Origin of the sequence: Leucobacter massiliensis, from assembly GCF_002982315.1 — a bacterium.
In the GTDB taxonomy this organism is placed as follows: Bacteria; Actinomycetota; Actinomycetes; order Actinomycetales; family Microbacteriaceae; genus Leucobacter; species Leucobacter massiliensis.
Genome location: NZ_MWZD01000017.1, coordinates 794,368 through 876,166, shown reverse-complemented (window position 1 = coordinate 876,166; position 81,799 = coordinate 794,368). Strand labels below are relative to the sequence as shown.

The 81,799-nt window shown below is 71.6% G+C and carries 71 protein-coding genes, 1 other RNA gene and 1 riboswitch (1 of these 73 cut by a window edge); of the genes, 28 read left to right on the top strand and 44 right to left on the bottom strand.

Annotation, left to right across the window (positions count from 1 at the left end; translation table 11 throughout):
• From B4915_RS10815 to B4915_RS10770, 10 genes are all read right to left on the bottom strand, one after another.
• On the bottom strand, window positions 1-1,435 hold a 1,435-nt coding region (locus tag B4915_RS10815), incomplete at its 3' end, for a DNA polymerase III subunit gamma and tau (RefSeq protein WP_105805761.1).
• Window positions 1,436-1,517: 82 nt separating this feature from the next.
• The gene (locus tag B4915_RS10810) at window positions 1,518-2,702 is read right to left on the bottom strand and encodes an acetate/propionate family kinase (protein ID WP_105805760.1); all 1,185 of its coding nucleotides are present in this window, start codon (window positions 2,700-2,702) and stop codon (window positions 1,518-1,520) included.
• Complete coding sequence (gene pta, locus B4915_RS10805) at window positions 2,699-4,816, bottom strand: phosphate acetyltransferase (RefSeq protein ID WP_105805759.1); 2,118 nt, start codon at window positions 4,814-4,816, stop codon at window positions 2,699-2,701. The genes B4915_RS10810 and pta overlap by 4 nt, the downstream gene beginning before the upstream one ends.
• A 29-nt stretch (window positions 4,817-4,845) precedes the next feature.
• Window positions 4,846-6,327 (bottom strand): phytoene desaturase family protein, encoded by a 1,482-nt coding sequence (locus B4915_RS10800; protein WP_105805758.1) that lies wholly within the window; start codon window positions 6,325-6,327, stop codon window positions 4,846-4,848.
• 40 nt (window positions 6,328-6,367) lie between these two features.
• An RNA gene (gene ffs / locus B4915_RS10795) (signal recognition particle sRNA small type) lies at window positions 6,368-6,464 on the bottom strand.
• A 5-nt stretch (window positions 6,465-6,469) separates the two neighbouring features.
• Window positions 6,470-8,659: an ABC transporter ATP-binding protein gene (locus tag B4915_RS10790; protein ID WP_245907446.1), complete on the bottom strand. Its 2,190-nt coding sequence runs from the start codon at window positions 8,657-8,659 to the stop codon at window positions 6,470-6,472.
• A complete protein-coding gene (locus B4915_RS10785; protein ID WP_105805757.1) occupies window positions 8,659-10,395 on the bottom strand; it encodes an ABC transporter ATP-binding protein in 1,737 nt (578 codons plus the stop codon). The genes B4915_RS10790 and B4915_RS10785 overlap by 1 nt, the downstream gene beginning before the upstream one ends.
• A gap of 328 nt (window positions 10,396-10,723) precedes the next feature.
• A complete protein-coding gene (rplL, locus tag B4915_RS10780; protein ID WP_017883632.1) occupies window positions 10,724-11,107 on the bottom strand; it encodes a 50S ribosomal protein L7/L12 in 384 nt (127 codons plus the stop codon).
• A gap of 79 nt (window positions 11,108-11,186) precedes the next feature.
• Entirely contained in the window at window positions 11,187-11,696 is a 510-nt protein-coding gene (gene rplJ, locus B4915_RS10775; RefSeq protein WP_105805756.1) for a 50S ribosomal protein L10, read from the bottom strand.
• 299 nt (window positions 11,697-11,995) lie between these two features.
• Window positions 11,996-12,718 carry a response regulator transcription factor gene (locus B4915_RS10770; RefSeq protein WP_105805755.1) on the bottom strand — a complete coding sequence of 241 codons (723 nt, stop codon included), beginning with the start codon at window positions 12,716-12,718 and terminating at the stop codon, window positions 11,996-11,998.
• Window positions 12,719-13,289: 571 nt separating this feature from the next.
• Between B4915_RS10770 and B4915_RS10765 the strand changes: the two genes are divergently transcribed.
• On the top strand, window positions 13,290-13,844 hold the full coding sequence (locus B4915_RS10765; protein ID WP_105805839.1) for a YqaJ viral recombinase family protein: 555 nt from the start codon (window positions 13,290-13,292) through the stop codon (window positions 13,842-13,844).
• Window positions 13,845-13,856: 12 nt separating this feature from the next.
• Here the strand turns inward: B4915_RS10765 and B4915_RS10760 are convergent, their stop codons facing one another.
• The 7 genes from B4915_RS10760 to B4915_RS10735 form a co-directional block, all read right to left on the bottom strand.
• Window positions 13,857-14,507: a PH domain-containing protein gene (locus B4915_RS10760; protein ID WP_105805754.1), complete on the bottom strand. Its 651-nt coding sequence runs from the start codon at window positions 14,505-14,507 to the stop codon at window positions 13,857-13,859.
• A gap of 4 nt (window positions 14,508-14,511) precedes the next feature.
• The gene (locus B4915_RS10755) at window positions 14,512-16,158 is read right to left on the bottom strand and encodes a flotillin family protein (RefSeq protein WP_105805753.1); all 1,647 of its coding nucleotides are present in this window, start codon (window positions 16,156-16,158) and stop codon (window positions 14,512-14,514) included.
• Between the two features lie 42 nt (window positions 16,159-16,200).
• Window positions 16,201-16,809, bottom strand: coding sequence for a hypothetical protein (locus tag B4915_RS10750; protein ID WP_245907445.1), 609 nt, complete (start codon window positions 16,807-16,809; stop codon window positions 16,201-16,203).
• 57 nt (window positions 16,810-16,866) lie between these two features.
• Window positions 16,867-18,930, bottom strand: coding sequence for an ATP-binding cassette domain-containing protein (locus B4915_RS10745; RefSeq protein ID WP_425436370.1), 2,064 nt, complete (start codon window positions 18,928-18,930; stop codon window positions 16,867-16,869).
• Complete coding sequence (locus B4915_RS14970) at window positions 18,927-19,481, bottom strand: ABC transporter permease (protein WP_146120078.1); 555 nt, start codon at window positions 19,479-19,481, stop codon at window positions 18,927-18,929. The genes B4915_RS10745 and B4915_RS14970 overlap by 4 nt, the downstream gene beginning before the upstream one ends.
• Window positions 19,478-20,434 carry an ABC transporter permease gene (locus B4915_RS10740; RefSeq protein ID WP_219845106.1) on the bottom strand — a complete coding sequence of 319 codons (957 nt, stop codon included), beginning with the start codon at window positions 20,432-20,434 and terminating at the stop codon, window positions 19,478-19,480. The genes B4915_RS14970 and B4915_RS10740 overlap by 4 nt, the downstream gene beginning before the upstream one ends.
• A 73-nt stretch (window positions 20,435-20,507) precedes the next feature.
• Complete coding sequence (locus tag B4915_RS10735; protein ID WP_105805752.1) at window positions 20,508-22,082, bottom strand: ABC transporter substrate-binding protein; 1,575 nt, start codon at window positions 22,080-22,082, stop codon at window positions 20,508-20,510.
• A 271-nt stretch (window positions 22,083-22,353) separates the two neighbouring features.
• On the opposite strand from B4915_RS10735, the gene ctaD reads away from it, so the two are divergent.
• Together ctaD and B4915_RS10725 are read left to right on the top strand one after the other, a co-directional pair.
• A complete protein-coding gene (ctaD, locus tag B4915_RS10730; protein WP_245907444.1) occupies window positions 22,354-24,039 on the top strand; it encodes an aa3-type cytochrome oxidase subunit I in 1,686 nt (561 codons plus the stop codon).
• A gap of 21 nt (window positions 24,040-24,060) precedes the next feature.
• Window positions 24,061-24,483, top strand: a complete 423-nt coding sequence (locus tag B4915_RS10725; RefSeq protein ID WP_105805750.1) for a cytochrome c oxidase subunit 4 — start codon at window positions 24,061-24,063, stop codon at window positions 24,481-24,483.
• A 92-nt stretch (window positions 24,484-24,575) separates the two neighbouring features.
• Here the strand turns inward: B4915_RS10725 and B4915_RS10720 are convergent, their stop codons facing one another.
• The gene (locus B4915_RS10720) at window positions 24,576-25,808 is read right to left on the bottom strand and encodes an amidohydrolase family protein (protein WP_245907443.1); all 1,233 of its coding nucleotides are present in this window, start codon (window positions 25,806-25,808) and stop codon (window positions 24,576-24,578) included.
• Window positions 25,809-26,036: 228 nt separating this feature from the next.
• Here B4915_RS10720 and B4915_RS10715 point away from each other — a divergent pair, with 228 nt between their 5' ends.
• The 3 genes from B4915_RS10715 to B4915_RS10705 all read left to right on the top strand — a co-directional run bounded on the left by B4915_RS10715 (window position 26,037) and on the right by B4915_RS10705 (window position 29,585).
• The gene (locus B4915_RS10715) at window positions 26,037-26,402 is read left to right on the top strand and encodes a DUF2568 domain-containing protein (protein ID WP_105805748.1); all 366 of its coding nucleotides are present in this window, start codon (window positions 26,037-26,039) and stop codon (window positions 26,400-26,402) included.
• 28 nt (window positions 26,403-26,430) lie between these two features.
• Window positions 26,431-27,510 carry an LLM class flavin-dependent oxidoreductase gene (locus B4915_RS10710; RefSeq protein WP_105805747.1) on the top strand — a complete coding sequence of 360 codons (1,080 nt, stop codon included), beginning with the start codon at window positions 26,431-26,433 and terminating at the stop codon, window positions 27,508-27,510.
• Window positions 27,511-27,674: 164 nt separating this feature from the next.
• Window positions 27,675-29,585 (top strand): MOSC domain-containing protein, encoded by a 1,911-nt coding sequence (locus B4915_RS10705; RefSeq protein WP_105805746.1) that lies wholly within the window; start codon window positions 27,675-27,677, stop codon window positions 29,583-29,585.
• A 39-nt stretch (window positions 29,586-29,624) separates the two neighbouring features.
• Here B4915_RS10705 and B4915_RS10700 read toward each other — a convergent pair whose 3' ends face one another.
• The 6 genes from B4915_RS10700 to B4915_RS10675 form a co-directional block, all read right to left on the bottom strand.
• Window positions 29,625-30,689 (bottom strand): C45 family autoproteolytic acyltransferase/hydrolase, encoded by a 1,065-nt coding sequence (locus B4915_RS10700; RefSeq protein WP_105805745.1) that lies wholly within the window; start codon window positions 30,687-30,689, stop codon window positions 29,625-29,627.
• Window positions 30,690-30,787: 98 nt separating this feature from the next.
• Window positions 30,788-31,618 (bottom strand): ABC transporter ATP-binding protein, encoded by an 831-nt coding sequence (locus tag B4915_RS10695; RefSeq protein ID WP_105805744.1) that lies wholly within the window; start codon window positions 31,616-31,618, stop codon window positions 30,788-30,790.
• On the bottom strand, window positions 31,615-32,490 hold the full coding sequence (locus B4915_RS10690; RefSeq protein WP_105805743.1) for an ABC transporter ATP-binding protein: 876 nt from the start codon (window positions 32,488-32,490) through the stop codon (window positions 31,615-31,617). Before B4915_RS10690 ends, B4915_RS10695 begins: the two co-directional genes overlap by 4 nt.
• Window positions 32,490-33,425 (bottom strand): ABC transporter permease, encoded by a 936-nt coding sequence (locus B4915_RS10685; RefSeq protein ID WP_105805742.1) that lies wholly within the window; start codon window positions 33,423-33,425, stop codon window positions 32,490-32,492. The genes B4915_RS10690 and B4915_RS10685 overlap by 1 nt, the downstream gene beginning before the upstream one ends.
• A complete protein-coding gene (locus B4915_RS10680) occupies window positions 33,422-34,372 on the bottom strand; it encodes an ABC transporter permease (protein WP_105805741.1) in 951 nt (316 codons plus the stop codon). Before B4915_RS10680 ends, B4915_RS10685 begins: the two co-directional genes overlap by 4 nt.
• A gap of 33 nt (window positions 34,373-34,405) precedes the next feature.
• Window positions 34,406-36,061, bottom strand: coding sequence for an ABC transporter substrate-binding protein (locus B4915_RS10675; RefSeq protein WP_105805740.1), 1,656 nt, complete (start codon window positions 36,059-36,061; stop codon window positions 34,406-34,408).
• A gap of 206 nt (window positions 36,062-36,267) precedes the next feature.
• Between B4915_RS10675 and B4915_RS10670 the strand changes: the two genes are divergently transcribed.
• Window positions 36,268-37,305 carry a LacI family DNA-binding transcriptional regulator gene (locus B4915_RS10670; RefSeq protein ID WP_245907442.1) on the top strand — a complete coding sequence of 346 codons (1,038 nt, stop codon included), beginning with the start codon at window positions 36,268-36,270 and terminating at the stop codon, window positions 37,303-37,305.
• A 139-nt stretch (window positions 37,306-37,444) separates the two neighbouring features.
• Here the strand turns inward: B4915_RS10670 and B4915_RS10665 are convergent, their stop codons facing one another.
• On the bottom strand, window positions 37,445-38,659 hold the full coding sequence (locus tag B4915_RS10665; RefSeq protein ID WP_105805738.1) for an NADP-dependent isocitrate dehydrogenase: 1,215 nt from the start codon (window positions 38,657-38,659) through the stop codon (window positions 37,445-37,447).
• Between the two features lie 244 nt (window positions 38,660-38,903).
• On the opposite strand from B4915_RS10665, the gene B4915_RS10660 reads away from it, so the two are divergent.
• The 4 genes from B4915_RS10660 to ppk2 are packed head-to-tail and all read left to right on the top strand — an operon-like array spanning window position 38,904 to window position 41,705.
• The gene (locus tag B4915_RS10660) at window positions 38,904-39,356 is read left to right on the top strand and encodes a GNAT family N-acetyltransferase (RefSeq protein WP_105805737.1); all 453 of its coding nucleotides are present in this window, start codon (window positions 38,904-38,906) and stop codon (window positions 39,354-39,356) included.
• Window positions 39,357-39,358: 2 nt separating this feature from the next.
• Entirely contained in the window at window positions 39,359-40,282 is a 924-nt protein-coding gene (rarD, locus tag B4915_RS10655) for an EamA family transporter RarD (RefSeq protein ID WP_105805736.1), read from the top strand.
• Window positions 40,283-40,291: 9 nt separating this feature from the next.
• Window positions 40,292-40,606: a metal-sensitive transcriptional regulator gene (locus B4915_RS10650; RefSeq protein ID WP_105805735.1), complete on the top strand. Its 315-nt coding sequence runs from the start codon at window positions 40,292-40,294 to the stop codon at window positions 40,604-40,606.
• 58 nt (window positions 40,607-40,664) lie between these two features.
• Window positions 40,665-41,705, top strand: coding sequence for a polyphosphate kinase 2 (ppk2, locus tag B4915_RS10645; protein ID WP_245907441.1), 1,041 nt, complete (start codon window positions 40,665-40,667; stop codon window positions 41,703-41,705).
• 46 nt (window positions 41,706-41,751) lie between these two features.
• On the opposite strand, the gene ccsB is transcribed toward ppk2, so the two are convergent.
• On the bottom strand, window positions 41,752-42,774 hold the full coding sequence (gene ccsB, locus B4915_RS10640) for a c-type cytochrome biogenesis protein CcsB (protein ID WP_425436369.1): 1,023 nt from the start codon (window positions 42,772-42,774) through the stop codon (window positions 41,752-41,754).
• A gap of 249 nt (window positions 42,775-43,023) precedes the next feature.
• On the opposite strand from ccsB, the gene B4915_RS10635 reads away from it, so the two are divergent.
• Window positions 43,024-44,898, top strand: a complete 1,875-nt coding sequence (locus B4915_RS10635) for a glycerophosphoryl diester phosphodiesterase membrane domain-containing protein (protein WP_105805734.1) — start codon at window positions 43,024-43,026, stop codon at window positions 44,896-44,898.
• A gap of 20 nt (window positions 44,899-44,918) precedes the next feature.
• Here the strand turns inward: B4915_RS10635 and B4915_RS10630 are convergent, their stop codons facing one another.
• The 3 genes from B4915_RS10630 to B4915_RS10620 all read right to left on the bottom strand — a co-directional run bounded on the left by B4915_RS10630 (window position 44,919) and on the right by B4915_RS10620 (window position 47,701).
• On the bottom strand, window positions 44,919-45,848 hold the full coding sequence (locus B4915_RS10630; protein WP_105805733.1) for a ribokinase: 930 nt from the start codon (window positions 45,846-45,848) through the stop codon (window positions 44,919-44,921).
• Complete coding sequence (locus tag B4915_RS10625; protein ID WP_105805732.1) at window positions 45,845-46,810, bottom strand: nucleoside hydrolase; 966 nt, start codon at window positions 46,808-46,810, stop codon at window positions 45,845-45,847. Before B4915_RS10625 ends, B4915_RS10630 begins: the two co-directional genes overlap by 4 nt.
• A 168-nt stretch (window positions 46,811-46,978) precedes the next feature.
• Window positions 46,979-47,701: a VTT domain-containing protein gene (locus B4915_RS10620; RefSeq protein ID WP_245907440.1), complete on the bottom strand. Its 723-nt coding sequence runs from the start codon at window positions 47,699-47,701 to the stop codon at window positions 46,979-46,981.
• A 326-nt stretch (window positions 47,702-48,027) separates the two neighbouring features.
• Here B4915_RS10620 and B4915_RS10615 point away from each other — a divergent pair, with 326 nt between their 5' ends.
• Window positions 48,028-50,778 (top strand): AAA family ATPase, encoded by a 2,751-nt coding sequence (locus tag B4915_RS10615; RefSeq protein WP_105805731.1) that lies wholly within the window; start codon window positions 48,028-48,030, stop codon window positions 50,776-50,778.
• A 269-nt stretch (window positions 50,779-51,047) separates the two neighbouring features.
• Here B4915_RS10615 and B4915_RS10610 read toward each other — a convergent pair whose 3' ends face one another.
• Together B4915_RS10610 and glyA are read right to left on the bottom strand one after the other, a co-directional pair.
• Window positions 51,048-51,935: a bifunctional methylenetetrahydrofolate dehydrogenase/methenyltetrahydrofolate cyclohydrolase gene (locus B4915_RS10610; RefSeq protein ID WP_105805730.1), complete on the bottom strand. Its 888-nt coding sequence runs from the start codon at window positions 51,933-51,935 to the stop codon at window positions 51,048-51,050.
• A gap of 7 nt (window positions 51,936-51,942) precedes the next feature.
• Window positions 51,943-53,226, bottom strand: a complete 1,284-nt coding sequence (gene glyA, locus B4915_RS10605) for a serine hydroxymethyltransferase (protein WP_105805729.1) — start codon at window positions 53,224-53,226, stop codon at window positions 51,943-51,945.
• Between the two features lie 42 nt (window positions 53,227-53,268).
• Window positions 53,269-53,354, bottom strand: a riboswitch (ZMP/ZTP riboswitch).
• Between the two features lie 107 nt (window positions 53,355-53,461).
• Between glyA and purU the strand changes: the two genes are divergently transcribed.
• The 3 genes from purU (at window position 53,462) to B4915_RS10590 (ending at window position 57,675) form a co-directional block, all read left to right on the top strand.
• Window positions 53,462-54,346, top strand: a complete 885-nt coding sequence (gene purU, locus B4915_RS10600) for a formyltetrahydrofolate deformylase (protein WP_245907439.1) — start codon at window positions 53,462-53,464, stop codon at window positions 54,344-54,346.
• A 237-nt stretch (window positions 54,347-54,583) separates the two neighbouring features.
• Window positions 54,584-56,197, top strand: a complete 1,614-nt coding sequence (locus tag B4915_RS10595; RefSeq protein WP_105805727.1) for an amidohydrolase — start codon at window positions 54,584-54,586, stop codon at window positions 56,195-56,197.
• A gap of 44 nt (window positions 56,198-56,241) precedes the next feature.
• Window positions 56,242-57,675 (top strand): APC family permease, encoded by a 1,434-nt coding sequence (locus B4915_RS10590; protein WP_245907438.1) that lies wholly within the window; start codon window positions 56,242-56,244, stop codon window positions 57,673-57,675.
• Here B4915_RS10590 and B4915_RS10585 read toward each other — a convergent pair.
• Window positions 57,630-58,466 carry a TetR/AcrR family transcriptional regulator gene (locus B4915_RS10585; RefSeq protein ID WP_105805726.1) on the bottom strand — a complete coding sequence of 279 codons (837 nt, stop codon included), beginning with the start codon at window positions 58,464-58,466 and terminating at the stop codon, window positions 57,630-57,632. The two genes, B4915_RS10590 and B4915_RS10585, sit on opposite strands and share 46 nt — an antisense overlap.
• Window positions 58,467-58,639: 173 nt before the next feature.
• Between B4915_RS10585 and B4915_RS10580 the strand changes: the two genes are divergently transcribed.
• Window positions 58,640-60,061: an APC family permease gene (locus B4915_RS10580; protein ID WP_105805725.1), complete on the top strand. Its 1,422-nt coding sequence runs from the start codon at window positions 58,640-58,642 to the stop codon at window positions 60,059-60,061.
• 26 nt (window positions 60,062-60,087) lie between these two features.
• Complete coding sequence (locus B4915_RS10575; protein WP_105805724.1) at window positions 60,088-61,728, top strand: amidohydrolase; 1,641 nt, start codon at window positions 60,088-60,090, stop codon at window positions 61,726-61,728.
• Here the strand turns inward: B4915_RS10575 and B4915_RS10570 are convergent.
• Together B4915_RS10570 and B4915_RS10565 are read right to left on the bottom strand one after the other, a co-directional pair.
• A complete protein-coding gene (locus B4915_RS10570; RefSeq protein ID WP_105805723.1) occupies window positions 61,695-62,303 on the bottom strand; it encodes a DUF488 domain-containing protein in 609 nt (202 codons plus the stop codon). The genes B4915_RS10575 and B4915_RS10570 overlap by 34 nt on opposite strands.
• Window positions 62,300-63,004 (bottom strand): esterase/lipase family protein, encoded by a 705-nt coding sequence (locus B4915_RS10565; RefSeq protein WP_105805722.1) that lies wholly within the window; start codon window positions 63,002-63,004, stop codon window positions 62,300-62,302. The genes B4915_RS10570 and B4915_RS10565 overlap by 4 nt, the downstream gene beginning before the upstream one ends.
• Window positions 63,005-63,199: 195 nt before the next feature.
• Here B4915_RS10565 and B4915_RS10560 point away from each other — a divergent pair, with 195 nt between their 5' ends.
• Window positions 63,200-63,430, top strand: coding sequence for a hypothetical protein (locus B4915_RS10560; protein WP_105805721.1), 231 nt, complete (start codon window positions 63,200-63,202; stop codon window positions 63,428-63,430).
• 26 nt (window positions 63,431-63,456) lie between these two features.
• On the opposite strand, the gene B4915_RS10555 is transcribed toward B4915_RS10560, so the two are convergent.
• A complete protein-coding gene (locus B4915_RS10555) occupies window positions 63,457-63,981 on the bottom strand; it encodes a biotin--[acetyl-CoA-carboxylase] ligase (RefSeq protein ID WP_245907437.1) in 525 nt (174 codons plus the stop codon).
• Window positions 63,982-64,110: 129 nt separating this feature from the next.
• Window positions 64,111-64,461 carry a hypothetical protein gene (locus B4915_RS10550; RefSeq protein WP_181158542.1) on the bottom strand — a complete coding sequence of 117 codons (351 nt, stop codon included), beginning with the start codon at window positions 64,459-64,461 and terminating at the stop codon, window positions 64,111-64,113.
• A gap of 165 nt (window positions 64,462-64,626) precedes the next feature.
• On the opposite strand from B4915_RS10550, the gene B4915_RS10545 reads away from it, so the two are divergent.
• The 3 genes from B4915_RS10545 to B4915_RS10535 all read left to right on the top strand — a co-directional run bounded on the left by B4915_RS10545 (window position 64,627) and on the right by B4915_RS10535 (window position 67,373).
• Window positions 64,627-66,237 carry an acyl-CoA carboxylase subunit beta gene (locus B4915_RS10545; RefSeq protein ID WP_105805719.1) on the top strand — a complete coding sequence of 537 codons (1,611 nt, stop codon included), beginning with the start codon at window positions 64,627-64,629 and terminating at the stop codon, window positions 66,235-66,237.
• A gap of 112 nt (window positions 66,238-66,349) precedes the next feature.
• On the top strand, window positions 66,350-66,631 hold the full coding sequence (locus B4915_RS10540; protein ID WP_105805718.1) for a hypothetical protein: 282 nt from the start codon (window positions 66,350-66,352) through the stop codon (window positions 66,629-66,631).
• Window positions 66,632-66,692: 61 nt separating this feature from the next.
• On the top strand, window positions 66,693-67,373 hold the full coding sequence (locus B4915_RS10535) for an NUDIX hydrolase (protein ID WP_105805717.1): 681 nt from the start codon (window positions 66,693-66,695) through the stop codon (window positions 67,371-67,373).
• Window positions 67,374-67,400: 27 nt separating this feature from the next.
• Here the strand turns inward: B4915_RS10535 and B4915_RS10530 are convergent, their stop codons facing one another.
• Window positions 67,401-69,077, bottom strand: a complete 1,677-nt coding sequence (locus B4915_RS10530) for a deoxyguanosinetriphosphate triphosphohydrolase family protein (RefSeq protein WP_105805716.1) — start codon at window positions 69,075-69,077, stop codon at window positions 67,401-67,403.
• On the opposite strand from B4915_RS10530, the gene B4915_RS14510 reads away from it, so the two are divergent.
• From B4915_RS14510 to B4915_RS10520, 3 genes are all read left to right on the top strand, one after another.
• Window positions 69,076-69,255, top strand: coding sequence for a hypothetical protein (locus B4915_RS14510; protein WP_146120077.1), 180 nt, complete (start codon window positions 69,076-69,078; stop codon window positions 69,253-69,255). The genes B4915_RS10530 and B4915_RS14510 overlap by 2 nt on opposite strands.
• 24 nt (window positions 69,256-69,279) lie before the next feature.
• Entirely contained in the window at window positions 69,280-70,242 is a 963-nt protein-coding gene (locus tag B4915_RS10525; protein WP_105805715.1) for a diacylglycerol/lipid kinase family protein, read from the top strand.
• 170 nt (window positions 70,243-70,412) lie between these two features.
• On the top strand, window positions 70,413-70,832 hold the full coding sequence (locus B4915_RS10520; protein WP_105805714.1) for a TIGR02611 family protein: 420 nt from the start codon (window positions 70,413-70,415) through the stop codon (window positions 70,830-70,832).
• Between the two features lie 55 nt (window positions 70,833-70,887).
• On the opposite strand, the gene B4915_RS10515 is transcribed toward B4915_RS10520, so the two are convergent.
• The 3 genes from B4915_RS10515 to pyrE form a co-directional block, all read right to left on the bottom strand.
• Window positions 70,888-71,529, bottom strand: coding sequence for a DUF4870 domain-containing protein (locus tag B4915_RS10515; RefSeq protein WP_105805713.1), 642 nt, complete (start codon window positions 71,527-71,529; stop codon window positions 70,888-70,890).
• 106 nt (window positions 71,530-71,635) lie between these two features.
• Window positions 71,636-72,331: a winged helix-turn-helix domain-containing protein gene (locus tag B4915_RS10510; RefSeq protein ID WP_105805712.1), complete on the bottom strand. Its 696-nt coding sequence runs from the start codon at window positions 72,329-72,331 to the stop codon at window positions 71,636-71,638.
• A 377-nt stretch (window positions 72,332-72,708) separates the two neighbouring features.
• Complete coding sequence (pyrE, locus tag B4915_RS10505) at window positions 72,709-73,263, bottom strand: orotate phosphoribosyltransferase (RefSeq protein ID WP_105805711.1); 555 nt, start codon at window positions 73,261-73,263, stop codon at window positions 72,709-72,711.
• 76 nt (window positions 73,264-73,339) lie between these two features.
• Here pyrE and B4915_RS10500 point away from each other — a divergent pair, with 76 nt between their 5' ends.
• Window positions 73,340-74,227 carry a Sir2 family NAD-dependent protein deacetylase gene (locus tag B4915_RS10500; RefSeq protein ID WP_105805710.1) on the top strand — a complete coding sequence of 296 codons (888 nt, stop codon included), beginning with the start codon at window positions 73,340-73,342 and terminating at the stop codon, window positions 74,225-74,227.
• Between the two features lie 166 nt (window positions 74,228-74,393).
• On the opposite strand, the gene lysA is transcribed toward B4915_RS10500, so the two are convergent.
• Window positions 74,394-75,716: a diaminopimelate decarboxylase gene (gene lysA, locus B4915_RS10495; protein ID WP_105805709.1), complete on the bottom strand. Its 1,323-nt coding sequence runs from the start codon at window positions 75,714-75,716 to the stop codon at window positions 74,394-74,396.
• A gap of 84 nt (window positions 75,717-75,800) precedes the next feature.
• Here lysA and B4915_RS10490 point away from each other — a divergent pair, with 84 nt between their 5' ends.
• Window positions 75,801-77,372 (top strand): PucR family transcriptional regulator, encoded by a 1,572-nt coding sequence (locus B4915_RS10490; protein WP_105805708.1) that lies wholly within the window; start codon window positions 75,801-75,803, stop codon window positions 77,370-77,372.
• Window positions 77,373-77,422: 50 nt separating this feature from the next.
• Here B4915_RS10490 and B4915_RS10485 read toward each other — a convergent pair whose 3' ends face one another.
• Genes B4915_RS10485 through ubiE form a run of 3 tightly spaced genes read right to left on the bottom strand, consistent with a single transcriptional unit; the run spans window position 77,423 to window position 80,822 of the window.
• Entirely contained in the window at window positions 77,423-78,796 is a 1,374-nt protein-coding gene (locus tag B4915_RS10485; protein ID WP_105805707.1) for an FAD-dependent oxidoreductase, read from the bottom strand.
• 2 nt (window positions 78,797-78,798) lie between these two features.
• Window positions 78,799-79,809, bottom strand: a complete 1,011-nt coding sequence (locus B4915_RS10480; protein ID WP_105805833.1) for a polyprenyl synthetase family protein — start codon at window positions 79,807-79,809, stop codon at window positions 78,799-78,801.
• A 41-nt stretch (window positions 79,810-79,850) separates the two neighbouring features.
• Window positions 79,851-80,822, bottom strand: coding sequence for a bifunctional demethylmenaquinone methyltransferase/2-methoxy-6-polyprenyl-1,4-benzoquinol methylase UbiE (ubiE, locus tag B4915_RS10475; protein ID WP_105805706.1), 972 nt, complete (start codon window positions 80,820-80,822; stop codon window positions 79,851-79,853).
• A gap of 91 nt (window positions 80,823-80,913) precedes the next feature.
• On the opposite strand from ubiE, the gene B4915_RS10470 reads away from it, so the two are divergent.
• Window positions 80,914-81,799: the 5' portion of an isochorismate synthase gene (locus B4915_RS10470; RefSeq protein WP_105805832.1), read on the top strand. It continues 428 nt past the right edge of the window; 886 of the gene's 1,314 nt are visible here — the first part of the coding sequence; it begins with the start codon at window positions 80,914-80,916; its stop codon lies off the right edge, out of view.

Here is an 81,799-nt window from a genome sequence, read left to right as displayed (position 1 = left end):
GGGCGGCGTCGGATGGGTATAAGAGACAGGCGGGGGGCTGCGCTGCGGGGGGCTGGGGTGCAGCAGAGCCGGGTGACGCCGGGACCGCAGCAGCGTCCCCGCTGTGCGCCGGCGCGCCGTCCGTCGCCCGGGCGGCGTCGCGCGCGGCCGCGAGCGCCGCGAGCGGGTCGGCCGCCGGCGGGGCGGTCGGCGCCGAGGCTGGCCGTCCCTGCTGTGGCGCCGCCGGAGCGGCCACCGGAGCCGCCGCCGGAGCGGCCACCGGAGCCGCCGCCCCGGTCTGCGGCCGCCGAGCGGCGGGGCCCGGAGCCGAGGGCGCGGCCTCGCCGCTCGCCACGAGCGCCCGGGCGACCATCAGCTCAAGCTGCAGGCGCGGCGCGGTCGCTCCGGCCATCCGGTCGAGCGCCGCGCTGACCACATCCGCGACGCGAGACAGCTCCCCCGGCCCGAAGGCCCGGGCCTGTTCGAACATGCGCGTGAGCTGGTCGTGGGGCACTCCGCGGAAGACCGCCGCGGCGCCCTCGACCGTGGTGGCCTGCACCACGATGAGATCGCGCAAGCGCTCCAGCAGGTCCTCGACGAATCGGCGCGGATCCTGCCCGGTCTGCACGACCCGGTCGGTCGCGTGGAAGGCGGCTGCGGCGTCGCGCGCGCCGAACGCGGCCACGACGTCGTCGAGCAGTTCGGCGTGCGTGAAGCCGAGCAGCCCGGCCGCTCGCTCTGCGGTCACCACATCGCTCTCCGAGCCGGCGATGAGCTGGTCGAGGATCGAGAGCGTATCGCGCACCGATCCGCCGCCCGCCCGGACGACGAGCGGCAGCACACCGGGCTCGACCCGCACGCCTTCGCTGTCGCACAGCGACTGGACGTACTCGATGAGCGTCGCCGGAGCGATCAGCCGGAAGGGATAGTGGTGGGTGCGGGAGCGGATCGTGCCGATCACCTTGTCGGGCTCCGTCGTCGCGAAGACGAACTTCACGTGGGGCGGCGGTTCCTCCACGATCTTGAGCAGCGCGTTGAAGCCCCCCGGCGTGACCATGTGCGCCTCGTCGATGATGAAGATCTTGAATCGATCCCGCGCCGGAGCGAAGACCGCGCGCTCACGCAGCTCGCGCGCGTCGTCGACGCCGCCGTGGCTCGCCGCGTCGATCTCGACCACGTCGAGCGATCCGCCCCCGCCGCGGCTCAGCTCCACGCAGCTCGGGCAGACGCCGCACGGGGTGTCGGTGGGCCCTTCCGCGCAGTTGAGGCAGCGCGCCAGAATGCGAGCCGAGGTCGTCTTGCCGCAGCCCCGGGGGCCGCTGAACAGGTAGGCGTGGCCGATCCGCCCGGTGCGCAGCGCCGTCATGAGCGGAGCGGTCACCTGGGACTGGCCGATCATCTCGGCGAAGGTCTCGGGCCGGTAACGGCGATAGAGTGCGGCAGCCACGGAGACCATGCTACCCGCCGCCCCCGACATTCACGCGGGGCGGGGCGGGGCGTTCGCCGCCGGCGTGCGGCACGCCGGCGCGCGGCACCGCTCAGCCGAGAAGCTCGTGCACCTGGCGCGCGATCTCGGCCTCCTCATCGGTGGGGATCACGAGCACTTCGACGCGTGAACCGTCGGCGCCGATGCGCCGCGCCCCGCGCTCCTCCGAGGCGTTGCGCTCGGGGTCGACACGGATCCCGAACCACTCCAGGCCAGCGCACACCTCGGCGCGCAGCTGCGCGTTGTTCTCCCCCACCCCGGCGGTGAACACGATCGCGTCCGCGCCGCCGAGCACGAGCAGGTAGGCGCCGAGATAGCGGCGCAGACGGTGCACGGCGACCCCGATCGCGAGCTCCGCGGCGGGGTCCCCCGCAGCGGCAGCATCCCGCACATCGCGGAAGTCGCCGCTGCCGGCGAGCCCGAGCAGTCCGGACCGTCCGTTGAGCAGCCGATCGAGTCCGTCCGCGTCGTACCCCGCACGCAGCAGGTGCAGCAGCGCGCCGGGATCGATGTCTCCGCTGCGCGTGCCCATCACGAGTCCCTCGAGCGGGGTCAGCCCCATCGAGGTGTCGACCGAGCGGCCGCCGTCGATCGCGCAGGCGGACGCCCCGTTGCCGAGGTGCAGCACCACCTGCCGCAGATCCGTGATCGGCCGGCCGAGAAACTCCGCAGCCCTGCGGGAGACCACCTGATGCGAGATCCCGTGGAATCCGTAGCGGCGCACGCCGTGCTCGGCCGCGACGGCCGGGTCGATCGCGTAGGTGTATGCCCGCTCGGGCATGGTCTGGTGGAAGGCGGTGTCGAACACGGCCACGTGCGGCACATCGGGGAAGAGCGCGCGCGCCGCGACGATCGCGTCGTACTGCGGCGGGTTGTGCAGCGGGGCGAGCTCGCCGAGCCGCAGGATCCGCTCCGCCACCGCGTCGTCGATCAGTGTCGGCCGCACGAACTCCGAACCGCCCTGGACCACACGGTGCCCGACCGCGACGATTCCGAGCTCCGCGATCGGCGTGCCGTGGCGGGCGAAGGCCTCGACCATCGCGGCGAAGGCGGCGCTGTGATCGCGCGCGGTCACGGTGACCGCTTCCTCGGCCCCCGCTGCACGATGCAGCAGCCGTCCCGCGGATTCCCCGATCCGCTCCACGAGACCCGAGGCATCACGCTCCCCCGTGCCGGGATCGATCAGCTGGTACTTGATCGACGAGGACCCCGCGTTGATCACCAGGATCCGGCTCACTCCGCACCGCCGTCCTGCGCGCCCGCCTGCACCGCGGTGATCGCGACCGTGTTCAGGATGTCCTCCACGCTCGCTCCGCGCGACAGGTCGTTCACGGGTTTCGCGAGCCCCTGCAGCACCGGCCCCACCGCGACCGCTCCGGCGGAGCGCTGCACGGCCTTGTAGGTGTTGTTGCCCGTATTCAAGTCGGGGAATATGAACACGGTCGCGCGGCCTGCGACCTCGGATCCGGGCAGCTTCGCGGCCGCGACCGCCGGATCGCTCGCCGCATCGTACTGGATCGGCCCCTCGATGAGCAGGTCCGGGCGCGCGGCGCGCACGAGCGCCGTCGCCTCGCGCACCTTGTCGACGTCGGCGCCGGCGCCCGACTCCCCCGTCGAATACGAGAGCATCGCGATGCGAGCTTCGACCCCGAAGCGGGCCGCGGTCTCGGCCGAGGAGACGGCGATGTCCGCGAGCTGCTCGGCGCTCGGATCCGGATTCACGGCGCAGTCCCCGTAGACGAGCACACGATCGGCGAGCGCCATGAAGAACACGCTCGACACGACGGAGACGCCCGGTCTGGTCTTGATGATCTCGAGGCTCGGGCGGATCGTGTGCGCCGTGGTGTTGGCTGCTCCGGAGACCATGCCGTCGGCGAGGCCGAGGTGGACCATCATCGTCCCGAAATAGCTCCCGTCGGCCATCACGTCGCGCGCCTGCTCAAGCGTCACGCCCTTGTGGGCGCGCAGCCGGGCGTACTCGGCGGCGAAGCGCTCCCGCAGCTCCGATGTGGCGGGGTCGATCACCTGGGCAGCGTCGATCGCGAGTCCCAGCTCGCCTCCGCGCTTGCGCACGGCGGCCTCGTCGCCGAGGATCGTGAGCCGCGCCGTGCCACGGGCGAGCAGGGTGCTTGCGGCCCGCAGGATGCGATCGTCGTGACCCTCGGGGAGCACGATGCGGGCGTCCGCCTCGGCCGCCCGCTCGAAGAGCTCGTAGGCGAACATCACCGGCGTGCGCACCCCTCCCCGGTGCAGGCGCAGGCGCTCGCGCAGCAGGCCCCCATCGACGTGCTGGGCGAAGAGCGCGAGCACCGTGTCGAACTTGGCGGGCGACTCCTCGGTGAGCAGGCCGCGGGCCTGCGAGATGCGCCGCGCCGTGTCGAAGGTGCCCAGCGGCGTGCGCACCACGGGCAGGGTGGAGTCGATCCCGTCGAGGAGGCGCTCCACATCCGGCGGCAGCTCGAATCCGCCATTGAGCACGACCGCGGCGATCGTCGGAAAGGTCGGTGCCTCGTGCGCCATGGTGACCGCGAGCAGGGTCTCCGCGCGGTCGGCCGCGATCACGACGGCCGAGCCCTCGAGCAGCCGGGGCAGCACGTGCTCCATCGACATGCCCGCGACGACCACATCGCGCACCTCGCGCGCCAGCAGTTCCTCATCGCCGCGCACCAGGCGTCCGCCGACCGCCTCGATCACGCCGGAGACCGGGGGCGCGACGAGTAGCGGCTCCTCGGGAATCGCCCACACGGGCGTCTGGGCGGGCAGTGCCGCGGCGACCGCGGCCTCGATCTCAGCCAGCCGCTCGGGCTCCGCGCGATTGACGAGGGCGGCGAGCACCGTGGCGTGCTCGGCGCGCAGCTCCGCGAGGCCGAGCTCGGCGAGCTGCGCCAGTTCCTCTGGGCTGCGCGCCGGCTGGCGGCCGAGATGCTCGGCCTCCTCGTTCGAACGCCCGCCGAGCACGAGCAGCACGGGCGCGTCGAGGTTCGCCGCGACACGGGCGTTGAAGGCGAGCTCCGTGGGCGCGGCGACATCGGTGAAGTCGGAGCCGACGATAACGACCGCGTCGCAGCGCTCACGCAGGGCGCGGTAGGCGGCGACGATGCGCACCATCGCCGCCTCGGGATCGGCGTGGGCGTCCTCGTAGCTCACGCCGACGCACGCCTCGTACGGCGCGTCCGCGGTGGCGCGGCTGCGCAGCAGCTCGAGCACGCGGTCCCGGCCGCCCGAGCGGATGAGCGGGCGGAAGACGCCCACCCGAGGAGCGTCGGCGAGCAGGGCGTCGAGCACCCCGAGCGCCACGGCGCTCTTCCCGGTGCGTCCCTCCGCAGAGGTCAGGTAGATGGTGGCAGCCACGGCTCCAGCTTAGAGGTCGCGCGGATCGGTCACGCCGCCGCGTCCCGGCCGAGCTCGGGCGCCGGGAGGCCGTACTCGTGGCGCAGCGCCGAGCGCGCCGCGTACCAGCCCGGAAGCCCGTGAACCCCCGGGCCGGGGGCTGCAGAGGATGAGCACAGGTAGATGCCCCTGGCGGGGGTGCGCCAGGGGTCGGCTGCGAGCACGGGGCGGGCGAACAGCTGCCTGAGGTCCACGGATCCCGCGCTGAAGTCGCCGCCGTGGTAGTTGCGGTTGTAGGCGGCGAGCTCGGCCGCCGTGGTGACGCGGAAACTGCGGATGCGGTCGCGGAATCCGGGTGCGAAGCGCTCGATCTGCGCGATGACCCTGGGGGACACGTCGACGGTCGAGCCGCTCGGCACGTGCGTGTAGCACCACACCGCGTTGCTTCCGGGCGGATTGCGCGCGGGATCGAAGGCGTCGGTCTGGGCGAGGATGACGTAGGGATGCTCGGGGTGGCGGCCGCGCACCACTTCCAGTTCGGCGGCGGCGCCCTCGGCGCGACTGCCGCCGAGGTGGACGGTGGGGGCCGCCGCCACCCGCGGGTCCGCCCACGGGATCGGGCCGTCGAGCACGAAGTCGACCTTGGTGGCGGCGTCGCCGTAGCGGAAGCGTCCGAGTGCACGCCGGTAGCGGCCCGGCAGTTCGGAACCGGCGATACGCACGAGGCCGCGGGCCGAGGTGTCGAAGAGTTTCACATGAAACGCTGAGAGCTCGCGCACGTCGTTCACGGGGTGGCCGGTCTCGATCCGCCCGCCGTGCGCGATCAGGTCGGCGGCCAGCGCGTCGCTGATGGCGCGGGAGCCGCCGATGGGCACCGGCCATCCTCGGGCGTGGCCCAGCGCGCCGAGCACCACGCCGACGCCGGCGGTGGCGAGGTTCGGCATGCGGCCGATGCTGTGGGCGGCCACGCCGGAGATGAGGGCGGGGGCGGCGTCCTCCCGGAATCGCGCGTTCCAGAGCGGGGTCCCCTGCTCAAGGGTGCGCAAGCCGGTGATGAGCGCGGCGAGCGGGTCGGCCGGCCATCGTGCGATGGATCCGCCGAGTGAGAAGTCGAGCACGCCCTCGAGGCGCCTGAGCAGCGGCCGGTAGTAGCGGGCGTAGGCTGCGCCGTCGCGCCCCAGCTCCTCGGCGGTGCGCGCGAGGTCGCGATAGGCCACCGCCGCGCGCCCGGCGCCGCCCCCGGCCGCGCCATCGAGCGGGTTCGCGTAGGAGGCTTCGGGGATCGCGAAGTCCATGCGCTGCTCGAGTTCGAAGGCGCGGAAGAAGCCCGTGGCGAGCGCCATCGGGTGGATCGCCGAGCACACGTCGTGAAGCACGCCGGCTTCGACGAGCTCGGTGGTGCGGGTTCCGCCACCTGCCGTCTCCGAGGCTTCGAAGACCGTCACCGGAACGCCGGCTCGCGCGAGCGTCACTGCGGCGGCGAGCCCGTTGGGACCCGAACCGATCACGGCGGCGTTCCCCAGCGTGCTCATGCCCCCAGTCTACGCACGGGCGGCGGGGCGGGGGGGGGAGATGCAAGACTCCCCACGCACCCGCCAGAGCCCGAGTACCCTTGCTGCATTTCTGCCCTGGGGGAGTTTCCCGAGATAGCGCCACGTGGGGAGCCGTACCAGTCTAGCGGATCCCGTCGCCCTCCGCGGGCGCGCCCGGGTCGTCGGAGGGGCGCGCCGGCGTGGCCGCCGAGCCGCCGTCTGGGCCCGGGAGCGGCACTCCGCCGGTGGCCGAGGGAGCGCCCGGCACCGCCACGGGCGGGTCGGCCGCGGTGACGGGGACGGGGCCGGTCGGCGGTGCTTCCGCGAGCAGCGCCTCGGCGCGCTCCTCCGCGTCCTCCCCCGCGAACTGGGCCTGGTAGAGCGCGTAGTACGCGCCGCGGCCGGCCAGCAGCTGATCGTGGGAGCCCTGCTCGACGATCCGGCCGTGCTCCATCATGAGGATCGTGTCCGCGTCCCGGATCGTGGAGAGCCGGTGCGCGATGACGAAGGAGGTGCGGTCGGCGCGCAGCGCCCGCATGGCCCGCTGCACGAGGACCTCGGTGCGCGTGTCGACCGAGGAGGTCGCTTCGTCGAGGATGAGCAGCGAGGGGTTCGCGATGAAGGCCCGCGCGATCGTGAGCAGCTGCCGTTCGCCCGCGGAGAGCGAGGAGCCGTTCTCGGAGATCACCGTGTCGTATCCCTCGGGCAGCAGCCGCACGAAGCGGTCGACCATTGTCGCCTCGGCGGCGGCGACCACTTCCTCATCGGTGGCGTCGAGCCGCCCGTAGCGGATGTTCTCCCGGATGGTGCCGTCGAACAGCCACGCATCCTGCAGCACCATCCCCACCTGACCGCGCAGCTCGGCGCGCGACAGCCGCGTGATGTCGACGCCGTCGAGCAGGATCCGGCCTGAGTCGAGCTCGTAGAAGCGCATGATGAGGTTGACGAGGGTGGTCTTGCCCGCCCCCGTCGGCCCGACGATCGCGATCGTGTGCCCGGGCCGCGCCTCGAGCGAGAGGCCCTCGATGAGCGGCTGATCGGGCAGGTAGCTGAAGGAGACGTCCTGGAACTCGACGTGCCCTTCGCTGCGCTCCGGCAGACGTTCGGACGCCTCGTCGGGCTGCTGCTCCTCGGCATCGAGCAGTTCGAAGGTGCGCTCCGCCGAGGCGACGCCGGACTGCAGCATATTCGCCATGCCCGCCATCTCGCCGATGGGCTGCGAGAACTCGCGCGAGTACTGGATGAACGCGGTCACATCGCCGAGGGTCATCTGCCCGGCGGTCACGCGCAGGGCGCCGACGACCGCGATGAGCACGTAGCTGAGGTACTGCACGAACTGCATGGCGGGCATGATGGTGCCGGACAGCGCCTGCGCACGGTACGAGGCGCCGAAGAGGCTCTCGTTGCGGCGGTCGAACTCGGCGGTCATCTCGGTGTCGCGATTGAAGATGCGCACGAGCTCGTGCCCGGTGAACGACTCCTCGATGTGCCCGTTGAGCTCGCCCGTGTGCTTCCACTGGGCGACGAACAGCTTCTGCGCCCGGACGCCCACCACGCCCGCGATGATGCCCGAGAGCGGCAGGGCGATAAGCGCGATGAGCGCGAGCTGCCAGGACACGACGAACATCATCGCGGCGATGCCGATCACGGTGAGCAGGGACTGCACGAGCTGCGAGAACGCCTGTTGCAGTGCCTGCTGGATGTTGTCGACGTCGTTGGTGACCCGCGAGAGCACGTCGCCCCGCTGCCGCCCGTCGAAGTAGCTCAGCGGGAGCCGGTTGATCTTGGCTTCGATGTCGGCACGCAGCTGGTAGACGATGCGCATGACGAGCCGGTTGAGCAGGTAGCCCTGCAACCACATGAGGAAGGACGCGACGAGGTAGAGGGCCAGCACTGCCAGGATCAGCCGACTGAGCAGGCCGAAGTCGATGCCCTCGCCCGGCACCACCTGGGCTCCCTCGAGCACGTCCGCGAACTGCGCGTTCCCCTCCGCCCGCGCCTCCGCGACGATCCGGTCGAGCGGCACCCCCGCGGGGAGCTGCTTGCCGAGGATCCCGTTGAAGATGACGTCCATCGCCTGCCCGAGCACCTTGGGTGCGATGACGGTGAGCACGACAGACCCGACCACCAGCAGCACCACGAGCGAGAACAGCCACTTCTCGGGGGCGAGCAGGCCGATGAGCCGCTTCGCTGCGGGCCAGAAATGCTTCGCCTTCTTCGCGGGCTGGCCGCCGAACCAGTCGTCGTTGTCCGGCTGGTAGTCCTCGGGCAGTTCGAACTGCTCCGTCTGCTCCTTCGCCTGAGCCGTCCGCGTCTTCCGTGTGCCAGCCATTACGCCGCCTCCGCCTCTTCGAGCTGCGATCGGACGATCTCCTGGTACACCGGGCTCGTCTCGAGCAGCTGCGCGTGGGTGCCGCGCCCGACGATCTCGCCGCCCTCGACGACCAGGATCTGGTCCGCCTCCGTGATGGTCGACACCCGCTGGGCGACGATGATGGTGGTCGCCCCGGCCGTCGCCTCGGGGAGCGCAGCGCGCAGCCGCGCGTCCGTGGCCACGTCGAGCGCCGAGAAGGAGTCGTCGAACAGGTACACGCGTGGTCGCGCGACGAGCGCCCGCGCAATGGAGAGCCGCTGCCGCTGTCCTCCCGAGACGCTGGTGCCGCCCTGCGACACGGGCTCGTCGAGCGCGTGCTCCTTTGCGCGCACGAAGTCGTCCCCCTGCGCGATGCGCAGCGCCTCCCAGAGTTCCTCGTCGCTCGCGTTGCCGCGGCCGAAACGCAGATTGGAGGCGATCGTGCCCGAGAACAGATAGGGACGCTGCGGCACGAGGCTGACCGTCCGAGCCATCTGCTCCCGGGTCAGATCGGCCACGGGCACGCCGTCGATCGTGATCGAACCGCGCTGCGGATCGTAGAGCCGCAGGATGAGGTTGAGGAGGACCGTCTTGCCCGCGCCCGTGGATCCGATGATCGCCGTCGTCCGTCCCGGCTCGGCGACGAAGCTGACATCCGTGATGACCGGCTGCTCGGCGCCGGGGAAGCCGAAGGTCACCCCCGAGAACTCCACGCGGCCCGCGGACGGGGTCTCCCGGGTGGCGGTCTCGGGGAAGGTGAGAGTCGAACGCGTGTCGAGGAGCTCTCGAATGCGCTCCGCGCACACCACCGCGCGCGGGATCATCATCGTCATGAACACGCCCATCATCACCGCGATGAGGATCTGGAGCAGGTACTGCAGGAACGCCGTGAGGGATCCGACCTCCACCAGTCCGTCGTCGACCCGGTGGCCGCCGAACCACAGCACCGCCGCCGTCGCGATGTGCAGCACCATCATGATCACCGGGAACATGAGCACGAAGATGTTGCCGACCTTCACCGAGACCTCGGTGATGTCGCGATTGGCGGCTCCGTAGCGCTCCGTCTCGAAGGCCTCGCGCACGAAGGCGCGCACCACGCGGATACCCATGATCTGCTCGCGCAGCACCGAGTTGATCGCGTCCACGCGCTCCTGCATGGTGCGGAACAGCGGAAGCAGCAGCCAGACGAGAAAGCTCACGATCACGGCGAGCACGGCGACCGAGGCCCACACCAGCCACGACATCCCCGCGTCCTCGCGCAGCGCCATGATGATCCCGCCGACCGCCATGATCGGCGCGGACACCATGAAGTTGAGGGTCATCAGCACGAGCATCTGAATCTGCTGCACGTCATTGGTGCCGCGGGTGATGAGCGTGCCGGCTCCGAAGCGCGTCGCCTCGAGGGTGCTCAGCGAATCGACCTTCCGGTAGACCTCCCGCCGCAGATCACGGCCCACGCCCATCGCGGTGCGCGCTCCGAAGTAGACGGCCGCGACGGCGGTGACGAGCTGACCGAGCGAAACGATCAGCATGAAGCCGCCGGTGCGCCAGATGAAGCCGGTGTCGCCCTTCGCGATGCCCTGGTCGATGATCTGCGCGTTCAGACTGGGCAGCCACAGCGCCGCGATCGTCGACAGGAGCTGCAGCACGAGCACAGCGGCTACGAACACCCAGTATTTCCTGGCGTGTCGAAGAGCGAGTGAGAGAAGCGCCACGAGGTTCCTTTCGTCCTGCCCGTCATCATGACCCGCACCTCTGACACTCACTCGACAGAGACGCCCGCCGCCCCCGGGGCGGTCACGCCCGCGGAAAGGTCCGAGCACAGGCAGCCGGGACACAGTACCAGAACCGGACGGCGAAGACCAGAGCGCACGTGCGGCGGTCTGCTCAGGAGTCAGCCACCGCGAGTCGCCGGCGCCGCCCGCCCGGCCCGCCAGAGCGCCGACGGCCCAGGCGGCAGCGGCGCGGTCCCGGCCGCCGGCACGCGAAAGGGCGGGACCACCCGGAGGTGATCCCGCCCCGAATTCGGCGGAGCCGAGTGCCTTAGGCGAGCTTGACGCCCGCGCCGGCCTCCTCGAGCTTGGCCTTGGCCGCCTCGGCGTCCTCCTTCTTCGCGCCCTCGAGCACGTTCTTGGGAGCCTCCTCGACGAGGGCCTTCGCCTCGCCCAGGCCCAGGCCGGTCAGCTCACGCACGACCTTGATGACCTGGATCTTCTTGTCGCCGGCCGACTCGAGAACGACGTCGAACTCGTCCTTCTCCTCGACGGCCTCAGCGGCGCCGCCGGCGGCGGGCGCAGCGGCGACCGCGACGGGGGCGGCGGCGGAGACGTCGAAGGTCTCCTCGAAGGCCTTCACGAACTCGGAGAGCTCGATGAGGGTGAGCTCCTTGAACTGCTCGAGCAGCTCTTCGGTGGAAAGCTTAGCCATTGTGTTTCTCCTTGGTGTGTGCCCGGGCGCGGCGCGTCCGAGCGGGGTTTTCGTCTACCGGAACGGCGAGAGCCGATCCTTACGCGTCCTGCTTCTCCTGCAGCGCGCCGAAGCCGCGTGCGGCCTTGGCGGGCAGTGCGTTGAAGAGCTGCGCGGCGCCGACCAGAGCAGCCTGCATGGCGCCGGCGGCCTTGGCCAGCAGCACCTCGCGGCTCTCGAGATCGGCAAGCTTGCCCACCTCAGCGGCGGAAAGGGCGTTGCCATCGAAGTAGCCCGCCTTCACCACCAGATGAGGGTGTGCCTTGGCGAAGTCACGCAGAGCCTTGGCGACCGCGACGGTGTCACCGTGCACGAAGGCGAGCGCCGAGGGACCGGCGAGCTCGTCATCGAATGCGGTGATCCCGGCGTTGTTGGCCGCAATCTTGGTCAGCGTGTTCTTCGCCACGGCGTACGTCGCGTGCTCGCGGATGCTGTTGCGGAGATCCCGCAGCTCGGCAACCGTGAGACCGCGGTACTCAGTCAGCAGAACGGCGTCCGACTCTTCAAACCTGCGCTGAAGTTCGGCGACCGTAGCGTCCTTCGTAGCCATGGCGCTCCCTAACTTGTCGTACCCGCGCGGCGGATGCCGCTCGGGGGCCGCGCCGCTCGGGGACTCCCCGCCGGGTGACCCCGGCGACGAAAAAAGCCCCGGCGCGCACGCACGGAGCTTCAGAGAGTTCGGGATCGTGATCCCCACTCAAGGAGTTCTGCACCTGCGCTGGTCCCTGCTGAGCAGGCGTTCCGGGATCCTGACGGATCCGTACCGGCGGTCTTTGGCCAGGGATCACTGTATCACACACGAGGGGGCTCCGGCGCACGCGCACCGAAGCCCCCTCGTGGCGGAACCGCTCAGCCCGCGGGCTTGAGCATGTAACCCGCGCCGCGCACGGTGTGGAGCATCGGCTCGCGACCCGAGTCGATCTTCTTCCGCAGGTAAGAGATGTAGAGCTCGACGACGGTCGACTTGCCGCTGAAGTCGTAAGCCCAGACACGGTCCAGGATCTGCGCCTTCGACAGCACCCGGTTCGGATTGCGCATCAGGTAGCGCAGCAGCTCGAACTCGGTGTTGGTGACGACGATCGGATCGCCGCCGCGCTCGACCTCGTAGCTGTCCTCGTTGAGGGTGAGGTCTCCGACGCGGAGCACGGGATCGGGCTGCTGAGCGAGCGCCAGCTGCGAGCGGCGGACGAGGCCGCGCAGACGGGCGATGAGCTCTTCCAGGCTGAACGGCTTCACCACGTAGTCATCGCCGCCCGCCGTGAGCCCATTGACGCGATCCTCCACCGAGTCGAGCGCCGTGAGGAACAGCACCGGCACCATGTCGCCGTTGCCGCGCAGCTTCGCGAGCAGCTGCATGCCGTCGAGATCCGGCAGCATGATGTCGAAGACCGCCACATCGGGATCGAAGGACTTGACCTTGTCGAGCGCCTCCGTGCCACTGGCCGCCGTCTCGACTTCCCAGCCCTCGTAACGGAGCGCCATCGCCACGAGCTGCGTGATCGATTCCTCGTCATCGACGACGAGTGCGCGGATCTTGCCGCCGTCCGCGCGCTTGAGTGCCTGTGAATCCATGTGCTGGACACTACTCCTTCATTACGGTCCCGGGCCGTTCGCGAAAGCACCACCGCTGGCGGGTTCCCAGGCCTGCCGCGGACTACCCCGACGACGTCTCATCACGAGTCGATCCCCTGGCGCTTTCGTGGCCGAGCATATCCCTCCGCGACTCCCCACCCCAACCCTTCTCCGCGCAGTCCGGCGTGCACCGCGGGCCCCCGAGGCGGCGTCCGGGGACCCTGGAGGCCTCGAGATCCTTGATTTCATGCGGGTCTGGGAGGCAGGCCGCCCACGAGCAACACCACATCACCCTGTCAAACTCCCAGGAAATTCACTGCCGCTTCCGCCCGATGCACTGCTGATGGAGACCGCGGACACACTGCAATCTTCAGATTTCATTCCAAATCAATCGGTGAGTCCCGGCCCCGCCCCGTGCACGCCGGGCGAGCCTCCATCGCGCGCCGCGGCCGCGCGTTCAGCGCGCAGGGGGCGGCAGTATGGACACGACCCGCGGGCCCTGACCGCCGCGCCTGCGAGCACGTGGGAGACTTGAGGGGTGTCCGAAGCGATCTCCAGCTATCTCAGCCGGATGGTGACCGACGGCAGCGACCGGATCGCCTGGCTGCGCGCTCGCGCCCGGGGAATCACCGCCACCGATGTGGCCAAGCTGTCTTCGCCGCGCTCCATCGAGGCCATGGCCCACCAGAAGCTCCACGGGAGCCGCTTCACCGGCAACGCGTACACCGAGCACGGCAAGGCACGCGAGCCCGAGATCGCCTCGTGGGTGCTCCGCGAGCACGGAATCGCGCCGAGCCAGGCCCTCTTCCACGCGGAGTTCGATCTGCGGCACCTGGCGACGCCCGACGGCCTGTCCCAGCGGGAGGGGGGCTCCGTCGAACTCGCGGAGATCAAGACCACCAACAAGGAGTGGCGCTCGATCCCGCGGCACTACCTGCGTCAGATCTGGTGGCAGCAGTACGTCCTCGGCGCCGAACGCACGCTCGTGGTGTGGGAACGGCACGAGAACTTCGTGCCGGTGGGCGACCCTCAGTGCCGCTGGGTCGACCGCGACGAGAACGAGATCGAGCGCCTGGTGACGCTGGCCGGCCGCCTCATCGACGAACTCATCGCCCGCACCAGCTGAGGCGGATCAGGATCAGGGTCGCCGCCACCGGCCGACGCGGCCCTGCGGCGCAGGGTCCGAGCCGCGGCCCGCGCTCGCGAGCAGGCCTGCCTCGGGCATCGGAGGCCCGCCGGGGTGCACGCCGAGGCGCTGCTGCACCCGCGTCGCGTGCGCGTAGTTGCGCTCGACCAGCTCGCGCAGCGCATCGGCGATGTGCGCGACGCCCGGCACGTCGTCGAGGCGCAGGCTCTCCGTGCCGTGCAGCAGTTCGATGTCGCCCGAGCCGCGCAGGCGCTGCAACGGCCCGCGTCGTGTGCACACCTCGCGCACGCGCCCGACCCCGAGCTCCGTCCGGTGATGCGCGAAGAGGCCCCTGCGCAGGATGACGCGGCGCGTGGTGACCGTCGTCCGGCGCGCCAGCCACCCGAGCACCGGCAGCACGCCGAGCACGAGGGCGAGCACCGCGGCGCCGACGCCTGCGAGCACATTCATCCAGGCCTCGGGCAGCGCTCCGACCCAGTAGCCGGCTGCGGCGGCGATCACCCCCAGGGCGATGACCGGCGGCACGAGCCGATGTCCGTGCCGCCGGAAGCGCAGCACCACCATCTCCGCCTGATCGTAGCCCGGAGGGGCCGGGCCGAGCACCGACTCGACCTCCTCCGTGACCGAGCGGGGGGTGTGCATGAGACTATTCTGCCTTGCGCGGTGCCGAGCCGCCGAGAGCGTCGGTCCCGTCGCTCGCGCGCCCCACCGCGTCCTCGGCGGCGTCGGCCGCGAGCGAGGCCGCCTCCGCCGCGGATTCGGCAGCCCGGGACGCGGACTCGGCGAGCCCCTCGCCCGCCGTGGCGAACCGCGCAGCGGGCTCCGGATCGGGGGAAGCACCGGCGGCCTGACGGTCACGGCGCGACGACACCCCGCGGTCGGCGCCCGCGGCAGCGGCCCGGCCGGCAGCGCCACCGGCGACGCCGCCCGTGACAGCGCCGTTCAGCAGTCCGACGAGGTCCACTCCCACGGTGTCCTTCGCCATCTCGAGCATGCCCTTGATGTTGCCCATCGCCTCGCCCGCCACCTTGGAAGTGCCGTCGGCGGAGACCACCGTCATGTTGTCGATGGCGCCGATGGCATCGGCGTACTTGCCCGCGATCTCCGGGAGCAGGTGGATGAGTTCCTGCGCCAGGACCGCCTGCGACTGCGTCTCCAGCGCGCGTGCGCGGGCGTCGATGGCCGCGGCCTCCGCGGTGCCCTTCGCCTCCAGCGCCGCCGCCTCCGCACGGCCCTCGGCCTCCAGTGCCTCGGAGGCCGCGATGCGTGCCGCTCGGTTCGCAAGGCCCTCGCGCTCGATCGCCTGCGCGCGCCCCTCGGCCGCGGAGACCGATGCGGCGGCCTCGGCCTTCGCCAGCGCCTCGACCCGGTACGCCTCGGCCTCGGCCACGGCGCGGACATCCGCGTTGAGCTGCTCGGTGCGCAGCGCGACGCCCTTCTGAGCGGTGATGCGCTGCTGCTCGACGATGGCCTGCTGCTGGATGGCCTGCTCGAGCGGCTCCGCCGCCGATGCCTGCGCGGTCGCCTTGTCCGTCTCGACCTGCACGGCCGCCTGTCGCAGCTTCAGCTCGCGATTGCGGTCGACGAGCACCTGCTCGGCGGCGATCTTCGCCTCCTGCGAGGCCTGGTAGGCGTTCGTCTCCGCGATGTCGGCCGCCTGGCGGACCTTCGCGGCCTCGGGGCGTCCGATGTTGGCGATGTAGTCGGCGCCGTCGCGGATCTCCTGGATCTGCAGCGTGTCGACCACGAGACCCTGCTTGGTCAGAGCCTCCTCGGCGGCCTCCAGCACGCTCTGCGCCACCACGGCGCGGTCGCGGATGATCTGCAGCACCGTGAGGCCGCCGATGATCGAGCGCAGCGAGCCGGACAGCACCTCCTGCGTCGATTCGTCGATCTCGTCGGAGTTGGAGAGGAATCGCTGTGCGGCGGCGCGGATCATCTCCTGCGTGCCGCCGACCTTCACCACGGCGACGGCCTGCGCCTGGATCGTGATGCCGTCGGTGGTCTGCGCCTCGGTCGTGATCGAGAGGCGGCGCGAACGCAGCGAGATGGTGAAGGACTTCTGCACGAAGGGCAGCACGAACACGCCGCCGCCGGTGACGACCTTCTGTCCCGAGAGGTCTCGGGTCTTGTTGCCCGCGGCGTCGACCACCTCCTTGCCCTTGCCGCCGGTGACGATGATCGCCTCGTCGGGTTTCGCGATCTTGTACCGCTTGATGATGACGAGCGCCACCAGCACGAGTGCGATGACCGCACCGAAGATGCCGACGATCGCCGGGCTTGCGAGGAACATTCAGTCTCCGTTCAGTGGAAGGGCTGGGTCGTGATGGGCCGGTCAGCCCCGGGCGGACGGGTCGCGGCGGGAACCGGAGCCGGGGCCGCCGCCGTCCTCGGGCGGCGGTGCGGCGCTCAGCGGTTCCACGCGCACCGAGGTCGACGAGACGATCTGCAGCACCCGCACGGCGCTGCCCCGGGCGACCGGCAGTTCCGACGTCGCCGACAGCGAAATGCGCTCCCCGTGCCGCGTGAGCGCCACCTCGCCCAGACCGCCGGCGGGGATCGCGAGCACGACGACGGCCTCGGCGCCCACGAGATCGCCGCCGCTCACCGCGGTACTCGACTCGGCGCTGCGGATCAGGCGCGACAGCCACCACGCCGCGGCACCGCCCACGAGCCCCGCGAGCGCGCCGAGGACGGCGGCGAGCGGGGTGGGCATGCCGGCTCCGACGCTCGCGAAGGCGGTGAAGCCGAAGATCGCCGTGAAGGCGGCGATGGTGGTGAGGCTCAGCGGCCCGTCGCCGAAGTCGAAGGCCTCGAAGATGCCGTCGAGCAGCAGCGAGACGAGCAGCAGCACGCCGCCCACGATCCCGATGATGAGGAAGATGCCCCCGGCGAAGAGCGAGCCGTCGAGCAGACGTTCGAACCAGCTGAAGAGCCCGTCCATGCCGCCCCTCCTTTCGCCACTAAGCCTTACTGCGAGGGTATCAATGCCCCACGACACTCACGCAAGCGGGGAAGAGCCGAGCGGCAGCACCGGCACGGCATCCAGCAGCTCGCGGCCGTACCGGCTCTCGGGGGCGGAGAAGAAGCCGCGGCCGCCGCGTTCGACGACTCCGCCGCCGCGCATCACGAGCACCTCGTCGCACAGCTCGTGGACCACGCCCAGATCGTGCGATACGAGCACCAGCGCCACACCGGTCTCCCGCCGCAGCTCCCGGAGCAGCTCGATCACGCTCGCCTGCACCGAGACGTCGAGCGCGCTCGTCGGCTCGTCAGCCACGAGCACCTCCGGTTCGACCGCGAGCGCGCGGGCCAGCGCCACGCGCTGCCGCTGCCCTCCCGAGAGCCGGTGCGGCCGGAAGCGCGCGAGCGCCGGATCGAGGCGCACCCCCTCGAGCAGCTCCGCGACGCGGGCCCGCACCCGTGACCGGGGCACGAGCCGGTGCGCACGCAGCAGCTCGCCGAGCGTCTGTCCCACCGTCATGCGCGGGTCGAGGGAGGACGCGGGATCCTGAGGCACGAGCTGGATCAGCCGGGCGAGCTCGCGCGGGCGCTTCGCCGGCAGCGGCGCGCCGTCGAAGACGATCTCTCCTCCGGAGAGCCGCAGCTGCCCGGCGAGGCAGCGCGCGAGGCTCGTCTTTCCCGAGCCGGACTCCCCGACGACGCCGAGCGCGCCGCCCCGCCCGAGGACGAAGGAGACCCCATCCACGGCGGTGAAGCCGCCGTAGCGCACGGTCGCCTCGCGCACCTCGAGCAGCGGCGCCGGGTCCGGGGACGGCCCGGGCCCGCCGGGAGCGGTGGGCGCGGTGGCGCCGGGATCCCGCGCTCCCGCGGGTGCGGGATCGAGCTGCGCTCCGGGGGCCGCGCCGCGCCGCCGAGCGGAATCGTCGCCGCGCCCCGGCAGCCGCGGCACCGCCGCGATCAGGGAGCGGGTATAGGCGTCCCGCGGACTCCCCAGCACCTCCTCGATCGACCCCGATTCGATCATGCTCCCCGAGCGCATCACGACGATGCGCTCGCACACCTCGGCGACCACGGCGAGGTCGTGGCTCACGAACACCAGCGTCAGGCCGTGTTCCCGCCGGAGGCGGCGCAGCAGTCGGAGCACCTGCCGCTGCACGGTGACGTCGAGCGCGGTCGTCGGCTCGTCGCAGAGCAGCACGGCGGGATCGCCCGCGAGCGCCATCGCGATCACGAGCCGCTGTCGCTGCCCGCCCGAGAGCTCGTGCGGGTACGAGCGCGCCATCCGCTCGGCGTCGGGCAGCTCGACCTGCCGCAGCAGCTCGTGCACCCGTTCGGCAGCCCGCCCGCGCGGAACGCCCGCCGCCTCGACCGCTTCGCGCAGCTGCACGCCCACGCGGCTCAGCGGGTCGAGCGCGGTGAGCGGATCCTGGAACACCATGCCCACCCGGCCGCCCACCCGCAGCTCGCCCCCCGCCACGCGGGTTCCCCGCGGAAGCATGCCGAGCAGCGCCCGCAGGGTCAGGCTCTTGCCCGACCCCGACCCGCCCACGATCCCGAGCGCTCCACCCGGCTCCACCGAGAACGACAGCCCCTCGACCAGCGCCGATCCCGTGTCGCTCTCGATGCGCAGCTCGCGCACGGCGACCGCGCCCGCCGCAATCGTGCCCGGGTCGCCGTCCGCCCGGCGGGGCCGCCCGGCCCGCGAGGCGCGCGCGATCCGCCCTCGGCGCCGGCCGCGACGCGGAACCCCCCGAGCGTCCGCGCGCAGGACGTCGCCCACCCCGTCGCCCAGCAGCGACAGTGCGATCCCGGTCAGCACGACCGCGAAGCCGGGGAAGGCGGAAAGCCACCACTGCGTCGTGACGAACTGCTGCCCGTCGGCGATCATGGTGCCCCAGTCGGGCGTCGGCGGCTGGATCCCGAGCCCCAGGTAGCCGAGGGTGACGATCGCGACCATGATCAGCACGATCTCCGTCGCGAGCAGCACGACCGCCTGCGGCAGCACATTGGGCAGCAGGTGCCGCAGCAGCACGCGCGCGTGCGACAGCCCGCCGCCCCGCGCCGCCTGCACCCAGCCCGCGTCCCGCAGCGACGCCGTCATCGCCCGCAGGACCCGCGCGTAGCCCACCCAGCCGCCCGCAGGACCCGCGCGTAGCCCACCCAGCCGACCAGGGCGAAGGCGACCACGATGCCGCCCTCCCCCGCCCCCACGGCGAACACGATCGCGATCACGATCACGTAGAAGGGGAAGGCGATGACGGTGTCGGTGAGGCGCGACGCCGCCCAGTCGACGGCACCGCCGAAGTACCCCGAGACGAGACCCACCGCCACGCCGATGACGAAGGGGGCGAGCGCGGCGAGCACCGCGAGGCGCAGATCGGTGCGGGCCGCGAAGAGCATCCGCGAGAGCACGTCCCGGCCGAGCTGATCGGTGCCGAACCAGTGCTCGGCCGACGGGGGCAGCAGGCCGCCGGTGAGGTCCTGCGCGGCGGGGTCGTCGGGGGCGAGCACGGGGGCGAGGATCGCGGCCAGCAGGATCAGCGCGAACAGGAGGCCACCGGCCCACAGCGCCGGGCCCGGACGGAAGCGGTCCCGATCCCGCGTCCGATCCCCGTCTCGGTCCGCGTCCCCGACCCGGTCCCGCGGCGTCATCGCCCGCCTCCCGTCCGCAGTCGCGGATCGAGCAGCGTCGCGAGCACCCCGGCGAGTGTCGTGACGAGCACGACGAGCACCGCGCAGAAGAGCGCCACCCCCTGCACCACGGGGAAGTCCCGGCTTCCGATCGACTGGAAGAGCAGCGTGCCGAGTCCCCCGATGCCGAACACCTTCTCGACGACGAGGGTGCCGCCGATCAGATAGGCGGCGTTCACGCTCAGCAGCGTGAGCGTCGGCAGGGCCGCCGCGCGCAGCACGTGCCGCCCGAGCACGCGGCGTTCGGGAATGCGGGCCGCGCGCAGCGTCGTCACGAAGTCGGCGTCGAGCACCTCCAGCAGCTGCGACCGCAGCGAGCGGATCAGCGGGGGCGCGAGGCCGAGCGCCACCGCCAGCGCGGGAAGGATCAGGCTGCGCAGCGGCTCGCCCGGTCCCGAGCCCACGCCTCCCACGGGGAACCAGCGCAACTGCACCGCGAACACGATGATGAGCAGCAGGCCGATCCAGAACAGCGGCATCCCGAGGCCGACAGCTGGGAGGATGCGCACGAGATGATCCGCCCAGCCGTCCTTGCCGAGCGCGGCCGCGAGCGCGAGCGGCACCGCGATCAGGATCGCGAACAGCACGGAGAGGCCCACGATGCCCAGGCTGACCGGCGCTGTGGCGAGGATCAGCTCGCGCGCCGGCTGACCGGTGACGAGCGAGTCACCGGTGTCGAAGCGAGTGACGAGCTGCACCGCGAAGTCGGCGAACTGCTGCCACAGGGGCAGGTCGAGACCGAGGCGGTGGCGCAGCTCGGCGATGGACTCGGGGGTGGCGCGCTCGCCGAGGATCATCGCAGCGGGGTCGCCGGGCACGAGGCGCAGCAGCAGGAAGACCGCGACGACCACGCCGAGCATCACCGGCACGACGCGGGCGAGCAGCCGCCCGGCCGCGCGCACTGCTCTCCTCATCGCACCTCGCTCCCGCTCGCTCCCCTCCAGGATAGGGAGAGCCGGGAGCGGGATCCCCCTCCCGGCGGAGTCGCTACTCCGCCTCCACCCAGGCGTCCTGCAGGCGAATGCTCGAGTTGGGCAGCACCGTGAAGCCGTGGACGCGGTCACTCGTCGCCTTCAGGTTCGCGGGAAAGAAGAGGGGGACGTACGGCACCTCGTCTGCGAGGATCTGCTGGATCTCCGCGTAGATCCGCTCGCGCTCGGGCCCGTCCGGGGTGGTCCGGCCCGCGCGCATCAGCTCGGTGACGCGGTCGTCGGTGAAGTGGGTCCAGTAGGACTTGCTGAAGCCCTCGGGGTCGGCCTGGAAGGTGATGAAGCCGTCGGGATCGGGCGCGTCGGACTGACCGCTGTTGAGCATGAAGTCAAAGTCGTAGTCGAAGAAGCGCTCGCGGAAGACCGCGATGTCGAGCGTCTCGATCTTCACCGTGATGCCGATCGCGGCGAGCGACTCCTGCACGATCTGGGCGATCTGAGCGCGCTGGGAATTGCCGCTCGCGAGGAGCAGCGTGACCTCGAAGCCGTCGGGATAGGCCGACCGAGCCAGCTCGGCCTTCGCGGCGCCGACGTCGAAGCCGAGTGCCTCGACAGTGTCGTTCGCGGAGTACTGGATGGTCGGCGGAAGCAGCGCGTTGGCGGTCTCGGCCGTGCCGAAGGTGGTCGCCGCGGTGATGCCGTCGCGGTCGAGCGCGTGCGCGATCGCGCGGCGCACGTGCCGGTCGGCGAATTCCTCGCGCTGGGTGTTGAAGAAGATCTGCTCGGTCGACCAGCCCGCGGTCTGCGAGAGCACCGTGTTCGCGGCCTGGTCCACCTCGGCCGCGTTCGCCGCGGGCACCGTGTCGATCGCGTCGAGCTGGCCGGCCGCGAGCTGCTGCCGGAGCTGCGTGTCGTCGGCGACGAACTTGTAGACGAGACGATCGAGGTAGGGCTTGCCCTCCTGCCAGTAGTGCTCGTTGCGCACGAAGGAGATGTCGCCGTTCGGGTCCCACTCGTCGACGACGAAGGGTCCGGTGCCCACGGGGTCCGCGAAGAACGCCTCCTCGCTCCTGCCGCCGAAGTCGGCGGGGAAGATGCCGTTCGAGAAGCCGGCGAGCTCGGAGAGGAACGGGGTGTAGGGGCTGTCGAGGGTGATCACGACGTCGCGCTCGCCGCTCGGCTCGATCGACGCGATGGGCGCGGTCAGCGGCAGTGGGCCGCCGAGCTCGAGATGCCGGTTCAGGGAGAAGACCACGTCGTCAGGGGTGACTGGGGTGCCGTCCGAGAACTGCAGCCCCTCGCGCAGCGTGAAGGTGTAGACGAGCCCGTCCTCGCTCTCGGTGAACTCGGCGAGCCAGGGACCGATCTCGCCCCGCTCGTCGAAGGCGACGAGCGGTTCGAAGATCTTGTCGATCGCGAAGGCGTTGTTCGCGGTGATCTGCTGATTGAGGTCGAGATCGTTGACGGCGGCGACCCGGCCGAGGGTGAGGGTGCCCCCGGCGACCGGATCCCCTGCCGAGGCGGGGCCGGGTACGCCCGCCGGCGCGGAGGCGCAGGCGCTGAGTGCGAGGGCGCCGGCGAGCGCGGCTGCGGCGAGGGCGAGGCGGGGCTTGGCGAGGTTCGGCTCGTGCACGGTGGTGACCCTTCGGGGGAGCGCGGCTGGACGCCGCGGGCGGCGCAGGTGGTCTAGATTTCCACCGTACTGAGAGGGAATGCAATAGACCAATTCGCGCTCGCGCCGGTGAACCACCGTTGTCTGAGCGAAACTACCTAGTCCACCTCCTCGGGCTACTCCCCCAGTCGCCCCCAGTACTCAAAAGGCACCGTCCGACACAGCCCCTTCACTGCCCAGACGTAGCCTCGAATCGGCTCCGTCCGTTCTCGCCCGTGAGATGAGGGAAAGCATGAAAAAGGGCAATGTGATCGTCTCGTGGATCACCTCCACCGATCACAAGGTGATCGGCTACATGTATCTGATCAGTTCGTTCGTCTACTTCCTCATCGGCGGCCTGATGGCCCTGGTGATCCGCGCCCAGCTCTTCCAGCCGGGGCTCGAGGTGGTGTCGACGCCGGATCAGTACAACCAGCTGTTCACGATGCACGCGACCATCATGCTGCTGATGTTCGCGACGCCGCTCTTCTCGGGCTTCGCGAACGTGCTCATGCCGCTGCAGATCGGCGCGCCGGACGTGGCCTTCCCGCGGCTCAACGCCTTCGCATTCTGGCTCTACACCTTCGGCTCCCTCCTCGCGGTCGGCGCGTTCCTCACCCCCCAGGGCGCCGCGTCCTTCGGCTGGTTCGCCTACCCGCCGCTCTCCTCGGCCGAGTACTCGCCCGGCATCGGAGGCAATCTGTGGATCCTCGGGCTCGGGATCGGCGGCTTCGGCACCATCATGGGCGGGGTCAACTTCCTCACCACCATCATCACCATGCGCGCCCCCGGCATGACGATGTGGCGCATGTCGGTGTTCACCTGGAACACGATGATCACCTCCGTGCTCATCATCCTCATCTTCCCGATCCTCGCGGCCGCCTTCTTCGGGCTCGCCGCGGATCGCATCTTCGGCGCCCAGGTCTTCGCCGGGGAGGGGGGCGCGATCCTCTTCCAGCACCTCTTCTGGTTCTTCGGTCACCCCGAGGTCTACGTGCTCGCGCTGCCGTTCTTCGGCATCATCTCCGAGGTCGTGCCCGTCTTCAGCCGAAAGCCGCTCTTCGGCTACAAGACCCTGATCTACGCCACCATCTCCATCGGCGCGCTCTCGATGACGGTGTGGGCGCACCACATGTACGTCACCGGCTCGGTGCTGCTGCCGTTCTTCGCCCTGCTGACCATGCTCATCGCGGTGCCGACCGGCGTGAAGATCTTCAACTGGGTGGGCACGATGTGGCGCGGCTCGATCACCTTCGAGACGCCCATCGTCTTCGCCATCGGCTTCCTGCTCACCTTCGTCTTCGGCGGCCTCACCGGCGTGCTCCTGGCCTCGCCGGCCCTCGACTTCCACCTGAGCGAGACGTACTTCGTGGTCGCGCACTTCCACTACACGATCTTCGGCACCGTCGTCTTCGCGATGTTCGCCGGCTTCTACTTCTGGTGGCCCAAGTGGACCGGCAAGATGCTCAACGAGCGCCTCGGCAAGATCCACTTCTGGAGCCTCTTCATCGGCTTCCACATGACCTTCCTCGTGCAGCACTGGATGGGCGTGATCGGCATGCCGCGGCGCTACTACACCTACCTGCCGAGCGACGGAGTCACCTGGATGAACGAGCTCTCCACGGTGGGGTCCATCCTCCTCGGTGCGGCGACGATCCCCTTCCTGGTCAATGTGTACGTCACGGCACGACGTGCGCCGAAGGTCACGGTCGACGACCCGTGGGGCACCGGCCGGTCGCTGGAGTGGGCCACCTCCTGCCCGCCGCCGCGGCACAACTTCACATCGATCCCGCGCATTCGCTCCGAGTCGCCGGCGTTCGACCTCCACCATCCCGAGGTCAGCGGCGTCGAGCAGCCCGCGCCCGTGCAGGCCGGTGAGCGTGAGAAGGCGCTCGCAGCCCTCGACAGGCACGACGCCGAGCCCCCCGCGCAGCGGTAACGACCGAAAGGACCTCGGGCCATGAAACCCACCATCGTGATCTTCTGGTTTCTCACGGCATACTTCATCGTCGTCTCCGTGCTCTACTCGGCGTGGCACTACGCCGCGGAGGGGACGCTCGAACTGGCAGGCTCCCTGGCGATCCTGCTCTCGGGCGGGCTCGCTGCGCTCATCGCCATCTACCTGATGCTGGTGAAGCGCAAGCAGGGGGGCGTGCTCGTCGAAGACCGTCCTGACTCCGACATCGACGACGGCGACCCCGAGATCGGGGAGTTCCCGCCCCACAGCTGGTGGCCGTTCACGCTCGCGGGCGGCGCGGCCCTCGTGGTGCTCGGGGTCTGCCTGCAGGGGACCTACTGGCTCTTCTTCTTCTCGCTGCCGCTCGTGCCCATCGCCGTCTGCGGCTGGATCTACGAGTACTACCGCGGCAACTTCGCCCGGTAGCACGCAGGACCACGTGCGCCATGCCCGTCGCTTCGGGGCATGGCGCACGTGTGTTCCGGTGAGGCCGGATCATCCGGCACGGCCGCGGGCCCTCAGGTGCGCAGCACCGCAGGATCCAGCACCCTGCCGGCGAGCACCACCGCGGCGATCGCGTCCGGATCCGCGAGCGCACCGGGAAGACGCGGGTCGCGGCGCAGGATCACCGCGTCGGCCGGCGCCCCGTCGACGACCGTGCCCGCAGAAGCGGGAGACGGCGCGGGCGCTCCGGAGCGCATCGCGACCCGACCGAGCAGTTCTGCTCCGGAGCGCGTCGCCGCGAGCAGAGCCTCGCCCGGCGTGAGCCCGGCCGAGACCAGCGCGTCGAACTCCCGCGCATTGCTCCCGTGCTGCTGCGGAGTGCCGGAGTCCGTGCCGAGCGCGATCGAGAGGCCCGCATCACGAGCTCGCTGCACCGCCCGCGGGTGGGCGCCGGTCGCCTCGTCCAGGCGCGCACGCAACGTCGCCGGCAGCTCGCCGCGATCGATCATGCGCCGCACGAGACGATAGATGCGCAGGGTGGGCACAAGGGTCACGCCGCGTTCGGCGGCCCGCTCCGCCTGCGCGTCCGTCAGGAAGATGCCGTGCTCCAGGCTCATCGCGCCCGCCTCGACGGCGTCATCGATCGCCTCGCCGCCCCAGGCATGCACCATCACCCCGGCTCCCGCCCCCTCGGCCAGCCGCACGGCCGCGCGCATCTCCGCGGCCGTGAACACGGGGTCGAGACCGGAGCCGCCCGCCGTCGCCACTCCCCCCGTGGCGACGAGCTTCACCCACCGCGCGCCCGCGGCGAGCGCCTGCTCGACCGCCCGGCCGATCCCGCCGGCGGCGTCCGCCACGGTGCGATCGATCAGGGTCACCGCGCACTGGATCCGAGGACGCTCCGTCTCGGGAATCCCGGAGAGCTCCGCCGGATCCAGCCCGCCGGCGTCGCGCGCGCTGGTGAACCCGGCGGCCAGCGTGCGGCGCAATCCCGCCGCCGTCAGTTCGCGAGTGCGGGCCGCATCGAGTTCCTCCCGCTCGGAAGCCCCGAAGGCGTGCCAGGAGGCGTGCAGATGCGCATCGACGAGTCCGGGGATCAACCACAGCCCGGAGCCGTCGAGGTCGTCAGCCTGCGGGAGGCCATCCAGTGCGAAGACCCCGTCACGCCAGCCCACGCGCCGGGGCGCCCCGAAGCCGCCGCGCGCGTCGAGCACCCGGATCGCGCGCACGCCGCCCGCACCCACCCGTGCGGCGGTGCCCGCCCGTTCCGCGGGCGACGCCTCCCTTGCCTGCCGCTCAGCCTCCACGCCCACACCCTACCGCCGAGCACCGCAGCCTGTGCGTAGCGCCACCTGCCCGACCCAGTGCGCGCTCACCCCGCGCGCACCGCCTCGTTCCCGTCGGCGTGTACCTTTCTCGCCGCCGTGTACCTTACGCACGGTAATTCAGGTACACGCTCGCGAAAAAGGTATACGCCGGAGCAGGCGGGCGACGGGCGGCCCAGGGCCGGAAGCCTGGCCGGGTAGAATGGGCGGGTGACCAGCACCTCCGACGCACAGCCCCGCCGCTCGACCGCGATCCTGCAGTTCGCCCGCGGAGTGTTCCACCTCGTCGCGGTGCTGTCGATCGCGGTCTGGGGCTTCCTCGCGGGACGCCTGCCGGTCCCCGGGATCGTCACCGGGCTCGTGCTGCTCGTCCTCGCGGTGCTGCTGTGGGCGCTCTTCCTGTCTCCGCGCCCCGTGCTGCGCGTCGACCGCTACGCTCAGGCACTCTTCGAGCTGCTGCTGCTCGCGGCCGCCGTGGCGGCGCTCATCGACCTGGGCGTGTTCTGGTTGTGGCCTGCGCTCTTCGGCGTCGCCGGGGCGGTCGTCGGCTTCCTCGCCTCGACCCGCACGGAATAGCGCGACGCGACGCGTGGTTGAGGGGCGCATGAGCCCTTCCCCCGCCCCGCTGCGCGCCGTCGCCGGCGCGACTCCCGAGCAGCTGATCCTCGGTCTCGACACCTTCGGAGACGTCACCCGCACTCGCTCAGGCGATCCCGTCCACCCGGCGCAGGTGATCCGGGACGTCGTGGAGCAGGCGGTGCTCGCAGACCGTCTCGGCGTCGACGCGATCACCCTCGGCGAGCATCACCGCGACGACTTCGCACTGAGCAGCCCGGAGATCGCGCTCGCCGCCATCGCCGGCCGCACGGAGCGGATCCTGCTCGGCACCGGCGTGACCGTGCTCTCCAGCGACGACCCGGTGCGAGTGTATGAGCGCTTCGCCACGCTCGACGCCGTCAGCTCCGGACGCGCCGAGGCTGTGCTCGGGCGCGGTTCCTTCACCGAGTCCTTCCCCCTCTTCGGCTATGAGCTGAGCGACTACGACACGCTCTTCTCGGAAAAGCTCGAGCTGTTCGCGAAGCTGCGCGGCGAAGGGCCGGTCACCTGGTCGGGCCGCCACCGCAGCCCGCTCGTCGAGCAGGAGGTCTACCCGAAGACGGAGCAGCCGGACGGCGTCCGCGCCTGGATCGGGGTGGGCGGCAGTCCCCAGTCCGTGCTGCGCACCGTGCAGGTGGGGATCCCGATGATGCTCGCCATCATCGGCGGCGATCCGGCCCGCTTCGCGCCCTTCGCCGATCTCTACCGGCAGGCGCAGCAAGAGCTCGGACGAGAGCCGATGCCGCTCGGCGTGCACTCCCCCGGCCACATCGCCGCCACCGACGCCGAGGCGCGCGAGCAGTTGTGGCCGCACTTCGAGCACAACCGCAACCGCATCGGCGCCGAGCGCGGCTGGCCGCGCACCACGCGTGCCGAGTTCGAGCGGGAGGCCGATGCCGGATCCCTCTATGTCGGCTCGCCGGAGACGGTGGCGCAGCGCATCGCCCGCACCGTGCGCGTGCTCGGCGCGGACCGCTTCGACCTGAAGTACGCGAACGGCACGATGCCGCACGAGCAGCTGCTCGCGAGCATCGAGCTCTACGGCCGCGAGGTGATGCCCCGGGTGCGGGAGCTGCTCGGCGGCTGAGCGGGGTCGGAGCCCGAGCGGGATCGGCGCCCGCGCGGCGCCACCGTCCGAGCGGAATCGGGGCGCGTGCGGGATCGGCGCCAGCCGTTTGACCGCGGCTCGGGCGGCTGGATAGCATCGGAGGGCCGGAACGCGCGTTCCGCTGCGCCGCCGAGAGGACCCGTATGGCCCGCCTGAGCCGCATCGTGCGCTACCCCGTGAAGGGCTTGCGAGGCGTCGAATCGAACCGCGAAGCGCTGTCACCGGGGCGCGGCCTGCGCGGTGACCGGCTCCTCGCGATCGAGAACGGAGTGGTCGCTCCGGAGCAGCCCGGCGGCTGGAATCCGCGCGAGAGCTACTTCCATCTCGCTCGGCACGAGGCGATCGCCCGCGTCGAGCTCGCGCTGCACGGAGCGGAGCCGGACGACGGGGATGCTGCGGCGGCCGAGCTGGAGCTCGGATACGGCGGACGCAGCATCCGGCTCGCCTTGGACCCGGCGGGCTTCGAGCGCGACCGTGCCCGCGCAGACGACTTCCTCGCCGGGGCCCTCCGGTCGGCCGGCCTGGGTGCCTCGAGCTCCGCGCTGACGGAGGGGGGCGGTGCGCCCGCGACTCCCGCCTTCCCCGAGCCGCGGCTCGTGCGGGCGCAGCGGGGGCTCTGGGACTGGCCGGACGCGCACCTCTCGATCATCAACCTCGACACCGTCGAGGCGCTCTCCGATGCCGCCGGCCAGCCGGTCGACCACCGGCGCTTCCGAGGGAACCTGTACGTCTCGGGTCTCGGACCCTGGGGCGAGCTCGCGCTGCTCGGGCGGCGGGTGCGGATCGGCACCGCCGTGCTCGACATCGTCCAGCCGACCGACCGCTGCCGGGCGACCACGATCGGGCCCGACAGCGCCGTCTCCGACCTCAACGTGCCCGGGCTGCTCGCGAGCGGCTTCGGGCACCTGTTCTGCGGGGTCTACGCCCGCGTCGTGCGCGCGGGGGACGTCACCTGCGGCGACTCCCTCGAACCGCTCGGGGAGACGTTGGCGCCGCTTCCCGACGCGCTGCCCGAGTGGCCCCGGGCCGCCGAGCTGCTGGCGATCGAGGCTGAGAGCCCCGCGGTGACGAGCTTCTGGTTCGCGGATCCCCTCGGCATCGTCGACGGCGCGCTCCCTGGTCAGCACGTGCGCATGCACCTGCCGGGGGCCGCCGCGCCCGGCTGGCGCTGCTACACCCTCTCGGCGGTCGAGCCGGGCCGCTTCAGGATCAGCGTGAAGCGCCACGGGCGGGTGTCGGGTGAGCTCCACGCGCTCGCTTCCGCCGGCGACCGCATCGGGATCACCGGCCCCTTCGGCGAGGTGACCCTCGATCCGGTGCGGGACTCCGATCTGCTGCTGATCTCGGCCGGGGTGGGGATCACCCCGACCGCGGCGATGCTCCGCGCGCTGCGGTCGGAGGAGACCGGGAAGGCGCCGGCAGACGGAGCGGGCCGCGGCATCCGGGTGCTGCACGTGGCGCGCGAGGCCGCCGATCTCGCGCTGTGGCCGGAGGTGCGCGAGGCGGTCGCGGCCGTGCCCGGCGCACGCGCCGAGCTCTTCCTGACTCGCGAACCGGACGCTGCGAGCGTGCGCGCGCTCGGGGCGAGGAGCGGACGGCCCGGAGCCGAGGCGCTGCGGCACGCGCTCGACGGCCTGGACCCCGCCCGGCTCGACGCCTTCCTGTGCGGGCCGCCGCCGTTCGTGGACGCCGTGCGCGGCGCGCTCCTCGAGCTGGGCGTTCCGGGCCCGCAGATCCGCAACGAGGTGTTCTTCTCGCCCGCGGCGGCCAGGCAGGCACCGCTCCGCGCCCCGTCGACCGCCGGGCCGCACCCGGTGAGCTTCGGCGCCGAACTCGTGAGCTGGACGCCCGGCCGAGGCACCCTGCTGGACCTCGCGGAGGCCGCCGGACGGGGCTGGGTCTCCGGCTGCCGCAGCGGCGCCTGCGGCACGTGCGCGCGAGAACTCGACTTCGGCGAGGTGGAGTACCTCTGCGAGCCCGCGGTCGCGGTGCCGGAGGGGCAGGTGCTGAGCTGCTGCACGGTTCCGACGGGAGCGGTGGGCTTCGCCGACTGAGGGGCCGGCTCCGGACCCCGCGGGGCCCTCAGACGGGCCTCAGACGGTGAGCTCCCGCCACGAGCCGGTCTCGGCATCGGTGGGCATGCCGTCGAGGATGCGGATGCTCCGCGCCGCGGGATCGCTGACCACGGTCGCGAGGGTCGCCCACCGTTCGCCGTAGCCCTTCGACATATCGGCCCGGCAGCTCAGCGGCGCCTCGCCCTCACCCGAGACGAGCAGCCGCACCAGTTCCTCGCCGCTCGCCGGCGAGCCCCCGGCCAGGCGCGAGCGCACGAGCGCGAGCCGCTCGGACGAGTCCGGCTCGTACGACTCGTTCTTCTGCCCGGCGAGCAGCTCCGCCGCCTGGAAGTGGTTGGTGCGCTGCACCGAGCCGTCGAGCTCGTCGATCACGGCGAAGCCCGCCGGGCTCATCTCGACCGAGACCGTGCGGCTCGTGTCGAGCATCGTGAAGGCGGAGGACGAGGAGATCGGCGCGGAGGCGATCACGTCGATCGCCTCGGACACCGAGGCGCACTCGGAGAGCACGACGCTCGACAGCAGGTGCATCGGGACGCCCGAGGGCGCGTCGTCACGATGCCCGAGGATGTTGAAGTGGAGGGCGAGGCCGCGCTCGTTGACCCCGATCTTCGACAGGATGCCCTGCTCGGTGAGCCCGGCGTGACGGTATCCGGGCCCGGCGACCTCGTGGGTGTGCCAGAACTCGTCGAGCTCGATGTGCCAGTCCCAGGTCTGCACCCCGAGCGGCCGCCCGCCGAGCCACGCCGTGACCGTCGAGCACTCGTGCGAGCCGCGAGCGCCCAGAGCGATGATCTCGGTGCGCGCGTTGAGCGCGATCACCTGCTCCGCTTCGATGCCGGCGCCCTCGGCGACCCCCTCCAGCTCCTCCAGCACGCGCGGCCGCCACGAGCCCAGCGTCTCGGCGACGCGGGCGACGCCGTCCCGCTCCGCGGCCTCGTCAACGCCGAGCAGGCGGAACAGCTCCGCGTACCGGGTGTACGCGGCGGGGAGAGTGGCGGCGAGCAGGGTCCCGCGGCGCACGCCGCGCTCGCGGTGGCTGGCGCCGCTGACGGCGAGGTGGAGGCGTTCGGTGTGTTCGGTCATTCCTCTGGCTTTCGGTCGCGACGCGGATGCGTGACGGATACGGGACGCCGGTCGCGGTGCGACCGCCGGCCGGGCGGATGGAGAGCGTGCGGGGCGGATCAGGCCCCGGATCCCAGGAGCGCGTCTCGCAGCCCCCGTCTGGGCTTCCACCCCGGCCGCGGAGCCGAGGCGATGAGCAGGCGCGTGTAGGGCTCACGCGGCGAGTCGAGGACCTCGTCGACGGTGCCCCGCTCGATGATCCGGCCGCTCCGCATCACCACGACATCGTCCGCGATGTCGCGCACCACCGACAGGTCGTGGGTGATGAAGAGGTAGGAGAGCCCGTGCTCCCGGCGCAGGCGCTTGAGCAGATCGAGCACCTGCGACTGCACCGACACGTCGAGCGCCGAGACGGCCTCGTCGAGCACGATGATCCGCGGCTCCGCGGCGAGCGCACGGGCGATGGCCACGCGCTGCTTCTGCCCGCCGGAGAGCGCCGCCGGCTTCGCGTCGGCGTGGCGCTCGTTCAGCCCCACCTCGGCGAAGAGCTCGAGGACCCGGGCGCGGCGCGCGGCGCGATCGAGCTCGGGCCGGTGGGCTCGCAGCATCTCGTCGATCGTCGCCGAGACCGGCAGGGAACGGTTGAGGGAGCCCTGCGGGTCCTGGAACACCATCTGCACCAGCTTCGCCCGCCGTCGCAGTTCGCGCCGCGCGGTGGTGGGCCGCACCTCGGCGCCGGCGATGCGCACGGTGCCCGAGTCGGCGGATTCGAGGCCGACGATCACCCGGGCGAGCGTCGACTTGCCCGAGCCGGACTCGCCGACCACCGCGAGGCACCGGCCGGCGCCCAGCTCGCAGGAGACGTCGTCGAGTGCGTGCACGCTCGCCTTCCGTCCGAGGTGGAAGGTGCGGTCGAGGCGCTCGACCTCGATGATCGGTGTCTGGCTCATGCCTCGGCCTCCTCGGGGTGCTGCGGTCGCGGGGCGGCGTCCCTTCCGGACTCCGGGGCGTCCGGAAGGCCCGCGGGTGCGTGACCGGCGGGGTAGAGCAGCGGGCGTGCCGCCATGAGTGCCCGCGCGTACTCGGTGCGCGGGCGGTCCCGGATCTCCTCGGGCGTGCCCACCTCGAGGATCTCCCCGTCCTTCATGACCGCGAGCCGGTCGCACACGGCCGCGGCGAGGTCGAGGTCGTGGGTGACGAAGATCATCGAGAGCCCGTGCTCGCGGCGCATCTCGTCGAGGATGGCGACGACCTCGGCCTGGGTCGTCACGTCGAGCGCGGTCGTGGGCTCATCCGCGAGGAGCAGCCGCGGCTCGCCCGAGATGGCTCCCGCGATCACGACGCGCTGGAGCATGCCGCCCGAGAGCTGGTGCGGATACGAGGCGAGCACCCGCTCGGTGTCCGTGATCCCGACCTGTCGCAGCAGCTCCGCCGCCCGACGCTCCGCCTCGGCACGGCCCAGGGACCGCGCGTCGCTCATCCCCTCGACCAGGAAGCGGCCGACGGGAAGCACGGGGTTGAGGGCGCCGTGGGGGTTCTGCGCGATGAGCGCGAGCTGCTCGGCGCGGACCCGGCGCAGCTGCTCGCCGCGGGCGGAGAGCAGCTCGGTGCCGTCGAGCACGATCCGGCCCTCGACCTTCGCCCCGGCGGGCTCGATGCCGAGGATGCACTTGAGCGTCATCGACTTGCCGGATCCCGATTCGCCGACGAGCCCGAGCGCCTCGCCCTGGGCGAGTGCGAAGGAGTTGCCGTGCAGGATCTCGGTCCGCGCTCCGGTGTCGGGGTCGACGACGGTGAGCACGAGGTTCTCGACCTGGAGCATCAGCGGGTCCTTCCTGCGGCGCGCCGGCCGCCGAGCTGCTCGCCCACGTAGCCGAAGGCCGCGACGGTGATGACGATCATGAGGCCGGCGAAGACGCTCTGCTCCCAGTAGCCCTGCTGCAGCGAGGCCTGGCCGTTCGAGACCATCAGTCCCCAGTCCGGGGCGGGCGGCTGCACGCCCAGGCCGAGGAACGAGAGGGCCGCGAGCTCGATCATGGCGTAGCCGAAGTTGATGGTCATGCCGGTGAGGATCTGCGTGCGGACGTTGGGGAGGATGTGCCGTGCCGTGATGAGGAACCCGGAGATGCCCTGCAGCTGCGCGGAGGCGACGTAGGGGAGGTTGCGCTCGCGCAGCGCGACCGAGCGGATCACCCGGGCCGAGTACGGCGTGAAACCGATCGCGAGCGCGATCGAGGCGGTCAGGAGCGACGGGCCGAAGATGGCGACGGCGAGGATCGCGAGGAGCATATTGGGGAATGCGAAGAGGATGTCGAGCACGCGGCTGATGAGCGCGTCGACCTTGCCGCCGAACCACACCGCGGTGAGCGCGAGCACCGTGGCGAGCACCGCGGTGATCACGATCACGATCAGCGGGCCGAGCAGGCTGGTGCGCGCTCCCCACACGATGCGCGAGAAGATGTCGCGTCCGGACTGGTCTGTGCCCATGAGGTGCGCGAGGCTCGACATCTCGTGGCGGCCCGTGACGGCTCCTTCGTAGGGGTCGTAGGGCGCGATCACGGGGGCGAGCACGGCCATGAGCACGACGACGGCGATCACGGCGGCGCTGACGATGCCGACGGGGCCGAGCCGCTTCACGAGCAGCCGCCAGCCCGAGAGGGGCGCGTCGCGGCGGTGCTTGCGCAGCAGCTGGACCGCGACGGTGTCCTGGGCGGCGGTGGCGGTGTCCGGCTTCCTGGTGAGCTTCTGCGGGGTCATCGTGCCGCAACTCCCTTGCTCAGTCGTACGCGGGGGTCGATGACCGCGTAGAGCAGGTCGACGACGAGGTTGATCAGGCCGAAGGCGAGGACCATGATGAGCGCGATGGCCTGCACCACGGCGAAGTCCTTCTTCTGGACGGAGTTGACGAGGAGCGAGCCGATGCCGTCGAGCGTGAAGGCGTACTCGATGACGAAGGCGCTCGCAAGGAGACCCGCGATCTGCGTGCCCAGCACGGTGCTGACCGGCAGCATCGAGTTGCGGATCGTGTGCCGCCACAGCACCAGCCGCTGGGGCACGCCGCGCGCGATCGCCATCACCACGTGCTCCGATCCCTGTTCTTCGCGGACGGCGGTGCGGGTGATGCGGGCGACCACGGCGATGCCGGGGAAGGCGAGCGCGAAGGCCGGGAGCGTGAGGTGCCAGAGGCGGTCGGCGAAACCCTCGCCGGAGCCCGACACCGGGAACCAGCCGAGATTCGATGCGAAGACGAACATCAGGATCACCGCCGCGAAGAAGGTCGGCACGGCGAATCCGAGATTGGATCCGAACACGACGAGCTTCTCGAACACCCCGGAGCGAGTGGCGGCGAGCACGCCCAGCCCCACGCCCAGGACGATGATGAGCACTGCGGCGAAGGCGGCGAGGAACAGGGTGGTCGGGAGCCGGGAGGCCACGAGCGTCCCGACGTCCTGCTGCGTGAGCAGCGAGCGCCCGAAGTCGCCCTGGAGCGCCGCCACGAACCAGTGCCAGAAGCGCAGCAGGAAGGGATCGTCCAGCCCGTACTGCGCCCGGATCGCGGCGAGCACCTCGGGGCTCACCGTGCGGCCCTGGACCAGGAACTGCTCCGGGCTCCCGGGTGCGAGATACATGCCGGAGAACACGATGAAGCTGGACACCACGAGCACGGCGGCGAGCGCACCGAGCCGTTTGAGCACGTAGATCATGGACGATCCCCTCCTGCGGAATGCACCGCGCGGTTACTCGGCGGAGCCGAGGTCGGCGGCCCAGGGGTAGTAGAGGTAGACGAACGAGGCGGGCGCCCCGGTGACGGCGTCGTTCATGTAGAGGCGGACCGCGAGGTCGTTGATCGGCACCCACGGCTGCTGCTGCATGACGAGTGCCTCGGCCTCGACCGTCAGCTCGGTGCGCTTGTCCGGGTCGCTCTCGGCGAGCGCCGCGTCGAGAGCGGCGTCGACGGCCGGATCCGAGAAGTTCGAGTAGTTCTGGTCGGAACCGGTCTTCGCCACGCTGATGAGGTGCAGGAGCGGATCGGGGGCGCTCAGGTAGTTGGTGGTGACGAAGCCGTCGAACCCTTCGCGGGCGGCGGGATCGGAGAAGAAGGCGCCGAACTGCGCGCTGGGAACGCCGGTGGGCTCGAGGGTGAGGCCGAGTTCCTTCGCACCGTTGGCCATCTCATTGAGGATGTCCGCGTAGAAGCCGCGCTCGCTCGGGTAGGCGATCTTGATCGGCTGCGAGGTGTCGACCTCGGCCGCCTTCAGCTCTTCCTTCGCCGCGTCGAGGTCATAGCTGAGATCCGGCAGCTCCTCGTCGCGCAGCTCCGCGGCGCCGGAGACGGCATCCCACGGCGACTGCGGCACGACGGAACGGGAGACGGTCGCGGTTCCCTCGTAGACGGTGTCGGCGATGGCCTGACGGTCGGTGGCCCGGGTGAGCGCACGGCGGACCGCGGGATCGCCGAAGGCGCCCTCGCCGGTGGAGATGATCGCCATGATCTGCATGCCTTCGCCGTAGACGAGCTCACCGCTGTCGGTGGAGGAGAGCTCGCCGAGGGCCGGCAGGGGCACGTCGTAGGAGCCCTGCACCTCACCGGCGGCGAGGCTCGTCGCGATGGCGGTGGGGTCGACGACGAAGCCGATCTCGACCTCCTTCACCTTCGCGCGCTTGTCCGCGTTCCAGTAGCCGTCGTAGCGCTGCAGCGTGATCGACTGACCCTGCTTCCAGTCGCCGGGGGTGAAGGAGAGCGGCCCGGTGCACATCACGCCCGTCTCGGGGTTGCCGTAGTTCTCGCCGGCCGCCTTGCGCTGCTTCTCCTGCACGACGACGCCGAGCACCGTCGACAGGGAGGAGGGCAGGAGCTGGTCGGGCGACGCGAGGCTGATCGTGATCTCGGAGTCGCCGCTGGCCACGACGTCCGTGATGTTGGCGGTGACGCCGCCGGTCCAGTAGCTGCCCTCGGCGGGGTCGCTGTGGCGCTTCAGCGAGTAGACCACGTCGTCGACCGTCATCGGGGTGCCGTCCCAGAAGGTCACGTCGTCGCGCAGCGCGACGGTCCAGGTGAGGCCGTCCTCGGTGCTCGCCTCGGTCGCGAGGTTCGGCTTGACCGAGAAGTCCGGCTGCATCTGGAAGAGCGGCTCGCACAGGTTCGAGACGATGGTGTTCTCGGGGTAGTTGAAGGCCTTGGCGGGATCGAGGCTGGCGAGCTCGCCGTAGGTCGAGTTCCAGGTGACCCGGTCGAGTTCGCCCTTCGCCTCGGGGGTCGTCTGCAGCAGTTCGAGCGCCTTCCCACCGGACTCGGCGTCCCCACCGCCGCGGCTGCCCGAAGCGCAGCCCGCGAGCGCCAACCCCGTGATGGCGAACAGGGCGACGGCGGCCCTGGTCTGTGCGAGTTTCACGTTGTTCTCCTTTGAAGTATTCGTCGTTGAATCTTCACGAGCCGGCGCGATGCACGACACCGCGGCCACCCGAAGACCCAAGCAGGATCGTAGCACCCAAAACGATTTGTGAAAAACGATTTGGATGTCACGTTCGCGTAACGGATTCGGCGTTTCGGCAGCCGGTCACCAGGCGCCGCGGGTGCCGGTGAGGCTATCCTGACGAGGTGCAACGCAGCGGAAGACCGACGATCCGGGACGTGGCCCGGGCGGCCGGGGTCTCTCCGACCACCGTCTCCCACGCGCTCAACGGCAAGGGCACCGTGCGCAAGGAGACGGTCGAGCGGGTGCAGCGCGTCGCCACCGAGATCGGCTACCGGCCCAGCCCGATCGCGCAGGGACTGCAGCGCTCACGTCTCGGGCTGCTCGCGCTCGTCATCCGCCCCTTCCACAGCCTCGACACCTTCCTGCCGGAGGGCGTCGACTACTTCCTCCGCATCGCCGGCGCCGCCGGAGTCACGGCGATGGAACACGGCTACAGCCTGATGATGGTCGACGATCCCACCCGCCCGGGAGTGCCCTTCAGCGCGAGGGCCGCCGACGCCTACATCGTCACCGAGCCCTTCGAGAACGACCCCGTCCTCACGATGCTGTCCGAGCAGCACATCCCCTTCGTGACCGTCGGAGCCGACCCCGCACGCCGTGACGAGTTCATCACCCTCGACGAGGGCGCCGACCAGCAGGCCCAGCTCATGATCACCCACCTCGCCGAGGCCGGCGCACAGCGCATCGCGCTCGTGACGGGCACCGATCGCAACGACTGGAACCTCGGCTCGCAGCGCACGCTCGAGCGCTGGTGCGCCGCCCGCGGTCACGAGCCGCTGATCCTCTCGCTCCCCGAGGTGGAGGGAGAACGCGCCGGCGAGGCGATCGTCGATCACTTCTTCGCCGGCGAGCGCGCCGAGCACCCCGACGCCGTCTTCTGCCTCACCGGCAGGCACGCCGCCGGCGTGCTGCAGGCCGCCACGCGTCGCGGGATCCGCGTGCCCGAGGACCTGCTCCTGGCGGCCGGCTCGGGATCCCTGCAGAACCGCACCTCGCGGCCCACGGTCACCACGCTCAATCTCCGCCCCGAGGAGACGGCGCAGCGCGCCGTCGAGATCGCGGTGCGGCTCGCGGAGGGCGAGCGGGTCGAAGGACCGCTCTCGGTCCCGCGGGCCACCCTCGACATCCGGGAATCCACGAGCCGCCCGCCGCGGGGATGAATCGCGAAGGGGGCCGGCGCAACGCACCGGCCCCCTTCGCTCACGCGAGCTCGCGCGGTGGCGCGAGCAGCGTTTCGCTCTATGCCAACTCGCGCGGTGGCGCGACCAGCGACCCGCGCAAAACGCTATCGCGTTTTGCCTATGCGAGTCGCTGCTGCAGGTTCTGATCGATCGTGGCGAGGAACTCCTCGGTGGTCTGGAAGGGCTGGTCCGGCCCCACCAGCAGCGCCAGATCCTTCGTCATCTTGCCGGACTCGACGGTCTTCACGACCACGTCCTCCAGCGTCTCCGAGAAGTCGATGAGCTCCTGGTTGCCGTCGAGCTTGCCGCGGTGCGCGAGCCCGCGCGTCCACGCGAAGATCGAGGCGATCGGGTTCGTGGAGGTGGGCTTGCCCTGCTGATGCTGGCGGTAGTGGCGGGTGACCGTGCCGTGCGCGGCCTCCGCCTCGACGGTCTGGCCGTCCGGGGTCATGAGCACCGAGGTCATGAGCCCGAGCGAGCCGAAGCCCTGGGCCACCGTGTCCGACTGCACATCACCGTCGTAGTTCTTGCACGCCCAGACGTAGCCGCCCTCCCACTTCATGGCCGAGGCGACCATGTCGTCGATGAGGCGGTGCTCGTACGTCAGGCCGCGGGCATCGAACTCGGCCTTGAACTCCTCGTCGAAGACCTCCTGGAAGAGGTCCTTGAACTGGCCGTCGTAGGCCTTCAGGATGGTGTTCTTCGTCGAGAGGTACACCGGATAGTTGCGCGAGAGGCCGTACTTGAACGAGGCACGGGCGAAGTCGCGGATCGAGTCGTTGAAGTTGTACTGTCCCTGGATCACGCCGCCGCCCTCGGGCAGGGTCACGACCTCGAACTTCTGGGGCTCGGAGCCGTCCTCGGGCTCGAAGGTGATCGTGACCTTGCCGGGGCCGGCCTTGAAGTCCGTGGCCTTGTACTGGTCGCCGTGGGCGTGACGGCCGATGATGATCGGCTTGTTCCAGCCCGGCACCAGGCGCGGGATGTTCGAGATGATGATCGGCTCGCGGAAGACGACGCCGCCGAGGATGTTGCGGATCGTGCCGTTGGGGCTGCGCCACATCTTCTTCAGGCCGAACTCCTCGACGCGCGCCTCGTCGGGGGTGATCGTGGCGCACTTCACGCCGACGCCGTGCTTCTTGATCGCGTTGGCCGCGTCGATCGTGACCTGGTCGTCCGTCGCGTCGCGATGCTCGATGCCGAGGTCGTAGTACTCGAGCGTGACGTCGAGGTAGGGGTGGATGAGGCGGTCCTTGATGAACTGCCAGATGATGCGGGTCATCTCGTCGCCGTCGAGTTCGACGACCGTGCCCTCAACCTTGATCTTCGCCAACGCTTCTCCCAGTGTCGTGATGTGTGAGCTCGGGGGCGAGCAGCCCGGCGATCGCCGCGCGCTGCCGCCAGTCTCGGGATCGGGGCGCAGGCGCCGGTCCCGGCAGGCCCCACGGGGCCCGTGCCAGTCTACCGGAGAAACAGAGAGTCTCTCGACATCGAGATATATCCACGCGGCTGCCGCACGCCAGGCGAGCACCGCCCGGCCCCTTTGCCGGCCCCGCTTCACACGCTAGCCTGGGGACATGAGCGACCTGAGACTCGAAGAACTGTCCGCCGCGACCATCGTGGCCGTGAACGCCCTGGGCCTGAAGCCCGGCCAGGAGCAGTTCATCACACCGGTCTCCTACGCCGCCGCCGCAGCGGTGATCCCGCCGCAGACGGCCTGGCAGCGGGTCGTGCTCGAGGGCGACCGCGTCGTCGGCTTCATCCACGGCAACTTCGATCCCGACTCCCCGCAGGAGGAGTTCCGCGCGGCGCTCTGGCGCATCAACGTCGACGCCGGCGCGCAGGGTCGCGGCGTCGGCACCTTCGCGGTCCGAGCGCTCATCGAGGAGGCGCGACAGCGCGGACTGGACCGGCTCACCGTGCTCTGGGAGCGCGGCGAGGAGGGGCCTGAGGAGTTCTTCCTGCACATCGGCTTCCGGCCGATCGGCGAGACCCCCTACGGCGAGGTCATCGGCGCGATCGACCTCTGAGCGTGACCCGGCTCCTCAGCACGGGGAGCCGCGGCCTCCTCGCATCCGTCGGATCCTCGCTCGCATTCGGCGGCGTCTACTTCATCACCCCCGCGCTCGCCCCGGCGCCAGCCGAGGCGATCTGGGGAGTGCGCAACCTCGTCACGATCCCGATCATCGCGCTCGCGCTCATCGCCCTGCGGCAGTGGCGCAGTTTCTCCGAGATCGGCGCGCGGATCAGGCGGCGGCCGGCACTGCTCCTCGGACTGCTCGCCTCGGGGATCCTCCTCGCCGCGCAGCTCTGGGTCTTCAGCTGGGCCCCCCTGCACGGCCGCGGCCTGCACGTCGCACTCGGCTACTTCCTGCTGCCACTCGTGCTGGTCGTCGTCGGCCGGGTGCTCTACCGCGACCGTCTCGTCTGGTGGCAGTGGCTGGCCGCAGCGATCGCCGCGGTGGGCGTGGGCCTCGAGCTCCTGCGCGCCGGCGGGGTCTCCTGGGAGACCCTGCTCGTCTGCCTCGGATATCCGGTCTACTTCGTGCTGCGCCGCAGCCTCGGCACCGGCCACCTCGGCGGCATGCTCTGGGAGTTCGTGCTGCTCGCGCCCGTCGCCGCCGTGATCCTCACCGCGGAGGTCGCGCGCGGCTCGGCGCTCTCGGCGAACCCGGCGCTGTGGTGGCTCGGCCCGGCCTTCGCGCTCGGCTCGGGCGTCGCGCTCATGCTCTACCTCGCCGCCTCGCGCCTGCTCACGATGAGCGTCTTCGGCCTGCTCAGCTACCTCGAGCCCGCCCTGCTCATGATCGCCTCGCTGCTGAGCGGCGAACGGATCGACCGGGGCGAGCTCGCCGTCTACGGCGCGATCTGGGTGGCGGTTCTCGTGCTGGTCGTCGGCGGGATCGCGCGGATGCTCCGAGATCGCGGCCCCGGGAGGCCGCAGGCCGCCGTGTAAAGTGCTGTCATGAGCGAAGTGACGGGTGAGGCGTGCGAGCATCACACGCACGGCTACATCGAGCACAAGGACGAGCTGCTGAAGCGGCTGCGCCGGGCGGAAGGCCAGGTGCGCGGCGTGCAGCGCATGGTGGAGAACGACGACTACTGCATCGACATCCTCACGCAGCTCTCCGCCGTCACGAAAGCGCTCGAGCGCGTCGCACTCGCGCTCCTCGACGACCACCTGCGGCACTGCGTCGCATCGGCGGCCTCCGACGGGGGTGACGTGGCCGCCGAGAAGCTCAGTGAGGCGTCCGCCGCGATCGCGCGGCTGGTGCGCTGAGCGGACTCTCACCACCACAACCGAACATCGATCCTCACCCCGATATGGAGGTTCAGGCATGAGTGAAGACCGCACCCCCGTCCCCGAGGCAGCCGCTCCGGAGCCCCGCACCGATGCGGACGCCACGGCGGCGGTATCCGCGCCCGAAGCCGGCACGGCCGCACCGGAGGAGTCCTTCGAGCTCGCCGCGCCAGGCCAGGTGGACGTGACGCCCGAGATCGACGAGATCGCCGAGCTGCGGCGGAAGGGCAAGAAGAAGCGCGCCGACAACGGCCCCGACGCGCCGTGGCGGCAGGGATACCCCTACGACCGCAAGATCTCAACCGCCGTCTACGAGCGTGAGAAGCGCAAGCTGCAGATCGAGCTGCTGAAGCTGCAGGCGTGGGTGAAGGAAACCGGGCAGAAGATCGTCATCCTCTTCGAGGGCCGCGACGCCGCGGGCAAGGGCGGCGCGATCAAGCGCTTCACCGAGCACATGAACCCGCGCGGTGCGCGCGTCGTCGCGCTCGAGATCCCCACCGAGCGCGAGCGCACGCAGTGGTACTTCCAGCGCTACGTCGCCCACCTCCCCGCGGCGGGCGAGATCGTGATGTTCGACCGCTCCTGGTACAACCGCGCCGGGGTCGAGCGCGTCATGGGCTACTGCACGCCGCAGCAGTACCTCGAGTTCACCCGCTCCGCTCCCGAGTTCGAGCGGATGCTGGTCAACTCGGGCGTCCACCTCATCAAGTTCTGGTTCTCCGTCGGCAAGGCCGAGCAGCACGCCCGCTTCGTCTCGCGCTCCTCCGACGAGGTGAAGCAGTGGAAGCTCTCCCCCACCGACCTCGCCTCGCTCGACAAGTGGGATGCCTACACCGAGGCGAAGGAGGCGATGTTCTTCTACACCGACACCCCGCACGCGCCGTGGACGGTCGTGAAGTCGAACGACAAGAAGCGGGCCCGCCTCGAGGCCATGCGGTGGGTGCTGTCGCGCTTCGACTACCCGGACAAGGACGAGCGGGTGGTCGGCACCCCCGATCCGAAGCTCATCGGCGCGCCCGCGACCGTCTACGACGAGGGCGAGACGCCGACCGGCACCTTCCCCGTCGTCGGCGGCTGAGCGCAGGCGAGGATCCGCGGGCGCGGCGCCCGGCAGCGCCCGCGGCTCACAGTCCCGAGTAGGCGTGCAGCCCCTTGAAGAACACGTTGACGATCGAGAAGTTGAAGATCACGGCGGCGTAGGCGATCACGTTCAGCCACGCCGAGCGGGTCCCGCGCCAGCCGCGCGTCGCGCGCGCGTGGATGAAGCCGGCGTACAGCACCCAGATCACGAAGGTCCACACCTCCTTGGTGTCCCACCCCCAGTAGCGGCTCCACGCGCGCTCCGCCCAGATCGAGCCGGCGATGAGGGTGAAGGTCCAGAACACGAAGCCGATGATCGCGAGCCGGTAGGCGAGGTCCTCCAGTCGCACCGCGCGCGGCAGCGTGCTCAGGAAGTCCATGCCACCGGCCTCGCCGGCCGCGATCCTGGCCTCCCGCTTCGTCTGCATGAGCTGCAGCACCGCGAGGCCGAAGGAGAGCGTCAGGAAACCGACCGCCAGCACGGCCACGAGGATGTGGATGACGAGCCAGTAGGAGTCGAGTGCGGGCTGCAGGGGCACGATGGCGACGTAGAAATTGATCTTCGTGAGCCCGAGGAAGAGCACCGTCATGCCCGTGATCAGCGCTCCGAGGAAGCGCAGGTCCACCACGAACTGCACGAGCAGGAAGACGAGCACGATCGCGCAGGTGGCGGTGAGCGCGAACTCGTACATGTTCGCCCACGGCACGCGCTCCGCCCCGATGCCGCGCAGCACGGTCGCGACCAGGTGCAGCGCGAAGGCGAGCACCGTGAGCGAGAAGCCGATGCGCAGGGCCCGCGAGCGCGGCTGACGCGATGCAGCCGCGCGGTCGGAGGCACCGGTCTCGGCGGCCGCGCGGACGAGCGTCGCCGTGCCGCCGGCGCCTGCCGTCAGCGCTGCGCCGGAAACGCGAGCGCCCGCTGCGCGTCCGGAGCCGGCGGCGAGCGCCGCGCTCCCGTCGCCGCTGCGGTTGGCCAGATCCACCACGTAGAAGACGAAGGCGATCGCGTACACGATCATCGCCGAGTAGAGGGCGATCGTCGAGATATATTCCAGCTCGCTCACAATCGCCCAGGGTAGACCCGTCGCCTGAGAACTGGCCCGCGCCCCTCACCCCCGCCGCCGCACGCCCCCTCGCCGCCGCCGCACGCCCCCTCGCAGCCCCGAGCCCGCATGCTTCCGCCGAGCGCACCCGGAACCGAGCCCCCGAAGCATGCGGACTCGGCGGAGGCATGCGGACTCGGCGGAGGCGCGCGGACGCGACAGAAGCTTGCGGGACGCCGGGCGGAGCCCCGCGGTATCCGTACACTGGTCGTCATGCCGACTGCGACGACGGGGGTGCCACGGCCCGGCATCTGGTGCGAGTACCGTGAGCTGCTGCGGGAGAGCCGGCGCCTCGCCCGCGCGGGAGGCTCCCGCCTGCTCGCGCTCGCCGTGCTCGGTCAGCTCCTCGTGCTCCTCGTCGCCCAGCCCGTCCTCGGGTGGCTCTTCCGCGAAGCCCTCCGGGCGGGCGGCATGACGGGACTCGACCTCGGCCAGCTGCGCCTCGGCGGCGCGTGGCCGCTCACCGCCGTCCTGATCGTGCTGATCGTGGTGCTCGCCTTCTGGCTCCTCGCGTTGCAGTTCACGGCCGTCGTCGTCCTGCTGCACCGGCCGGGCCTCTCGCTGCGCGGGCTGCTCGGCGAGTTCGGCCGGGTCAGCCGCAAGCTCCTCCGCCCCTCCTCGGCCCCGCTGCTGCTCTACCTCTTCCTGCTGCTGCCGCTCACCGGCTTCGGCTTCACCTCGGCGCTGACCCAGCGGATCGCCATTCCCGCCTTCATCACGGGCGAGCTGCTCAAGAGTACCTCGGGAGGCGTCGGGCTGCTCCTCTTCCTCCTCGTGCTCCTGCTGCTCAATGTGCGCCTCTCGCTCACCGTTCCGGTGTTCGTCCTCACCGACGGGCGGGGAGCGGCGCGATCGAGCTGGCGGCTGACGCGCGGACTGCGAGCCTCGGTGCCGCTCGTCCTGGCGATCGCGACGGTGATCGTGCTCGCGGGCGTCGCAGCCGCTGCGCTGATCCTGGTCTCGGCGATGCCGACCGTACTCACCGACCTCGTCGCGCCCTCCGCCTCACCGCTCGTCGCGGCATTCTCCCTCGGCGCCGCGCAGGCCGCGGCGCTGCTGCTGGGGGCCTGCACCACGGTCCTGCTGGGCGGGGTGCTGATCGCGCACGTCCTCCGGGGCAGGGACCGGCTCACTCCCAGCACCGTCTTCGCCACGGATGCCCTCCCCGGCGCAGCTCCGCGCCTCGGCGCGGAGCCCGGCGCGCCCTCGCCGCGTCCCTCACGCCGTCGCCGGCTGGTGCTGGCCGCGGGCCTGCTCGTCCTCGCGCTCGGATTCGGCGGCGCGGCGACGGGCACGATGCAGCGCCTCTCGGATGCACCCGGCACCCTCGTGCTCGGGCATCGCGGCTTCTCGCAGGGAGGCGTGGAGAACACGCTCGGAGGCTTGGAGGCCGCGGCCGCCGCCGGCGCCGACCTCGTGGAGATGGACGTGATGCAGACCGCGGACGGCGGCTTCGTCGCGATGCACGACGCCACCCTGGGCAGGCTCGCCGATCGGCCCGACGCCGTCAAGGACCTGAGCGTCGAGCAGCTCACGGCGCTCACGGTGCACGACCTCCAGGGGCACGAGGGCCGGATCCCCGCCCTCGCCGACTACGTCACCCGCGCCGCGGAGCTCGGCATGCCGCTGCTGATCGAGATCAAACTGGGCGGCGGCGAGACCCCGGACCACGTCGAGCGTCTCGTCGCCGAGCTGGAACGGCTCGACGCGCTCGAGTCCAACATCTACCACTCGCTGGACGCCGCGAGCGTGGCACGGCTGAAGCAGCTGCGCCCCGACCTCACGGTCGGATACACGATGGCATTCGCCGGAGGCGGCGTGCCCGAGACCCCGGCCGACTTCATCGTCGTCGAGCAGTGGAGCGCGACCAGGAGCATGCTCGACGGCGCGCGCGCCGCAGGGCTCGGCTTCATGGCGTGGACCGTCAACGACGCCGCCGGGATCTCCGAGCAGCTGCGGATGGGAGCCGACGGAGTCATCACCGACCATCCGGACGAGGCGCTCGCGCTCCGCGGGCAGATCGCCCGGGAGGACGGGCTCTCGGGCGTGCTGATCGACGCGCTGACCCGCTTCGTCACGATTCCCTGAGACGCGGCGGCACGGGCGGCTCAGCGCGCGAGATAGGCCTCCGTCTCGGCCCGTTCGGGAACGGAGGACTGCGCTCCGAGCCGCTGCACCACCATCGCGGAGACGGCCGTGGCGAAGCGCACCGCCTCGTCGAGCTCCGCGCCGCGCGCGAGCTCGCACGCCACGGCCCCCACGAAGGCGTCGCCCGCGCCCGTCGTGTCCACCGCGCGCACGCGGTGGGCGGCGATCCGCGCCACGACGGGATCGCCGCCGCCGGTCCCCTCGGCAACCACGGCCCCTTCCGCGCCGAGCGTGATGACGACGGAGCGGGCGCCCGCCGCGAGCAGGCGCCGCGCGAGCGCTTCGAAATCGGTGACCTCCGTCTCAGGCTCACCGAGCGCGGCGCACGCCTCGTGCTCGTTGACGATGAGCGGATCGCAGCTGCGCAGCACCTCCGCCGGGATGCTCCGCGCCGGTGCGGCGTTGAACACCGTCCGGGTGCCTGACCGCGCAGCCGCAGCGGCGAACGCGAAGGCCGTCTCGGCGGGAATCTCGAGGCTCAGCACGAGGATCCGCGCATCGGCGAGGGCCGCAGCCCCGCGCTCGAGGAGCTCGGGACCGGCCTCGGCATTCGCACCGGGAGCGACGACGATGGAGTTCTCGCCGTCGGGCGTCACGAGGATCAGCGCGGCTCCCGTCGGCCGGTCGACCTCGGCCAGTCCGCTCACCTCCACGCCAGCCGCAATCAGCCGCTCCCGCAGGAAGGCGCCATTGGCGTCCCGGCCCACGCACCCCAGCATGACGGTGGCGGCGCCGCAGCGCGCTGCGGCAACCGCCTGGTTCGCGCCCTTGCCGCCGGGCAGCAGCCGGAGGTCGCCTCCCAGCAGCGTCTCGCCCGCACCCGGACGGCGCGGGACCTCCGCCACGAGATCGGCGTTCGCGCTGCCGACGACGAGCACGGCGCCGCTCATCGCGCGCTCCCGCGGTGCGCGGCGATCAGCTCGACGGCCTCCTCGGCGAGCCGCGGGTCCACCTCGAGCAGCACGGTCGTGTGCGCGCCCGGCTGCTCCGGATAGCCCCGGTGCGCACCGCGCAGATCCGCGATGGTCTGCCCCCTGGCGGGCCCGTCCGAGGTGTCGACCTCGACGTGCACGACGGGCGCGAGCCGCACCGCGAGCGTTCCCGCGGCGGCGGCGACGGCGAGGGTGTCGTGCATGCAGCACGCCCATTCGCCGAATACCTCGTCGCGGTAGTACTCCCCATAGTGCTGCAGGATGCGCGCGAGATAGCGGCCGGCCTCCCCTCCCGCCGCGAGGCGCTCCCGGTGGGCCGCCGTGAGCAGCACCGTGGTCGTCACGTCGAGTCCGGCCATGACGATGCGCCACGGAGCCCGGAACACGGCGGCCGCGGCATCCGGATCCTTGTGGATGTTCGCCTCGGCGACCGGGGTCACGTTCCCGGGACAGCCGGCGGCCCCGCCCATGAGCGAGACTCCCGCCACCAGGCGCGGCAGCTCGGGATCGAGGGCGAGCGCCGCGGCGACATTGGTGAGCGGGCCGACGGGGACGAGCCACAGCTGGCCGGGGTGCTTGCGCGCCAGCTCGACGATCTGCTGGGCGGCGGAGATACCTGCGGGGCTGCGGACCGCGACCCCGTCGTGGATGTTGCCCTGGCCGTCGTCGCCGTGCACGTGGTGCGCGAAGCTCGCGGGGCCGCCCGCGAGCGGCCCGGCGGCGCCCGGCGCGACGGGGATCGTGTCGCCGCCGACGAGGCCGAGCACTCGCAGCGTGTTGCGGGTGGCGAGCGGCACCTCCACGTTGCCCCACACGGTTCCGACGCCGAGCAGCTCGATCTCGGGGTGCAGCGCGGCGTACATGATCGCCATCGCGTCGTCGACGCCGGTGTCGCAGTCGAGCAGGATCTTCGTGGCCATGCTCCCATTCTGCCGTGTCCCCCGCCCCGGCCTCTGCCTCCGCTCCCCTCCCGGTCACCTCTCCGAGAGAGGAGGAATGCAGCTCGACGGGGCGAGTGAGCCTGCGTGTTTCCCCGCTCGGCGGGCCAGTGTCCTTGGGGGAGGGAGGGAGGGAAGCGGGCGCGGGGGCTACTCGGCGGTCTCGGCCGTCCTGGCCGCGCGGCGACGCGCGCGGGCCGCCCCGATGGCGCGGGAGAGCTCGATGAGGATCGGGATCCCCGGCAGCAGCACCAGCACGATGATGAAGACCTCGCTGTACTCCCGCACGAAGGGGATCTGCCCCAGGAAGTAGCCGATGAGCGTGATCCCCACGCCCCAGAGCAGGGCACCGATCGCGTTGAAGGTCACGAAGTGCCGGTAGCTCATGTGGCCGACGCCGGCCGCCGCCGGGACGAAGGCGCGGAACACGGGAAGGAACCGGGCGATGATGATCGCCTTCGGGCCGTGCTTCTCGAAGAAGGCGTGGGTGCGCTCCACGTTCTCGGGGTTGAAGAAGCGGCTCCTCTCGCGCTTGAAGATCGCCGGCCCGAGCTTGCGGCCGATCATGAATCCCATCTGGTCCCCGGCGAAGGCGAAGACGAAGAGCAGGAGGCAGGTGATCCAGATCGGGACGTCGATGATGCCCGTCGCGCTGAAGAGCCCGACCGTGAACAGCAGCGAGTCCCCCGGGAGGAACGAGAGCACGAGCACGCCCGTCTCCAGGAACACGAAGGCGCACGCGAGGATCAGGGCCGCCCACCCTCCGGCCTTGAGCAGCGTCTCGGGATCGAGCCACTCGATGCCGAACAGCGCCGGCACCGCGGCGAGCTCGGTCATGGCGTGCGGGACGTGCAGGGCGAGGATCGAGGGCACGGGCTCGGCTTTCGTCGGTGGTCGCGGCGCGGACGACGATGGCGCCGCCCCCACCAGTATGCACGCACCTTCTGAGAGGCCCCCAGGCGGGCGGGCTGCGCACGGACGGACGCGATGCGGATGCTCTGCAGGCCGGCACCAGAACTTCGGACGGAGTCCGGGGTGAAACAGTAGGATGGGGGCGGGGGGAACACACGCGGTCGTCGCGGCCTCCCGCGACCCAGTCCCCGGCCGAGTGAGACACCCACCCATGCAGCACCGCAGCATCCCGCCCGAGCACCGCGCGCAGGCCACGACGCGCGGCACCGCGCGCTGAGGTTCCGAGCATGCGCCTCCTCGACCGTCCGCGACTCTCGGAGCAGCTCTCGGAGAGCCGCGACCGCTCCCGGCTGCTCCTGCTGCGCGCCCCCGCCGGGTACGGGAAGACCACCGCCGCGCGGAACTGGATCGAGCAGGACGCCTCCCGATCCCTCTGGATCGACTGCTCCGCCGCCCGCGCCGACTCGCTCTGGCGTTACGTCGCTCAGCGGCTCAGCTTGACGCTCGACGCCCAGGCGACGACTCCCGAGTTCCCCCTCGCCGCCGTGCGCGAGATCCTCGCACGCGTGCCCGCGCCCCTCACCCTCGTGCTCGACGACTACCATCACGCGGTGTCGCCCGAGAACGATCAGCTGATCGCCGAGCTCGCGTCGAGCAATCCCCTCGTCACGCTGGTGGTGCTCGCTCGCCGCGTGCGCGTGCTCGACGGCCCGCTGGTCACCAGCCGCACCCCGGTGCGCATCTTCGATGCGGAGGAACTGGCCTTCACCCCCGAGGAGGCCGCCGCCTTCGCGGCGCTCTACCACCGCGCCGACGACGTCCGCCTGCACGCGGCGATCCGCGACGCCCGAGGCTGGCCGCTCGCCGCACGCGCCGCGCTCGGCCCCGCTACGGCGCACGAGGACACCGCCCCGCAGAGGCAGGCGGATCCGCCCGACCCCCGCACCGAGCTCAGCCGCTTCGCGCTGAACCACCTCGAGATCGTCAACGATGCGGGGCGCCACGTCCTCTTCGCCGCCTCCGTGCTCGACGGCGTCTCCTTCGCGCAACTCGAGGATTTCACGGGCGCGCGGGACGCCGAATTGCGCGAGGTGCTGCACGAGCTCATCGAGCTCGGGGTGCTGCTTCCGGTCAGCACCGCGGGCAGCACCGAGTTCGTGTGCAATCCGGCCGTGCGGCCGGCCTTCGCGCGACGCTCCGAGCGCTCCCTGACCCCCGAGCAGCGTGCGGCCCTGCTGCACGGCCGCGCCCGCGAGCTGGAGCACGCGGCCCCCGTGACCGCATTCCAGCTGTTCAGCGCCTCCGGCGACCTCGCCGCCGCCGAGCGCGTGCTCGCGCGCCGGTTCATCACCCTCACCGAGGAGAGCGAGACGCTCCTGGCATTCCTGCGCGGCCTGCCCGAGCGGGCGTTCTCGGCGCACCCCGCCTTCGCCTCGGCCCGGCTGCTGCTCGAAACGGGCGATCCGGCCACGCCGACGAGCACGACCGTGCGGCTCATCGAGCTCATGCGCGCCGGAGTGAGCGAGCGGGTGGTCGAGGCGCGCGCCCTCGCCTCCGCGGGCGCTGAGCCTCCGCCGGAGACGCGGCTCGCCACCATCGCCCAGCGCCTGGTGCTCGCACGTGCCGCCGGGGACACGGCCGCTGCGGCGCGCGACGCTCGCGAACTGGAGACCAGGATCGCTCCCGCTCCGGCGCCCGACGAGCGTGCCGCCGGACGATTCGCCGCCGCGAACTCCGTTCCCGAGTTCGGCGCGGCGCTCGTGTACTACCGCGAGATCGCGATGACGGCGCTGCGCCTCGGCGATCTCGAACGCGCGCGCCGCAACTGGAACCGGATGCTCGGCCACGCCGAGGCGCTCATCGAGCGCGGCGCGGTCGAGCCGCTCGTGCGCGACCCCGCCCGCACGGTCGGCGACGCGGTGTCGGGCCGCCGCTGGCGGCTCGCGGCGCTCGGCGGTCTCGCGTTCACGGACGCCCTCGACGGGCGGATGGCCCGCTGCGCCGAGCTGCTCGACGAGTGCGCGAGGCTGGGCGTGGAGGCCGGCGTCACCAGCCCGGCATCGACCTGGGTGGTGGGGGAGGTGGCCCGCGCGGCGCTCGCGATCGAGCACGAAGACGACGAGATGCTCCGCGCTGCGCTCGAACGGCTGACGCCGCTGCGGGACCGCATCGAGGCGTCGCCCTTCCTGCTGATGATCGAGGCCGAGGCGGTGCGCTCACTGCGCGGCGTGGAGTGGGCCGCGGCTCAGCTCGCACCGGAACCGGGGCCCGCGGCGGCAGAAGCGGTGGCGGACGCGGACGACGCCGCCGAGCCCGCCCCCGCTGCCGCGCACGGCCGGATCGGCGACTTCGGCTGGGAGGCCGAGCCATGGCGGGAGTGGAAGGTGCTCTACCGTGCCTCGCTGTGCAGTGCGCTCGGGGACCTGGCCGGCGCCGCATCGCTGCTCAGCATGATCGATCCGGACCGGCCGGCCACTCGCCTGGAGCGGGCTCGCCTCTCGCTCTTCGCGCTGGACGATCTGCAGGCGCTGCTCCTGGCGCAGCAGGCGGGTGCGGGGCTCACGGTGCGGCAGCGCGCGGATCGCACGCTGATCACGGCCCTCGCCGCCTGGGGATGCGGGCGGCAGCGCGAGGCCTTCGAGGCCCTCGGAGAGGCGGCGGCGCTGCTGCGCGAGCACGCGCTGCGCACCCCGCTGCGCGGCGTGCCGTACGACGAACTGCACGCCCTCGCCACGGCCGCACGCGACGCCGGGGTGTGCGATCTCACCTCGGAGGTCGACGCGGTGCCCGAGCCTGCGCGCAGCCGCCGGTATGAGCGGCTCACGGAGATGGAGCTGCGGACCCTTCGCGCCATCGCGCGCTACCGCTCGATCGGCACGACGGCTGAAGCGCTGTTCGTCACCGCGGCCACGGTGAAGAAGCACCTGAACGCCGTCTACCGCAAGCTCCGATCGCGGGGCCGGGAGGAGGCGATCCTGCAGGCGACGCGCATGGGGCTGCTCGCCGGCGATCAGGCCACGGTCCGTACCGTTCTCTGACCCTGCCCCTGTTTCTTCCTGTCCGGTTGGTTCTCGGCTGCGGTGAGTGGTGGTGGTGTGCGAGTGGCGGTGGTGTGCGCCATGCCTTGGGGTTTGGCTCGCGCACGGCACCGCCGCTCGCTGTCGCGTGTGCGGGCGGGGGGCCGGGGGGTTGGGGGGGGGGCTCTTTTACACATCTCCGAGCCCACGAGACCGAGGGTGGTCTCGTATGGCGGCCTTTTCTTGGAAAAAAAAAAAAAATGTGAGTGCATGCAATAGATCTGGAGGGGTTAGGGGTGGTGGGTGGTGCGTTCGGCCATTTCGACGACGTTCTGGAGGAGGAGGGCGCGGGTCATGGGGCCGACGCCGCCGGGGTTCGGGGAGAGCCAGGCGGCGGTCTGGGCGACGGCGGGGTCGACGTCGCCGGCGATGCGGCTCTTCCCGGTGCCGGGGTCGGTGTGACGGGACACGCCCACGTCGAGGACGATCGCGCCGGGGCGGACGTGCTCGGGGCGGACGATGCCGGGACTGCCGGCGGCGGCGACGATCACGTCGGCTTCGCGCAGCAGGGCCGGGAGGTCCTGGGTGCCGGTGTGGGTGAGGGTGACGGTCGCGTTGTGTTCGCGGCGGGTCAGGAGGGGCCCGATGGGGCGTCCCACGGTCACGCCGCGCCCGATGACGACGACGTGTTTCCCGGCCCAGGACAGGCCGTTGCGTTCCACGAGCTCGATGACGCCGCGGGGGGTGCAGGGCAGGGGGGAGCGGATCGGGGTGGTGGCGTTGAGGACGAGGCGGCCGAGGTTGGTGGGGTGGAGGCCGTCGGCGTCTTTGGCGGGGTCGATGCGTTCGAGAACACGGTCGGTGTCGATGTGCGCGGGCAGGGGGAGCTGCACGATGAAGCCGGTGCAGGCGGGGTCCTGGTTGAGTTCGTCGATGACCGTGTCGAGGGCGTCCTGGGTGACGGTCGCGGGCAGTTCGCGCCGGATGGACGCGATGCCCACTTCGGCGCAGTCGCGGTGCTTGCCCGCGACGTACCAGCGGGAGCCGGGATCGTCCCCGACGAGCACGGTCGCCAGGCCCGGCACGATCCCCCGTTCCCGCAGCGCGGCGACCCGCACGGCGAGCTCCCCCTTGATCTGCGCCGCAGCAGCAATCCCATCGAGCAGTTGAGCCGTCATGCGCCGCTCACCACTCCTCGAGGCCCGGGTAGAGCGGGAAGGCCTCGGCGAGCGCATTCACGCGGGCGCGCAGCGCCTCCGTATCGGCGGCCTGCTGCAGGGTCAGCGCGATGATCTCGGCGACCTCCGCGAACTCGGCGTCGCCGAAGCCGCGGGTGGCCAGCGCCGGCGTGCCGATCCGCAGGCCGCTGGTGATCATCGGGGGCCGCGGATCGAAGGGGACGGAGTTGCGGTTCACGGTGATGCCGACCGCGTGCAGCGCATCCTCGGCCTGCTTGCCGTCGAGCTGCGAGTTGCGCAGATCGGCGAGCACCAGGTGCACGTCGGTGCCGCCCGTGAGCACGTCGACGCCCGCGTCACGCGAAGCCTCGGTGGTGAGCGAGGAGGCGAGCAGCTTGGCGCCCGAGAGCGTGCGGATCTGGCGATCCTTGAACTCCTCGCTCGCCGCGAGCTTGAAGGCGGTCGCCTTCGCCGCGATCACGTGCATGAGCGGGCCGCCCTGCTGTCCCGGGAACACGTTCGAGTTGATGCGCTTCGAGATCTCGGCGTCGTTGGTGAGGATGAAGCCCGAGCGGGGCCCGCCGATGGTCTTGTGCACGGTCGAGGAGACGACGTGCGCGTGCGGGACCGGATTGGGGTGGAGCCCGGCGGCGACGAGGCCGGCGAAGTGCGCCATGTCGACCCACAGGGTCGCGCCCACCTCATCGGCGATCTCGCGGAACCGAGCGAAGTCGAGGGTGCGGGGGTAGGCGGACCAGCCCGCGATGATCACCTTCGGGCGGTGCTCGAGCGCCTGCTGGCGCACCACGTCCATGTCGACGAGGAAGGTCTCGGGATCGACGCCGTAGGACGCGACCCGGTAGAGCTTGCCGGAGAAGTTCAGCGGCATGCCGTGCGTGAGGTGGCCGCCGTGGGCCAGCTCCAGGCCGAGGATCGTGTCGCCGGGCTCCGCGATGGCGGAGAGCACCGCCGCGTTGGCCGAGGCGCCCGAGTGGGGCTGCACGTTCGCGTAGCGGGCTCCGAACAGGGCCTTCGCGCGCTCGCGGGCCAGATCCTCGGCGACGTCGACGAACTCGCAGCCGCCGTAGTACCGGCGTCCCGGGTAGCCCTCGGCGTACTTGTTGGTGAGGACGGAGCCCTGCGCCTCGAGGACGGCGCGCGGCACGAAGTTCTCGCTCGCGATCATCTCGAGGGTGCCGCGCTGTCGGCCGAGCTCGTTCCTGAGCACCTCGGCGATCTCGGGGTCGACGGCCTCGAGCGGCTCGTTGAAGAATGCGGACTGGGTGGACATGTGTGCTCCTCTGCGTTTCCCCCGCGCACGCGCGGGATCCAGAATTTCGACCCAGGCGAGCGGCCAATTCACGAGATGGTGTCGTTCCCCGATGGTGTCCCATCTGCACGCCAGTCACGACCCCATCAGCTTAGCAAGCGGATTCGGGATCGGAAACGCTGGCGGGGCGAGGACCGGCCGGAGCGAGCGGAGCCCCGGCGCTTCCGCCTCGGCGCATCCACTACCCTGGTTCTCCGTGACTCCCAACGCGAACCACGCTCCCGCACCCCAGTGGGTGCTGACACTCTCCTGCATCGACGGGCCCGGCATCGTGCACGCCGTCAGCGGCGCCGTCGTGACGGCCGGCGGCAATATCGAGGAGAGCCAGCAGTTCGCGAGCGCCGACACCGGCCGTTTCTTCATGCGTCTCCAGGTGAGCGCCGCGGAGCAGGAGCACGGCTTCGAGGACCGCTTCGGCGACGCGCTCGCCCCCGTCACCGCGCGCTACGACATGAGCTGGCGCCTCGACGTGGTGGGCCGGCCCGTGCGCACGCTCCTGCTCGCCTCGACCGCCACCCACTGCGTCAACGACCTGCTCTACCGCCGCCGCGGGGGTCAGCTGCCCATCGAGGTGCCGCTGATCCTCTCCAACCACGAGACCGTGCGCGACATCGCGGAGTTCTACGGCGTGCCCTTCGAGCATCGCGCGATCGCGAGCCCAGAGGAGCGCGCGGACTTCGAAGCGCGCGTGCTCGAAGCCGTCGAACAGCACGACATCGAGCTCGTGGTGCTGGCGCGCTACATGCAGATCCTGTCGCCCGAGCTGTGCGCTGCTCTGGCCGGCCGCGCCATCAACATCCACCACTCCTTCCTGCCCGGCTTCAAGGGCGCGAACCCGTACCGTCAGGCGCATCAGCGCGGGGTGAAGCTGATCGGCGCCACGGCCCACTTCGTCACGACGGACCTCGACGAGGGACCCATCATCGAGCAGGACGTGGTGCGCGTCGACCACTCCTACTCGCCGCCCGAGCTGGTGCAGCTGGGCCAGGACGAGGAGGCGCGGGTGCTGCGCCGCGCGGTGGGCTGGTTCGCGGAGAACCGGATCCTCGCCGACGGGGATCGCACGATCATCTTCCGCTGACCCGCGCGCGGGCGGATGCCCGTTGCCGTGTTCCCGCAGGCGCGCATGGGGTCCGGAGCCCGTGCGGCGGCGCACCCGGGTGCGCCCTCGCGCGGCCGCACGGCCGCGTAACGCGATACCCGGCGGGCGATTGCGCGCGCACGCGAGCAATTCGTACTAGTCTCGTGCCCGGACCAATAACGAACTTCGTTCATTATGAGTTCGGGACTACTTCGGGATCGGCAATGGGGGCCACGGATGACGAGCACGGTTTTTCTCGGCGGGACCGTCCTGGTGGATCCCGAGTCGGCGCAGCGCAGCCACGCGCTCGCCGTGCGTGACGGCTCCGTGATCGCGCTCGGCGAGGATGCCGCCGCGCTCGCCGGGCAGCCCGGCTTCTCCGTCGTGGACCTCGCCGGAGGCACGCTCGCCCCGGCGCCCGGGGACGGTCACGCGCACCCCCTGCTGGGCGGCCAGGAGGACCTGGGCCCCGCGATCCGCGCCGCCTCCGATCTGCGCGGCGTCCTGGACGCGGTCGCGGCCTGGAAGACCGAGCACCCGGAGGCCGAGTGGATCGTCGGCGGCAGCTATGACGCCACCTTCGCCGAGGGCGGACTCTTCGACGCTCGCTGGCTCGACGAGGTGACCGGCGACACGCCCACCATCCTGCGCGCCTGGGACTATCACACCGCGTGGGTCAACTCCGCGGCGCTCGCGGCGGGCGGGATCACCGCAGACACCCCCGATCCCGCGCTCGGGCGCATCGTGCGCCGCGAGGACGGCTCGCCGCTGGGCACGCTGCAGGAGGCGGCCGCGAACGACTTCCTCGCGAACGTCGCCCCGGCGTTCGCACTCGAACAGCGGGTCGCCGCCATCGAGCGCGCCACCCGGCGCTACGCCGCCCAGGGCACCACCTGGGTGCAGGACGCGTGGGTGGAACCGGCGGATCTGGCCGTCTACTTCGCGGCGGCCGAGGAGGGCCGCCTGCACGCCCGGGTGAACCTCGCCTTCCGCGCGGACCCCGCGCGCTGGCGCGAGCAGCTCACGGAGTTCGCGGAGATGCGCGAGCAAGTGCGCGGTCTCGGCCACGAGCGTCTCACCGCGCACACGGTGAAGTTCTTCGTGGACGGCGTCGTGGAGAACCACACCGCCGCGCTCATCGAGCCCTACGCCGACCGCCCGGACGAGCGGGGCCTGCCCAACTGGAGCCCCGAGGAGCTGAGCGCCGCGACCGCCGCTTTCGACGCCGCCGGCTTCCAGCTGCATCTGCACGCTATCGGGGACGCCGCGAACCGCTTCGCGCTCGACGCTCTGGAGGCGGCGCAGGCCGCGAATGCGCCGCGCGAGCGCCATCACGTGATCGCGCACGTGGCCGTGCTGGCCCCGGATGACGTGGAACGTTTCGCCGCGCTCGGCGTCATCGCCAACTTCGAGCCGTACTGGGCGCAGTGCGACGCCGTGATGCGCGCGCTCACCATCCCGCATCTCGGCCACCCGCGCGACGAGTGGCAGTACCTCATCGGCTCGGTGCACCGCTCGGGCGCCACCGTGACCTTCGGCAGCGACTGGCCGGTCACCACCCCGGACTGGCGGCCGGCGCTCGCGACGGCGATCACCCGTCACGGCCACGACGAGCCCGCGGAGGCCGCCTGGCTGCCCGAGGAGCGCGTGGATCCCGCCACGGCGTTCGCGGCCTACACCCGCGGCATCGCGCGCCAGGCGCTCGCGCCCGACCGCGGAACGCTCGAGCTCGGGCAGGCGGCGGACGCGGTGTGGCTCTCCGCCGATCCCCTGCTCGTCGCCCCCGGGGCGATTCCCGAGATCGAGGTGCGCGGCACCTGGCTCGCGGGCGCGCCCACCTTCACCGCCTGATCCCCCCTTCCCCCCCCCCGCTCACTCATTCGAAGGAGAACACCGTGAGTACCGAGACCACGTCCGCGCAGCGGCCCCGGCTGAAGCGAGAGCTCGGCCTCCTCGGCCTGACGCTCTTCGGCGTCACCTACATGACCGTCATCACGGTCTTCACCACCTACGGCATCGTCAATCAGGTGACCGACGGGCACCTCCCCGCCTCCTACGTCGTCGCCGTCGTCACCATGCTCTTCACCGCTGGCAGCTACGCCGCGATGGTGCGCAAGTACCCGGTGGCAGGATCCGCGTACACCTACACCCAGCAGTCCTTCGGCGGCGCCGCGGGATTCCTCACCGGCTGGGTGATGCTGCTCGACTACCTCTTCATCCCGATGATCAACTTCATGCTCATCGGGATCTATCTCAACACCGAGTTCCCCGCGATCCCGGTGTGGGTGTTCACCCTTGCGGCGCTGCTGCTCGTGCTGCTGTTCAACGTGCTGGGCATCACCCTGGTCAACAAGGCGAATTTCGTCATCATCGCGCTGTCGGTGGTGCTGGTCGTCGTGTTCATGGCCCTCGCCTTCAAGGAGTACCTGGGCGGCGACATGTCCGTCGGGATCCTGGAGCCGTTCTCCTTCGGGGAGGGCGGGATCGGCGCGGTCGCCTCCGGCGCCGCCATCCTGGCGCTCTCCTTCCTCGGCTTCGACGCGGTGTCGACCCTCTCGGAGGAGGCGAAGCGCCCCCGGAAGGACATCCCGCGGGCGATCGTGCTCGCCACCCTGGTGGGCGGCCTGTTCTTCATCCTCGTCTCCTGGTCCGGCGGTCTCGCCTTCCACCCCGACTGGAGCACCCTCACCCCCGAGCAGATCGACGCCGCGGGCACCACCGTCATGGACACCTTCGGCGTGGACTGGCTCACCTCGTTCTTCGTCGCGGTCTACGTGGTGGGCGCCTTCGGTTCGGGGATGACCGGCCAGGTGTCGGTGTCGCGGATCCTCTACGCGATGGGCCGGGACGGGATGCTGCCGAGGCCGCTGTCGCGCCTGCACCGCCGCTTCGGCACCCCGGTCGTCGCCGCCTGCGTGGTGTCGGTGTTCGCGCTCTCCGCACTGTTCCTCCCGCTCGACGTGGTCGCCTTCATGATCTCCTTCGGGGCACTGGCCGCCTTCGCGATGGTCAACCTCTCGGTGATCCGGACCTACCTCTTCCCGCGGGGAGGCAGGCAGGGTCCGCTCACCGCCTGGCAGGTGATCCGCTACGGCGTGCTCCCGCTCATCGGCTTCGCCCTGACGATCTGGCTGTGGACCTCCCTGGAGGCGACCACCTGGCTGGTCGGCCTCATCTGGCTCGCGGTCGGCGTGGTCATCATCGCGCTCGTGACCGGCTTCTTCAAGCGGCCGGTGCCGAAGATGGACTTCTCCGAGTCGGATCCGACCACCGAGCAGATCGATCAGCTCGCGGAGGAGTACCCGCTCGAGGGCACCGGACGCGCCTGAGCGGTGCGGGGAGCATCCTCGGAGGGATCCGCTGAGTCCTGCGCCTCCGGCGCGGGACCGGAGGCGGGCTCACCGGGGACGCCGGAGCGGTCCGGGCGGCGGCGCCCGGACCGCTCGGCCCGCTCGGCTCGGAGGCCGTTCAGGATGAGACGCAGGCCGGTCTCGAAGGCGAGGTCCGCGGGCGGGGTCGCGGTGCGCTCGACGAGCACGGCTCGCGCGGCGTAGGCGGCCGAGAACTCGGGCACGTCTGCGCGCGGGCCCGGATCCATCATGTCGGGCGCCGCGGCGGCGTCGAGTGCGGAGCCGAGGATGAAGGACTCGAGGGACACGAGGATGTTGAGGGCCTCGTCCCGGCTCCACCCTTCCGCTGCGAGGGAGCGGATCACCCGGTCGTAGGCGAGGCTCACGGAGGACTCGGGATGCAGCGGCATGACCGCGAGCAGGGCGATCGTGGGCGGGTGGGCGGCGAAGGCGTCGCGGTACTCGCGCGCCCAGGCGACGAGGGCGACGTCCCAGGGATCGGTCTCGAACATCTCGCCCGAGATCCGCTCGCCGATGAGCTCGCGGATGCCCCGGAAGATGTCCTCCTTGCCCTCGACGTGGTTGTAGAGCGCGGAGGCGCGCACCCCCAGCTCGGCGGCGATGTCGCGCATGCCGAAACCGTCCTGCCCGTGCGCGTCGAGGAGCCGCAGGGCGGTTTCGATGATCTTCTTCCGCGACAGCACTTGCTGGCTCGGCCGGCCCACCCTGCGGCGGCCCGATCGTTTGGCGCTCTGAACGGCACTGTCCATGTGGCACTCTCTCGTCTCGGCACGGGGCTCACGGCGCGGCGGGAGCTGCGCTTCGGCCTCGGTGCTCTTCGGGGTATAGTCTATGCTCGGGAAAAAGAACCTTGTTCATTTTAGACCGCCTTCCCATCGCGGGCGCCCCGCGACACCCCTCACGACGTATCAAAGGAGATCCGATGTCCACAGCCTCCGCGCCACACCTCAGGCGAACGCTGGGTCCCGTCACCCTGACCCTCTTCGGCCTGTCCTACATGGCGATCGGCACGGTGTTCACCACCTACGGCATCGTGAACCAGATCACCGAGGGCCACCTCGTCGCCTCCTACGTGGTCGCCCTGGTCGTCATGCTCTTCACGGCGTCGAGCTACGCCGCAATGGTGCGCCGCTACCCGGTCGCCGGCTCGGCCTACACCTACTCGCAGCAGTCCTTCGGCGGTGCCGCCGGCTTCCTCACCGGCTGGGTGCTGCTCCTCGACTACCTCTTCATCCCCATGATCAACTTCCTGATCCTGGGCCTCTACGTCGGCACCCAGTTCCCGAGCGTGCCCAGCTGGGTGTTCACGCTCGCCGCGCTCGTCGGCGTGTTCATCTTCAACGTGCTCGGCATCTCGCTCGTCGGCAAGATCAACACCGCCATCGTGGTCGTCTCCCTCGCCGCCGTGCTCGTCTTCGCGATCCTCGCCATCAAGACGGCGATCAACGACCCGAACGCGCCGAGCCTCATCGAGCCCTTCATCCCCGGCTCCGCCGGCTACAGCCCCATCTTCACCGGCGCCGCCGTGCTCGCCCTGTCATTCCTCGGTTTCGACGCCGTCTCCACGCTCTCCGAGGAGGCGAAGCGCCCCCGCACGGACATCCCGCGCGCCATCATGCTCACCACCATCATCGGCGGCCTGCTCTTCATCTTCGTGTCCTGGGTCGGCGCCCGCGCCTACTTCCTCGACGACTGGAGCCAGGCCTCGCAGCAGCTCCTCGATGCGGCCGGCGTCGTGCTCTTCTCCCACGTCGGCGGCGAAGTGCTCACCGTGATCTTCATCATCATCACCGTCGCGGGCTGTTTCGGATCCGGCCTCGCCGGACAGGTCGCGGTCTCGCGGATCCTCTACTCGATGGGGCGCGACGGCATCCTCCCCCGGCCCCTCGGCATCCTCTCCAAGCGCTTCGGCACCCCCGTCGTCGCCGCCACCGTCGTCTCGGTGTTCGCCCTCTCGGGGCTCTTCCTCAGCCTCGACCAGGCCGCGTTCATGATCTCCTTCGGCGCGCTGGCCGCCTTCGCGATGGTGAACCTGGCGGTCATCCGCAGCTACCTCTTCCCGAAGGGCGGGCGGCAGGATCCGCTCACCACCTGGCAGGTGATCCGGTACGGCGCGATCCCCCTCATCGGCTTCGGACTCACCATCTGGCTGTGGACCTCGCTCGAAGCCCTCACCTGGCTCGTCGGCGGGATCTGGATGCTCATCGGCGTGATCATCCTCGCCCTCAAGACCGGCTTCTTCCGGCGCCCCGTCCCGAAGCTCGACTTCTCCGAGGACGCCCCCTCGACCGAGGCGATCGACGCCCTCGCCGAGGAGTACCCCCTGCACACCGGCCGCGACTGAGCTGCCCGGAAAGGAGCAACGACATCATGCCCACCACCATCTACCGGAATGCCACCGTCTTCACCGCCGACGCGGCACCGTTCCCCGCCGTCGTCGACGCCTTCGCCGTGACCGACGGCCGCTTTTCGGCGGTCGGGTCACTCGACGAGGTGCGCACGGCGGTCAGCGGAGCAGAGGCCCTCGCCGAACTCGACCTCGGCGGCGCCTTCGTCTCGCCGGGGATCATCGACTCGCACTCCCACCTGACCGGCTTCGGCAACGCCCTCTCGAAGGTGCAGCTGCGCGACTGCGGCTCGCTCGACGAGATCCAGCAGCGCCTCCTCGCCGCGCGCGAGGCCGACCCCGAGGCACCGAGGATCCTCGGCATCAGCTGGCTCTTCGACGCGATCGAGGGCGGCAAGCCCACGGCGGCGATGATCGACGAGGTGCTACCCGAGGTGCCGGCCTACCTCGACGCCAACGACCTGCACTCCGTGTGGGTGAACTCGGCGGCGCTGCGCGAGATGGGGATCACCCGCGACACCCCCGACCCGATCGGCGGAGAGATCGCACGGGACGAGAACGGCGACGCCACCGGCATGCTCTACGAGACCGCCGGCACGCAGTACGCCTGGAACTTCCTCGAGGCCCAGCACACCGAGGCCGACACGGTGCGCGCCCTCGATCTCGCCTTCGAGACGTATCTGGGCGTCGGCGTGACGGGCGCGACCGAGATGTCGCTGAACGCGCCCCAGGTGGCGGCGCTGCGCGCGATCGTGGCGCGAGACGGACGGCTCCCCTTCCCGATCACCGCTCACTGGATCATCGAGCCGAGCGGCGACACCGCTCGGGACCTCGCCGCAGTCGAGGGCATCGTGCGGCTGCGCGACGAGATCGCGGCGAGCGACGCCGCGCCCTGGCTTCGGATCGCCGGCGTGAAGCTCATCATGGACGGCGTGATCGACGCCTGCACCGCGACCATGCGCGCGCCCTACGCCAACGGCAGCAACGCCGAGCCGATCTGGAACGCGGAGCGGGTGATGCCCGTGGTCGCCGCCGCCGACCGGGCAGGGTTGCAGATCGCGATGCACGCGATCGGGGACCGCACGAGCGAGATCGCCCTCGACGCCGTCGAGCAGGCGATCCGCGAGAACGGCCCTCGCCCCCGGCGCCACCGCATCGAGCACCTGGAGTCGGTCGCGGACACGACCATCGCGCGCATGGCCGAGCTCGGCGTGACCGCCTCCATGCAGCCTGTGCACTGCGACCCCGCCGTGCTCGACAACTGGAAGGCGATGCTCGGCGACGCGCGCGGCGAGGCCGGCTTCCCCTGGCACAAGTTCCGCGAGGCGGGCGTTGCGCTCACCCTCGGAACCGACGCACCGACCGCCCCCCACGAGCCGCTGCCGAACCTCTACATCGCGCTGACCGCAGGATCGGTGCTCTCCCCCGAGCTGCCGCCGTACCACCCCGAGCGGGTCTTCACCCCCGCCGAGGCGCTGACCGCCCTCACGGCGGGCGGCGCCTACGCCGGTGAGATGGAGGACAGCTGCGGGCGGGTGAGCGTGGGCCTCGACGCGAACTTCATCGTGCTCGACGTCAACCCGCTCGAGGCGGCGCCGAGCGCGCTGCTCGGCGCCCGGGTGCTCAGCACCTACGTGCGCGGCGAGGAGATGCACCGCGCCTGAGCCCGGGGTGGCGCGGGCTCCGCGGGCTCCGCTGCCTCCGGCCCGGGGTACGTGACCCGCCCGCCCGCCGGCACGGCGCCCCGCGTCATCGCGGCCTCGGCGAGGCGGCCGTCGGGCATGAGGTGACGCACGGGCACGCCCCGGGCGATCAGGTGGTCCGCGATGATCCGCCGGTGGCAGCGCCACCACACCGCCTCGGCGCACATCACCGCGGGCCGCGCCCGCGTGGCGACCCCGAGCAGCGCCTCGATGCCCGCCGCGAACTCCTCGCCGAGGGCGTGGTCGGCGTAGTTGCGGAAGCTCCGGTTCTGCCAGAAGGCATTGAGCTCCGGCGGCACATCGCGCTGCGCCCCCCGCCGGCCGGCGAGCTCGGGGATGCGATGGTAGGCGATGCCGTGCTCGGCGAGGCTCGCCCGCAGCGGCTCCTCGTCGAACCAGGGGAAGCGGCGCGATCCGGGGAGCCTGCGCACATCGACGACCGCTGCGGCTCCGGCTCCGTCGAGCAGCGCGAGGAACTCCTCCAGCGGGTGCGTCGAGTGCCCCACCGTCAGCACCTCCCGTGCCGGCCCGGTCATGAGGCCTCCTCCTGGTGCGTTCCCTCGCGCGCCGCGCGGGCCACCTCCCGCCGCACCTCGGCCAGGGTGCGCGGGTGCGCGAGGATCCGGAAGTGGCCGCCCGTGTCGAGCCGCACGTTCCGGGCGCCCGGGAGCTCGCTGCCCTCGGGGATGTGCGGGTCGAAAGCCGCGTAGACCGAGACGATGCGCGCGTTCACCGCCGCCGCGGTCGCGAGCCGCAGCAGGGTCTCGTCACGCGGCGAGAAGGCGCGCAGCGTGCGTCCGGGGAGCAGCCGCGCGTAGCGCGATCCCCCGAAGGGCGATGCGATCGCGACCATGGAGCGGACCCGCGGGGCCTCGCGGCCGAAGGCCATCACGTGCTTGCCGACGAGGCCGCCCTTGCTGTGCGCCACGATCACGACCTCCTCGGCGCCCGCCGCGGCGAGCGCCGCGTCCACGCGGCGGGCGCCCTCGGCGACCGGCACGCGGTTGCTCCCGAGCGGGTCGACGACGAGCACCGGGTGGCCAGCGCCGTGCAGCTCGCGGATGAGCGGCAGCAGGAATCGCCACGACTCGTACACCCCGGGGATCACGAGCACGGGCGTGCCGTCGCCGTCGCTGAAGGCGGTGGGAACGGCCCGCGTCACGCGCGCTCTCAGCTGCCACCACAGCGCATAGGCGTAGTCGAGCGCCCACCACGCCGCCCTGCGGATCCCGCTCACCTCGTCTCCCGTCCTCTCCCGGTCCGCCGCGGCGAGCGACGATCCGTCTCGCCCCAGGGTGGCGCATCCGCACGAGGCGCGCCAGCCCTGGACGCCTCCCCGCTCGAGACGGTAGCGTCGGCGTGAGCCGGGGTGCGCGGAGGTCCGGGATCGCCGGGCCGGCCGACCCGGCGAGGGACAGGAACGGGGGACACCATGAGCGATGCACAGGACGGCGCTGCGGGAGCGACGGATCCCGCGCCGCCGGTGGAGGAGCCGACGGCGACGGTCGCCACGATCCTCGCCGAGGTGCGCGACACCGCGCCCACGGCGGAACGCGAGCAGATCGCGGAGATGATCCGGGAACGCCTGCAGCGCGCGGGCGTGGAGCTCCCCGACGCGGAGGTGGAGCAGCTGACCACGCAGATCGTCGACGGACACGCCTGAGCGCTCCCCGGCCGGCGCGGATCCGCTCAGCGCAGGTGCTCGACGTCGCCCGCGGAGACCGTGAGCACGCCGCCCGTCGGCAGCTCGACGAGGAGAGCGCCGTCCGCGGCGAGCTCCCGGGCCCTGCCGTCGACGATGTCGCCGCCTGGCAGGTGCACGCGCACCTCCGTGCGGAGCGTGAGCGAGCGCCGTGCGGCGCGAGCGCGGGCCGCCGCGGGATCCTCCGCGGCAAGCTCGACCAGCCGCAGCAGCTCTGCGGCGTAGGCCGCGATCACGCGGTCCGCCAGTGCCCGGCCCACCGGATCGGAGAGCGTGGGCGGTTCCGCCGAATCGGGATCGCCCCCGATCCGCGCCCCCGCCGAGAGCAGGGAGGCCGCGCGCTCGGTCGGCAGCTCCCACTCGGGGATGAGCAGGTTGATTCCCGCCCCCACGATCACCGCGCCGGGGTCGATCATCTCGCACAGGATCCCGCACAGCTTGCGGCCGGGCCGCCCCGCGACCGCGTCTTCCTCGTCGCGCACGTGCACGTCGTTCGGCCACTTCACGCCCACGCGCAGGCCCTCGCCGAAGAGGGGCTGCGCGTGGGCGTGAAGTGGCCCCCCGCCGTGCTCGCGCGCGCCGAGGGAGACGGGGTCCCAGGGCGGCCCCGCCCCCAGCCGCGGGGGGGCCTGGGCGGGCCACTACACTTGTTTTTTTTTGTGATCACTAGGCCCCGCAACGGCACCCCACAACCTGCTGACGGCCGCCGCGGCCAGAGTTGTAAAAGGCCCACCCCCCCCCCCCCCCCCCCCGCCGAAGCCCCGCACCAGCACGGATGTCGCCACCGCCGTGCCGGGCGGCATCACCCAGCCGCGGTCGAGCCGGCCCCGGCCGGCGGTCTGCTCGGCGGTCGCGAGGAGGGTGCCGTGGGGCAGCGGGGTTCCCGCGGCGTCGTGCTCGGCCGCCAGCTCGCGCAGTTCACCGTTCGTCGAGGGCGAGCTGTCGCGCCAGATCACGCGGGGCAGGAGTTCGCGGGTGCGGGGCAGTTCCATCCCCTCACGCTACTGCAGCCCGGCCGCTCCCCGGCGGCTCCCCAGTAGCTCCCCGGCAGCTCCCCGGTAGCTCCCCGGCAGCAGGAGGATCCCCACCAAGCTTCCCGGCTTCCGTTGGAGGGTCACTGCAGCCCTCCGCATGTGCGCCGCGCTAGGCTGGCATGCGTGACTGGAGACAACGCCTCGGGACCGGCGGCCGAGCAGCTCGCGACCACCGCGGGCCGCATCGCCGACCATCGCCGCAAGTATCAGGAGGCCGTGGGCGACCGCGACGCCGCCGCCGCCGCGAAGCAGCATCCGCGCGGCAAGATGACCGCTCGTGAGCGCATCGCGGCGCTGCTCGACCCGGGCTCCTTCGTCGAATTCGACAAGTACGTCAAGCACCGCACCCACGGCTTCGGCATGGAGCACAGCCGCCCCTTCGGCGACTCGGTGGTGACCGGCGCCGGCACCATCCACGGCCGCCAGGTCGTCGTGTTCTCGCAGGACTTCACCACCTTCGGCGGCTCGCTCGGCGAGGTCGCCGGCGAGAAGATCGTGAAGGCGATGGAGTTCGCGCTGAAGACGGGCGCTCCGATCCTCGGCATCCTCGACTCGGGCGGCGCGCGCATCCAGGAGGGCGTCGTCGCGCTCTCGAAGTACGCGAACATCTTCCGCCTCAACACCGCCTGTTCGGGCGTCATCCCGCAGATCTCGATCGTCATGGGCCCCTCGGCCGGCGGCGCCGTCTACTCCCCCGCGCTCACCGACTTCGTCATCATGGTCGACAAGACGAGCCACATGTTCGTGACCGGCCCCGACGTGATCAAGACCGTCACCGGCGAGGAGGTCGGCTTCGAGGAGCTGGGCGGCGCGCTCACCCACAACAAGACCAGCGGCGTCTCGCACTACCTCGCGAGCGACGAGCTCGACGCCCTCGACTACGCGCGCACCCTCATCAGCTACCTGCCGGACAACAACCTCGCCGAGGCCCCCGTCTACGACAGCGACACCGCGCTCGAGATCACCGACGCGGATCGCAAGCTCAACACCATCATCCCCGACAGCCCCAACCAGCCCTACGACATGCGCACCATCGTCGAGGCGATCCTCGACGGCGGCGACTTCCTCGAGGTGCAGCCGCTGTTCGCCCCGAACATGCTCATCGGCTTCGGCCGGGTCGAGGGGCGCACCGTCGGCATCGTCGCCAACCAGCCGGCGCAGATGGCCGGCACCCTGAACATCGACGCGAGCGAGAAGGCCGCCCGCTTCGTGCGCTTCTGCGACGCGTTCTCGATCCCGATCGTCACGCTCGTCGACGTGCCGGGTTACCTGCCCGGCACCGATCAGGAGTTCCAGGGCGTGATCCGCCGCGGTGCGAAGCTGCTCTACGCCTACGCCGAGGCGACCGTGCCGCTCGTCACGATCATCACGCGCAAGGCCTACGGCGGCGCCTACATCGTGATGGGGTCCAAGCAGATGGGCGCCGACTTCAACATCGCCTGGCCCACCGCGGAGATCGCGGTGATGGGCGGCGCCGGCGCGGTGAACATCCTCTACCGCAAGGAACTGGCCGCGGCGGCCGAGCGCGGCGAGGACGTCGAGGCGCTGCGCGCCGAGCTCACGGCGAAGTACACGGCAGAGGTGTCGAGCCCCTTCCTCGCGGCGGAGCGCGGCGAACTCGACAACGTGCTGGAGCCCGCCGGGACGCGCCTCGCGATCATCAAGGCGCTGCGCGGCCTGCGCGGCAAGCGCGAGGAGCTGCCCGCGAAGAAGCACGGCAACATTCCGCTGTAGCCGGGCGGCGCGTTCGCGGTCCGGGATCGGATCGCGGCCGCGATCCGGAACCGTCACCGCTCGCCGCCCCCGGGGCGAGCCGCACCAGAGAGCATCGGAAGCGAAAGGCACCATGAGCGAGAACGAGACGCCGCTGCCGCCCGACGCCGCCCAGCGCGACGCCGCGAAGCGCGAGGAGCTCGGCACGGCCGACGACACGCTCCGCGGCGAGGACATCCGCTTCGTCACCCGCGGGGTGAGCGCCGCGGAGCGGGCCGCCGTGATCGCGGTGCTCACGCAGGCGCGCGCCGAGGAGACGCACCGGGCGAAGCGGGTCGAGCGCCGGGACCGCGAGCCGTGGGCGCGATCGCAGCGCGTGCCCGAGGGGATCTCGGAGCTGTTGCTGGAGAGCTGAGCGGCGCGCGCAGCGAGACGGCATACTGGACTCGGGACACCGGAGTCGGGATCGAGGGAGCATGGAGCGGCCGTCGGCGGAGCAGGATCTCCGCGAGCTGATGCGCCGCGGCGCGCTGCTCGACATTCCGCCCCAGGGCCCCCTCGCCGTGACGCCCCGGCGGCGCTCGGCGGTGCTGATCCTGTTCGGCGCGCTCGACCGGTTGCCCGCCAGCGCCGCAGCGCCCACCGTCTCACCCGAGCTCGACGTGCTGCTGACGCGCCGCGCCGACCGCATGCGCCACCACGCCGGGCAGATCGCCTTCCCCGGGGGAGGCGCCGAAGCCGGGGACTCAGGACCCGCCGCGACCGCGCTGCGCGAGGCCGAGGAGGAGACGGGGCTCGACCCCGCGGGGGTCGAGGTGCTGGGCGCGCTGCCAGAGGTGCACATCCCCGTGAGCAACAACCTCGTCACTCCGGTGGTCGGCTGGTGGCGGCTGCCGAGCGCCGTCGCGGCCGATCACGCCGAGTCCGTCGAGGTCTTCCGGGTGCCCGTGGCGGAGCTGCTCGATCCAGCCGCCCGCGGCACCTCGGTGCTCAGCCGGGCGGGTTTCACGCACCGCGGGGCCGCATTCCGGCTCTCGCCCCGCCTCGGCGGCCACATCGTGTGGGGGTTCACGGGGATCCTGCTCGCGACGCTCTTCGAGCAGCTCGGCTGGGAGCGCCCCTGGGACCGAGCCCGTACCTTCGAGGTGCGCGGCTGACGCCGCCCGGCCCGCGCCGCGGGGGCGTCAGGCGGCGCCGGTGAGGTTGCGGTGCGTGGTGACGGCCTGCTGGTCGCTGAGGGAGGCGACGTAGTCGAGGATCGCCCGGGCGCGGCCCTGACGGCGCAGCCCCGCCTCGCTCGTGTCCCCGATCAGCAGCTCGGGGCGCTCACCGCGCAGCGCGAAGCCGGCCTCCGTCGCCTCCTCCACCCATTCGAGGAGCCGGCGCGGCGCGCGACCCGCATCCACCGGATCGCTCAGCCAGGCATCGAAGCCGAGCGCCAGCTCCTCGACCACGCGCGCCTGACCGCGCTGCGTCTGCCCCAGCTCCGGACGCTCGAGCACGAAGTGGGCGTGGACGAACTTCAGCACCATCACCTCGTGCCAGGCCTGCTGGTCGAGGCGCACGTGGCCGCCGCGCACATTCGGGTGCTCCTCCACGACGATCGAGGTGCGCAGGTGCTCGATCCACCGGCGTGTGAAGCTCGACACGGCCCGCTCGCTGTCGATGCCGCCGTCGTAGGGGGCCGCGAGCAGTGACTCCCCCACCTCCTCGCTGACCCGCCGCACCGCGGAGGCGAAGGCCTCACGATCCGCGATCCAGGCGTCCTTCACGCTCAGACGCCGCCACAGCAGTTCGAGGGAGCGCCCGGGCGAGCGCCAGGCCGCAGCGAGCTCGGCGAGGTCCTCGACCCCGAAGGCCCCGGCGTGCTCCAGCCAGGCCCGCAGCTCGCCGGAGACCGCCGAGCGCTGCAGCACGCCCGCGCGCGTGAAGTCGTCCAGGTCGTGCACCGCGTAGGCGATGTCGTCGGCGAGGTCCATGACGGCGCACTCCACGGTCTGGCGGCCGCGGGCGATGTGGGGGAACGCCGCGAGCACCCGCTCCATCTCGGCTGCCTCCAGCGCGTAGGCGGAGAACTTCTCGGCACCCTCGACGGGATCGGTGCCCACGCCGCGCGGACGCTCGGAGGCGCCGACGCGCTCCTCGGTCACGCCGATCCACTCGGCACGGGTCCAGGGGTACTTGAGGGTCGCGGCCCGGGTGGCGGCCGTGAGGTTGAGCCCGGGGAAGTCGCGCCCCAGCGTGTCGAGCCGGGTGAGGATCCGGAAGCTCTGCGCATTCCCCTCGAAGCCCTCCGCGAGGCCGAGACGCTGGCGCGCCACGCGGTCGAGCACCCGCTCGCCCAGGTGCCCGAAGGGCGGATGACCCAGATCGTGCGCGTGCGCGGCCGCCTGGGCGACGATCGTGTCGCAGCCGCCGAGCCGCGCGATCACGGCCCCGGTCTCGTCGTCCTCCGGGAGCTCCCGCTGGAGGTGCGCGGCGTGCCGGGCGGCGTGCCCCGCGAGCTGCGCCGCGATCACCCGCGCCACGGCGCTGACCTTCAGCGAGTGGGTGAGGCGGTTGTGCATCACGGGTCCCACGCCGGACTGGGGAACGACCTGGGTGACGTCGGAGAGGCGGGCGAAGTAGGAGGAGAAGCGGATGCGCTCCAGGTCGACGCGGTATTCCTGCGGGCTGCGCACGCCGGGAGCGATCGCCTCCGCGTCGTCGATGCCCGCGGCCCGGTGCTGGGAGGAGACGTGCTCCACGTATCGGCGCGACTCGCGGGCCGAAGCCTCGCGCCCCGTCTCCGGCTCCCCGGCGGCGTCCCGCTCGCGGCGTGCGCCGCCCGCCTCCGGTCGGTCCCCTCGCAGTGCGGTCATGGAGCCATTCAACCATCCGGCCGCGCGTCACGGTGTGCCGTCGCCGTGCGGGCGCGAGGTGCCGGCCACGCCGAACGGCGGCACGACGGTGCTCGCGGTGAGCCAGGACGGTCTCGCGAGCGGAGAGCGCATCGAGGAGTGGCGCGCGCACTGGAAGGGGCTGCTGTCCGCGCTGTGACCCCGCTGCCGCTACGCTGGGCCCATGAGCGGCACGATCGGCATCGTCTGGAACCCGAGCAAGGTCGGCGAGGAGGAGCTGCGGGCCGACGTCGCCGAAGCCGTGGAGCGCTCGGTGTCGGCGGGTGACGCGCCCCCCGAGTGCCTGTGGTTTCCCACGACCGTGGAGGATCCGGGGATGGGGCAGACGGCCGAGGCCATTGCCCAGGGCTGCGGGGTCGTCGTCGCCGCCGGCGGGGACGGGACGGTGCGCGTCGTCGCCGAGGCGCTCGGAAGCACGGGGGTTCCCGCCGCCGAGCTCGGGATCCTGCCGCTCGGCACCGGCAACCTGCTCGCGCGCAACCTCGGGGTGCCGGTCGGGGACACCCGCGCCGCATTCGCCCGGGTGCTGGCTGGCGCCTCGGCCCCGCTCGACCTGGGCGTGGTGGACTTGCGCACCGCGGACGGCCGCGAGGAGCGGCACGGTTTCGTCGTGATGGCGGGGTTCGGCATCGATGCGCAGATGATCGTCGAAACCGATGACGAGCTCAAGGCGCGCACGGGCTGGCTCGCATACGTGGAGTCGCTCGGGCGGGCGGCCGTGGGCGCGGAGGTCGTCGAGTTCGCGCTGCGCCTCGACGACGCCGAGCCGCTCGCCGAGCGCGCGCACACGGTGCTGATCGCGAACTGCGGGAGCCTCATGGGCGGCATCACCCTGCTCCCCGATGCTGCGCCCGACGACGGGCAGCTCGATCTGCTGGTGCTGCGAGCGGACGATCCGGCCGCGTGGCTCGGCACGATGAAGAACGTGATGTGGGACAACGGGCTGAAGCGGCTGATCACGGGCGCGGAGCAGGCGCAGAGCTCGGGGTCGACGGCCTACCTGCGTGCCGGCAGGGTTCGGGTGGCGCTGCCCGCACCGCTCGTCTTCGAGCTCGACGGCGACGAGGTGGGCGCCGTGGTCGAGATCGACGCGCGGATCCTTCCGGGCGCCCTGCGGGTGCGCTGAGCGGTCCGGCGGAGCCGGGAAAGACAGGGCCGGGCAAGGCCAGGTTCGGCCGCGCAAGGCCAGGTTCGGCCGGGCAAGGCCGCGCCTGGTCTGGCCTGGCCTGGCCTGGCCTGGCGGAGCGGAGCGTCGAAGCTCGGCGGACTGCCAGCAGCTCCGCTTACGATCGAGGCATGAGCGATCCGTACGCGGGCGACGCCGAGCGCGCGCGGCGGCTGGGCCGGGGGTTCGGCCGCTTCGCGGAGCGGTGGCGCGCCGTGATCCGCCGCAGGCCGTGGCTCGACTCGGCCTACCGGGTGCTCGTCACGGTGCTCGGGGCCCTCGTGGTGGTGCTCGGACTCGTGCTCGTACCGCTCCCGGGACCGGGCTGGCTCGTCGTGTTCCTCGGGCTCACGATCCTGGGCACCGAGCACCACTGGGCGCGGCGCCTGCTCGGCTGGCTGCGGCGCGCGCTCGCGGCGTTCTGGGAGCGGTGGAACCGCTGGCGTTCGGCTCGGAGGGCGCGCGGGGCGGAGCGGAGGGCGCGCCGAGCGGTCCGCGAACGCCGGGCGCCCTCGGGCCGGCGTTCGGGGGGATACGCTCCGGAACGGTGAGCGGACGCAGAAACGGCCCGGGCCGGAGCCCGAGCCGTTTCGCATGCGCCACTCGCTACTTGATCATCGGCAGGTTCACGATGAACGGGTCGGTCTGCCCGTTCTGGTACGCCTGCGCGACGCGCGTCGCGGCGATGATGTGGAACACGAAGGGCACGATCCAGACGGCCGCGATGAGCAGACCGCCGATCAGCGGGCCGACGTACGGGATGAACGCGAAGATCGCCGCCAGGATGTAGCCGGCGAAGACCGCCATGATCCGCAGCAGGGCGAAGTTCAGGTTCGCGGCGTGCAGGGCGCGGAGCCGCTGGTCTCCCTTGTCCTTGTCGATCAGGAAGAAGATCAGCGCGGGCAGCCAGCTGAAGAACACCGACAGCCAGTAGTTGAGCTGGAGGTTGCCGATCGGGTTCACCACGGGCGGCTGCGCGTATCCGGCCTGCGGCTGCTGGTAGCCCCCGGGCGGCGGAGCCTGCCCGCCCGCGGGCGGGGCCTGGTACTGCGGCTGCTGCGGCGGCACCGGCGGCTGGTACTGCGGCGGCGCGGGCTGCTGCGGCGGCTGGTACTGGGGAGGCTGCGGAGCCGCGGGCGGCTGCGGAGCCGCGCCGGGCGTCTGCGGTGCCGCGGGCTGCTGGGGCGCCGCGGGGGTGTCGCCGCCGGTGGGCCGGCCGTCCTGTCCCTCAGGGGGCAACGTGGTCATGTCGATCTCCTCTGCAAACTTGGATCTGGTACGACGTTACAGCAGCGGCGCGGCGCGCGAAAGCGCGGCGAGCGGCGCGGCACGAGCCGGTGCCGGCCCGGCCCGCTCAGAACGCGTCGGGGCTGGGACCCGAGGTGTAGTGGATGGAGACGTCTGCGTGGCGGTCGAAGCGGTATCCGGTGCCCCGTACGGTGCGCACGATGTCCTGGTACTGGGCGAGCTTCACCCGCAGCCGGCGGATGTGCACGTCGATGGTGCGCTCGCTCGGCACCTCCTCCGCGGGCGCGTCGCCCCACAGCCCGGTGATGAGCTCCTCGCGGCTGATGGTGCGTCCCTCGCGGAGCACCAGGTACTGCAGCAGCTCGAACTCCCGGAAGGTGAGCGCAGCCGGCACGTTGTCGAGGAGCACCCGCTTGCGCGAGAGGTCGAGGATCACGCCGCTGACCGCGCGGTCTTCGGTCTCGGCCTCGTGCTGCTTCTGGCGCGCGTGGGCGGCGGGGTCCCCGAGCGCGAGGCGCACGACGTCGACGTCGCGGCCGCCGGTGCCCTCCGGCGCGAGGGCGACGGCGGCGTAGGTCTCGGCGGCCGGGGCGAGCTCGGCGACGAGCTGCTTGATGCGGGTGACGATTGCGCCGAGCTTGGGGTCTCCCTCGGCGATCTTGTCGTCGGCGAGCCCGACGTAGAGCGCGAAGCCGCGCACCTCGGTTCCCTCCGGCACGTTCCGCTCGGGTGCGGCCTGCGGGGGCAGCGCGGCGGCGAGATCGGGGCGTGCGGTGCGGAGGGTCTGAGCGGTGGTGTTCATGATGATGTCCTCTGTGCTGTCGAGTGCGCCGAGGGCCCGGTGACACGGGAGGTGAGACTCGGCGAGCGGTGTGCGATCCGCGGGATCGCGGGGTGCGGTGCGAGGCGGCCGACAGACGGCCGGGAGACTCGCGGGATGCGGGCCCCGGTGCGTTCGACGGGGCCGCGGAGGTCGCTCATGCGGGCGACGGGCGGAACGAGATCCTGGATTCGTTCACATGCACATTCGACAGCTCATGACACCGTGACCGGCCATCATCATGCCGGTCTGCCCAAAGTTCACCTCGACGGCGGACTGGGTACGGATGGTGTCATGCATAACGCACAGTTAAGCAAGACCGTGCGTTCATTGTCAAGCGGATTCGCGCTCCGGACGCCTCACTGCGGCTGCAGGCCGAGGTCGTCGAGGCCGATCGCGAAGCGGTACTCGTATCCGGCCGCCTCGATGCGCTCCTTGGCGGGCGCCTGCCGGTCCACCACCACGGCCACCGCCGCGACCTCGGCTCCGACCTTCTGCAGCGCCTCGATGGCCTGGAGCGGGGATCCGCCGGTCGTGGAGGTGTCCTCGACGACCACCACGCGCTTGCCGGCGAGATCCGGCCCCTCGACCTGGCGCCCGCGGCCGTGATCCTTCGGCTCCTTGCGCACCACGAAGGAGTCGTACACCTTGCCGCGAGCGACGCCCTGGTGCATGATCGCGGAGGCGATAGGATCGGCGCCCATCGTCAGCCCCCCGACGGCCACGACGCCGTCGATGTCGTCGATGAGGTCGAGCATCACCTGCCCGATGAGGGGGGCGGCGCGGTGGTCGAGCGAGAGCTTGCGCAGGTCGATGTAGTACGTGGCCTTCTTGCCGCTCGTCAGCGTGAAGTCACCGTGGAAGACGGCCTCAGAGGTGATGAGTTCGATGAGCTGTTCGCGCGCGCTGGTCATGGTGTCGATCCTATCCGCCACCGCGCCACACCCCGGTGGCGTAGATTCGGGGGAGGCGGAACGGCGGGAGGGCGGCATGGCGCAGGTGGCTGACGGAGCGGGACGGAACGAGGCGGCCGGCGCGGCGGACGGGATCGGGGCGGACGAGATCGCGGGGCTCGCGGGGCTCTTCGCAGACGGTCCGCTGGCGCTGCTCACCGGGGCGGGCGTGAGCACCGATTCCGGCATACCCGACTACCGCGGGGCGGGAACGCCGCCCCGCACGCCCATGAGCATCGACCAGTTCACGCGCGACGAGGCCTACCGGCGCCGCTTCTGGGCCGGCGCGCGCGCGGGCGCCGATCGTCTCGCCCCGGTGCAGCCGAACGCGGGGCACCGGGCGGCGGCCGAGCTCGAGCGCGACGGCTACCTCAGCGGCGTCATCACGCAGAACGTCGACGGCCTGCACGCCCGCGCGGGCAGCGTCAACCTGGCTGAGCTGCACGGCAACGGCGCCGTGATCCGCTGCATCCCCCTCGACCACCGCTTCTCGCGCGAGGAGGTGCTGCGCTGGTTCGACGTCGCGAACCCGGGCTTCGCGGAGCGCTGGGCCGATGCCGAGATCACGCCCGACGGCGACGCGGCGGTCACCGACACGACGGGCGTGCGGGTGCCGGTGTGCCCCGCGTGCGGTGGCATGCTGCGGCCGGACGTCGTCTACTTCGGCGAGGTGGTGCCGCAGCGCGTCTTCGCGCACGCCGAGCGCATCGTGGCGGGGGCTGCCGGCCTGCTCGTCGCGGGGACCTCCCTTGCGGTGAACACCGGCATGCGGCTCGTGCACCGCGCCGAACGGCGCGGCATCCCGCTCGCCGTCATCAACCGCGGACCGACCGCGATCGACGGCCGCGACTCGGTGCGGCTGCGCATCGAGGGCGGCACGAGCGAGGCGCTCACGGCCCTCGTGAGCCGCCTCGCAGCCCGCTGAGCGAGAATCTGCCCCGGTTTGTCCGAGTTCACGCTACGCGAGTCCGGGCAGACCGAGCCGGATCCAGGCAGACCGAGCCGGATCCAGGCACACCGGGCCGGATCCGGGCAGACCGAGCCGGATCCAGGCACACCGGGCCGGATCCGGGCAGGACGAGGCCTCCGGTTCAGGGCTCCAGGGCGGGTGATTGGGTGGCGAGGAGGTCCTCGTAGCGTTCCCGCCGGGCGACGAGGCGCGCCTCGCCGTCGCGCACGAAGACGATCGCGGGCTTCAGCGCGCCGTTGTAGTTGTTCGCGAGCGTGTAGGAGTACGCGCCCGTGGCGGCCATGACCACCAGGTCGCCGACGCGGGCGGGCGGCATCGGCGCGCCGTCGACGAGCAGGTCCCCCGATTCGCACTGGCGGCCGACCAGCTGCGCGCGCTCGTCCCACGGTTCGTCGAGCCGGTTCGCGAGCACCGCCTCGTACCGCTGCCCGGTGAGCGCCACGTCGAGCTGATCGGCCATGCCGCCGTCGACGGCGACGAAGACGTCACCCGTGCGCTTCACCGACACCACCCGGTAGAGGGTGACACCGGCCCGCGCGACCACCGAGCGGCCGGGCTCGATCATGATCTTCGCCTCCGCGGGCAGATGCGCTCGCGCAGCAGCGACGATCGCGTCGAGGTACGCGTCGACCGAGGGCGCCGCGTCGTCGTAGCTGTAGGCGACGCCGAGCCCGCCGCCCACGTCGTAGACGGGGAAGTCGCCCACGGTCGAGATGTTCTCGACGGCCCGTGTGAACTGGTGGGTGTTGAGGATCTGGGAGCCGATGTGCAGGTGGACGCCCTCGAAGTCCATCAGCGGGTGCGCCCGCATGCGCTCGATCGCGCGCGCGGCCTGGTCCATCGGCAGCCCGAACTTGGAGCGGGCGCCGCCGGTGGCCTGCGAGGCGTGGGTGTCGGCCTCGACGCCCGGGATCACCCGGAGCAGCAGCTTCTGCCGCCGGTCGAGGAGCCGTGCGAGACGGTCGAGCTCGTCCTCGTTGTCGACGATGATCGTGCCGATCCCCGCGTCGAGCGCCAGGCGCAGCTCCGCGACGGTCTTGGCGTTGCCGTGGAAGTGCAGCCGCGCGGGGTCGACGCCGGCGGCGAGCGCGAGCACCAGTTCCCCTCCGCCTGCGACATCGACGGAGAGCCCCTCGTCTTGTGCGACGCGGTACATGCCGACGGCGGGCAGCGACTTCGAGGCGAAGAGCACTTCGGAGTTCGGCCAGCGTTCACGGATCCCGTCCACGAAGCGGCGGATCTGCCGCCGCAGTCCGGCCTCGTCGATGACGTGCAGTGGGGTGCCGTAGCGCTCCGCGAGCTCGGTGACGCCGACGCCGCCGATGGCGAGCTCTCCGCCCGCGGCCGTGGCGATGCGTCCGGACTCCTCGGGCAGGATGCGCCACAGCTCGCCGAGCCGGGTGCCCTCGGGTGCGGTCTGCTCGGGTCTGTGCTGCTGGGTCATCGCGTCCTCTCTCGTCTTCGCTGCGTGACCACGATACGAGAGGCGCGGCGCCGAAGGGGTGTGTTTTTCCTATACATTGAGGAGGTGAATGAGCCGGTTTCTCTAGCGACGCCTGCCGGCGTGCCCCTGGAGGAGCTGCTCCGGGAGCTCGGACCGCGCGCAGTGGCGCGACTCGGCCCGGCCTCGGAGCGGCCGGTCACCGGCATCGAGTTCTTCGAGGCGCTCGACGCGCTCCCCGAACGGCCGGGCACGCTGCTGCTGGCCCCCTCGGCGGGCAGCGGCGCCATCGGATCGCTCGCGCAGCTCGCTCGCCGCACCGCGGGCCTCGGCTACGCCGGAATCGCGGTGAAGTGCGCGGCGGCCGACGCGCCGCGCCTCGCCGCCCTCGCAGAGGAATCCGGCACGCCGCTGCTGCGCGTCGGTGAGCATCTCGGCTGGCACCTCTTCGACGCGATGCTGGCTCAGGCGCTCGGCGAGCAGCGTCACAGCGAGGACACCCGCGGCAATCGCGGCGCGGAAGCCCTCTTCGCGCTCGCCGACGAACTCGCGGGATGCTTCGGCGGCTCCGTCGCGATCGAGGATCTGGGGCGCCGGATCGTCGCCTACTCCGCCGTACCCGGACAGCTCATCGACGGCCCGCGCAGCGAGAGCATCCTGTCGCGTCGCGTGCCGGACTCGCCCGTCAACGAGGATCAGTATCGCACCGTGCTGCGAAGCGACTCACCGGTCGCCTTCGCACGCTCGGCAGACGAGGCTCGGCGGGTGGCCTTCGCGATCCGCGCCGGCGCCCTGCCGCTCGGCACGATCTGGGCGATCGACGCCTCAGGCACGGGCCTGGTCACCGAGGAGCAGGACCGCCGGATCCGCGCCGTGGCAGCGCTTGCAGCCTCGGTCATGCTCGAGGAGCTGCGGACCGGCGGGGCGGCGCAGCAGCCCAGGGAGGAGCGGCTGCGCACCCTGCTCGACGGCCGCGACGTCGCCGGCTCGGAGTTCGCCGAGCTCGGGCTCCCGGAGGAGCGGGGTGCCGCGCTCCTCGCCTTCGCCGCGGCGGACGGAGCGTACTCCCTCGTACTCTCGCAGCTGCGGGCGACGGTGCACCGGCAGCTCTCGCCGCGCCGCCCCGAGATCGTCACCGTCGTGCGCGCCGGCCGCGTGTACGCGCTGATCGAGAACGAGGGACGGGACGCGCTGCGCCGCCTGCTCGCCCAGCTGCTCCCCGTCCTCGACCGCCTGGTGGGCCACGGGGCGCGTGTGGCGCTGCCGGGCGAGGCGCATCACCCCGTGGAGGTCGCAGCCCTGCGCGGCCTCGCGGACCGCATGCTGCTGCTCGGCGGGGACGGCGGGGCAGAGCGCGTGCTCACCGTCTCCGCGCTCCGGCCCGCCCTCCTCTTCGAGCGCGTCTCCGGCGTCTTCGCGGAGGAGCCCGTGCTGCGCTCGCCCCGGCTGCAGCGACTCGCGGAGTCCGATCCGGCCGTCGCCGAGACCCTGGCGGCGTGGTGCGCCTCCTTCGGCAATGTCGCGCGAACGGCACGCGGCCTGGGCGTCCACGAGAACACCGTGCGGTCCCGCCTGACGCGCGCGGCTCAGCACCACGGGATCGATCTGCGCGACCCCGACACCCTGCTCGCCACCTGGCTGCAGTTGCGCAGCGACTGAGCGAGGCCGGTCACCGGTTCCCGCCGGCGCCGGTGCGGGCCGCGGAGCCGCTACGCGCCGCGGGCGATACGGGTCATGTCCTCACGCGGCACGACCTTGATGCGGGTCCGCCCCGCGGCCTCGCCGAGTCCGAGCTCGTGCTCGTCCAGGCGATGCCAGCCCTCGATCGTGGTGTAGGGGACCTCACGCTCGTGCAGCAGCGCGGGAATCGTCTCCGCCTCCGGCGCCTCCGGCCGCCACCAGCTCTCGCGGTCCGCGAGCAGGCACTCCAGCGTCTCCATCGCGTCGCTCTTGGTGTGGCCGATGAGCCCCACCGGCCCGCGCTTGATCCACCCCGTGGCGTACACTCCGGGGATCTGCTCCCCCTCCAGATCCTGCACGCGGCCCTGGCTGTTGGGGATCACGCCGCGGGCGTCGTCGAAGGGGATCTCGTCGAGCGGCGAGCCGAAGTAGCCGACGGCGCGATACAGCGCCTGCATGGGGATCACCTCGAACTCCCCCGTGTCGACCACGCCGCCGCGGCCGTCCGGCGCGGTGCGCTCGATCCTGAGGCCCGCCACGCGCCCGTCCTCGACGACCACCTCGACCGGCTTCGACCAGAAGTGGAGATGCAGGCGGCGCGAGGCGGGCGCGACCTCCCCGGCCTCCCGCCGCCGCTGCTCCTCACGCCACTTGTCCATGATGCGGGTCATGACGACGACCTGCTTGTTCTTCGCGAGGGTTTCCGCGTGCGGATCCTCGACGTCGAAGTCGCGCTCGTCGAGCACCATGTCGACGTCGCGCACCTCGCCGAGCTCGCGCAGTTCGAGCGGCGTGAACTTCACGTACTTCGGGCCGCGGCGGCCGAAGAGGTGCAGCTCCTCGATGGGATTGGCCTTCAGCCCCTCGTAGACGTTGCCGGGGATCTCCGTGGGCAGCAGATCGTCGGCGTGCTTGATGAGCATGCGCGAGATGTCGAGCGCCACATTGCCGTTGCCGACGACGCCCACCTCGCGCGCCTCGAGCGGCCAGCTGCGGGGCACATCGGGGTGGCCGTCGAACCAGCTGACGAAGTCTGCGGCGCCATAGGAACCGACCGCCTCGATGCCCGGGATGTCGAGCGCGGCGTCGCGGATGGCGCCCGTCGCGAAGATCACCGCGTGGTAGTGGCGCTTGAGGTCCGCGAGGGTGATGTCCTGCCCGTAGCGGACATTGCCGAAGTAGCGGATCGCGCCCGAGTCGAGCACCTCCCGCAGCGCGGTGACGATGCCCTTGATGCGAGGATGGTCGGGCGAGACGCCGTAGCGCACGAGGCCGTAGGGCGCCGGCAGCTGCTCGAACAGGTCGATCTCGACCTCGAAGTCGCGCTCGGCCTTCAGCAGCAGATCCGCCGCGTAGATGCCGGCCGGTCCCGCCCCGACGATCGCCAGTCGCATCCTGCTCATGCTCACCCTTCTCTGTTGACGATGGAGTCGGCCATGCGCTCCAGCGCTCGCTTCACGGAGGACTTCGGCAGGGCGCCGAGCGCCTGCTTCGCCTCCTCGGCCCAGCGGCGCGCGGCGGCCTCGGTCTCCCGGGTGACCTCGTGCGCGCGCAGCGCCTCCACCTCGGGATCGAGCAGCGCCGGATCGGCGCCCTCGGCAATGGCCGCCGCTCCCGCATCGATGCGGGCGAGCAGTTCGGCGTCTGCGGCGCTGGACGCCGCACGGCGCTGCAGCAGCAGATAGGGCAGCGTGGCGACCCCGGCGCGCAGATCCGTCCCCGCGCGCTTCCCGGTCTGCTCCTTCTTGGGCGAGAGGTCGATCACGTCGTCGATGAGCTGGAAGGCGACGCCGATCCGCTCGCCGTACTCGGTCACGGGATCGGCGAACTCCGCCGGGCCGTTGCCGAACATCACGCCCATGCGGGCGGCGGTGGCGATGAGCGCGCCGGTCTTGTCCGCGAGCACCTGCGTGTAGTGCTCGATCGGGTCCTCACCCTCCTGCGGGCCGACCGTCTCGTGCAGCTGCCCCAGGCACAGCCGCTCGAAGGTGCGGGCCTGCAGCAGGATCGCCTCCTCGCCCATGCCCGAGACGAGGGAGGAGGCGCGGGCGAAGAGCAGATCGCCGGCGAGGATCGCGATCGAGTTGGACCACACCGTCTGCGCTGCGGGCACGCCGCGTCGCAGCTTCGCGTCGTCCATCACGTCGTCGTGGTACAGCGAGGCGAGGTGCGTCAGCTCGACCGCCTGCGCGGCGCGGCGCACCAGCTCGTTGGGGCCGTCTCCCAGCTCGCTCGCGAGCAGGGTGAGCATGGGGCGGATCCGCTTGCCGCCGGCTTCCATGAGATAGCGGGCTGGGGCGTCCGCCACGGGCGAGGCGAAGCTGAGGTGCTGGGCGAGCTCGGTCTCGATGAGTTCGAGCTGCTCCTGCACCTCCTTCGCGTGGCGTCGATCCTGCGCACCGCGGAACAGCCGCATGGGCAGCGCCTGCGTCGCGGTGTCGAGCGCCTCGGACCGGTTCACTGCTCGGCTCCGCTCTCCTGCGCCGAGGCGGGCGGGCGGGAGGCGGGCTGCTTCGGGGCCGGCGTTTTCGCCGCGGCAGGCTTCTTCGCGGCGGGCTGCTTCGCCGCGGCAGGCTGCTTCGCCGCGGCAGGCTTCTTCGCCGCGGCAGGCTGCTTCGGGGCCGCAGGCTTCTTCGGGGCCGCAGGCTGCTTCGCCGCGGCAGGCTTCTTCGCCGCGGCAGGCTTCTCGGCCGCAGGCGTCGCCTCCGCCGGTGCGAGCGGGCGGCCCACGAAGCCGCGGTGCAGCGCCACGATCCCGAACGTGAGATTGCGGTAGCCGACGCGTTCGAAACCGGCCTCACGCAGCCAGGACGCGAGCTCCTGCTGCGCCGGCCAGGCCTCGATCGACTCGTTGAGATAGCGGTAGGCCTCGGCCGCGTCGCGGTTGATGAGGCCCGCAATGCGGGGCAGCAGGTGCCGTCCGTAGAAGGCGTAGGGCGCGCGCACGAGCGCCGAGGGCGGCGTCGAGAACTCCGCGATCACCACGCGCCCCCCGGGCTTGACGACCCGGTGCATCTCGGCCAGCGCACGCCGCGGATCGCTGACATTGCGCAGACCGTAGGAGATGGTGGCGGCGTCGAAGCTGTCGTCCTCGAAGGGCAGCGCCGTGGCGTCCGCCTCCACGAACTCGAGGAGCGGGTTGCCCGCGTGGCGCTTGCGGCCCTGCGCCAGCATGCCGGGCGAGAAATCTGCGGCGACCACCTCGGCGCCCTCCGCCGCGAGCGCGGCCGAGGAGGTGCCGGTGCCGGCGGCCAGGTCGAGGATGCGCATCCCCTTGCGCGGTGCGACGGCCCGGGTGGTCGCGATCCGCCACAGACGATCGTTGCCGAGCGTCAGCACGTCGTTGATGAGGTCGTAGCGCGGCGACACCTCGTCGAACATGGCGGAGACGTCTGCGGCACGCTTGGTCGCGGTATCGGCACGGGTCACCCCTCCATGCTAGCGCGGGCTTGTATGGGACACCCTCCGCGGGCTTCCCGGAGGCCCGGCGCACCCGCTTCGAACGGGTAGATTGGTGCGAGTGAGCGTTGATCACGAAGTCCCCCGGCTGCGCGCGACCACGAGGCCCCTCGCGGCGACGCCCGAGCTCGTGGACCTCGCCGACCCGCAGCGTCCGCTGCTCTGGCTGCGCGACGACCGCGGCTGCGTGGGCGTCGGCGAGGCCCTGCGGCTGAGCTTCTCCGGAGCCGAGCGATTTCGGGAGGCGGCGGAACGCTGGCGGCGGATCGCCGCCGCAGCGGAGGTCGACGATCCGGTCCGCCTGCCCGGAACGGGGCTCGTGGCGCTCGGCACCTTCGCCTTCGCGGACGACAGCGCCGCCGAGAGCGTGCTGATCGTGCCGAGCCTGCTGGTGGCCCGGCATCGGGACGCGTGGTGGGTCACCGAGGTGACCCGGCTCGACGCGCCTGACCCGGGTCCCGAGGGGCCTCCGCGGGATCCGGGTCTCCCTGCCGCCGCGCCCGCCGGCCACTGGGAGGGCACCTCCTTCGGGATCCCCTCGACCGCTGCCGCCGGTGCTGGGCAGGGCGTCACCGAGTACCTCGACGGAGTGCGCGAGGCCTCGCGCCGCATCGAGCACGGAGCGGCCGAGAAGATCGTGCTCGCCCGCCGGGTCGCCGGCGCGGTCGCCGCGGACTCCGATCTGCGCGTCCCGCTCGGGCGGCTCGCCGAGCGCTACCTCGACTGCTGGACCTTCGCCGTCGACGGGCTCGTGGGCGCCAGCCCGGAGACCCTCATCCGCGCCACGGGCGGGGCGGCCTCGGCCCGGGTGCTCGCCGGCACCCGCGGGCGCCACCCCGAGGACCCGCAGCGCGACGCACGGGCCCGCGACGAGCTCCTCACCAGCGCGAAGGAGCAGCACGAGCACGCCTTCGCCGTGCAGAGCGTCGTCACCGCGCTCTCCCCCC

What these genes read in the sequence shown, in the direction of transcription:
- B4915_RS10770 (WP_105805755.1), bottom strand. Translation starts at nt 12,718, where the DNA reads ATGGATTCACAGGCACTCAAGCGCGCGGACGGCGGCAAGATCCGCGCA.
- B4915_RS10585 (WP_105805726.1), bottom strand. Translation starts at nt 58,466, where the DNA reads ATGGACAGTGCCGTTCAGAGCGCCAAACGATCGGGCCGCCGCAGGGTG.
- B4915_RS10685 (WP_105805742.1), bottom strand. Translation starts at nt 33,425, where the DNA reads ATGACCCCGCAGAAGCTCACCAGGAAGCCGGACACCGCCACCGCCGCC.
- B4915_RS10500 (WP_105805710.1), top strand. Translation starts at nt 73,340, where the DNA reads ATGGCGCAGGTGGCTGACGGAGCGGGACGGAACGAGGCGGCCGGCGCG.
- B4915_RS10755 (WP_105805753.1), bottom strand. Translation starts at nt 16,158, where the DNA reads ATGTTCCTCGCAAGCCCGGCGATCGTCGGCATCTTCGGTGCGGTCATC.
- B4915_RS10615 (WP_105805731.1), top strand. Translation starts at nt 48,028, where the DNA reads ATGCGCCTCCTCGACCGTCCGCGACTCTCGGAGCAGCTCTCGGAGAGC.
- B4915_RS10610 (WP_105805730.1), bottom strand. Translation starts at nt 51,935, where the DNA reads ATGACGGCTCAACTGCTCGATGGGATTGCTGCTGCGGCGCAGATCAAG.
- B4915_RS10485 (WP_105805707.1), bottom strand. Translation starts at nt 78,796, where the DNA reads ATGAGCAGGATGCGACTGGCGATCGTCGGGGCGGGACCGGCCGGCATC.
- B4915_RS10580 (WP_105805725.1), top strand. Translation starts at nt 58,640, where the DNA reads ATGTCCACAGCCTCCGCGCCACACCTCAGGCGAACGCTGGGTCCCGTC.
- B4915_RS10510 (WP_105805712.1), bottom strand. Translation starts at nt 72,331, where the DNA reads ATGAACACCACCGCTCAGACCCTCCGCACCGCACGCCCCGATCTCGCC.
- B4915_RS10650 (WP_105805735.1), top strand. Translation starts at nt 40,292, where the DNA reads ATGAGCGAAGTGACGGGTGAGGCGTGCGAGCATCACACGCACGGCTAC.
- ctaD (WP_245907444.1), top strand. Translation starts at nt 22,354, where the DNA reads ATGAAAAAGGGCAATGTGATCGTCTCGTGGATCACCTCCACCGATCAC.
- B4915_RS10725 (WP_105805750.1), top strand. Translation starts at nt 24,061, where the DNA reads ATGAAACCCACCATCGTGATCTTCTGGTTTCTCACGGCATACTTCATC.
- B4915_RS10595 (WP_105805727.1), top strand. Translation starts at nt 54,584, where the DNA reads ATGACGAGCACGGTTTTTCTCGGCGGGACCGTCCTGGTGGATCCCGAG.
- B4915_RS10630 (WP_105805733.1), bottom strand. Translation starts at nt 45,848, where the DNA reads ATGAGCGGCGCCGTGCTCGTCGTCGGCAGCGCGAACGCCGATCTCGTG.
- B4915_RS10635 (WP_105805734.1), top strand. Translation starts at nt 43,024, where the DNA reads ATGCCGACTGCGACGACGGGGGTGCCACGGCCCGGCATCTGGTGCGAG.
- B4915_RS10480 (WP_105805833.1), bottom strand. Translation starts at nt 79,809, where the DNA reads ATGCGGCTGTTCCGCGGTGCGCAGGATCGACGCCACGCGAAGGAGGTG.
- B4915_RS10745 (WP_425436370.1), bottom strand. Translation starts at nt 18,930, where the DNA reads ATGACGGCGTCGCTGCGGGACGCGGGCTGGGTGCAGGCGGCGCGGGGC.
- B4915_RS10750 (WP_245907445.1), bottom strand. Translation starts at nt 16,809, where the DNA reads ATGGACGGGCTCTTCAGCTGGTTCGAACGTCTGCTCGACGGCTCGCTC.
- B4915_RS10680 (WP_105805741.1), bottom strand. Translation starts at nt 34,372, where the DNA reads ATGATCTACGTGCTCAAACGGCTCGGTGCGCTCGCCGCCGTGCTCGTG.
- B4915_RS14970 (WP_146120078.1), bottom strand. Translation starts at nt 19,481, where the DNA reads ATGACGCCGCGGGACCGGGTCGGGGACGCGGACCGAGACGGGGATCGG.
- B4915_RS10765 (WP_105805839.1), top strand. Translation starts at nt 13,290, where the DNA reads ATGGTGACCGACGGCAGCGACCGGATCGCCTGGCTGCGCGCTCGCGCC.
- B4915_RS10690 (WP_105805743.1), bottom strand. Translation starts at nt 32,490, where the DNA reads ATGCTCCAGGTCGAGAACCTCGTGCTCACCGTCGTCGACCCCGACACC.
- rplJ (WP_105805756.1), bottom strand. Translation starts at nt 11,696, where the DNA reads ATGGCTACGAAGGACGCTACGGTCGCCGAACTTCAGCGCAGGTTTGAA.
- B4915_RS10540 (WP_105805718.1), top strand. Translation starts at nt 66,350, where the DNA reads ATGAGCGAGAACGAGACGCCGCTGCCGCCCGACGCCGCCCAGCGCGAC.
- B4915_RS10535 (WP_105805717.1), top strand. Translation starts at nt 66,693, where the DNA reads ATGGAGCGGCCGTCGGCGGAGCAGGATCTCCGCGAGCTGATGCGCCGC.
- B4915_RS10575 (WP_105805724.1), top strand. Translation starts at nt 60,088, where the DNA reads ATGCCCACCACCATCTACCGGAATGCCACCGTCTTCACCGCCGACGCG.
- B4915_RS10710 (WP_105805747.1), top strand. Translation starts at nt 26,431, where the DNA reads ATGAGCCCTTCCCCCGCCCCGCTGCGCGCCGTCGCCGGCGCGACTCCC.
- B4915_RS10560 (WP_105805721.1), top strand. Translation starts at nt 63,200, where the DNA reads ATGAGCGATGCACAGGACGGCGCTGCGGGAGCGACGGATCCCGCGCCG.
- B4915_RS10760 (WP_105805754.1), bottom strand. Translation starts at nt 14,507, where the DNA reads ATGCACACCCCCCGCTCGGTCACGGAGGAGGTCGAGTCGGTGCTCGGC.
- B4915_RS10625 (WP_105805732.1), bottom strand. Translation starts at nt 46,810, where the DNA reads ATGGCCACGAAGATCCTGCTCGACTGCGACACCGGCGTCGACGACGCG.
- ppk2 (WP_245907441.1), top strand. Translation starts at nt 40,665, where the DNA reads ATGAGTGAAGACCGCACCCCCGTCCCCGAGGCAGCCGCTCCGGAGCCC.
- B4915_RS14510 (WP_146120077.1), top strand. Translation starts at nt 69,076, where the DNA reads ATGGAGCCATTCAACCATCCGGCCGCGCGTCACGGTGTGCCGTCGCCG.
- B4915_RS10700 (WP_105805745.1), bottom strand. Translation starts at nt 30,689, where the DNA reads ATGACCGAACACACCGAACGCCTCCACCTCGCCGTCAGCGGCGCCAGC.
- glyA (WP_105805729.1), bottom strand. Translation starts at nt 53,226, where the DNA reads ATGTCCACCCAGTCCGCATTCTTCAACGAGCCGCTCGAGGCCGTCGAC.
- B4915_RS10660 (WP_105805737.1), top strand. Translation starts at nt 38,904, where the DNA reads ATGAGCGACCTGAGACTCGAAGAACTGTCCGCCGCGACCATCGTGGCC.
- B4915_RS10790 (WP_245907446.1), bottom strand. Translation starts at nt 8,659, where the DNA reads ATGGCTGGCACACGGAAGACGCGGACGGCTCAGGCGAAGGAGCAGACG.
- B4915_RS10530 (WP_105805716.1), bottom strand. Translation starts at nt 69,077, where the DNA reads ATGACCGCACTGCGAGGGGACCGACCGGAGGCGGGCGGCGCACGCCGC.
- lysA (WP_105805709.1), bottom strand. Translation starts at nt 75,716, where the DNA reads ATGACCCAGCAGCACAGACCCGAGCAGACCGCACCCGAGGGCACCCGG.
- B4915_RS10705 (WP_105805746.1), top strand. Translation starts at nt 27,675, where the DNA reads ATGGCCCGCCTGAGCCGCATCGTGCGCTACCCCGTGAAGGGCTTGCGA.
- B4915_RS10570 (WP_105805723.1), bottom strand. Translation starts at nt 62,303, where the DNA reads ATGACCGGGCCGGCACGGGAGGTGCTGACGGTGGGGCACTCGACGCAC.
- B4915_RS10520 (WP_105805714.1), top strand. Translation starts at nt 70,413, where the DNA reads ATGAGCGATCCGTACGCGGGCGACGCCGAGCGCGCGCGGCGGCTGGGC.
- rplL (WP_017883632.1), bottom strand. Translation starts at nt 11,107, where the DNA reads ATGGCTAAGCTTTCCACCGAAGAGCTGCTCGAGCAGTTCAAGGAGCTC.
- pyrE (WP_105805711.1), bottom strand. Translation starts at nt 73,263, where the DNA reads ATGACCAGCGCGCGCGAACAGCTCATCGAACTCATCACCTCTGAGGCC.
- B4915_RS10550 (WP_181158542.1), bottom strand. Translation starts at nt 64,461, where the DNA reads ATGGAACTGCCCCGCACCCGCGAACTCCTGCCCCGCGTGATCTGGCGC.
- B4915_RS10740 (WP_219845106.1), bottom strand. Translation starts at nt 20,434, where the DNA reads ATGAGGAGAGCAGTGCGCGCGGCCGGGCGGCTGCTCGCCCGCGTCGTG.
- B4915_RS10515 (WP_105805713.1), bottom strand. Translation starts at nt 71,529, where the DNA reads ATGACCACGTTGCCCCCTGAGGGACAGGACGGCCGGCCCACCGGCGGC.
- B4915_RS10800 (WP_105805758.1), bottom strand. Translation starts at nt 6,327, where the DNA reads ATGAGCACGCTGGGGAACGCCGCCGTGATCGGTTCGGGTCCCAACGGG.
- B4915_RS10695 (WP_105805744.1), bottom strand. Translation starts at nt 31,618, where the DNA reads ATGAGCCAGACACCGATCATCGAGGTCGAGCGCCTCGACCGCACCTTC.
- B4915_RS10525 (WP_105805715.1), top strand. Translation starts at nt 69,280, where the DNA reads ATGAGCGGCACGATCGGCATCGTCTGGAACCCGAGCAAGGTCGGCGAG.